Origin of the sequence: Klebsiella sp. R445 (assembly GCF_051131755.1) — a bacterium.
GTDB classification, from domain to species: Bacteria; Pseudomonadota; Gammaproteobacteria; order Enterobacterales; family Enterobacteriaceae; genus Klebsiella; species Klebsiella lignicola.
On record NZ_CP180446.1, the window covers coordinates 4,985,480 to 5,100,822 of the forward strand.

A 115,343-nucleotide genomic window follows, 5' to 3' on the forward strand; every position below is an offset into this window, starting at 1 on the left:
ATGAATAACTTATAGCTGAAAAACAATCCGGGTCGTGCAACCTGTAGGCCAGGAAAGGGAAAGAGGGAGATCAGGGGATAAATGCCAGACCTTTGCCAAAAATGGCCCGGATGGGTAACGCCACGCCATGAAGACGCGCTTTGTTACGCAGGCGGCTGATCACCACGTCAATGCGGTGCAGCTCCGGTTCGCTCTCATCGGGGAAAAGATAGGCGTGAAGATCGACCTTGCGGCAGACTTCGCTGCGGTTGTGCATCAGGCGCGCCAGCAGGCGGTGTTCTTGCTGGGTCAGCGGGAGCGTCGTGCCGGAGGGGGCTATCAGGCTTTCAGGCTGCAATTGCCAGCACGCTGAAACAGGCTGTGCAACTACGGGTGCTGACACCGGGGAGACGGTGTTTTGCTGCTTCAGCCGGGCGCCCAGAGAATGAAGGGTTTCGGCCAGAACGGCAAAATTGACCGGCTTGATGAGAAAGCAATCCGCGCCAAGATTAAATGCCTGTAGTTTATCCTGCTCATGCCCTCGGGCCGTCATCACCACAAGCCCGTATTCACCAAGCTCATGCAGGTAGTCCAGCACGCTGAAGCCGTCTTCGCCGGGCAGAGCGATATCGATCAGCACCAAATCGACCGGATCGCGGTGTAGCTGTCGCCAGAACGCCTCGGCGCTGTGCACCCCCCAGGCGCTGAAGCCACGAAAGCGCAGAAAGGCCAGCAGTTCGTCAAGGAGATCGACGCTGTCTTCAATGATAGCCACGCGTAATGTCATGATTTTCTCTTGTGCGGTGATGGGGCATCCACGGGAAGCGTGAGCGCAAATTCGCAACCATCCGGGCTGTTGGTTATCAGCCACAGCTCGCCCCCGTGCGCCTGGATGATTTGTCGGGCAACGTACAGCCCAAGACCGGTGCCGGCCGGGGTCGTGGTGCGAACGGAGCCACGCTGGTAACGCTCAAAGATTCGTTCCACCTGATCGCCGGCGATCCCCGGTCCCTGGTCGCGGATGCGAATTTCATAGTGGCCCGCATTCGGATAGATATCGACGGCTACCTCGCCGGACGGGGAGTACTTCACCGCGTTGTCCAGAAGATTGGCCAGCGCAATGCACAGCAGTCCGCTATCGACGCTCAGTGCCGGCGATGGTGTTTGTGAATCGACGGTTTTCCCGGCCAGCGTGACGGTAAAATAATGATTCAGGGAGAGTTCAACCACCGTTGCCGCCATATAGATCACCGGGAGCAGGTCGGTCTGTTGTTTATCGACATGCAGCGCGCTGGAAGATAAGCGCGCATCGGCCAGGCAGTTATCGGTTAGCTGGACCAGCCGTGTCGTTGCGCGCTGCATGCGATCCAGACGCGGTCCTTGCGCGGCTTCAGGGGTGCATAAGCGCAGATTTTCCAGCGCCCCCTGGATAACGGAGAGCGGCGTGCGGAACTCGTGCGCCACCATGCCCATAAACTGCCGTTGCTGAAAGCTTGCTTCGCGCTCGATCTGCAGTTCGCGGGTCAACTGCTGCTTTTGCATCAACCTGCGGTTTTCAGCACGGATGCGCAGCACCGCGATGATCAGGACGGTGACAATATGCACGATCAGCGCGTATTGCCAGGTCGAGTAAATGGCGTTATGAAAAGGGATCACGCCATGAACCGACAGCAGCGCCAGCGCGGCGGAGACCACATAAACGGGAGGCAGCAGCCCCAGCAGAAAGGTGTGCAAATCGATGGCTTTGCGCCGCCAGAGGGCCCACGAGGTGAGCAGCAGAATAGGGGCAGCGATAAAGAACATCCCCGCCTCAATCTGCATCGCCAGGCCATAAAAGCCCAGCGGAACGCTGGCGAGAAGCACAACATTGACCGCAATAGCGGCGAGCAGCAACTGGTGCAAGCGTGGCATATTCTTTTTAAGGTCAAACACCTCGCTATGTAGCCACAGCGCGGTGGCATAGCTGAGCAGCGACAGATAGCTGATCATCGCGTCCTGTACCGGGAGCACGGCGTCCCCGAAAAACCATTCGGGATAGCCGTGCAGCGCTGCCACCAGCGGATAGTTAAGGGAAAACAGGCAGATCCCCCACAGCAGGCGGCGACGTAGTAACAAGGCGAGCCACAGGGCAACCCCGCTGGCAATGAAGGCCAGGCCAAAATAAAAACTCCAGAATGCGGTATCCCGGGTGGCCGCCTGTACAAATTCCTGGGGTGAGGAAAGCGTCGCCAGCAGGATCAGGGTACTGCTGCTTTGCAGGCGGAACACGACATCGTAGCCCGCGGCGCTCGGCGGCGCTGGCAAAATCAGGACGCTTTCCCGGTAATTGAGATCGTTATCGCGGGTAGAGGCGCGATCGCCAAAGGCTTTCAGCGTCCACGGAAGATCGCTCCCGGCGGGGCGATAATAGACGTTGAGATGATCGACAAAAGTAGGCCCTACCTGCAGCCAGCGCGGTTCACCCTGAAAGTACGAGGCCGGCAGACGTGTTTGCAGCCAGTAGGACTTTGGCGAATAGCCAAACGAAGGAATACGCTGCCCTGTACTGAGCGCACTCGGCGGTAACGCGAGAAAACCATCCAGAGTCAGCGAATTGTTACTGTCGGCATACCATTGTACCGGAGTATCGAGGCCGATCTGCCGGGTTTGCGCGCGGGCAGGGGGGCAATACTGAAGGCCGATGATGATGCCGCAGCAGATCCACAGCAGGACTCTGCGGCTCCAGACGATCGGGAGGATGGAGCCAGTAACGGCGCGGATATGATGCAAACTCGCCCCCTGCGGCATGGATCAATAAAAAGGAAGAAAATAGCCAATGCTAGCGGCAACTTGCACAGGCCATCCCCCGGGATCCGGGAGTTAATTAATTAGGTTCTAATGGCAAAGCATTCTGCGGCGGACAACGAGATTATTCCAGCGATATTTACAAAAGGTGCTACTGGACGGATCTGTTCTCCAGGCCGCGCCAGTACAGGGATTCAGCAGGTTGGTCGGGGCGTGAATGGTGGAATATTGTGTTGCTGCGGCGGTGCGGCAATATAAAGCACTACAGGCGGCGCAATGAATACGAGAATAAAACCAGAAATGAACCAAAAGAGCCGCGCGTTCCATGCGTCGACGGAATTCAATAGCGGGGCAGAGACTGCCCCGTAAAGATCAGGCGAACACCACCTGCGCCCAGCGGGCCAGCCCGGCGGTGACCGAGCCAAAATCATCACCACCGGCAATCGGAATACCCGGCAGATGCGCCGCCAGCGCTTTCTTAATCAGCGGGGAGCGAGCGCTACCGCCGGTAAGATAGATCACATCAGGCGTTTCGCGGCTGTTGTCCAGCGCCAGCTGAACCTGCTCCATGATCCGCGTCAGCGGTTGGTTTAATGCCGCTTCCAGCCCCTGTTGGCTGATTGCCGTCGCCAGTTCGTCGCCGATAAACGGCAGTCCGGCCGTTACGTTGTCCTGGGCCGAGAGGGCGATTTTGCTCTCTTCCGCGCTGCGTACCAGGCGATAACCCAGACGCTGGCGCCAGACCTTCAGCAGCAGCGCCACTTTTTCGCCGTCGCGGGCATCGCGCAGCAGATCATTAAGCAGTCGGCCGTTGGCCGTGCTGTAGAATTCGGTTTGTGCCGGAACATCGTTAATCGCCACCGCGTTCCACCATGGCAGGACCGGCAAGGCAATCCCTTTCTCGGTCTCTCCGCCCATTCCCAGCAGCGGCATCAGACATTTAAATGCCAGCGCGATGTCGAGATCGTTACCGCCGACGCGACAGCCGCTGTGGCCCAGCAGGCTCTGCTGGCGGTCGGCTTTCTGGCGCCACTCCGGCCCCATCAGCAGCAATGAACAGTCGGTGGTACCGCCGCCGATATCGACTACCAGCACGCGTTTTTCATCGCTCAGGGTGGCTTCGAAATCCAGACCGGCAGCGACCGGTTCAAACTGGAAGACCACGTCGTTAAACCCGGCGCGTTTTGCCGCGCGCTCCAGGATCCCCTGCGCCTGGGTATTGGCCTCATCGCCGCCGAGTCCCTGGAAGTTGATCGGGCGGCCAATTACTGCCTGGTCGATATTCTGGCTCAGTTGGTTTTGCGCCTGCTGTTTAATGTGCAGCATCATGGCGCACACCAGATCTTCAAACACCGCGACCTGCTGTGGCTTTAGGCCGCTGGCGCCGAGGAAAGATTTTGGCGATTTAACGAAGTACACTTCTTCCGGGTCGTCGACGTACTGATGCAGCGAGGCAAGGCCAAACTGGACGCTGTTGCCGAGGACGTCAATGTCTTCATCGCGGTTGTAGTTAATGGCGCGACGCAGCAGGGCCTGGTTTTCATCACCGTTTGGCGGCACCTGATGATGGCGGAAGAGCCATTCGCTGACCGCTTCGCGGGTCGGCGCGGACAACATTGACGGTAGCAGCGTGCTGCCGTTTTCCAGCGTTAACAAGTGCGGCTGATTATCGCGCATCACCGCAACGGAACAGTTAGCGGTTCCGTAGTCAAAACCAATAAACATGACCTGAAAATCCCCATGCCAGTGAAGAAGGGGGGCGACTTTAGCGGATTGCCGCCATCGCGACAACTGGAATTTAAAAGCAAGGCCCGTCAGAGGCAAAGCGTCTATGATTGATGCATTTAATAAGGGTAGATGAAGAAGGAATGATTATGACGCTGTTACCGTGGAACCCACCCTATGACCAGCAATGGATTTTTGATTTTCTGCGTGTGCGTGCGGTGACGGGCATTGAAACCTTCGGAGAAGGGCATTATACCCGCAGTTTTTCGCTGGCGGGCCACCGCGGTCTGATTAGGGTGGCGCCCGATGAGGCGGCGCAAGGATTACGGGTGACGTTATCGCCTGGCCTGTTGCCGGTGGCGGAGGAGTGCTTCGTCCGGGTGACGCGTCTGTTTGACCTGGACTGCGATCCGCAGCAGGTGGCACAGGTGCTGGGACCGCTGGCCAGCGGGCGGCCGGGGTTGCGGTTACCTGGTTCACTCGATGCGTTTGAACAGGCGGTGCGCGCGGTGTTGGGACAACTGGTCAGCGTGGCGATGGCGGCGAAGTTGACGGCTAAAGTGGTGGCAGCCTATGGCGAGCCGCTGGTGGATGCGCCGGGCTACTTCCTTTTTCCTGAACCGCAGGCGCTGGCGTGCGCGGATCCGCTGGCGTTGAAGGCCACCGGGATGTCGCTGCGCCGCGCCGAAGCCTTAATTCATCTGGCGCAGGCGGCCATCGACGGTCAGCTTCCGCTGGTGGCGCCGGACGATATCGATGCCGGGATGAAGCAGTTACAGACGCTGCCGGGCATTGGCCGGTGGACCGCGAGCTATTTTGCGCTGCGCGGCTGGCAGGCGAAGGATATCTTTTTGCCGGATGATTATCTGATTAAACAGCGGTTCAGCGGCATGACGCCAGCACGTATTGGCCATTATGCTCGACGCTGGCAGCCATGGCGTTCCTACGCGTTATTGCACATCTGGTATACAGAAGGGTGGTCCCCGGCGCAGGAATAGCGTTGTGGGGCGCATACCTCTGGTATCGCCGGGCTGAAATCCCTATAATTGCCGCGTTTGACGGTCAAACGTCACCCTTCCAATACACAAAATCATTCAGAGCGTTGTGTATATACATCCAGGTTAATCAGGTCGCAAAAAAGTTATGACTGATACGTCTCATCAGTGCGTCATTATAGGTATCGCCGGCGCATCGGCTTCGGGGAAAAGTCTTATCGCCAGCACGCTGTATCGCGAATTACGTGAACAGGTCGGCGATGAACATATTGGCGTTATTCCGGAAGACAGCTACTACAAAGATCAAAGTCATTTGTCGATGGAAGAGCGTGTTAAAACGAACTACGACCATCCGAGCTCGATGGATCATAGCTTGCTGTTCCAGCATCTGCAGATGCTGAAAAGCGGCCAACCCATTGAATTACCGGTTTACAGCTATGTTGAACATACGCGTATGCCGGAAACCGTCCACATTGAACCGAAGAAAGTGATTATCCTCGAGGGGATTTTATTGCTGACCGACGTGCGCCTGCGTAATGAGCTGAGCTTCTCGATCTTCGTCGATACGCCGCTGGATATTTGCCTGATGCGCCGCATCAAGCGCGACGTCAATGAGCGCGGTCGCTCAATGGATTCGGTGATGGCGCAGTATCAGAAAACCGTTCGCCCGATGTTCCTGCAGTTTATCGATCCCTCTAAGCAATATGCCGATATTATTGTGCCTCGCGGCGGTAAGAACCGGATTGCGATTGATATTCTTAAGGCAAAAATCAGCCAGTTCTTTGAATAACACAGACGAATTGTGTAACGTGCAAAGAGAATCTACATTGCCCTTAGCCCCGGAAGGTCTTGGGGCGTCACGCCTTAAAGGAGAGCGCTCATGCGTCTGTGCGACCGAGATATAGAAGCCTGGTTGGATGAAGGACGGCTGGTTATTAACCCGCGTCCACCTGTTGAGCGGATTAACGGCGCGACCGTTGATGTTCGGCTGGGGAATAAATTCCGCACATTCCGTGGGCACACCGCGCCCTTTATTGACCTCAGCGGGCCTAAGGCCGAAGTCGCCGCCGCGCTGGAACGGGTAATGAGCGAAGAGATTGTGTTGCCGGAAGGCGAGGCGTTCTATCTGCATCCGGGAGAGCTGGCGCTGGCGGTGACCTATGAGTCAGTGACGCTGCCGGCCGATCTTGTCGGCTGGCTGGACGGTCGTTCCTCGCTGGCGCGTCTGGGCCTGATGGTGCACGTGACCGCGCACCGTATCGATCCAGGCTGGTCTGGCTGCATCGTGCTGGAGTTTTTCAACTCCGGTAAGCTGCCGCTGGCGCTGCGTCCGGGGATGCCTATCGGCGCGTTGAGTTTTGAGCCGCTGTCAGGTCCTGCGGCACGGCCCTATAACCGCCGTGAAGACGCCAAATATCGCGACCAGCAGGGCGCGGTGGCGAGTCGAATCGACAAGGACTGATAACGTAAGCGGTGTACTGAGGGTGCCATGAGACGAATTCTGACAACGCTAATGATCTTGCTGGCGGTGGTAGTCGCCGGGCTAACCGCGTTGGTATTGCTGGTCAATCCCAACGATTTTCGTGCCTATATGGTACATAAGGTGGCGGAACGTAGCGGTTATCAGCTCGAACTCGATGGCCCGCTGCGCTGGCATGTCTGGCCGCAGTTGAGCATTCTCTCAGGCCGTATGACGCTGACCGCGCCGGGCGCCGCCGAGCCGGTGGTGCGCGCGGACAATATGCGTCTTGACGTGGCGCTGATGCCGTTGCTTTCGCATCAGCTGCAGGTTAAGCAGGTAATGTTAAAAGGCGCGGTTATCCAACTGACGCCGCAGACCGAAGCCGTGCGCAGCCAGGATGCGCCGGTGGTCCCGCACGACAACACGCTGCCATTGGTGCCGGAAGATAACGGCTGGTCTTACGATGTCAGAAAGCTGCAGGTGGCGGATAGCGTCCTGTTCTTCCAGCACGAAGACGGTGAGCAGGTGACGGTACGCGATATTCATCTGCAGATGGATCAGGATGAAAATCACCATGCCACGCTCGATTTCTCCGGGCGGGTCAACCGTGACCAGCGTGACTTAGCGCTCTCTTTCTCCGCCGAGGTGCAGGGCGGAGACTACCCTCATTCTTTAAAAGCCGATATCTCTCAACTGAACTGGCAGCTGCGTGGCGCTGAACTCCCGGCCGAAGGCGTCAGCGGGCAGGGCAGCCTGCAGGCGAGCTGGCTGGAAAATGAGAAAAAAATCAGCTTTGATAATCTCAATCTGACCGCTAACGGCAGCGCGATTAGCGGTGATGCCAGCGTGGTGTTAGGCGATCGGGCGGACTGGAACCTCAATCTTCACGCCACCACGCTCGATCTCGACAGCCTGCTGATTCACAGCTCTCCCGCGACCGATGCGGGGGCAACTCAGCAGGGACAAAGCCAGCCACGACAGCTGCGCCCGGTGATCGCCGATAGCGATATTCAAAACGATTATGCGAGTCTGCGCGGATTCAGTGCCCATCTGTCGCTGGCGGCCGACCAGCTGCAGTGGCGGGGCATGAAGTTTACCCAGGTGAAAAGTGATATCACCAACCAGCTGGGGCTGCTGACCATCAATCAGCTGCAAGGTGAACTGGATGGCGGCGTGATAGCGCTCCCCGGCAGCCTTGACGTGCGTGGCGATACCTCACAGGCATCCTTCCAGCCAAAACTGGATAATGTCGAGATTGCGACCATCCTGAAAGCGTTTAATTATTCGCTGAATCTGACCGGGAAACTCTCTTTAACCGGTGATTTCTCTGGCGAAAGAATTGATGCCGATGATTTCCGTCGTCGCTGGCAGGGTGACGCTCAGTTGCGGATGAGCGATACCCGCACGGAAGGGCTTAACTTCCAGCAGCTGGTCCAGCAGGCCGTAGAGCGTAGTACTAACGTTCAGGCTCAGGAAAACTACGATAACGCGACGCGTCTGGATGCGATGAGCAGCGAACTGCAGCTGGCGCAGGGACAGGTGACCCTGAAGAATCTGCAGGGGCAATCAGAGATGATGGCGCTGACCGGGCAGGGCGACCTTAACCTGCTGAAAGAAAATTGCGATATGCACTTTAACGTCCGCGTGCTCGGTGGCTGGAAAGGTGAAAGCAAGCTTATCGACAAGCTCAAACAGACCGCGATTCCGCTGCGTATTTACGGCAAATGGCAGGAGCTAAGCTATAGCCTGCAGGTCGATCAGGTGCTGCGTCGGCAGTTGCAGGATGAAGCCAAACAACGCCTTAACGACTGGATGGAGCGCAATAAGAACACCCAGGACGGCAAAGACGTGAAGAAGTTGCTCGATAAGCATTAAGCCGCGTTGAGTATCTTGCATCTGTATGGCCCGGATGGCGGCGCTAAGCGCCTTATCCGGGCAACTCGTATTAGCCTGTAGCCCCGGAAAGCGGTAGCGCAACCGGGGGAACGGCGTCACTGACTGGCATTACACTTCGTAATCGGTCTCATCATCTGGCGGCGGTGGTGGGATAATCTGCACCTTCTGGACCCGATGGCTCTCTACCTGCAACGTCCGGACAATATACTCACCCACTTTGACCTCTTCACCCGCTTCAGGCACATGCTGCAGATATTCCATCAACAGGCCGGCGATGGTGTGGTATTCGCGCTTCTCATCCAGCGGTAGGGGGATGAACTGCACGAGGTCGTCCAGCGGCATATGCCCGTTGGCCGTCCAGCTGCCGTCAGGGTTTTTGACAATGTCGTGCCGCGCATCAATCTCTTCCACCTCATTAGGCAAATTGCCAGCGATGGTTTCCATCACATCGCTCAATGTGACCAGCCCTTCGACGGAACCAAACTCGTCGGCCACGAAAGCAAAGTGAGTGCGTGCATGACGAAACTGTTCCAGCGCGGGCAGAAGCGGGAGCGTTTCCGGAAACACCAGCGGCTGACGGAGCAGGACGCGCAGGTCGAGGGGCTCCTGGCGCAGCGACTGTTGCAGCAGATCGACAATGTGGACCACGCCGAGCAAATCTTCTTCATTCTCGCCACCGGTCACAACCAGACGGGTGTGCTGATTTTTCTCCAGCAGCTCACGAATTTCCTCTTCCGGCGCGCTCAGGTCGATGTGTTCAATATCGTGGCGTGAGGTCATGATACTGCTGACGGTGCGCTGGTTAAGATTAAGCACCCGCTCAATCATCCGACGCTCCTGAGGGTTAAAAAGCGGATGATCTTGCTCGCTGACCATTAGTGCAGCAGTGTCGCTGCCGGGGTCGGTATTTTCCCTGTGCCCGCCAAGCAGCGTCATGACCGCAGCCGTGGTCCGCTGGCGCAGCGTCAGGTTGGCAGAGAGAAAACGGCGGCGGTTGAAAAGCGCCAGCTGGTTTAACGATTCGATAATGACGGAGAAACCAATGGCGGCATACAGATAGCCTTTGGGGATCGGGAAGCCAAATCCTTCAGCGATCAGGCTGAAACCAATCATCAGCAAGAAGCTAAGACATAAGATGACGATGGTCGGGTGGCTGTTAACAAAGCGCGTCAATGACTTGCTGGCAAGCAGCATCAGACTCATGGCGATAATCACCGCGGCCATCATCACCGCCAGATGATCCACCATACCGACAGCGGTGATCACCGAGTCGAGGGAGAAGATGGCATCGAGCACCACAATTTGCGCGACGACGCCCCAGAACCTTGCCCCTTTGCGCTGAACAGGGTTATCGCTGTCTTTGCCTTCCAGGCGTTCATTCAGCTCTACCGTGGCTTTAAACAGCAAGAATAACCCACCAAACAGCATAATCAGATCGCGGGCGCTAAAGCTGAGGTCATGGTATGTGAACAGCGGTTTTGTCAGGGTCACCAGCCAGGATATCGAGGCGAGTAACAGCAGGCGCATCACCATCGCCAGCATCAGGCCGATAACACGCGCACGGTCACGCTGTGCCGGAGGAAGCTTTTCGGCGAGGATGGCGATAAAAACCAGATTATCAATACCGAGAACCAGCTCAATAACCACTAACGTTACGAGACCGGCCCATATCGAGGGGTCGGCAATCCATTCGATCATTCGCTAAAACCTATACAACATAAGAGTGCCATTTATCGATCATGGATAAGCTCTTGCTAAATTGCAATATATTCCCGCGGGCTCTGGCCGCGACGACGATGAGTAAGAGGGAGATAATGCGTCACCTCGAAATATTTTAGTGAGCAAAAAATAAACCATTGGTTTGTTTTTTATGCGCATAAGCTTAATTATAAATAGATTGCGGGTGGCTGACTCGGTATTTATTTCCATATTATGAGGTACAGGAGAAATGTATGACGGGTCTAATGCCATGGATGCAGTTTGTCGAGCAGAAGGGCGAGAAAAGGGTGCAATCGGCAGGTGACCTGAATGATTAATGTTTCCTTTGTAGGTTTTCCAACTACCTTATTCGGTAGTTGTTGAAGTATTTGGTTAATTTAAATTAATTGTTTAGATATAAATAGGGTTTAAGGAATGGGGAGAAACAGAGGGAACTGACGCTTGTCGCTGGCCACGAGTGCTGACGTTGCCGTGCTGGTCCAGCAGTCAAGGTTGAGAGAAGTTGATAGTGAATTATCTTCCACTATTCATTGTGTTATACCTGTTTCTCGCTGGTTTCCTCACTTCTTCGATAAGTTATTCTGATGTAATACGCCTGACATTTCACCGGATTCCTCAATATCTTGTCCATAAACCGCGAGGGAAACTGAGGCGACGATCTAAGGGCATTTAAGGTATGAGAATTTTCTCAAAGCGGCCTGTCGGTCCTTTTACTTTGAGTGTATTCTCTCATTAAACATGCAGTTTCAGAATTTTGCGGGAAGTCGTGCCAACCGCAAACTGGTAATATCACACATTGATATCGGTAATGCTTGAAATCTCACCGATATCGAAAGAATTATCACTAAATGGGTGGATAAGAGAATGGCAAGTTTGAAAGCAGTTATTCCAGTAGCCGGATTGGGGATGCATATGTTGCCGGCCACGAAGGCGATCCCGAAGGAGATGCTGCCCATCGTCGATAAGCCGATGGTTCAGTACATTGTCGACGAGATTGTGGCGGCAGGTATCAAGGAGATTGTGCTGGTTACCCATTCTTCTAAAAATGCTGTGGAAAACCATTTCGACACTTCCTACGAGCTGGAAGCGCTGCTCGAGCAGCGTGTCAAACGTCAGCTGCTGGCTGAAGTACAGGCTATCTGCCCGCCGGGCGTTACCATCATGAACGTACGCCAGGCACAACCGCTTGGGTTGGGGCACTCAATCCTGTGCGCCCGCCCGATTGTCGGTGATAGCCCATTTGTTGTCGTGCTGCCGGATATTGTACTGGACGATGCCAGCGCCGATCCGCTGCGCTATAACCTTGCTGCGATGGTGGCCCGCTTTAACGAAACCGGACGTAGCCAGGTTCTGGCGAAGAGAATGGAAGGCGACCTGTCAGAGTATTCGGTTATTCAGACCAAAGATCCGTTGAATGTCGAAGGGCAAATCGGCCGTATCGTCGAGTTTATTGAAAAACCTGACGAACCGCAGACGCTGGACTCCGATCTGATGGCCGTTGGGCGCTATGTGCTGTCTGCTGATGTGTGGCCAGAGCTGGAGAAAATGGAGCCAGGTGCCTGGGGACGTATCCAGTTGACGGACGCGATTGCTGAGCTGGCTAAAAAGCAGGCTGTCGATGCCATGCTGATGACTGGCGAAAGCTATGACTGCGGTAAAAAAATGGGCTATATGCAGGCTTTCGTTAATTACGGGCTGCGTAACCATAAAGAAGGCAATAAATTCCGCGAGAGCATCAAGAAGTTGTTGGCGTAAATAGCGCGCTGAGATTTGCGAAAGTATGAAAATGTAGGGTTTACAGAAGTATGAAGCATACAGATTGAACGTATGACATGCTTCTGTAAACAGGTTTATTGCTGCCTGATTTTAATAAGTCATTAAAAATCATGTGGTTATAATTTTGATGGATATTATTTCCTGAGTGCAAAATAGATTACTTCAGAGACATCTGGTTGTGCTATCCGCTTAACCAGGATGCAATGGTCGGAGTAGCACAAGTTTCATGATGACTAATAAAGACTTAGTGAGAATTTTCTCAGAAAAATAGAAAGACCGTTGGTTGTCATAACAAAATAAAACTTGACTGAGGTCATACTTACGCATTAAACAACGGTAATGCATGCATAAAAATGTGAAGTTGCCGGATGTGTATGCCCGTACCGGGGTCGTGGATAAAGACGTTTCGGACTGGAGAGATCTCAAAGGATGAAGAATTAATGAACTGGCAGTGGGTGTCTTTTTTTGGCGATAGTACCGTGCTGTTACCCAGCGCGGCCGCATTGTTTGTGGTCTTATTTTTGCGCAGACCTTCAAGGCTGCTGGCCTGGCAGTGGGGATTGCTGTTCGGTATTACTGGCGCCATTGTATGTGCATCGAAACTGGCCTTTATGGGCTGGGGGATGGGCATTCGCGAGATTGACTTCACTGGGTTCAGCGGGCATACCGCACTTTCTAGCGCTTTCTGGCCAATATTCCTGTGGTTACTTTGTGCCCGTGGCACGATGTCGCTGCGTCGGACTGCCATTGCCGCGGGCTATGTCGTCGCCGGCCTGGTGGGGTACTCCCGTTTAGCGATCCACGCACACTCGACATCGGAAGTGATTGCCGGGTTGCTGCTGGGTGCATGTGGAAGCGCACTATTCTTGTTGGTTCAACGACGAGCATCAGGTGCCGTTAATGCCCGACTTTCCTGGGGGGGCGTGTTGAGCCTGATTATCATCCCCATCGTCCTCCTGAATACGGGAACTAAAGCACCGACCCAGTCTTTACTGGGGGAGATTGCTGTCAGGCTTGGACCTCTGGAAAAGCCCTTTACCCGAGCGGAGCTACATCAGCGGGTATACTGATCGTTTGTTAACATCGAATGACATCAGTGAGACTAATAGATTTCAGCGTCATCGTTAAATTTTCATATTGGTGAAATAATTCGTTGTTATGTCATCCTGAGTAATATTAACGAGAATAGTGATGACGATAATGCGGATCAGAAGAATCTTAAATGGGTGCATGGTTTCAGAACCTGAAAAATATATAATTTGTCAAGTGTAATGGCTGAGGATTTAGTATTAATTTTTGTAGTTGACGGGTTAAAACAGGATTGATTTGGTTGTTCCTTTCAGATGGTTATAGTCTTTTAAAAACAGTAAGTTAAGAGTGTTTATGGACAGGGCGTTGTTATGGCGTTGAGTGCCATCTCAATATTATTAAATAATCTTATTGGATGACAGCCACTTGTCGGATGAGTAACTTTTCATTGTTTTTAAGAGTGAATAAATGTCATTTACACTCCCATTTTACAGCAGAATCTCGTAAACTTGACGTCGCAAAAAAATTACAAATAGTGCTTGATAATTAGGCGCATAAGTTGTCAGTCAAAAATAACTTAAGTGAAGTACAGTGCATTGGTAGCTGTTGAGCCAAGGGCGGTAGCGTCTGTGACGCCATGGGTCATAACCCAATAGGCTATCTCCATCTGTTAGAAATTCCTAAAACCTGCTCCGGCAAGTGATTCTCCCGAAGACGTGTATATAATCGGTTATCGTTCAGGCGCCGATAGCACTCAATGCTGTCGGTTGTACTGGGGAAGTTCACATCGGACGGTTGCGCATGTTTTTTGATGTTGATGGAGAGCAAAATTAAATCGTTTCAATAGTAAGCCACTTCTTCAATTCGAAGTTGACGAATATTGCATCATCACTGTCGAACTTACATACTACGACTGGCGTCCGAGTGCGCTCTCTAACTCATACTCCCCATTGACTCCCGGCATGTGGAAAAGGGGCTGAAAAATGGATCTTGTACAATGATGAAAATCGCGCGTATTGCACTTGCTTTGGGGCTGTTGACATCGGTGAGTGCTCAGGTTTTTGCCTCTGGTCTGGTACTGAATGATAATGAACTTCGTAACGATCTGTCCTGGCTTTCGGACAGAGGTGTCATCCAGTTAAGCCTTTCAACCTGGCCGTTAAGCCAGGAAGAAATCACTCGTGCGTTAAAAAAAGCTAAACCTTCCTACTCTTCCGAGCAGGTTGTACTGGCGCGCATTAATCAACGACTTTCCTCTTTAAAGGCTGATTTCCGTGTCAGCGGCTATACCTCTACTGACCAACCAGGAACGCCGCAGGGTTTTGCGCAAAGCCAGCCTGCGGATAACTCGCTATCGCTAGCCTTTAATAATAGCGGCGACTGGTGGGATGTTCATCTGCAGGGGAATGTGGAAGGCGGAGAGCGCATAAGCAATGGTTCACGTTTCAATGCTAACGGCGCCTACGGTGCGGTTAAGTTCTGGAACCAGTGGCTGTCGTTTGGCCAGATGCCGCAGTGGTGGGGGCCGGGTTATGAAGGTAGCCTGATCCGCGGTGATGCGGCCAGACCAATGACCGGATTCCTGATGCAGCGAGCCGAGCAGACGGCACCGGAAACATGGTGGTTACGCTGGATTGGCCCGTGGCAGTACCAGATTTCTGCCAGCCAGATGAATCAATATACCGCGGTACCACATACCAAGATTATTGGTGGTCGCCTGACCTTCTCTCCGTTCCAGTCACTGGAACTTGGGGCTTCGCGCATTATGCAGTGGGGAGGGGAGGGACGTCCGCAGTCATTCAGCAGTTTCTGGGACGGTTTTACCGGCCAGGACAATACCGGTACCGAGAATGAACCTGGTAACCAGCTTGCTGGGTTCGATTTTAAATTTAAGTTAGAGCCAACTCTGGGCTGGCCGGTGAGTTTCTACGGGCAGATGGTTGGCGAGGATGAAGCGGGTGGACTGCCTTCGGCCAATATGTTCCTGGGAGGTATTGAAGGCCATCATGGCTGGGGCAAAGATGCGATCAACTGGTATGTGGAAGCACATGATACCCGCTCAAATATGAGCCGGACTAACTATATCTATACCCACCATATTTACAAAGATGGCTATTATCAGCAGGGTTATCCATTGGGTGATGCGATGGGTGGCGATGGCCAGTTGTTTGCAGGTAAAGTCGAACTGGTAACGGAAGATAATCAGCGCTGGAGTACACGTTTAGTGTACGCCAAAGTGAATCCTGAGAATCAAGCGATCAATAAGGCATTTCCACATTCGGACACCTTGAAAGGTGTACAGTTGGGATGGAGTGGGGATGTTTATAAGACGGTCCGCCTGAATACGTCGCTTTGGTATACGAATGCGGACCATAGTGACAGTGATGATGTTGGCGCAAGTGCCGGGATTGAGATTCCATTTAGTTTATAGGCTGAATGCTGTAGCTAGCGAAGAAAATGATGTAAGTTCTGTATTTTTCTACGTGAAACCATGCGGGAATAAAGTGGTGGAACACCGTTAGCTCAGGAATTAGCAAATTTTAGTTTACTGATGATGTGACATTATGAATAAAAAAATTGTTAGATTTTCGGCATTAGCGTTGGCAATAGGGTTTTTATCAGGTTGTACTATTATGCCGGGTCAAGGATTGAATAGCCTGCGCAAGAATGTGGTCGAACTACCGGACAGCGATTATGATCTGGATAAGCTTGTCAATGTATATCCAATGACTCCAAACTTGATCGATCAACTACGTCCGGCTTCGGTGATGGCACAACCTAACCCACAGCTTGATAATCTGCTGAAAAGCTATGAATATCGTATCGGCGTCGGCGATGTATTGATGGTAACTGTGTGGGATCACCCTGAACTGACTACTCCAGCAGGCCAATATCGTAGTGCGAGTGATACTGGTAACTGGGTTAACTCCGATGGCACGATTTTCTATCCTTATATTGGTAAGGTCCAGGTAGCAGGTAAAACGTTAGCTGAGGTTAGGCAAATAATTGCAAGTCGGCTGACAACTTACATTGAAAGCCCACAGGTGGATATCAGCATTGCGGCATTCCGCTCGCAAAAAGCGTATGTCACGGGGGAAGTGGTGAAGTCGGGACAACAGCCGATCACTAATATCCCACTAACCGTGATGGATGCGATAAATGCCGCCGGCGGTCTAGCACCTGATGCTGACTGGCGCAATGTTGTCCTGACACATAATGGTAAAGACACTAAAATTTCGCTATACGCATTAATGCAAAAAGGCGACTTGACTCAGAACCATCTCTTGTACCCCGGTGATATCTTGTTTATTCCTCGTAATGATGATCTGAAAATCTTCGTCATGGGAGAAGTGGGCAAACAGAGTACGATGAAGATGGATCGCAGTGGCATGACATTGGCAGAAGCCATTGGTAACGCTGAAGGTATGTCACAAGCTTATAGTGATGCTACTGGCGTATTTGTTGTCCGTCAGTTGAAGGGGGACAAGCAGGGGAAAATTGCCAATATCTATCAGCTTAATGCACAGGATGCCTCTGCTATGGTATTGGGCACTGAGTTTCAGCTACAACCGTATGATATTGTATATGTTACAACGGCTCCGCTGGTTCGTTGGAATCGCGTTATATCTCAGTTGGTGCCCACCATATCAGGCGTACATGATATGACTGAAACAGCACGCTTTATCCGGAACTGGTGATGAATATGTTTGATTCTATCTTGGTTGTGTGTACTGGTAACATTTGTCGTTCCCCAATCGGAGAGCGTTTTTTACGTCAGGCGTTGCCTGATAAAAGAATAGACTCGGCTGGCACTGGAGCACTGATAGATCACGCCGCCGATGCTAGCGCTAGCAAAGTCGCGGCTATGAATGGTATCTCACTAGATGGACATAAAGCGCAGCAGTTTACGTCTTCACTTGCGCGGAAATATGATTTGATCTTAGTGATGGAAAAATCACATATTGAACAAATTGGTCGTATTGCACCTGAAGCGAGAGGTAAAACCTTGCTTTTCGGTCAGTGGTTGGGTCATCGGGAAATTCCTGACCCATACCGCAAAAGTGAGGAAGCTTTCTCTTTAGTATATCAATTGATAGAGCAAGCTGGTTTGCTCTGGGTTGAAAAATTAGGCGTATAACTAGCAGGGATTATTGCATGTCACCAGTTACATATAAATCTGTTTCGAAAGATGCAGATGAAATCGATTTGGGTCGCTTAATCGGCGAACTAATCGATCACAGAAAACTTATTATTTCTGTCACTGCATTATTCACTTTGCTTGCTTTGGTTTATGCGCTGTTTGCAACTCCAATTTACCAAGCAGATGCATTAGTGCAGGTTGAGCAAAAACAGGGTAATGCTATCCTCAGTAACTTGAGTCAAATTCTTCCTACTGGGCAACCTCAGTCTGCACCAGAGATTGCATTATTGCAGTCACGAATGGTGTTAGGTAAAACAGTAACAGATCTTAATCTCCAGGCTGTCGTTGCACAAGACTATTTCCCAGTATTTGGCCGAGGTTGGGCCAGATTGATGGGTGAAAAACCAGGGGCGATAAATATAACAAGGTTATATCTTCCTAAAATTGAAGATGAAGCACCAGAATTAAAACTTACAGTAGTTGATAAGAGTAATTTTGATATTGTATACGGTGATATTGAGTTAAAAGGTAAAACAGGTGAGTTAATAAGCGATAAGGGGATTTCGCTAAAAGTTGATAATCTTGACGCGGCGCCTGGCACTATTTTTTCAGTTTCATATATTAGCAAGTTAAAAGCTATAACAGACTTACAAAAGATATTCTCAGTAGTCGATCTTGGAAAAGACACTGGTATGTTGACGCTTTCTTTAACGGGCGACGACCCAGAGCTTATAAAAAATATTGTAAATAGTATAAGCAACAACTATTTGTCACAGAATATTTCTCGACAAGCAGCCCAAGATGCGAAGAGTTTAGATTTTCTTAATATCCAATTACCTAAGGTTCGAAATGAACTAGATGTTGCTGAAGATAAGTTAAATCAATACAGAAGACAAAAGGACTCTGTAGATCTTTCTTTAGAAGCAAAATCAGTTTTGGAACAAATAGTAAATGTAGATAATCAATTAAATGAACTTACATTTCGGGAATCGGAAATTTCACAATTATACACAAAAGAGCATCCAACATATAAAGCATTGATAGAAAAACGTAAGACATTGCAGGATGAGAAAGGAAAGTTGAATCAGAAAGTTTCAGCTATGCCAAAGACGCAGCAAGATATATTACGTTTGAGCAGAGATGTGGAATCAGGTCAAGCTGTATATATGCAGTTATTAAATAGACAGCAAGAGTTAAGTATTTCAAAGTCCAGTGCAATTGGCAATGTGCGGATTATAGATGAAGCAGTAACGGAAGCTAAGCCAGTAAAACCTGTGAAGCCTATTGTCCTATTAGTAGGTATCATATTAGGCGGTGTGGTTTCCATCGGGATGGTACTTCTCAGGGTATTCCTGCGGCGTGGTATTGAAAGTCCTGAGCAACTTGAAGAAGTGGGAATAAATGTCTATGCAAGCATACCTGTTTCTGAGATCTTTGCGAAGAAGACTGTGCAGTCAGGTTGGAGGAAAAAAGCACATGGTGAAGCTCAAGGATTTCTAGCTATTGAGAACCCTGCTGACTTGGCAATTGAAGCTGTTCGCGGTTTAAGGACAAGTTTGCATTTTGCGATGATGGAGGCCAGAAATAATGTATTAATGATTTCTGGAGCCAGTCCTAATGCAGGTAAAACCTTTATAAGCACAAATCTTTCTGCTGTTATTGCTCAGACTGGCAAAAAAGTACTTCTAATTGATACGGATATGCGTAAGGGTTATACGCATAAATTATTTAATGTATCCAATGATGATGGTCTTTCTGAACTATTATCAGGTAAGGTTGATAAAGAAAAATCAATTAAAAAATTACCGGAAATTGGATTTGATTTTATATCTCGTGGAGTAGTTCCGCCTAATCCAGCTGAGTTACTAATGCATAGACGCTTCGGTGAACTGATATCTTGGGCAAGTCAGAACTATGATATTGTTGTTTTGGATACACCTCCTATCCTTGCTGTGACTGATGCTGCTATTATCGGCCATTATGCAGGTACAACTCTATTAGTTGCCCGTTTTGAGCAAAATACTGTGAAAGAGTTAGAAGTAAGCTTTAAGCGTTTTGAACAAAGTGGTGTCATGGTGAAGGGCTGCATTTTGAACGGTGTTGTGAAAAAAGCTAGCAGTTACTATGGCTATGGATATAGTCATTATGGGTATTCCTATACTGACGAAAAGTAACTTTAAAATGCAGAAACGGTTTACTATTACATAGTAAACCGTTCTAATTTTGTCTCTCTTGCTTGTATTTATTTAATAAATTCAAAAAGCATGCGTTATAAACATTGAGAGGGAATCATGACGCTTCTCGGTAGAAATGTTTTTGTCAGTGTGGCATTAGCTTTATCTGACTTTTTAAGCTTTACCATATCTGTATATTTTTCTTTAGGTTTTCTATCTCTCACTTTAAATGATTACGATAAGATAATATCTTCTCAACAAATAGAAGGATGGGTTGGATTACACTTTTTATTGGCATTTTTATGTGTTGCATGGTTTTCAGTGCGACTAAGACATTATTTTTACCGTAAAACTTTTTGGTTTGAACTAAAAGAAATACTTCGTACATTAGTTATTTTTTCAATCATAGAAATAGCAATAGTAGCATTTACTACTTGGTCATTTCCCCGTTTACTGTGGGTGTTGACTTGGGTTTTTGTATTTTTATTGGTACCAGTATTCCGGATGTTCACTAAAAGATTTTTAGATGTATTAAATCTTTGGCGACGTGATACATGGATTATTGGTAGTGGCACAAATGCGCATGATGCCTATAAAGCAATCAATAGCGAAAGGAATTTAGGATTAATTATCGTTGGTTTTATTCATAGTAATGGTGGAATTCCAGCCGGCGGTGATATTGATGGCATCCCTGTATTAAATAATGATTTAAACTGGTTGACAGAAAAGGATAAAAAAACGCAATTTATCGTTGCAGTCGAATCACATCAAAGTGAAATAAGGAACACATGGCTTAGAAATTTCATGATTAAAGGCTATAGATATGTATCAGTTATTCCGACATTGCGTGGTATGCCACTTGATAGTACGGATATGTCTTTCATATTTAGCCATGAAGTAATGATATTTCGTGTTCAACAAAACCTCGCAAAATGGTCATCAAGAGCGACCAAGCGTCTCTTTGATATTATTGGCTCATTGGCAATTATTATAGTTCTTTCGCCTTTACTTGTTTATATCAGTCGTAAAGTAAAAACAGACGGTGGCCCTGCCATTTATGGACATGAACGAATTGGGAAAGGTGGTAAGTCTTTTAAATGTCTTAAGTTTCGTTCTATGGTTATAAACTCAAAAGAAGTATTAGCTGAACTATTGAATAGCGATACTGATGCTAAAGCCGAATGGGATGCCACATTTAAATTAAAAAACGACCCACGTATAACGAAGATTGGAGGATTCTTGAGAAGGACAAGCCTTGATGAACTCCCTCAATTATTTAATGTATTAAAAGGAGAGATGAGTCTGGTAGGACCGCGGCCCATCATTACTGCAGAGTTAGAACGATATAATGACGAAGTAGATTATTATTTATTAAGCAAACCTGGAATGACCGGCTTATGGCAAGTTAGTGGGCGTAGTGACGTAGACTATGAAACACGAGTGTATCTAGATGCATGGTACGTTAAAAACTGGTCAATGTGGAATGATATAGCAATCTTATTTAAAACAATAAGTGTTGTTCTGAAAAAAGATGGTGCCTATTAGTGGGTCTGAATAACTAGGTTTAATATGAAAAAAATATTGATTGCATGCCGAGCATATTATCCAAATGTGGCTGGTGGTGGTGAGATATCGACACGAGCATTAGCAGAGCGATTAACGGACATCGGTTACAATGTCGAAGTGCTTGCAATAAGTGATAGTAATAAAATAGAAATAATCAATAATATTAAGGTGCATCGAGTTAAGTTTAAAAATGTATATTGGTCATTTAAAAATAAAAATATAGGGGTCCTTAAAAAAATCGCCTGGCATTCGATTGATACAAATAATTTTTTAATCAAAAATAATCTCTTAATTAAACTTGACGAAATCAATCCAGATATATTAATAACGAGTACCATTGAAGATTTGTCTACTATTCTATGGAAATTGGCAAAAAATAATGGAATACGAGTTATGCATATACTCAGAAGCTACTCGTTGATGTGTTTAAATGCGAACATGTTTAAAAATGATAACTGTGCGGGAATCTGCACTACATGTAAGCCTTTCTCTATTTTAAAGAAAAAAAATTCGAAATATGTAGATGATGTTATTGGTATTAGCAAGTTCGTATTAGAGAAACATTTGTCATATGGCTATTTTGAAAATGCAAATCCACATGTTATATATAATATGTGTCTAGACGAAGTCCTCATCAATAGGAAATACAATGGCTTTGAGCATGGATTAATAAGAATCGGCTATTTAGGACGAATTCATAAAACTAAAGGAATAGAAATTATTCAGGAAGCTATGTCAAAACTAGCTGATAGATATAAGACTAAAATTGAACTGAGGATTGCTGGTGATGGTGACGGGAACTATATAACAGAATTGAAGGGGCTTGCAAATAAATACAAAATAAATTGTGTTTTTGAAGGATTAATTCCAGCGAATGAACTGTTAGATAAAATCGATCTTTTAATTGTTCCGTCAATATGGCATGAACCATTCGGGAGAGTTGTAGTTGAAAGTCTGGGAAGGCGAGTCCCAGTGGCTGCAAAAGAAGTTGGAGGGATTCCAGAGCTCTTAAGTGGTAATGAAGATTTTTTATTTAATTCAACGGAAGAACTGGAAGTTATAATTACTGAGTTCTTAAATCAAAATAAGTCCTTTAACTTCGATCTTACACCTTTTAAAAATGAAGAAATATTAGGAAATTGGCAAAGGGTAATTGGATGATTTCAGGAATTTCATATGAAAAAAATTATATTTGACAAACGTTGGGAAGGTGGACACGGAATTGGTCGTTTTTCAGAAGAAATTTCGAAGAGACTTAGCTTTCATAAGTATATTCATGCTAGGTTAAAACCAACAAATCCCTTGGATATATTTGTAACCCCATGGTATATGTTTTGCAATAATTTTGTTTATTTTACACCAGGATTTAATGCGCCATATTTATTTGTAGAACGTTCAATTATTACGATTCACGATTTAAATCATGTTGACATAGATAATAACTCTAGTTTTTTGAAAAGAGTATATTATAATTTTGTCCTTAAGAGGGCATGCAAAAAGGCATTGGCAATTTTGACTGTTTCTGAATTTTCAAAGAGGAGGATAATAGAATGGTCAGGTATTTCTTCTGACAAAATCACTGTTGTTGGAAATGGGGTTTCCGATTCTTTCACTCCAGAAGGTAAAGTTTATCAGCCTGGTTTTAAATATATATTATGTGTAAGTAACCGGAAAGAACATAAAAATGAAAAACGGTTGATAGAAGCATATTCTCTAATAAAAGATAAAGCTAATGTAAAGCTAATGTTTAGCGGTAAACCAACTGATGAACTCCTAACTTTGATTAGTAGCTATAAATTAGAGAACATGGTTGTTTTCTCAGGGTTCATTAGCGAAGAAAGGCTCCCTGAATATTATAGAGGGGCGCAAGTTTTAATTATGCCATCGACATATGAGGGATTTGGCCTACCTGTCGTTGAGGCAATGGCTTGTGGAGTACCGACTATAGCATCAAACACAACGTCTTTAGGGGAAATTGCAGGGAATGCATCCTTGCTTATCAATCCTTTAAATGTTCACGAAATTAGCAGTGCATTACAGAAAGTTATCATATCATCTGATCTGCGTAATGAACTTAAAATAAAAGGGTTGGAGCATGTAAAAAAATTCACTTGGGAAAATACAGTTTATAAAATAGAAAAAATATTAGATGAGTTGTAGCGTTTAATTAATTGTGAAGTATTTCGTAAGTATTAAAGGCGATTTGTTCAGTCTTTATTTTTTTGACTTTCCAATTACGTACATAATTGTTTAATCTAGATGGCTTATCAAATCCATCATGCTGTACAAGATTAAAGTAGATAAAAGTGATTGATTGTTAGCATTCAATAATAGGTCTGTTTATATTCTCTCGGAATATGATTAAATGAAAATTACTGCTATTAATGAACTGTATTTCTTGGTTTTAGGTGTTAAGCATGGCCCGATAGTTATAATCGGTCTGAAATAATAACTTCACTACAGTATCTTATTATTTATTTAATCTATGGTTTTAATGTGATTCGGTCTTTAATCAGCATATTACTAATATTTAATGGAAAGTGATTTTAATATACAGGTCTATTGCTTGTTATGTAGAATTAGGGAGTGTATATATTTATGCGTCAAGATCTTAGTATAGGTATTGTGGCTGATTGGTTTGTTACTTATGCCGGTTCAGAGAAAGTAGTTGCAGAGCTTATAAAGTCTTTTCCTCAATCAGAGCTTTATTCTGTTGTTGATTTTCTTTCAACAGAAAATAAAGCATTTTTCGACAATAAAAATATTACAACAACGTTTATACAGAAATTACCAAAAGCGAAGAAAAAATACCAATCTTATTTACCATTGATGCCATTAGCAATTGAGCAATTAGATGTATCAAAACATGATATCATTCTCTCAAGTTCTCATGCTGTTGCAAAGGGAGTTCTGACAGGGCCTGATCAACTGCATATTAGCTATGTGCACTCCCCTATCAGGTATGCATGGGACCTTCAGCATCAATACTTACGTGAGGCAGGATTAAATTCAGGGTTTAAAGCTATGTTAGCACGTTTCTTGCTACACAAAATACGAATGTGGGATTGTAGAACCGCGAATGGTGTCGACCATTTTATTGCAAATTCTAAGTTTATTGCCCGCCGTATTAAAAAAGTTTATGGACGTACTGCTGACGTTATTTACCCTCCTGTCGATGTAGAGCGTTTCAAATTGCAAGAAATTAAACAAGACTATTATCTGACTGCATCAAGGTTGGTTCCGTATAAAAGGATGGATCTAATAGTTGAGGCTTTCAGCCATATGCCAGATAAAAAATTGGTTGTTATAGGTGATGGTCCTGAAATGAAAAAAATCCAGTCTAAAGCGACAAGAAACATTGAATTATTGGGTTATCAGTCAGACATCGTGCTGCAAGAACATATGCAAAACGCCAAAGCGTTTGTATTTGCAGCGGAAGAAGATTTTGGCATCACACCTGTAGAAGCTCAGGCTTGTGGTACTCCAGTTATTGCGTATGGTAAAGGTGGAGCATTAGAAACAATATGTCCCCTTGGAAGTGAAAAACCTACTGGCTTGTTCTTTTACAAACAAGATGTAACATCAATTATTAATGCGATAACTACATTTGAAGCTGGCATTGAGGCTTTCATGCCTGAAAGCTGTAGAGAAAATGCTATGAGATTTTCTATTGAACGCTTTAATAATGAAATTAGTCTCTATGTTAAAAATAAATGGGATTTATTTGAGCGTGAAAAAAGAATATCGTACTGATTTATCAGGATGTTGACATAATATTAATGTATTTATTAGCCTTATGGGATATATATGAGTTTATGCAAAGATAATGTAGCAGCCGTATTAGTAACTTATAACCGAGTTGACCTTTTGAAAATTGCAGTAGAATCACTGCTCAACCAAACGCTAGATTTAAAGCATATAGTTATTATCAACAATAACTCCACAGACGGCACCGAAGAATATCTTAACAGTATACAAAGTGACAAAATCAGATACATTTCTTTATCTAAAAATACAGGCGGAGCCGGCGGGTTTTCTGCTGGAATAAATTTTGCGTATAAGTTAGATATAGAATATATATGGATTATGGATGATGACGCTATCGCCAGTCCTAAGGCTTTAGAGGAGTTACTTAACGCGAAAAGTGTATTATCGTCTAATTCTGTTACTCCTGGTTTTTTATGTAGCCATGTTGTAAGTGATGATCACGATTGCATGAATGTACCTGAGATTTCCAAAAAAAGAAATTCAACTGGGTATTTTAGCTGGCCTCAATTCGCTTCACACGGTATTGTAGGTGTAGATAAAGCAACATTCGTTTCCGTTCTTGTATCAAAAAATATTGTCAAAGAGTTTGGTCTTCCTGTAAAAGAAATGTTCATCTGGGGTGATGATACTGAATATACTTGGAGAATAAGTAACAAGCATAACTGTTATTATGTAGCTAAAAGCCAAGTATATCATAAACGTGTTATGGCAAAGTCTTTGTCTCTTGCAACAGAAGATAGTCCTCACAGAATACCTTGGTATGGATTACTCTATCGTAATAATCTTTATAACGTACGAAAGCATGGAAAACCAAAAGATTACTTATTTTATTTGAATTATATTTTTAAAGATACTTTCAATGTATTGTTTAAATCAAAAAATAAAAAGATAAAAAAACTACTGATCATAATTAAAGGTGTATCAACTGGGGTTGTTTTCAATCCTAAAATTGATAAGCCGTAAAACATAACATACGTATAATTTTGAATGAGAAATATTATGAATTTTAAGAATAAAATCGCTAATAAATTACACAATAAAGTAAACGAACTTTCCCATCGGTTTTATAAGTTGCCAGCTTTAGATTACACTAAAAAAATTGCCTATGTTTTAGGCGTAAGTAATCATCCAAATGCTGGTGATCAAGAGATAACATTAGCTCAAAAAAAATTCATAACTAAATATCTGCCTGAATATGTTTACATTGAAATAGAGAAGGAAAAAGTCAAATATGTAATAGACGATATTGTTGGAAAGGCTAAATCTGATGATATAGTTTTCATCCAAGGCGGCGGTACATTGAGTGATTTATATCCGGAACATGAAGGCCCGAGACAGCTTCTTCTAAAAAAACTGAAAGACAGTCCTTGTAAAATAATTCAATTCCCGGTTTCATTTTACTACGAAAATGTTGAATCATTTAGAAAAATAAAAAACATTTATAACGAAGCTAAGAACCTTACACTTTTTGTACGTGAGTCAAAATCCTATAATATCTTAAAAGAAGAGCTAGATATTCCGGTGCATCACATTCCTGATATCGTGTTGTCTCAAGATGAGACATCTGTATCTGGGCGTGGCAATGACGTTTTGATAATGTTTAGAAGTGATATGGAATGTCTTTTGCCCAAGGACTTAGCAAATTCTATTGTTGATTATTTTTCAAAACATAATGATGTTCTTATTACTGACAATTATGTTGAAAATTACGTCCTGACATTTGAGAAAAATAGAGAGTTATTACTTAGTAAAAAATTCGAGGAGTTTAGACGCGCAAAACTTATTATTACTGATAGACTACACGGGATGATTTTTGCATATGTTACAAAAACTCCAGCTATAGTTTTCGATAATTCATATGGGAAAGTGAAATATAGTTATGAAAACTGGCTGCATGGTTCTGAATATATTAAATATCTTGACTCATCTGTTGCTACCTTAAATGATGTGATCGGATTAGCTTCTGAAATGTCCTCTTCTAAGAAAGAATTTTCGTTAGATGTCACCTCAGCTTTTCACCCACTGATCGAGTCTATCAAACAACAATAATTTATTGCCACTCAGGTCTTAGCATAAAAAAGAAATGATATCTATTATCTATTGATATATTGGTGTGGAAGCAACCAGTTAATAATGGTTGCTTCTATTTGAGAGGCGAGAAAATTGAATAGATATAGCAAGCTGCTTAATAATTCGGCTATATTTGCGCTTGGGAGTTTGGGCAGTAAAATAATAATAATTCTTCTTGTTCCACTTTATACTTACTATTTATCATCTCAAGATTATGGGGTGGTGGATCTTATTTCATCGACTCAAGCACTGATGATGCCTTTTGTTACATTGACGGTAGAACAGGCATTGCTTAGATTCCTTATTGGTACAGAAAATAAAGACCAAATAAATTCAATATTCTCTTCATCAATATTTGTTTGTAGTATTACGTTGTTGTTCTTACTTTTAACTTGTGGTGTAGTTATCCTATCTGATTTATGGAATCCAAGGCTGGTTATCTATTTTTATTTTCTTGTTATGGCTTCGGTTTTCCAGGTGTTGTTCTCAACATATTTACGTGCAATTGGTGAAACAAAAAAGTTTGCATTGAGTGGAGTTATTCAAGTTTTAGCTCTCTTAGTTCTTAATGCATTGTTTTTGGTATATTTCAAAATGGGAGTTGATGGATATTTGCTCTCCTTGATTGGGGCGTATGTTGTATCAGCTTTATATTGCGCATATTGCTCAAGAGGTGTGATTGTTTCATTTTCGTTGATTAATAAGCAGGTGATCCATAAAATCATACAGTTTTCACTACCGTTAATACCTAATTATTCCATGTGGTGGTTAGTTAATAACTCCACAAGATATATTGTTTTGAGTTTCATTGGATTGTCTGCAAATGGATTATTTGCTGTTGCTAGTAAAATACCAATGTGTATAAATGTCTTTGTAACAGTATTCCAGCAGGCATGGCAAATTTCTGCTTTTGAAGAATTTGAGTCAAAAGACAGATCCCGTTATTATTCCTCCGTGTTTAGGAGTTATTATCAGTTTTTATTTTTACTTGCGTCATTATTGCTTGTGGCAAATAAGTGGATTTTTACGTATTTAGTTAGTTCTGAATATTTTTTGGCATGGGAGATGGTGCCTTTTTTAGTTTATGGAGTATTATATCAAACTTTCTCATCTTTTTTAGGTACTATATACACAGCGAATTACAAGACTAAAAGTGTATTCTATACTAGCGTTATTGGTGCAGTTATTTCTATTGGTGCTAATTTCATATTTATACCACTTTATGGCGCAGTTTGTGCTGGGGTTGGGGCATCTTTAGGTTTCTTTGTAATGTGGTATCTTAGATTAAGAGATACAAGGAAGATTATATATACTGAGTTGAAGTGCGTTGAATTCTCGTTTCTTAATGTTATATATTTCGTTCAGGTCGCGTTCCTGTATGTCTTTCAGGAATTATCATTATCAATACAATTTATTATTCAGTTGATGCTTTTCATTTTTGTTTGTTATTTATCAAGAGCCTTTTTAATTTCCGTTTTTGGTTTCGCCAAGCAGAAGTTGTTGAAAAAGACACCTGCAGCGTAAAATAATTCTTCAATTGTATAGTTTAGGAGTGTGCTGTGTACGATTATCTTATTGTTGGGGCCGGGTTCTTTGGGGCTGTCTGTGCCCATGAATTGACTAAAAAAGGCAAGCGTGTACTTGTTATTGAGAAAAGGAATCATATTGCAGGTAATGCTTACACTGAAAATTGTGATGGAATTAATGTGCATAAATATGGGGCGCATATATTTCACACAAATGATAAAACCATATGGAATTATGTAAATCAATTTTCTGAATTTAATAACTTCATCAACTCACCAATGGCTAACTATAAAGGGAAATTGTACAATCTTCCCTTCAATATGAACACTTTTTATCAATTATGGGGTACCAAGACACCAAAGGAAGCTAAAGATATAATAAATACTCAAAAAGGTAATGTATCAGGAATAGAGATCACCAATCTGGAAGAAAAAGCCATTTCTCTTGTCGGAAGCGATATTTATAATATTTTAATAAAAGGTTATACTGAAAAGCAATGGGGGCGTAGCGCTCTAGAATTACCTTCATTTATCATTAATAGACTCCCCGTTCGGTTTACTTTTGATAATAATTACTTTAGCGACCGCTATCAAGGTATACCAATTGGAGGTTATACTAAGTTAATAGAGAAAATGCTTGTAGGAGTTGAGGTTCGACTTGAGGTTGATTTCTTCGAAGATAAGGATAATTATTTGTCGCTGGCCGATAAGGTTATATATACTGGCCCCATTGATCAATATTTTGACTATTGCTATGGACCTTTAGAGTATCGTTCGTTGCGTTTCGAAAATGAAACGCTCGAAGAGGATAATTATCAGGGGGTCGCAGTGGTTAATTATACGGAATATGACATTCCTTTCACAAGGATTATTGAGCATAAACACTTTGAAGGTTCTGAGTCTAAGCATACGGTTATTACTAAAGAGTACCCTGACGAGTGGGTGGTCGGAAGTGAACCATATTATCCAATTAATAATGAAACGAATATGGATGTATTCAAGAAATATAGAGAGCTTTCCAAGGGGGAAGGTAATGTCATATTCGGGGGAAGGCTGGCGGAATACAAATACTATGATATGCACCAGGTAATAGCCTCAGCATTGAAGACGGTTTCAGATTTAGTTTAAAGTGGAGCTATGACTAGAATTACGATTTTAACCCAATCACTAGTTATTATTTGCTTATGTATTGAGGATGTTTTTCTTGTCGATGTGTATGGTTTTATGAATCATAAATATATGAATTACTGACAGTATGTTTTCTTACTAATGCTTATTGTGTAAGGCACTATGCTGTTAACATCTAATAGGTTAAAATACATATGCAGGCTGCGAGTTAGTTCGTGGCACCAACACCAGACAGGAGTATGTAATGTCCAAGCAACAGATCGGGGTTGTCGGTATGGCAGTGATGGGGCGCAACCTTGCGCTCAACATCGAAAGCCGTGGTTATACCGTCTCTGTTTTCAACCGCTCCCGTGAAAAGACCGAAGAAGTGATTGCCGAAAACCCTGGCAAGAAACTGGTCCCGCATTATACCGTTCAGGAGTTTGTTGAATCTCTCGAAACTCCACGCCGTATTCTGTTAATGGTTAAAGCGGGAGCTGGAACTGACAGTGCGATTGATTCCCTTAAGCCTTATCTTGACAAAGGTGACATCATCATCGACGGTGGAAACACCTTCTTCCAGGATACCATTCGTCGTAACCGTGAGCTGTCAGCTGAAGGTTTTAACTTCATTGGTACAGGTGTTTCTGGCGGGGAAGAGGGGGCACTTAAGGGCCCGTCTATCATGCCAGGTGGTCAGAAAGAAGCCTATGAACTGGTGGCACCAATTCTTGAGCAGATCGCTGCTCGTGCTGAGGATGGTGAGCCTTGTGTTGCCTACATCGGTGCTGATGGTGCAGGCCACTATGTGAAAATGGTTCATAACGGTATTGAGTATGGCGATATGCAGCTTATAGCGGAAGCATACTCATTACTGAAAGGTGGTCTTGCTCTTTCTAATGAAGAACTGGCAACCACCTTTACTGAGTGGAATAAAGGTGAGTTGAGTAGCTATCTGATCGATATAACCAAAGACATCTTCACTAAAAAAGATGAAGACGGTAAATATCTCGTGGATGTGATTCTCGATGAGGCAGCTAACAAAGGTACTGGCAAATGGACCAGTCAAAGTTCACTAGACCTGGGTGAGCCATTGTCACTGATCACTGAATCTGTTTTTGCCCGTTATATTTCCTCTCTGAAAGATCAACGAGTTGCAGCTTCTAAAGTCCTCACTGGTCCTCAGGCTCAACATGCTGCTGATAAAGCTCAATTTATCGAGAAAGTTCGTCGTGCACTGTATCTCGGCAAAATTGTTTCATATGCGCAAGGCTTCTCCCAGCTGCGTGCAGCATCTGATGAATACAACTGGGACCTGAATTACGGTGAGATTGCTAAAATCTTTCGTGCCGGCTGCATTATTCGTGCACAGTTCCTGCAGAAAATCACAGATGCTTACGAACAGAATGCAGGTATTGCTAATCTGCTTCTGGCGCCGTACTTCAAGCAGATTGCGGATGACTACCAGCAAGCGTTGCGTGATGTTGTAGCATACGCTGTTCAAAACGGTATACCGGTTCCTACTTTCTCTGCTGCTATTGCCTACTACGATAGTTATCGCTCTGCTGTTCTACCAGCTAACCTGATTCAGGCCCAGCGCGATTATTTCGGTGCTCATACCTATAAGCGTACCGATAAAGATGGAGTATTTCATACAGAGTGGATTGGCTAACTCTTGTTAATAAAACAACCTGGTTAGCATAACCAGGTTGTTTTATATGAGGTTAGCATAAAGGCTACATATAAATTACTCATTCTTATTTATTAATATTACTGTCTCTTTTTTACTCTTTAAATATTCTCTAGCTATTATTAATAAGTTGGGTTGAGTAATTTAATTAAGTATGCTCCTGGTGATTTCTATTTGTGGTCGGTTAGTGCTGAGCCATTTTTAATGAAATTAAGTTATCGTTATATTATATGATTAATTAAAGGATTTTACTATGTTACTTCCTGTAATTATGGCTGGCGGCACGGGTAGCCGTCTGTGGCCGATGTCCCGTGAGCTATATCCAAAGCAGTTCTTGCGACTGTATGGGCAGAATTCTATGCTGCAGGAAACTATAACGCGCCTTTCAGGGCTTGATATCCACGAGCCTATGGTTATCTGCAACGAAGAGCATCGTTTTTTGGTGGCGGAACAGTTGCGGCAGTTGGATAAGCTATCAAAGAACATCATCCTGGAACCGGTCGGCCGTAATACGGCTCCGGCTATTGCTTTGGCAGCGCTGCAGGCCACACAAAATGGTGATGACCCTCTGATGCTGGTTCTTGCTGCCGATCACATTATTAATAATCAGGCTGTTTTCCATAAAGCCATCGCTATCGCAGAACAGTATGCTCTTGAAGAGCATTTGGTGACGTTTGGCATAGTTCCGAATACACCGGAGACGGGTTATGGGTATATTCAACGCGGAGATGCCTTGACCGACGATTTACACACACCTTATCAGGTGGCTCGATTTGTTGAAAAACCAGATCGTGAGCGTGCTGAAGCCTATCTTGCATCCGGTGAATATTATTGGAATAGCGGGATGTTTATGTTCCGGGCCAAGAAGTATCTTTCTGAGCTGTCTAAGTTCCGACCGGACATTCTTGAGATTTGTCAAGCGGCAATGAGTAACTCTGATTGCAGCAACGATTTCATCAGTGTTCCAAACGATATTTTCTCCAAATGCCCAGATGAGTCTGTTGATTACGCCGTCATGGAAAAAACCTCCGATGCGGTAGTGGTAGGATTAGATGCCGATTGGAATGATGTTGGTTCGTGGTCCGCTCTTTGGGATGTTAGCCCAAAAGATGAACAAGGTAATGTATTGAGTGGGGATGCGTGGGTTCATAACAGTGAAAACTGCTATATCAACAGTGATGAAAAACTGATAGCTGCGATCGGTGTTGAGAACCTTGTTATTATCAGCACGAAAGATGCTGTCCTGGTCATGGACAAAAATCGTTCGCAGGATGTGAAGAAGGTTGTTGAGTTTCTCAAACAGAATCAGCGAAGCGAATACAAACGTCACCGCGAAATTTATCGTCCATGGGGACGCAGTGATATCGTTGTTCAAACCCCGCGTTTTAACGTCAATCGCATTACTGTTAAACCTGGTGGTGCTTTCTCTATGCAAATGCATCATCATCGTGCGGAGCACTGGGTTATTCTCGCAGGGACTGGGCAGGTTACGGTGAATGGCAAACAGTTTTTACTGACGGAAAACCAATCCACTTTTATCCCTATAGGTGCGGAACATTGCCTGGAAAACCCGGGACGGATACCTTTAGAAATATTGGAAATTCAGTCGGGTTCTTACCTTGGGGAAGATGATATTATCCGTATTAAAGACCAGTACGGTCGTTGCTAATTCTTTGGGATATATACACAATGACAACGTTAAATTGCTTTAAGGCTTACGACATTCGTGGAGAGTTGGGCGAAGAGTTAAATGATGATATCGCCTATCGTATTGGTCGCGCTTATGGCGAATTTCTAAAACCTAAACAGGTTGTGGTGGGAGGGGACGTTCGCTTGACTAGTGAGTCCCTAAAGTTAGCCCTTGCCAATGGGTTAATGGATGCAGGAACTGATGTGCTGGATATCGGACTCAGTGGGACTGAAGAGATTTACTTCGCAACGTTTCATCTTGGGGTGGATGGTGGTATCGAAGTAACCGCTAGCCATAACCCAATGAATTACAATGGTATGAAATTGGTGCGTGAAAATGCTAGGCCTATCAGTGGTGATACCGGTTTACGTGATATCCAGAGGCTGGCTGAAGAGAACCAATTTTTGCCAGTAGATGCATCGACTCGCGGTACGCTGAGAAATGTTTCTATTCTCCAGGAATATGTGGACCACCTGATGGGCTACATAGATCTAAAAAACTTTACACACCCGCTAAAACTTGTAGTTAATTCTGGTAATGGCGCTGCTGGTCACGTCGTTGATGAAATCGAAAAACGTTTTGCTGCTGAAGGCGTACCGGTTACCTTTATTAAGGTGCATCACCAACCTGATGGTAATTTCCCAAACGGAATACCCAACCCGTTACTTCCTGAATGCCGTCAGGATACAGCTGATGCGGTGCGTAAATTTGGTGCTGATATGGGTATCGCATTTGATGGTGATTTTGATCGCTGTTTCATGTTTGATAACGATGCAGAGTTTATTGAGGGTTATTATATCGTCGGTTTGCTTGGCGAAGCCTTCCTGCAGAAGCAGCCAGGAGCAAAAATTATTCATGATCCTCGCTTGACCTGGAACACTGTGGATATAGTGACCCGTAGTGGGGGAGTTCCAGTAATGTCGAAAACTGGTCACGCGTTCATCAAAGAGCGCATGCGTCAAGAGGATGCGATCTATGGCGGAGAGATGAGTGCACATCATTATTTTCGCGACTTTGCATACTGCGACAGCGGAATGATCCCTTGGTTGCTAGTTGCTGAGTTGTTGTGTTTAAAAAATACTTCATTGAAGGCGCTGGTAGAAGATCGCCAGGCAGCATTCCCAGCATCTGGCGAAATTAATCGCAAGCTTAACAATGCTGCAGAAGCTATCTTGAGGATTCGCGAACGTTATGAACCAAATGCCTCATTTGTTGATACTACCGATGGTGTCAGTATTGAGTACCCAGAATGGCGTTTTAATCTCCGTAGCTCTAATACCGAACCTGTTGTTCGACTGAATGTTGAATCAAAAGCAGACCCGTCATTAATGAATGAAAAAACTGCTGAAATTTTAGCGCTTCTCAAATAGTAATCATTCTGTGAAAGCCATAGGGATTAATGATTTATTGCACGTTCTTTCTTATGGCTCATTCTTGACATCCCTTAGAGCAAAGAGTAAAACCGCCAGAAGCATTGATTACAGGGTGGCTAATATGCCGCTGTCCAGTTAACTGATTAAAGTGTGATCGAATGAAAATTACTATTTCCGGTACCGGTTATGTTGGTTTATCAAACGGCATCCTGATTGCGCAGCACCACGAAGTGGTCGCGCTGGATATCGTACAATCCAAAGTTGATATGCTGAATCAAAAGATATCTCCGATTGTCGATAAAGAGATTCAGGAATATTTAGCCAAAAAAAAGCTGAATTTTCGTGCGACAACTGATAAGCAAGATGCTTATCGCAATGCCGACTATGTCATTATCGCGACACCAACTGACTATGATCCAAAAACTAACTACTTCAATACCTCAACGGTTGAGGCCGTCATTCGCGATGTAACTGAGATTAACCCTAATGCCGTGATGATCATCAAATCGACCATTCCGGTCGGTTTTACTCGTGACATCAAAGACCGCCTGGGTATTGACAATGTCATTTTCTCTCCGGAATTTCTGCGTGAAGGTCGGGCGTTGTATGACAATTTACACCCGTCTCGTATTGTTATCGGGGAACGCTCCGAACGTGCAGAGCGCTTTGCCAACCTGCTGAAAGAAGGAGCGATTAAACAGGACATCCCAACGCTGTTTACTGAATCGACAGAAGCAGAAGCCATCAAGTTGTTCGCTAATACCTATCTTGCGCTGCGTGTGGCTTATTTCAACGAACTGGATAGCTATGCGGAAAGCCAGGGTTTGAACAGCAAGCAAATTATTGAAGGTGTTTGCCTGGACCCGCGTATCGGCAACCACTACAACAACCCGTCATTCGGCTACGGCGGTTATTGTCTACCGAAAGATACTAAACAACTGTTAGCCAACTACGAATCAGTACCAAACAACATCATTGGTGCTATTGTTGATGCGAACCGTACCCGTAAAGATTTTATTGCGGACTCCATCCTTGCGCGCAAACCCAAAGTGGTTGGGGTGTATCGCCTGATCATGAAGAGCGGTTCGGATAACTTCCGTGCCTCTTCAATCCAAGGCATTATGAAACGTATTAAAGCTAAGGGTATCCCGGTAATTATTTACGAGCCTGTTATGCAAGAGGATGAGTTCTTCAACTCTCGCGTGGTCCGTGATCTGGATGCTTTCAAGCAAGAAGCTGATGTCATAATTTCCAACCGTATGGCTGAAGAATTGTCGGATGTTGAGGGGAAAGTATACTCTCGAGATCTTTTCGGTAATGATTAACTCTACTTTGGCCGATAGTAGAATTTATCGGCCAAGCTTTTATTTAAATTTCCTTACTATTAGTCTGCCTTTGTTTTGAGCGCCTTTAATATTATTGCGAGAAAGACCTAGTTAAAAATGTTAAGGAGATAAATAATCATTGAAATGTCTCTGGTATCGTTTGTATAAGTAAGTTTTTACCGTTTCAACTTAACTCTGTTTCGAAGTGCTCTTTAGTGTATTTATACTTCTTACTTTTCTATTATTCTTTTTAGTGCAGGTTCGTCATTTTTAATTTTTTCGTAGTAGTCTAATTCTGGGTTATTGTACGATAACACCTTATTCTTTAAGGTGTTATCGTTTAGGCTGCATATAACTTTATCAATAAGCTTGATAGGTTAACATCATATTATTAAATTATCCCGCCGCATGATCTTTGGTTATTTCAGTATGTTTATCTCCAGTAATATAAGTATATGCCAATACCACGCAGAAGCAAAATGATGTGGTAAAAAGGTGAATGCTTGAGAGCGTGTATGATGTAAATGCCCACATTATGATAATTATAGTAATTAAAAATGAATTCTTATTCTTTGACGTAATTGCTACCCATGGTATCCATATGAATGAGAATACAAAAAATGCACATGAGAAAACCCCATAAGCTGCTAGGGTAAGCTTAAACTCGTTTTCAATATAAGCTTGACCACCAACCCCAAAGAATCTTAGAAACATATTCTTGTCCATAATGCTGTTTATCATTTCATATTGAACCGTCCTCATCTGCAGAGTATCTAGATCTCCAACATTTGCTGCCATATCTGGGTTCAAAAGTTGATTTATTTTATTGTTTGCAATAAATAGCATCTCTGTAAAAAATTGTGGATTGGAATAATATTGCTGAATAACAATTGTTACAGCCAGCGGGACAATGAAAATAAAATAATTTATGGTTTTACCTGGTTTTTTTACGAATGCAGCTCCTGCCAAAAGAACCATTGTTACCATGGCGGTGCCAGTATTTTGTGCAATAATACCTAAGAGCAGTAACGCCATTTTTACATTGAAAGTAATCTTGCTTTTTTGTGGTAGCAGGAAAATCAAACAAAAAATAGCAAAGCAAATCATTTGCCCATCCATTGTTGGATAACCAACTCCCATCCGACCCCAATCCCGAAATTTATCTACGAATAATGGAAAACCATACAGGTAAATAGGTATGGTAATGATAGAATAGAAAGCTGCCAGATTAACAAAAATATCCAAACCTTTTCTAACCGTATCTAGGTTTTTCCTCGAATAGCACAGTACCGATAGAAATAAAATTGAAAAAATTATATGTTTGTAAACTGCGGAATATTTGTTGTCGAATACAAGAATACTTCCGACATTATAACTGTCAATATTATTGAATAGGGTAATGGGAATGTTAACGATTGCAATCGCGGAGATCCCAATAAATGGAATAGCAATCCTGAAATCGGACCTTTTGCAAGTTGTCAAGAGGGGGAGGCTACATAAGATAAATAGGTTCAATGCTAGCTCACGAAAAGGTGAGATTAGACCGGATATGATCATGTTACTACGCATACCATCGAAAACAACAAAGAATATAAGGAAATAGAAGAGCCATCCTTGAATATCACTTAACTTTAGTTTCATTTTAGAACTCATAATGATTTATATTTTCAGTTATGAATAATATAATTAAAATAAAGATTTATATCAAGCTGTATATTCTGATATGTAGATATCGAGTAACTAAATGAGGTTGCAATGAAAAAATTTACTAGACGCGAAGTGATTGTAGGACTGGCTTCTGGTTGTATTGGTATGATGATACCTACGAAGTTTGTTGTAGCCGGGGTCAGAGAGCAAAACTGGTTGCTATCACTTGACTCCACTAGATCCGCAATTGATGGTGGCGGCGCAACGATTTTGATATCTAGTCCAGTAACACTACGTGCCGGCTATTACTCTAACATGAAATTTGTTCCAGCAGAGGGGTATACTGGGCCGGGGCCAATTTTTGTTGCAAAAAATGGTATTGTAGTGCATGAAAATATAAGTGTATCAGATTTTTCTGGCGCAGGATGCAAAGTCCTTAGTAAACAAGATAAAGGTAATAGTTTTATTGCTATTGGTAATTGTTCATACAACAGAAATGGTGATTTAAAAAGAACTCATCTTATTGATTCTGCAGATTTGCGGTTTTCATCTTCCGTGAAAGTAGTTGATTCAAATTTGTTTAAAAAAGGTGATTATATATGGATTGGTGATGGTAAATTTAAAGTTGAACATATCTATGATAACGAAGTTTTCCTCGAAAGGGGAGGTTTGCCTAATATTATAGGTGCTAAAGTATTTAGTGGTGCTTATGACAAATGTACTCCTGGCCAATATGTTACGATTGATGCTGATGATCGGAATGGTATCAGGATTGGAGATGGGGGATATGCATGGAATATAGATACATCTAAGGCTGTTTTACAATGCAGCAGCAATGCCTGGTTTGGTTTTTTTCATTACTGCAAAAAGTACTTTGGAAAGCAAAGTATAGAGAATATTATATCTGATGATAATGGGTACTGTAATATTGGTTTAGGTTATATGAATGATGGCGTTGTAAGGAATTGCACATCCAGAAATTCAGGGAATAATTGCATCGATATTTTCGAGAGTAAGAGTAGTGTTTATGTTATAGATAATATAATATCAGGTGCTGGGGTGGATGGGATTTTTGTAGGTGGTAATGGTGAGACGGCAACAGTTAGTAATAATGATGTTAGCAACTGCCGTCGGATAGGTATTCTTATTAATGCAAGAAAAAATCCCATAAGTAAATTATTAGTAAAAGGGAATAAAGTAAAAAAAAGTGGTATGAACTCTCTGACATTAACTGGTGTTGAGGGAGGGGAGGTGACCGGTAATGCGTTTGACGGAAGCACTTTAAGACAGGCTATTTACTTAGAAAAAAGACAAGGCTTGAATCTTACTGGGGAATTGGTTATTAAAAACAACATAATCATGAATTCGGTTTCAGGAGATGTCTCTACGAATTATTCTGGTTACGGGAGTAACTCGAAAGCAAAAGTATTGATAGATTCATCGCAAAAACTAAAAGTATCTGGCGTTGAAGGATATTGATAAATAATTTTTCTGTATTTTTAATGGATATGGAGTGTTTTTTTGTTGTTTTTTAAATATTTTTTGAAATTAATATGTTAATTAAACTTTATGCTATGAATAGCATTTCCTATCTCAAGGATTTTAGTGATTACTATATAATTTAATTTCTACTTTTTTAAATCTATTTGTACTAAGAGTGTCTATTCTCCGGTCTGAACTATTGAGTTATAGTCACTGGGCTGCATAAGTGCCTTCTTCACGATTGATATCCTTGATGGTTAGTATGGTGTCGTCGGACTTCCTATCGGCACTTATATGAATTTTAGTTAATCAGGCTTAACGTATCGAGATATGCGTTGCGAGTAAGAAAAACTCTAAAAGTGGGTATTGTATATTTCCAAAATTAAATTGATTCCTTGTAATGTGACGTACCCTATAATTTTGCCCTAAACTCATTGCAGCCCCTGCTGTGGTCGGATATGTTAAATCATACCTTGTAAAGAGCTGCCGTCACTGAGATGTAGATGCCGGAGATAAGCGCCGGAAGGGAAAAGAAGCCTGCAACGCGGGCTTTTTTTGTTTTTGTTGACCCGTCCTGTGACCTGTCCTGAATAGCGTTGACACGTTCCTGACTTAAATCCGGAGAACGTGATGATGACTGAGTTCAAACGCACCCAACGTGATTATCCTCTATCCTTTAAAATAGCCGTTGTCGGGCAGGTCGAAAAAGGCGAGATGACCTACAAGCAGGCCCAGCAGCGGTATGGCATTCAGGGGCGCTCCACCGTGCTTGTCTGGCTGCGTAAATATGGCCGGCTTGACTGGAGCCCCGGTCTTCCTGACCTGGTGAAGAGGAAACTGCCTGTGGCTCAGACGACTGTCCCGCTTACACCCGAGCAAAGAATCAGGGAACTTGAAGAACAGCTTAAGCTGGCAAACCAGAAAGCTGAGTTTTTTGAATCGGTTATCAATGTTCTGAAAAATGATTACGGGGTGAGCATCGTAAAAAAGCGGCCCGGCAAGTCCTCTCGCAAAGTCCGGCCAAAAAAATAACCGTTACACGCGTATGCCAGTTCCTGGGGCACAGCAGACAGGCATGGTATCAGGACAACACAAGGCGCAGAAAACAACAGGAACATCATGCTCAGGTTCTTGATTTTGTTGCCCGCGTCAGGTGCCGTCAGCCGCGAATCGGTACGCGTAAACTGCACTATCTGCTGAACACTCAGGCCGATAAAACGCTGAATATCGGACGGGACCGTCTGTTTAACCTGCTGGATGAATACCGACTTCTGGTGCCAGTGAAACGGGCATATCACAAAACCACCAACAGCCATCATCGCTTTTACCGGCATCCTAATCTGCTGAAACCCGGCCCTGAACAGGTTACCGCCCTTGGGCCAGAGCAGGTCTGGGTCGCTGATATAACTTATCTTCCTCTGCGCAGCGGCACGGCTTATCTGAGTCTGGTCACTGATGCCTGCTCCAGAAAAATCGTGGGCTACCATGTCGGGGAAAACCTGCAGACAGAAAATGTGGTAAAAGCGTTCAGACAGGCACTGAGGCAGAGAAAAACAACAGGTCCGCTGGTACACCACTCTGACAGAGGACTGCAATACTGTTCGGTGCTTTATCAGTCAGTTCATGAAAGAAACGGAATAACCTGTTCAATGACCGATGGTTATGACTGCTACCAGAATGCGCTGGCTGAGCGGGTAAACGGGATCCTAAAAAATGAATTTTTACTCTCGCGTCCTGCAGACCTGGCGCAGGCCCGGGAAATGGTAAAAGAATCCGTGGCAATCTATAACCATGAGCGGCCACACCTGGCCCTGAAATACAAAACGCCCGATGATGTTCATCAGGCGTTTTACAGACAGAAAACTGTCAACCTATATCAGGACTAGTCATTGTACCAACGTCCCGAATGCGAAGTATGCATGGAGTTGTTTGAACAGAAGTTTAAACACCTCCATGAAAAAAGCATAAAAAAACCGCAATCTGGGATTGCGGTTCGGAATGACAGCTGTGATGACTCAGGCGTTGTAATACCGTTTGTACCACTCCACGAAGTTCTTCACCCCGTGCTTAACCGACGTCTCCGGCTTGAAGCCTACAAGATCATACAGCGGCCTGGTGTCTGCGCTGGTTTCCAGCACATCTCCGGGCTGCATTGGCATCATGTTCTTCTCTGCCTCCATTCCCATCGCTTCTTCCAGTGCGGTGATATATTCCATCAACTCGACCGGTGAGCTGTTACCGATGTTGTAAACGCGGTAAGGAGCAGAGCTGGTTGCTGGGGAACCATTCTCTACCGTCCATTCTGCATCTGGCTGCGGGATCACATCCTGTACACGAATGATCGCTTCTACGATGTCATCGATGTAGGTGAAGTCGCGCTTCATTTTGCCGTAGTTATAGACGTCGATGCTTTTACCTTCCAGCATGGCTTTCGTAAACTTAAACAGCGCCATGTCCGGACGTCCCCATGGACCATATACGGTGAAAAAGCGTAACCCGGTGGTGGGAATGCCATACAGATGAGAATAGGTATGTGCCATCAGCTCATTGGCTTTTTTCGTTGCGGCATACAGCGATACCGGATGATCGACCGAATCGTCGGTGGAGAACGGCATTTTGCGGTTCAGGCCATACACCGAACTAGAAGAGGCATACAGCAAATGCTGTACTTTGTTGTGGCGGCAGCCTTCCAGAATGTTCAGATAACCGATCAGGTTAGCATCAGCATAGGCGTGAGGGTTTTCAAGCGAGTAACGAACACCTGCCTGTGCCGCCAGATGGATCACGCGTTCAAACTTCTCTGTGGCGAAAATCTGCTCCATTCCTTCTCGATCGGCAAGATCGGTTTTATAAAAAGTGAACAGGGGAGACTTCAGTAGATCCAGCCGAGACTGCTTAAGACTGACATCGTAGTAGTCATTCATGTTGTCGATGCCAACAACCTCGTGACCTGCCTCCAGAAGGCGCTTGCTTACATGAAAGCCGATAAATCCTGCGGCTCCAGTGACTAAAAACTTCATATTCATCCTCCGGGTTGCTTGTTCCCCGCTATATATATTTGCAGATTTTACACTGGCTTGCCTCGGGGGTCATCTGCTTTACCGTTGCAGGATATGAGTAGACGAAATGACGTACCGCTCACCATTTCAGGCAGTACCTGAACGATTTCCGATGTATACGCTGCGCATTGCAAATGGTAATTATTATCACATGGTGAATACGTTAGCCTATTAATAATACCTGCTGTTTTTTATGGTGGCTATCAGGGCGGTCAGACTTTCAGCAAATCCTGGCGTCAGTTATCACTGCTCAATATTGTATCTATTTATAAATTTTCCGAATCATTTCTTGAAATCATTCGCAATTACTATACTAAACTCAGCGTTTTTTAAATTTTACCTTATGTATCATTTGGTTATAATTGTTTTTTCTGTGTGTGTATATGATGTATCAATAATGTGTATTTCGTTCCTGAATGGATTCATTATGGTTTTTCATTTTTATTCTCTCAGACCAGAGCTATAATGCGCCTGCCATTTGTGCGTCGTACAGATTCATTATTGCTAAAACTCACTTTCAGCTGCGGCAGATGGTTGGCTGAACGGCATTTGTGTCGGCCGGATTCGTCTACAGAAGAAAGGTGCAACTGACCGGTGGGAGTACTGGTTATTCCATCTGCTGTAGTTCTGCGACAGTTTGAGTAAACCCTTACCGACAGGTTACCGGCGTTTGCTGAATGGTTTTAAGCACTGGTGGGTTTTCGTGATGGCGAGCGGTAGCGAGATGAATTGAGAAAGTCCTGATGGAAAGGAAGATGCAAAATGGGGAGAGTAGCGGCTTCTTCAGTCACAGGATGTGCAGAGGGCACGTTTGAAAACAGAGCTATATCCATTGATATACCTCTGTTTTTAGCTTTTTTGCGCAAAGCTGACTAGTCTGCAAGTGGTTACTTAAGCTTTGTATCAACAGCGAGTATGCGTCAGGCCTACGTTTCAGAGTCTGGTTGACTTTGAAACCAAGTGTCGCGATTACAGCATAGCAGCGTTACGCGCTTTGGTTGCGATAGCCAATGGCGGTAGCGTGTCTGAAATTTTTAAAAATATGCCTGAATGGCATTTAACTTATTGAAAAACGAGAGAGAGTATGAAGATCCTTGTCACCGGTGGCGCTGGGTTTATTGGTTCTGCCGTCGTTCGTCATATCATTGAGAATACTCAGAATGACGTGCGCGTAATGGACTGCCTGACTTACGCAGGTAATCTCGAGTCTCTGGCTTCTGTAGCCGACAACAGCCGTTATTCTTTCTCGCGTACGGATATTACCGACGCCCAGGGCGTGGCTCAGCAGTTCAGTGAGTTTCAGCCTGATATCGTGATGCACCTGGCTGCCGAAAGCCATGTTGACCGCTCTATTGACGGCCCGGCCGCCTTTATCCAGACCAACCTGATTGGCACCTTTACCCTGCTGGAAGCGGCCCGTCACTACTGGTCCGCTCTTGATGCGAACGCCAAAAAGGCCTTCCGCTTCCACCATATCTCCACTGATGAAGTCTACGGCGACCTCGAAGGCACTGACGATCTGTTTACCGAAGAGACGCCGTATGCGCCGAGCAGTCCGTACTCAGCCTCTAAAGCCGGCAGCGACCATCTGGTCCGCGCCTGGAACCGCACCTACGGCCTGCCGGTGGTGGTGACCAACTGCTCAAATAACTATGGCCCATACCACTTCCCGGAAAAGCTGATCCCGCTGACCATTCTTAACGCCCTGGCGGGCAAACCGCTGCCGGTGTATGGCAACGGGGAGCAAATTCGTGACTGGCTCTATGTCGAAGATCATGCCCGGGCGCTGTATAAAGTGGCGACCGAAGGCCAGAACGGTGAAACCTACAATATCGGCGGCCATAACGAGCGTAAAAATATCGATGTGGTCAGAACAATTTGCGCCATCCTGGATAAAGTGGTGGAGCAGAAGCCCGGCAATATCAGCCATTTCGCTGACCTGATTACCTTTGTTAAAGATCGCCCGGGCCACGACCTGCGCTATGCGATCGATGCGGCGAAAATTGAACGTGACCTTGGCTGGGTGCCGCAGGAAACCTTTGAAAGCGGGATCGAGAAAACCGTTCACTGGTATCTGAACAACACTACCTGGTGGCAGCGCGTGCTGGACGGCTCGTATGCCGGTGAACGTCTTGGTCTGAATAACTGATAAGGATATGACCAAATGAAAGGTATTGTTCTGGCCGGCGGTTCCGGCACCCGTTTATATCCCATCACCCTGGGCGTGTCTAAACAGCTGCTGCCGATTTATGATAAGCCGATGATTTATTACCCGGTATCGGTGCTGATGCTGGCCGGGATCCGCGATATTCTGATCATTACCACCCCGGAAGACATGCCGGCATTCCAGCGTCTGTTGGGCGACGGCTCACAGTTCGGAGTGAACTTCAGTTACGCCATTCAGCCATCTCCGGATGGACTGGCACAGGCATTTATCATCGGTGAAGAGTTCATCGGTAACGATGCCTGTGCGCTGGTGCTGGGTGACAATATCTATTTTGGTCAGAGTTTTGGCAAGAAACTAGACGCAGCGGCCAGCAAAACGTCCGGTGCCACGGTGTTCGGCTATCAGGTCCTCGACCCGGAACGTTTCGGCGTGGTGGAGTTCGATGAACACTACAAAGCGTTGTCGATTGAAGAAAAACCGTTGAAACCAAAATCAAGTTGGGCAGTGACTGGCTTGTATTTCTACGACAACGACGTGGTAGAGATGGCGAAAGCCGTCAAGCCGTCTGCGCGCGGTGAGCTGGAAATCACCACCCTGAACCAGATGTATCTGGAGCGCGGCGATCTGCAGGTGGAGCTGCTGGGACGTGGTTTTGCCTGGCTGGACACCGGGACACATGACAGCCTGATTGAGGCCTCACAGTTCATTCATACCATTGAGAAACGTCAGGGGATGAAGGTTGCCTGTCTGGAAGAGATCGCCTTTAGAAATAAATGGTTATCTGCTGAAGGGGTTGCGGCACAGGCCGAAAAGCTAAAGAAAACTGAATATGGCGCCTATCTGCAACGTCTGCTCAGCGAACGTTAATCACCTACCGACGGTAAACAAGGTATTGAATCATGAAAATTTTACTGATTGGTAAGAATGGTCAGGTCGGCTGGGAACTTCAGCGTTCGTTGTCGACGCTGGGAGAGGTGGTGGCGGTTGACTATTTCGATACGCAACTGTGTGGTGACCTGACTAATCTGGACGGCATTGCTCAGACCGTCCGGCAGGTGAAACCGGATGTGATTGTGAATGCAGCTGCCCACACCGCTGTCGATAAAGCGGAAAGTGAGCGCGAGTTGTCTGACCTGCTCAATGACCGGGGCGTGGCGGTGCTGGCTGAAGAGTCAGCGAAGCTGGGTGCCCTGATGGTGCATTACTCCACCGACTATGTGTTCGACGGCGAGGGCAGTCACTATCGTCAGGAAGATGAGGCCACCGGGCCGCTGAATGTCTACGGTGAAACCAAGCGCGCCGGTGAACTGGCGCTGCAGCAGAGAAACCCACGTCATCTGATTTTCCGCACCAGCTGGGTCTACGCGACCCGCGGGGCGAACTTTGCCAAAACCATGCTGCGTCTGGCAGGTGAGAAAGAGACGCTGTCGATCATCAACGATCAGCACGGTGCTCCAACGGGTGCTGAGCTGCTGGCAGACTGCACCGCTATCGCTATTCGCGAAGAGCAGCGGAACAAAGCGGTGGCAGGTATCTATCATCTGGTGGCCAGTGGCGAAACCAGTTGGTATGACTACGCGCGTTTTGTATTTGATGTGGCCCGTACGCACGGTTCGGTACTGGCGGTGAAAGAGGTCAACGGGATCCCCACCACGGCCTATCCGACACCGGCAAAACGGCCGCTAAACTCTCGTCTGTCGAATGATAAGTTCCAGCGGGTGTTTGGCGTGACCCTGCCGGACTGGCGCCAGGGCGTTGAACGAGTTGTTGTTGAAGTTTCAGGCAAATAAGTGAGCAGTTGAAATGAATATTATTAAAACAGACATTCCTGATGTCCTGATTTTTGAGCCTCGCGTGTTCGGTGATGCGCGTGGTTTTTTCTTTGAAAGCTTCAGCAGCAAGGTGTTTGATGAGGCAGTGGGTCGTCATGTTGAGTTTGTGCAGGACAACCATTCCCAGTCGCAGAGGGGTGTGCTGCGTGGTCTGCACTACCAACTGGACCCGCATGCTCAGGGCAAACTGGTGCGCTGCACCGAGGGTGAAGTGTTTGACGTGGCAGTTGACGTGCGTCGTTCATCCCCGACCTTCGGTCAGTGGGTAGGCGTGGTGCTGAGTGCAGAGAACAAGCGTCAGCTGTGGATCCCGGAAGGATTCGCGCATGGCTTTATGGCTCTGAGTGAGACGGTGCAGTTTGTCTATAAAGCGACCAATTATTATGCGCCACAGTCTGAGCGCAGTATCCGCTGGGACGATCCGGACATTGGCATTCAGTGGCCTGCAATGAATGATTGTGCGCTTTCTTTATCTGAGAAAGATATGCAGGCTCATATGCTGGCAACCGCTGAAGTTTATGCCTGATAGAGAATTGATTCGTAAAATTGATACGCTTAATACAACCTCTTTTTTTCACTATAATTATAATAACTAATGAGCTGTATTCACTCTAAAGGTAATAGATTAATGACTTATGAAGCAATGAAGCCAAATATTATCGCTTCTATTGTATTATTTAATCATTCCTATGATGATATTAAAGATACACTGACCTCATTATGTAATGAGAATAGTGTTGAAAAAGTTGTCTTAGTTGATAATGGTGGTTGCCAGTGGGTTACAGAACTAGACGAACCGAAGATTAGCTACATTAAATCTCCGTATAATTGTGGCTTTGGGGCTGGTCACAATCTGGCTCTGAAGGCTGATCCTGAGTTCAATGGCTATTTTTTGATTTGTAATCCTGATGTTAGTTTTTCCAGAGGAGAACTTGACCATTTATTGTCTTTTGCCTGGGATAATAAATATACATTCGTCTCACCTAAAATCCTCTATAAAAATGGCGATCGGCAATATAGTTGCCGTTTATTACCCACGCCCGTTAATCTCTTTTTAAGACGATTTTTACCGACAACTGCGATGAAGTTTGATCTTGAATATGAATTGATGGATGCTGAGTACGATAAAGTTTTCTCACCACCTTCAGTTTCCGGCTGCTTTATGTTGTTAACGAATGCTCTGCTTCAAAAACTTGATGGTTTTGATGAGCGTTACTTCATGTATCTGGAAGATGTCGATCTGTGTCGACGGGCTTTGCCATTGACCAAAATATACTACTGCCCGGAAACGACAATTATCCATGTGTTCAATAAAGGGTCTTATAAAAGCAAACTATTGCTTTGGTATCATGTGCGTTCGGCAATCTCCTACTTTAACAAATGGGGATGGTTTTTTGACCGAAAGAGGCATGCGTACAATAAAAAAGCCCTGCTTGAAATTCCCCGGAAGTTAGATTGATTTTTCAGATAATTTTATTACGAGTTTAAAATGAAAAACCCGCATCAAAAACTTTCATCATCACCCATAGAAATTGTTCGTAGTATTTCTGGCCACTGGAGCATAATTCTTCAGATGGCAAAGCGTGATGTCATCGGAAGATATAAAGGTTCAGTGATGGGCTTGCTTTGGTCCTTTTTAAACCCACTGTTCATGCTGACTGTGTACACTTTTGTGTTTTCGGTAGTATTTAAGGCTCGCTGGTCAGCTGGTGGTGACGAAAGCAGAACCCAGTTCGCGATAATCCTGTTTGTCGGTATGATTGTCCATGGCTTCTTCAGTGAGGTCATTAATAAGGCTCCATTGATCATACTCAGTAATACGAATTATGTGAAAAAGGTTATCTTCCCTCTGGAAACCTTGCCTGTGATTTCTTTACTGGCAGCGCTGTTCCATACCGGTATTAGCTTGTTGGTACTGCTGGTGGCTTTTTTCCTCTTTAACGGCTATTTGCACTGGACAATTGTATTCTTGCCGGTGGTGTTCTTCCCGCTCATCATATTCTGTCTTGGCTTATCATGGATCCTGGCCTCTCTAGGGGTTTTTCTCCGCGACGTGAGTCAGACCACAGTCATTATTACTACCGTTATGATGTTCTTATCACCGGTATTTTTCCCAATAAGCGCTTTGCCTGCAAAATATCATATTTGGATCATGCTTAACCCGCTGACCTTTATTATTGAACAAGCCCGCAGCGTTCTGATTTGGGGCGGGATACCTAACTTCTTAGGTATCTTACTGTATTCCATGGGGGCATTAGTTGTCGCCTGGTTGGGTTTTGTCTTCTTCCAGAAAACAAGGAAGGGGTTTGCTGATGTCCTTTAATGAAATTGCAATCCAGGTCACAAATCTGAGTAAGTGTTATCAGATTTATGCGAGTCCAACCGACCGCTTAAAACAGTTTTTTGTGCCAAAAATTCAGCAGGTCGCGCGTCGAGAGCGTAACTGTTATTTTCGGGAATTTTGGGCGCTGGACGACGTTTCCTTTAGTATCAAAAAAGGTGAAACCGTCGGGATCATTGGCCGTAACGGCGCGGGTAAATCCACGTTACTGCAGATTATCTGCGGCACCTTAACGCCTACGGCGGGTGATGTTCGAGTTAATGGGCGTATTGCTGCTTTACTGGAACTTGGCGCTGGTTTTAACCCCGAGTTTAGCGGGCGTGAAAACGTTTATCTGAATGGTTCCGTACTGGGGTTAACTAAAGATCAAATTGCGGCTAAATTTGCCGAGATCGAAGAGTTTGCTGACATTGGCCAGTTTATCGATCAGCCAGTTAAAACATACTCCAGTGGGATGTATGTGCGTCTAGCTTTTGCTGTTCAGGCTTGTGTTGAGCCGGAAATTTTAATTGTCGATGAGGCGCTAGCTGTCGGCGATATTGGGTTCCAGTACAAGTGTTATAAGCGTATGGAAGCTCTGCGCGCGAAGGGGGTTACCATTATCATGGTGACTCACTCAACCGGCAGTATTCTTGAATATGCCGACCGCTGTTTAGTGATGGATCACGGTAAGCTGATTGGTGATACGACGGATGTTCTGGCGGCGGTACTGGCCTATGAAAAAGGAATGATTCTTGCCAATGGCAGCGAAAAATCGGCCGTAAATAGCCAGGCCAGCAACGAGTCAGTGGAAGATGTTAGCGTCGAACAACTCAAAGACATTCAGTCGCGTACGACTAACGAGGAGATTGGCGAGAAGCGCTTTGGTAGTGCACGCGCTATTATCGAAGACCTGACAATCTATAAATCTGACGGTACAACTCTTGCTGACAAGCCATTGATTAAATCTGGCGAAGAAGTCACGTTCGATTTTACGATTTTGGCTACCGAAGAAATTAAAGATATTGCGTTAGGCATTTCGATGTCAAAAGCGCAAGGTGGAGATATCTGGGGTGACAGCAATATTGGCGCAGGTTCAGCGATTACGCTTCGACCCGGTCGTCAACGTATCGTGTATAAAGCCACGTTACCTGTAAACTCAGGAGACTATCTCATTCACTGCGGTCTAGCTATGGTCGGCAGTGGAAATCGCGAGGAACTTGATCAACGTCGTCCAATGATGAAGGTTAAATTCTGGTCTGCAAGGGAGTTAGGTGGTGTGGTTCACGCTCCGTTGAAAATCGTTTCGAATGGAGAGTAATTATGCTGGCAGTATTTTTACCTCCCTATCCATTCAGGGGGCTTAAAGCCCCTTACTTGTGGCTGTTTTTCAAATATCTGCACTGTGCGACAGATAAAATTCTGTTTATCACGGGTGATGAATATTTAGATATTATCGATGATGAAACGCAGCACGGACGCTGGGAATTTGACCCGGCGTCGATGGCGTCACTTGGGTATTCATTGCCCAATGATGTGACCATCGGGCGTCATGAGTACCTACACCTCGATAATGGTTTATACGAGACGTTACTCGCTCGTCACCATAATGACCCCATTAAATCGTTCTCGACATTCCTGACCGAGCGAATTCCTGCGCTGGAAACGGAGCTACATACTTTGCTGGACAGCAAAGTTGATCAGATTGATGCCTTTATCTCTATTTGTAACTGTCCTTCCCTGGAACATATTGCCCAGACGCTGGGTAAAGAGGTTATGCATGTAGAGATTGGCCCACTGCGTGCGCCGATGTACCGTAATACGGCTTATCTGGACTTTAGTGGCGTAAATGGTGGGACCGAGGCTCGTGCGCGGTATGAGCAATGTCAGCGTGATTTTGATATCAAAGCCTCGCTGGATGATTTGCACCACTATTTCCTTGAGGTTGTCTCACCCTCTGACACTGCCACCCCTTCTGCTGCAGGTGTGGTTCTGCAGGTTGAAGATGACTCCAATCTCATCGCCTATAGTAATGATTTTACGAATATTTCACTGATTTCGTATGTTCGTCAGCATCATGAGAAAGACGATATTCTGGTGCGTGCGCATCCGGGGAGTTTGTTCCGCTTAAGGGATGATGCCTTTACGATTGATGACTCAGCTAACAGTCTTGCTTTCATTCATAAGTGCGAAGAGGTCTTCACTATTAACTCAAGCGTTGGTCTTGAGGCTATATTAACCGGAAAGAAAACAACGGTTTTAGGTGACAGTTCTTACTCTTTTATCAATGAATTAGATGCTTCTGACAGAGTCAACGCCGCCGCATTCTATTTGTTCTCGTACCTCGTTCCCTTTGAACTGGTATTTAATCAGGATTACCTTGACTTCAGATTGCGCCATCCTGAAGAGCTGGAAATCGTCTGTAAGCATCTTGAATTTTACTCAGTTGATATGCCTGGTCGCCTGCCAGAGAAGGCGTATACACTGTCAGCATTGATAAATGAAGCCATTTCCCAAGACAAAGCTATGCGAAAGATTTTAGAAAACACTCAGCAAGAACATAATAAACAACTTGATTTATTAAACACCCAAATTGATTTATTAAATAGCCAACTCGTTGCTGATGTGTCCGAACGCGAAAAGCTCGCTGCTACCCTCACGCAGATACAGGAAAAGGCTGAGAGTCAGGTTGAGGTTGCGGAGCAGGCGAAAGCCGGACTGCAGTCTGTAGTCGAAACGAAGCAGGAAGAAATTAACCGCATGCGTAACAGCCTGTCATGGAAACTGACTATGCCGGTGCGTATGTCGGGCAGAATTTGCCGCGGTGAATTTTCTACGATCAAAGCAATGACCCGGCAATATGTTCACTCGGGTAACGGGGCGTTATCACGTTTCCTGCTCTCCGGTGGCCTCCTGTCGAAATCGAAGTATAAAACCGCATTACGCCTCATTATGTCCGGTAACTGGAAAGGGGCAGCGGACGGTTTTAAACGTGTGCTCAACCGCGCAGCGACCGATTCCGCTCCGGCTGCGGCATTTCTTAATAACGGCGATGTATGTATTCTCGCAACGCAGCACACATTGTTTGTTGCGCATCTCATCGAGAAGAGTTTGCTTGAGAATGGCCTTACGGCGCAGGTCAGCACGTCATACGTTGCGGAACATGACAATGGTCAGTTACATATCGTCGTCTGTCCGCAGATGTTTACGCAACTGCCTCAGCACTATATTGCATTCCAGATGGAGCAATCGGTCAACTCAAGATGGTTTACCGAGGAGTATTTTGCCCGCTTAAATAACGCGGTCGCGATATTTGATTACTCGCTGAAAAATATCGAATACCTTCTACAGCAGGGCATTCCCTATCAGAAGCTGTTCTATATGCCGATTTCCAGCTATGCCGATTATCCTGCTTATCTCACGCAGATCGGCTATGACCTGAGCGAGCACAAAGGCGATAAAGCCGCCGACGTTTTATTCTACGGCGATCCCAATTGCGAACGCCGTAAGGCCTATCTGCAGGAGCTGAAGAAGCATTTCAACGTGACCATTGCGTCTGAAGTGTTTGGCGATCGACTGACCAAAATGGTCAAGGATGCGCGGGTTGTTATCAACATCCATTATTATGAGGATGCGCTGCTGGAGACAACGCGTTTGTATGAAACGCTGTCATTAGGTACGCCGATCGTCAGTGAAAGCAGTGCGGATATAGAAGAGCATCAGGATCTGCAGGGCGTGATTGATTTCTGTCCGGTGGGGGATATTCAGGCGATGGTAGAGAAGCTGCAGGCGCTGCTGTCTGATGAGCAACACTACCAAGAGAAGCGGGCTGAAATTGCGCGCTTTACCGCAGAAGACAAGAAAAATAACGTCTACCTGAAGCGTTATCTGTTGTCGATTGATAAGCTCACGTTCCCGCAGTATGAAAGCAGTTACGTCTTTGATGATGTTCAGGAAAACGATATCCCACGTCTGTGCTTATCTCTGTCTGAAACGCCCGTACGCAGAAAAGCCTTCTTTAAGAGTCCTTCGCATGGGTTCCGTTTCTTTGACGGCATTCGTTACCGCATTGGATGGATTGGCTGCGGGATGAGCTATAAATATATGCTTTCCGGTATGTTAACCAGCAAGGCGAAAATGGGTATTATCTGTGAAGATGACGTCATTTTCCCGCTTGATTACGACCAGAAGCTTAATAAGATTATCGACCATCTGCAGACTACCGAGATCAAATGGCATATTTTTGCCGGCATCATCGCCCATCTTCATGACGAGACTAAAGTCATTGATGTCAGGGAGATCGACGGTATCGAATATGTGTATATCGATAAAATGACCAGCATGGTGATGAACATCTATTCCCGTAGCGGAATGGCGTTGATTTCTCAGTGGGATGAAAAAAACATTGATGCTGAAACCAATACCATCGACCGCTACGTTGAATCGGCAGAAGATCTGGTGGTTGTGACGACGGTTCCATTCCTGGTGGGGTATGCTGAGGAGCAGCAGTCCACGCTGTGGGGCTTTGAAAACTCGCAATATACGTCGTTAATTAAGGCCAGCGAAGAACTGTTGGCGAAAAAGGTCGCCGAGTTTAAACGCAACCGCGAATGAATATTGCTCTAAGGTAGGGTAAAGCAAAAGGCCGGTAGTTGAACGAACTCCTTTATCAGGATTGTTCAACTACCGGCCTTTTTTATGCCTTTAATCCGTCGTATTTACTGATGACGGCTTTTTAAGTTGGCAATAATGTCTTCCAGAGAGAGGCCCTGATCCTGCAGCAGCACCAGCAGGTGATACATCAGATCCGATGCTTCGTTCTTCAGCTCAAACTGGTCGTGCACCGTTGCCGCCAGCGCGGTTTCCACGCCTTCTTCCCCGACTTTTTGTGCAATACGCTTGGTGCCGCTGGCGTACAGCTTAGCGGTATACGAACTTTCCGGGTCAGCATGTTTACGCTCGGCCAGTAGCTGCTCGAGTTGGTACAGGAACAGCCACTGGTGTCCGGCTTCGCCGAAGCAGCTTGAGGTTCCTTTATGGCAGGTCGGGCCGATTGGGTTCACCAGCACCAGCAGGGTATCGTTGTCGCAATCCGGCGTAATGCTCACCACGTTCAGAAAGTTGCCGGAGGTTTCCCCTTTGGTCCACAGACGCTGCTTAGTCCGCGACCAGAAGGTGACTTTCCCGCTCTCTTCGGTCTGCGCCAGCGCGTCCTGATTCATGTAGCCCAGCATCAGCACCTCGCCGGAGATGGCGTGTTGCACGATGACCGGCATCATACCGTCGGTTTTTTCCCAGTCCAGCTGTTCACTTAACATACCCTAATCTCCACGCCCTGTGCTGCCAGGTACGTTTTCAGTTCACCAATATTAATAATCTGTTTGTGGAACACCGAAGCTGCCAGCGCACCATCGACGTTGGCATCGCGGAACGCTTCGAAGAAGTGTTCCATGGTGCCCGCACCGCCAGAGGCGATCAGCGGCACGCGGCAGACGGCGCGCACTTTCTTCAGTTGCTCAAGATCGTAACCGTTGCGCACGCCATCCTGATTCATCATGTTGAGCACGATCTCGCCGGCGCCGCGCTTCTGCACTTCCTGCACCCAGTCGAGGGTTTCCCACTGGGTGACCCGGGTACGGCTCTCGTCGCCGGTATACTGATTGACGTGATACTTGCCGCTCTCGGCATCAAACCAGGTATCGATACCCACCACAATACACTGCACGCCAAAGCGGTCGGCGAGGCGGGTAATCAGCGTTGGGTCAGCCAGCGCCGGGGAGTTAATCGAAATCTTATCCGCGCCGAAGGAGAGGATCTGCGCCGCCTCTTCCAGCGACTTAATCCCGCCGGCGACACAGAAAGGAATATCGATCACTTCTGCGACTCGTGATACCCAGCTTTTATCGACCACCCGGCCATCGCTGGAGGCGGTGATATCGTAGAACACCAGCTCATCGGCGCCTTCGTCGGCATAGCGTTTCGCCAGCGGGACGATATCGCCAATGATTTCATGATTACGGAACTGCACGCCTTTCACTACCTGGCCATCGCGAACGTCGAGGCAGGGGATTATCCGTTTTGCCAGCATTGAATGGCCTCCGTTACGTTGAATTTCTCTTCCAGCAGCGCACGACCGACAATCACGCCGCGCACGCCGGTTCCGCGCAGCGCGGCAATATCATTCAGATCGCCGATGCCGCCGGAGGACTGGAATGCCACCTGCGGGTAGCGGGCGCACACTTCTTCATACAGCGAGACGTTCGACCCGGCGAGGGTTCCGTCGCGAGAAATATCGGTACACAGGACGTGCTGCAAACCGACCGGCAGATAGCTTTCCACTAACTCTTCCAGGGTTACGCCGGAGTTTTCCTGCCAGCCGCTCACGGCCACCTGTTTATTGCCCTGATCATCGATACGCACGTCCAGCGCCAGTACCAGATGCTGCGGACCAAAACGCTTGAACCAAGCTTTGACGATTTCCGGGGATTTCACCGCGGTTGAACCGACCACCACGCGCGCGACGCCAGCATCCAGCAGGGCGGCGACGTCTTCTTCCGTGCGCACGCCGCCACCGACCTGTACCGGCACATCAACGCCGGCCACTAACGTTTTCAGCAGGGCGATCTGGCGTTTCTGCGGGTCTTTTGCGCCGGTTAAATCCACCAGATGCAGAACTTCAGCACCCTGCGCGGCGTAGGATTGCAGGCGCGGCAGCGGATCGTTGCCGTAGTCGCGCTGCTGGCCGTAATCGCCTTGATGGAGACGGACGACGGTGCCGTCAATTAAATCTAAAGCCGGGATTATCATCACATCTCCAGGAAGTTTTTCAGCAGCTGCGCACCGGCGCTGCCCGAGCGTTCCGGGTGGAACTGGACGCCAAAAAAGTTATCTTGCTGCACCGCAGCGGTGAACGGTTCGCCGTAGTTGCATTGCGCGATGGTGTAAGGATTCACCGGCATCGCGTAGCTGTGGACGAAATAAAAATACGCGCCGTCATCGATGCCGCGGAACAGACGATTTCCCGCCTTCGGATAGACACGGTTCCAGCCCATATGCGGCAGCGGCAGGCCGTGGTCGGTCATTTTCGGCACGTCTTCTTCGATGATGCCCAGCAGATCGACGCCATTGCTCTCTTCGCTGCGGCGCCCCAGCAACTGCATGCCGAGGCAAATGCCGAGCACCGGCTGGGTGCAGGCTTTTACCAGCTCAATCAGCTCGCGCTCGCGCAGCTGGTCCATCGCCGCTTGCGCGGTGCCAACGCCGGGTAAAAACAGCTTATCGGCACGCAGCACCACATCCGGATCGCGGCTGACCGCTGGCTCATAGCCGTGGCGTCCGATCGCTGACTTAACCGAATTGAGGTTGGCGCAGCCGGTATCGAGGATCACCACGTTCATCACAGCACTCCTTTCGAAGAGGGGAGCGTATCGCCCTGAACGCGAATCGCCTGACGCAGGGTACGGCCAAAGGCTTTAAACAGGCTTTCGACGCGATGATGGTCGTTCTTGCCCTTGGTTTTCAGGTGCAGGGTCACCGCCATGGTGTAGGAGAGCGAGCGGAAGAAGTGTTCAACCATCTCGGTGCTCAGATCGCCGACGCGCTGATAGGCAAAGTCGGCTTTATATTCCAGGTGCGGGCGTCCGGAAATATCCAGCGCACAGCGGGCCAGACATTCGTCCATCGGCAGCACGAAACCAAAACGGTTAATTCCGCGCTTATCGCCCAGCGCCAGCTTCAACGCTTCGCCCAGCGCCAGGCCGGTATCTTCTACGGTGTGGTGATCGTCAATGTAGAGATCGCCGCCGACGTTAATCTCCAGGCGGAAACCGCCGTGGGTAGCAATTTGATCGAGCATATGATCGAAGAAACCGACGCCGGTGTGGATTTTGCTGCCGCCTTCGCGATCCAGCCAGACTTTCACATCCACCTGAGTCTCTTTGGTGACACGCTCCACGTGAGCATAGCGATCGCGGCGGGTCAGCTGCTCGCAGATCGTCGGCCAGTTCAGCGTCTCGCGGTCATAGCGCAGGCCGGTGATGCCCATGTTGTCGGCCAGCGTAATGTCGGTGGCGCGGTCGCCGATGACGAAGCTGTGGCTTTTATCCATCACGCCATCTTCCAGCCACGGCAGAACCAGCTGGGTTTTAGGTTTGCGGCACTCGCAGTTATCGGACGGCAGATGCGGGCAGATCAGCACTTCATCAAATTCGACGCCCTGAGAAGCAAAGATCTGCATCATCAGGTTGTGCGGGCCGTCAAACTCAGCCTGCGGCAGGCTGTCGGTCCCCAGGCCATCCTGATTGGTGATCATCACCAGTTTGTAACCTTCCTGCTGGAGTTTCAGCAGAACAGGGATCACCTGCGGCTCAAAGGCCAGTTTTTCAAAGCGGTCTACCTGAAAATCAACCGGTGGTTCGGAAATCAGCGTACCGTCACGGTCAATAAAGAGAAACTTCTGGGTCATACATTCTCCGCAGTCAAAGCGTCAATCACGCGCTGGCTCTCAGCACGGGTACCGATAGTGATACGCAAGCAGCCGCTTAATGAAGGTTGTTTATTTTGGTCTCGTAAGATAATGCCCTGATCCCACAAAGATTTAAATACCGCGCTGGAGGCTTTAAAACGCACGAGAATATAGTTGGTCTCGGCGCCGAAGACCTGCTCCACGCAGGGAATGCCGCTCAGCTGGCTAATCAGGTACTCGCGTTCGGCAACAATCTGCGCCACGCGGGCGCGCATCGCGGCAATACCCTGTTCGCTAAGCGCCTGGGCGGCAATGTCGGCCACCGGCGTCGAGAGCGGGTAGGGCGCGATGACTTTCATCAGCAACCCAATCACGTCGGTATTCGCCAGGGTAAAGCCGCAGCGCAGGCCGGCAAGGGCAAACGCTTTTGATAATGTGCGCAACACCACCAGGTGTGGATAGTCGCTCAGCCAGCCGGCAAGCGTCGCCTGCGGGCAAAACTCAATATAGGCTTCATCGGCAACCACGATTGCTTTCCCGCGGGTCATCTCCAGCAGGGCCCGCAGATCGTCGGGATTGATAATCTGCCCGGTTGGGTTGTTGGGGCTGCAGACAAAGACCAGCTTCACGCCGTCGAGGCTGGCGGCGATGCCTGGCAGATCGAGCTGCCAGTCGGCCAGGGTCGGGACCGTACGGCAGGTCACGCCGATGGTCTCGGCGCTGACGCTGTACATGCCGTAGGTCGGCGGGCAGTAGAGTACCGCATCTTGTCCCGGCTCGCAGAACGCGCGGATCAGCAGTTCGATGCTCTCATCGGCACCGCGGCTTACCAGCACCTGCTCCGGCTTCAACCCGGCATAGCGTGCGTAGTTCTCAATTACCGCCTTCGGCTGCGGTTCCGGATAGCGGTTCAGGGTCTGCTCGGTCAACTGAAATTCGACCGGTGTCGGGAATTCGTTGGCGTTCAGCCAGACGTCGCCGTTACCGCCCAGGCGGCGAGCAGATTGATACGGCGTCAACGCACGGATATTGGCGCGGGCTAACTCTTCAATGCTCATGCTTGCTCCTTAAGGGCTGCGACGCGCAGCGTAACGGCGTTTTTGTGGGCGGTAAGACGTTCGGCGGCGGCCAGAATCTCAATGGTCGAGGCGAGAGCGGCAAAGCCATCGCGCGACAGCTCCTGCACGGTCATGCGCTTTTGGAAATCCGCCAGTCCGAGGCTGGAACAGGTGGCGGTGTAGCCATAGGTCGGCAGCACGTGGTTGGTCCCGGAGGCGTAATCGCCGGCGGATTCCGGAGACCAGTCGCCGAGGAACACTGAACCGGCGCTGGTGATATCGTCAACCAGATCGCGGGCCTGGCGGGTCTGAATAATCAGGTGCTCCGGTCCGTACTGATTGGAAATCTCCACGCACTGCGCCAGGTCGCGGGCAACGATAATCCGACTGGCGGAGAGCGCTTCGCGAGCGGTGTCGGCGCGCGGCAGTTCAGCCAGCTGGCGCTCAACGGCGAGGGCGACGCGTTCACCCATCGCGGCATCCGGCGTCAGCAGGATAACCTGCGAATCCGGGCCGTGCTCCGCCTGAGAAAGCAGGTCAGAGGCGACGAAATCCGGCGTCGCGCCACTATCGGCAATCACCAGCACTTCAGAAGGACCGGCGGGCATGTCGATGGCCGCACCGTCCAGACGCTGGCTGACCTGGCGCTTGGCTTCGGTGACGAAGGCGTTGCCTGGGCCAAAGATTTTATCGACTTTGGCGACTGACTCGGTACCAAACGCCAGCGCGGCGATGGCCTGCGCGCCGCCGACGTTAAAGATATTACGTACCCCGCAGAGCTGGGCGGCATAAAGAATTTCATCGGCAATCGGCGGCGGTGAGCACAGCACCACCTGCTGACATCCGGCAATACGTGCCGGGGTTGCCAGCATCAGTACCGTCGAAAACAGCGGCGCCGAGCCGCCGGGAATATATAACCCCACGGATGCGATAGGGCGGGTTACCTGCTGGCAGCGCACCCCCGGCAGGGTTTCTACATCGACGCCCGGCAGCTGTTGCGCGTTGTGGAAGGTCTCGATATTGCGTACCGCGACCGCCATGGCCTGCTTAAGCTCATCGCTCAGGCGCGCGCCGGCGGCAGCAATCTCTTCTTCAGTGACTTTCAGTGCTTTGACGTCGGTCTTATCAAACTTTGCGCTGTATTCGCGCAGCGCGGCATCGCCATTCTCTTTGACGTTGGCGAGGATCTCCGACACCGTCTTGCTGATGCTGTCGGAAGCGGAAATGGCCGGGCGCATTAAGAGTTGTTGCTGTTGTGCTGCGCTACAGCTGTTCCAGTCGATAATTGTGTTGAAGCTCATGGTCGTTTCCCCTGTCTACTTTCTGAGACAGGCCCGGAGGCCTGTTCCGCCTGGATTACTCCATCATCTTCTCAATAGGCAGTACCAGAATGGAGCTGGCACCCAGCGCTTTCAGTTTTTCCATGGTTTCCCAGAACAGCGTTTCGCTGCTGACCATGTGCATCGCCACGCGCTGCTTATCACCTGCCAGCGGCAGAATGGTCGGACGTTCGGCGCCCGGCAGCAGGGCCACAACTTCTTCCAGACGCTCGGTTGGCGCGTGCATCATGATGTATTTCGATTCACGAGCCTGAATCACGCCCTGAATACGGGTCAGCAGACGGTCGATCAGCTGCTGTTTGGCCTCGGCCATTTCGCCATCGCGTTGAATCAGGCAGGCTTTGGAACGGAACATCACTTCCACTTCGCGCAGGCCGTTCGCTTCGAGGGTCGCGCCGGTGGAGACCAGGTCACAAATCGCATCGGCCAGACCGGCACGTGGGGCAACTTCTACAGAGCCGTTCAGCAGGCAGGATTTAAAGGAGATGCCTTTTTGATCGAGGTAGCGCTTCAGCAGGTGCGGGTAAGAGGTGGCAATACGTTTGCCGTCCAGCGCCGCCGGGCCGTTCCAGCTTTCATCTGCCGGAGTCGCCAGCGACAGGCGGCAGCCGCCGAAATCTAAACGACGCAGGGTGAAATAGCGCGGATCTTCGCCCTGAGCGCGACGGCTCAGCAGCTCTTCTTCCAGCACGTTCTCGCCGATGATGCCCAGATCGACCACGCCATCCATAATCAGGCCCGGGATATCGTCATCACGCACTCGCAGAATGTCGATTGGCATATTTTCCGCCAGCGCAATCAGGCGCTGGGTGTGCAAATTCACTTTAATGCCACAACGGCTCAGTAATTCGCGTGAATCTTCACTCAGGCGGCCTGATTTTTGAATAGCTATGCGTAAACGGCTGTTGTCTAACATTCTTGTTTCCTCTTAATTCCTGTCTGAATCTGTCCGAATTTGGTTCAAAAAAAAGCCCCCGGAAGTGAATCTTCCGGGGGCTCATTTCGCGCTCATGCACCGCTGGAAGATCTAAATGTCTTCCAGCACACATCGCCTGAAAGACTAGTCAGGATGATGGTGATGATGGTGATGTTTAAATTGAACGCGGTTCATAAAATTCTCTTTGAATGACTATGCATTTGATGTCTTTTAACCTAAACCACTTCAAGCGCAGAAAGCAAGGGCTTTTTACTATCATTAATTCATTTCATATTCACTGAAGAAATTGTCAGTTGCGGTTGGCTGGCGTAGCCTTATATCAGCACAGCGAAAGAGTCAGGAGCCAGGTATGAAAAAGGTCGCAATTGTCGGTTTAGGATGGCTGGGCATGCCGCTTGCTTTGTCATTGAATGCACGCGGATGGCAGGTCACCGGCAGCAAAACCACCCGGGATGGCGTGGAGGCGGCGAGGATGTGCGGTATTGATAGCTATCCGCTACGCCTGGAGCCGCAGCTGGTCTGCGATGCCGATGATTTGGATGCGTTGATGAAAGTCGATGCGTTGGTGATTACGTTACCGGCGCGTCGTAGCGGGCCGGGTGAAGAGTTTTATTTGCAGGCGGTCCAGGAGATTGTCGATACGGCGCTGGCCTACCATATTCCGCGCATCGTATTTACCAGCTCCACCTCCGTTTATGGCAATGCCAGCGGGACGCTAAAAGAGAATTCACCGCGCGACCCGCAGACCGCTAGCGGCCGGGTGTTGAAAGAGCTGGAAGACTGGCTGCACAATCTGCCGGGAACGTCGGTGGATATTTTGCGTCTGGCGGGGCTGGTGGGGCCATCCCGTCATCCCGGACGCTTCTTTGCCGGAAAATCGGCACCGGACGGCCAGCATGGCGTGAACCTCGTGCATTTGCAGGATGTCGTTTCCGCCATCGAACTGCTGTTGCAGGCCCCGAAGGGCGGACGCATCTATAATATATGTGCGCCCAAACATCCGGCGCGTGGCGTGTTCTACCCGCAAATGGCGCGTGAACTGGGGCTGGAGGCACCGGTATTTGCCGACAACCCGAATAGCGGGCCGGGTAAGATCATCGATGGCAACCGAATTTGCTACGAACTGGGGTTTGAGTATCAGTACCCCGACCCGCTGGTGATGCCGATGGAGTAATGCGCTAGCGGTAATCGCGTACCTGAGGGGGCGGCGATGAAACCACTGCTGGATGTCCTCGTTATTCTTGATGCTCTGGATAAAGAGGGGAGCTTTGCTGCGGCGTCGGCAAAGCTCTACAAAACCCCCTCTGCGCTGAGCTACACCATTCACAAGCTGGAAAGCGATCTGAATATTCAGCTGCTTGACCGCAGCGGCCATCGGGCGCGTTTTACGCCAACCGGGCAGATGCTGCTGGAGAAAGGGCGCGAGGTGTTGCATACCGCCCGTGAACTGGAAAAACAGGCAATTAAATTGCATCAGGGGTGGGAAAATACCCTGGTGCTGGCCGTGGATACGGCGTTCCCTTTCTTTTTACTGGCGCCGATGGTGAGCCAGTTCTATCAGCAACATACCCTTGCACAGATGCGATTCCTTCGAGAAGCGTCCTCCCATGGCTGGGATGCGCTGGTTGAGGGGCGGGCGGATATGGTGCTGGGTGTGGTCAGCGATCCTCCAGCGATTGGTGGCTACGGCTTCAGCCTGCTGGGCGAACTGGCGTATGGGCTTGTTGTTGCCCCGCAGCATCCGCTTGCCGCACTCACCGCGCCGCTGAGCTGGCGGATATTGAAGCGCCATCGGGCGATTGCAATCGATGGACAGTGGCCGCCGGTTGATGACCAGGACTGTCTGGTGGCCTATGACTATCCGGGGCTACTGATGCTGATCGCCGCCGGGCTGGGATGGGGGTACGTGCCGCAGTATCTGGTGCGTGCTCAACTGGAGAGTGGCGAGCTGGTAGAGAAGGCTGTCGCCTCCCATTTTCCGTCGCATCGGGCATGGTTGGGCTGGAACGACCAGGGGAGCGGGCGTTCTTGCGACTGGTGGCGCCGCGAAATTTTAGCAAATAATGCTATCCATACAATCTATCATACTAAAAATGTATGAATATTAAGCTGTTAAATTATTGTAGTGACAATTTGGCTTTTCAACATCTTGTCATCAGACCAGAAAATGTTGCAAAATACGCGGCCTGAAAAATGGAATTTAGCCGACGCTTTTTGAAGTGTCGGTTATTTTTTTGCTTTCAAGGCACATCATTCAATACAAGAGGCCGGGCTTCGTACCGGATAGATATTTACTAAAAACCGACAGTCGTTGTCGCTGAGGAATACACTGAAATGGGGCAATTTTTTGCTTACGCGATGGCATTCGCCGTGAAAGGGGATAACCACCATGTCGCATAACGCTACTCCAAAAACCTCTCGCGTGGAATTACGTAAGACGCTTACGTTGATTCCGGTTGTAATGATGGGCCTGGCCTATATGCAGCCGATGACGCTGTTCGATACGTTTGGTATCGTCTCTGGATTGACCGACGGTCACGTCGCGACGGCCTACGCCTTCGCACTGATCGCGATTCTCTTTACGGCACTGAGCTACGGTAAACTGGTTCGTCGTTTCCCGTCAGCAGGTTCCGCTTATACCTACGCCCAGAAATCCATCAGCCCGACCGTAGGCTTTATGGTTGGCTGGTCATCGCTGCTGGACTACCTGTTCATGCCGATGATCAACATCCTGCTGGCGAAAATTTACTTTGAAGCGCTGATGCCTTCCGTGCCGTCATGGATTTTCGTGGTCGCACTGGTCGGTTTCATGACCGTCTCTAACCTGCGCAGCATCAAGGCTGTGGCGAACTTCAACACCCTGATTGTGGTTCTGCAGATGGGTATTGTGGCGGTGATTGTCGGCCTGATCATCTACGGTGTGATGCACGGTGAAGGTGCCGGCACGCTGACCAGCACCCGTCCGTTCTGGTCCGAAGGGGCCCACGTGGTGCCGATGATTACCGGGGCGACTATTCTGTGCTTCTCGTTCCTCGGCTTTGACGGCATCTCTTCGCTGTCCGAAGAGACCAAAGATGCAGAGCGCGTGATCCCGAAGGCTATCTTCCTGACTGCGCTGATTGGCGGCATGATCTTTATCGGTGCCTCTTACTTCCTGCAGCTGTACTTCCCGGACATCTCGCGCTTTAAAGATCCGGATGCGTCACAGCCTGAAATCATGCTGTACGTAGCGGGCAAAACCTTCCAGTGGGGCGTGCTGATTTTCTCCAGCGTGACCGTTCTGGCTTCCGGTATGGCCGCACATGCGGGTGTTTCTCGCCTGATGTACGTGATGGGCCGCGACGGCGTGTTCCCGACCAGCTTCTTCGGCTATATTCACCCGAAATGGCGTACTCCGGCGTTTAACGTGCTGCTGGTTGGCGCGATTGCACTGCTGGCGATTAAATTCGACCTGGTGACCGCAACGGCGCTGATTAACTTTGGTGCGCTGGTGGCGTTTACCTTCGTTAACCTGTCGGTGATTTCGCAGTTCTGGATCCGTGAGAAGCGTAACAAGACGCTGAAAGACCACTTCAACTACCTGGTGCTGCCGTCCTGTGGTGCACTGACCGTCGGCGCGCTGTGGGTTAACCTGGAGCAGAGCTCTATGGTTCTGGGTCTGATTTGGGGTACCATTGGCCTGGTATACCTGGCCTGCGTGACCAAGCGTTTCCGCAACCCGGTTCCGCAGTACGAAGACGTGGCGTAAATACACGTTGTGATAAAAAAGCCGGGGGGAGACCTCCGGCTTTTTTGTTTTTGTCGCACGGTGTGACCCGCAACCTACCTGAATCACATCTCTTTTTCGGCCTAAGCCATCACCTTGAGCAGCGCATCCAGTAGCCCGGGAAAGCGGGCATCAAGATCGTCTCTGCGCAACGAAATCATGTTCTCGCGTCCCTGGGGGCGCTGCCAGATCACGCCGCTATCGCGCAGGACGCGCCAGTGGTGAGTCATCGTGGATTTAGCAATATCTTCAGGGCGCAGGGCGTTACAGCTCTGCTCATTGCCGTCAGCCAGGATGCGAATAATCTCCAGACGCATCGGGTTTCCAAGGGCAAAAAGAACATTTTCCAGGCGGATTTGTTCACGTTCGGGATGATTGGCGATCATAATATTCCTGTGTCGGCGGTTGCTCTGCTCCCGGGAGCAGCAGCCCGTATCGGCGGCTGGCCGGTAATATACCCAAACTACATGGCTAACGCCACGTACGTCAGTTCAGCTTCGCCAATAGAAACAATAGCAAAAATAGTTCGAATATACTCGTACAGTTGTACTATGATAGAGGCCGGTAAACACATTGCGGCACAATTCAGCCGCTCACTGACAGTCAATACGACTAAGGACGCATCATGCCCCGACCCATCCCCCTCGAACGTTATCGCAACATCGGTATCTCCGCGCATATCGATGCCGGCAAAACCACCACCACCGAGCGCATTCTGTTTTACACCGGAATGAGCCACAAGCTGGGGGAAGTACACGATGGCGCGGCAACCACTGACTGGATGGCGCAGGAGCAAGAGCGCGGAATTACGATTACCTCCGCGGCGGTAAGCTGCTTCTGGCCCGGAATGGACCGCAGTTTCGAGCCACACCGTATCAATATTATCGACACCCCGGGCCACGTGGATTTCACCATCGAGGTGGAACGTTCGATGCGCGTGCTGGACGGTGCGGTCATGGTGTATGACTCCGTCGGTGGCGTGCAGCCACAATCAGAAACCGTCTGGCGACAGGCGAATAAATACCACGTACCACGGCTGGCGTTCGTCAACAAAATGGACCGTCCCGGCGCGGATTTCTTCCGTGTCGTGCAGATGATGATCGACCGTCTGAAAGCTAACCCGGTGCCGATCGTGATCCCTATTGGGGCCGAGGAGCATTTCACCGGGGTGGTGGATCTCATCAAAATGCGCGCCATCTTGTGGGACGACGCGACCCAGGGCATGACCTTTAGCTACGCGCCGGTGCCGGACGACCTGCTGGCGACCGCCCAGGAATGGCGAGAAAAAATGGTCTCGGCGGCGGCGGAAGCCAACGACGCGCTGATGGATAAATACCTGGAAACCGGCGAGCTGAGCGAAGCCGATATTATCGCCGGATTGCGTCAGCGCACCGTCAGCGGGGAAATTCAGGCGGTGCTGTGCGGCAGCGCGTTCAAGAACAAAGGTGTGCAGCGCATGCTCGATGCGGTAATCGAACTGATGCCGTCACCGCTGGATGTTCCGGCGATTGAGGGTGTCGATGAGAAAGGCCAGTCGGCTGAACGTCATCCGGGCGACGACGAACCGTTCTCGGCGCTGGCGTTTAAACTGATGACCGATCCGTACGTCGGCCAGTTGACCTTTATTCGGGTATACTCTGGCACCCTGAAAAAAGGTGATGCGGTGTACAACCCGGTGAAAGGCAAGAAGGAGCGTATCGGGCGTATCGTGCTGATGCACGCCAACGACCGTCATGAGGTGGATGAACTGCATGCCGGGGATATTGCCGCCTGCGTCGGGCTGAAGGATGTGACTACCGGCGACACGCTGTGCGATCCCGATGCGGTTATCACCCTGGAACGCATGGAGTTTCCGGAGCCGGTGATTTCGCTGGCAATTGAACCGAAAACCAAAGCCGACCAGGAGAAAATGGGCATCGCCTTGCAGCGACTGGCGGCGGAAGACCCGTCATTTCGTCTGCACACTGACGAGGAGTCCGGCCAGACGATTATCTCCGGGATGGGGGAACTGCATCTGGAAATTATCGTCGACCGCATGAAACGTGAGTTTGGCGTGGAGGCCAATATCGGCCGTCCGCAGGTGACCTACCGCGAGACGATCCGCAAAACGGTCAAAGAGGTGGAAGGCAAATTTGTCCGCCAGTCCGGCGGTAAAGGACAGTACGGTCATGTGGTGCTGACGCTGGAACCGCTGGCGCCGGGAAGTGGCTTTGTGTTTGAAGATGCCACCAAAGGCGGGGTGGTACCGCGCGAGTATATCCCGTCAGTGGAGAAAGGCTTGCGTGAAGCGATGGGCACCGGCGTGCTGGCCGGCTATCCGGTAGTGGATGTCAAAGCGACCCTGACGTTTGGCTCGTACCATGATGTCGACTCCTCGGAGATGGCCTTCCGCATGGCGGCGATTTTTGGCTTCAAGGAAGGGGCGCGCCGGGCCGATCCGGTGATCCTCGAACCGGTGATGCACGTGGAAGTGGAAACGCCGGAGGAGTACGCCGGGAACATTATGGGCGATCTCTCTTCCCGGCGCGGCATGGTGCAGGGGATGGAAGAGCGCTTCGGCAGCCAGATTATCCGTGCGGATGTGCCGCTGGCTGAGATGTTTGGCTATTCCACCACGCTGCGTTCGATGTCGCAGGGCCGTGCCACCTACAGCATGGAGTTCCACCATTACGCGGAAGCCCCGCGCAATGTTGCGGAGGCGATTATCGCCAGCCGCGCCAGAAGTTAACCAACCGTTCCCGGGCTGGGCGTCAAGCGCCCTCTCCGGGAATTTTTCCCAATCAAACAATCTCTTGCACGTACTGCCACAGCGCTTTCAACAGCGCCTGCTTCTCTGTGTTGTCCGGATATTGCTGATACAGCATCTGCAACTCATCGGCGTAAGCCTGCAAACGCTCCGGGGTAAACACTTCACGACGATGCTCTAACCAGCGTTGCTGCTCGGCCTCGTCGAGGGTGCCGGGGAAATTTCGCGCGCGATAGTTAAACAGCAGGCGAGCTATCCGCTGGTCGGCGAAGGTAATATCCAGCGCGGGCAGGTTACGCGGCTCGGTTTCCAGAACGATTTTCATCGCCGCGCGGTCGGCATCGCTGAAAAAGCCGTTATAGAGCTGAGCATCGACGTTTTCAGATGGCACGAACGGCTCCGCGTCGGCAAAGAGGGCAACCACTTTCTCACGTAGTAGCGGATGACTGCGCAACAGCTGCAGATTATCCATGCAGCGCTGGCGGTTAATCCCCAACCGGTCGGCATCCTGCGGGCGCAGCGCGTTATCCTGGGCCAGCACCGGGCATTTATTCAGGTGGACCAGCTTAATCGGCACCGCCGCCAGCTCGCCGAGATCGGCTTTTGGCGTATACAGTCGTTCGCGCAGCGTATCAGCATCCAGTTCCAGCAGCGGGGTCATATCGCCGGCAAGATCGACCATGATCACCGCATTGCGGTTGTCCGGGTGCCAGGCAAGTGGGGCGACCAGGCTGGTGTTGCCCCGCGCCGCGCCGAACATGCCGGACACATGGACCAGCGGCTTGATTTGAACCACGTCGATGAGCGTCGCCAGCTTGCGCTTGTTGCGATGGCTGTAGAGATAGTCAAACAGGCGCGGCTGCTGGGTTTTGACCAGTTTCGCCATGGCGATGGTGGCGTAAACGTCGGCCATCGCGTCGTGGGCGTTGCTGTGTTCAATGCCGTTGGCGACGGTCAGGTGCTCCAGGCGGAAGCTCGGCAGGCCGTCGTCGTTCTCCGGCCAGTTGATCCCTTCCGGGCGCAGCGCGTAGCAGGCGCGCATCACATCCAGCAGATCCCAACGGGAGTTATCGTGCTGCCAGCTCCAGGCGTAGGGATCGTAGAAGTTGCGATAGAAAATATTGCGGCTGACTTCATCATCGAAGCGCACGTTGTTATAGCCGACGATGCAGGTTTTGGGCACCGTGAACAGATCGTGAATACGGCGGGCAAAGGCCGCTTCGTTGTCGCCTTTGGCGATAGCTTCCTGCGGGGTGATCCCGGTGATCATGACCGCCTGCGGCTGCGGCAGATAGTCGTCGGCCAGTTTGCAGTAGAAGACTTCCGGTTCGCCGATGATATTCAGCTCCGCATCGGTGCGGATGGCGGCGAACTGCGCCGGCCGGTCAAGCGAAGGGCTGGTGCCGAAGGTCTCGTAATCGTGAAACAAAAATCCGGGCTGATTGGCGCTATCTTGCATAGTCTGTTCATTATCCATGGTGGCGTGCATCCGTTATGGTAAACGATTTGCCTGGGCATCAGAAGGGCGTTGGCCGTGGCAGACTTTTACCGTGTCATATTTTCTTGCAATTAAACCCTGATTTGAAAGAAGAACTTCCGTAAAAAGGACGGCGAGTCTGCCAATCTAGAGGATATGCCGTTGAAAGGCCGTTTTTTTATTGCTGTAACTTTGCTCGCTTCGAGCGTTTCTTGCGCATTTGCTGCTAATGATTTCCCCGCTACCGTGGCGCCACCGTCGATTCAGGCTGGCTCCTGGGTACTCATGGATTATACCACCGGACAGATACTGACTGCGGGCAATGAGCACCAGCAGCGTAACCCTGCCAGTCTGACGAAATTAATGACCGGCTATGTGGTCGATCGCGCTATCGACAGCCACCGCATCACCTTTGACGATATCGTCACCGTCGGCCGCGATGCCTGGGCCAAAGGCAACCCGGTATTCGACGGCTCATCACTGATGTTCCTGAAGCAAGGTGACCGGGTCAGCGTGCGCGATTTAAGCCGCGGACTTATCGTCGATTCCGGTAACGACGCCTGCGTGGCGCTGGCGGATTATGTGGCCGGCGGCCAGCCACAGTTCGTCGCCTTGATGAACAGCTATGTTGAAAAACTGCATCTGCAGGATACCCATTTTGAAACCGTGCATGGTCTTGATGCGCCGGGCCAGCACAGTTCCGCATACGATCTGGCGGTACTGTCACGGGCGATCATTCACGGCGAGCCTGACGTCTACCATATGTACAGCCAAAAGAGCCTGACGTGGAACGGTATCACCCAGCAGAACCGCAATGGGCTGCTGTGGGATAAAACCATGAATGTCGATGGCCTGAAGACCGGGCATACCTCAGGCGCCGGCTTTAACCTGATTGCCTCTGCAGTTGACGGCAAGCGTCGTCTTATCGCCGTGGTGATGGGCGCCGACAGCCCGAAAGGGCGCGAACAGCAGGCGGCGAAACTGCTGCACTGGGGCCAGCAAAACTTCGATACCGTCCAGGTGCTGCAAAAGGGCAAAAAAGTCGGCAGCGAGCAGATCTGGTACGGCGATAAAGATCACATCGAGTTGGGCACCGATCAGGACTTCTGGTTAGCGCTGCCGAAGTCGGAAGTGTCACGCATCAAAGCGAAATATGTGCTGGATAAGAAAGATCTCGAAGCTCCGATTGCCGCCAACCAGCGGGTGGGCGAAATTTCACTGTACGATGGTGACAAAGTCGTGGCCCACTGGCCGCTGGTCACTCTGGAGAGTGTCGGCAAGGGCGGGTTCTTCTCGCGATTGAGCGATTATCTGCACCACGGCCTGTAATCTTCATGCCCCGTTCGGGGCATTTTTTTTGGATAATATTACGGCAACTCTGCGAATCAACTCACATACTGATCCTCATCGCCTGGTTACACTTCATGTATATTTATACAGTTGTTATCAATAGTGGAGGCAGCATGGAATATCACGTTAAGTCCGTCGACAAACGTAAAATTGCCGGGTTTCACCTGGTGGGGCCGTGGGAACAGACCGTTAAACAGGGTTTTGAACAACTGATGGCGTGGGTCACAAACCATCAGGTGCCAGCGCAGGAGTGGGTGGCCGTTTACTACGATAACCCAGACCAGGTGCCGCCCGAGAAACTGCGCTGCGATACGGTGGTTACCGTGGCGGAAGATTATGTTATCCCGCCCGGCAGCGAAGGGGTGATTCTCACCGAGATCGCCGGCGGAGAGTACGCTTTTGCCCGCGCACGGGTGGAAAACCATGACTTCTCCACGCCTTGGCTGGCCTTCTTCAACAGTCTGATGCAGGACAAGACGTACCACATTGCGGAAAAACCGTGCTTCGAGCTTTATCTGAACGACGGCAATCAGGACGGCTACTGGGACATTGAAATGTATGTCGCGGTGACGCCGGTCGGGGAGTAACCCGATAATCCCCCTGTGAAAAGGTTTTTTTGAGCAGCGTGCTGCTTATAGCGAAAAAGCAGTTACAATTGGCCTTTGCTACCTGCTTTCTTGCTGGAGAGCGTTGTGCGCGCTGATAAATCACTCAAGCCTTTTGAAATTCGTCTGTATCGCCACTATCGCGTGGTGCATGGTATTCGAATTGCTCTGGCCTTTGTCCTCACTTTTTTGCTGGTTCGTCTGCTGAATGTGCCGGAAGGCACCTGGCCGCTGATCACTCTGGTGGTGGTGATGGGGCCGATTTCCTTCTGGGGCAACGTGGTGCCGCGTGCTTTTGAACGTATTGGCGGTACCATTTTAGGTTCGGCACTCGGGCTGGTGGCGCTCAAGCTTGAACTGATCTCCTTACCCATAATGGTACTGTGGTGCGGCCTGGCCATGTTCCTCTGCGGCTGGCTGGCGCTGGGCAAAAAGCCCTATCAGGCGCTGCTTATCGGCATCACGTTGTCGGTGGTGGTCGGGGCGCCGCCCGGCGATATGCATACCGCGCTCTGGCGAAGCGGCGATGTTATCTTCGGCTCGCTGCTGGCGATGCTGTTCACCGGCATCTGGCCACAGCGGGCATTTCTGCACTGGCGCATTCAGATGGCCAACTATGTCACCGCCTTCAACCGTCTTTATCAGGCTGGTTTTTCCCCTAACCTGGTGGAGCGACCGCGTCTGGAAAAACACCTGCAGAAGGTGCTGAACGATGTGGTCAAGATGCGCGGCCTGATTACCCCGGCCAGCAAAGAGACCCATATCCAGAAAGCCATTTTCGAGGCGATTCAGACCGTGAGCCGCAATCTGGTCTGCATGCTTGAACTGCAGATCAACGCCTACTGGATTTCCCGTCCCGGCCATTTTGTGATGCTGAACGCCCATACGCTGCGCGAAACCCAGCAGATGACCCAGCAAACCCTGCTGACCATTGCGCATGCCTTGTATGAGGGTAACCCACAGCCCATCCGCGCCAATACCGAAAAACTCAACGAGGTTGTGGCTGAACTGCGCCAGCTGATGAACGAGCATAAGGGGGACAACCTGTCGGAAACGCCCATCCATGGCTACGTCTGGCTGAGCATCGAACTGGCGCGCCAGCTTGAGCTGCTGTCGAATTTAATCTGTCGGGCGCTGCGTAAATAAAAGCCAGATGCACGCAATTTGCCCACAGGTTGCTTCGATTCAGCTGCATTTAGGGTTATGATAAACGTAAAGGAAAAAACATTGTCATCAGCGTCTGCTAACAGTTATGTTAGCCCTATATAGCAGTCGCTTTAGCGAATCCGAATCTCAAATATTAGGGGTATAAAAATGGAAACAACTAAGCCTTCTTTCCAGGACGTACTGGAGTTTGTTCGCCTGTATCGTCGTAAGAACAAATTGCAGCGTGAAATTCAGGACGTTGAGAAAAAGATCCGTGACAACCAGAAGCGCGTACTGCTGCTGGACAACCTCAGTGACTACATCAAGCCAGGCATGAGCGTTGAAGCCATTCAGGGCATTATTGCCAGCATGAAAAGCGATTACGAAGATCGTGTTGATGACTACATCATCAAAAATGCTGAGCTGTCCAAAGAACGCCGCGACATTTCCAAAAAGCTGAAAGTGATTGGCGAAGCGAAAGTCGAAGAGTAATCACGCTGTACCTGCCCGGTGGCGGCCCTCGCTGCCGGGAATTCCCCTTCTGATTTATCTCCTTCCCCTGCGATGAACGGCCTTGTCACGTGAATTTCTGCGCGCCACGGGGTTCACAATGGGCGATGACACATCATTTGACAGTGCGACGAGGAACATAATGGACAATCTTTCGGCTTTCATTGCCGCCATTGCTCAGCCGGATCGGGCGGCGATGGCGCGGGCGCAACAGCATCTGGACGGATTATTAAAACCGCCGGGTAGCCTGGGGCGGCTGGAAGCGCTGGCCGTACAACTGGCCGGTATGCCGGGGTTGCGCGGTGAGCTGCAGCTGATGGAGAAAGCCATCGTGGTGATGTGCGCCGATCATGGCGTCTGGCATGAAGGGGTCGCGATTTCACCTCAGGTGGTGACGGCGATTCAGGCAACAAACATGACCCGGAAAAATACCGGCGTCTGCGTGCTGGCGGCGCAGGCCGGAGCCAAGGTGCACGTGATTGATGCCGGTATTGACGCGGACCCGATTCCCGGTCTGGTGAATATGAAAGTCGCGCGCGGCAGCGCTAACATTGCCCACTCGGCGGCCATGAGTCGCGAACAGGCGACGGCGTTGCTGGTGGCCAGCATTGGCTATACCCGCGAGCTGGCGGCTCAAGGAGTCAAGGTGTTTGGCGTCGGCGAACTGGGCATGGCCAACACCACCCCCGCGGCGGCAGTGGTTAGCGTACTGACCGGCAATGATGCCCATGAAGTGGTTGGCATTGGCGCTAACCTGCCGGTGTCTCAGCTGGCGCACAAAGCCGACGTCGTGCGGCGGGCGATAGCGGTCAATCAACCACAGGCGGACGATGGCCTGGACGTACTGGCGAAAGTGGGCGGGTTTGATCTGGTCGGTATGGCCGGCGTGATGCTGGGCGCGGCATCCTGCGGGTTGCCGGTGGTGCTGGACGGTTTTCTGTCTTATGCCTCGGCGCTGGCGGCCTGTCGTCTGGCGCCAGGGGTTCACCCGTATCTGATCCCGTCGCATCTGTCGGCGGAAAAAGGGGCGCGTATCGCACTGGAACACCTACAGCTGGAACCCTATCTGAACATGGGGATGCGCTTAGGCGAAGGCAGCGGGGCGGCGCTGGCGATGCATCTGGTGCAGGCGGCCTGCACGATTTACAACGAAATGGGGACGCTGGCAGAAAGCAATATTGTGCTGCCGGAAGGTCACTAACCAGTCATCAGGGCGACCGCCGTCGCCCTGATATCCACACGGATTTAGAGCGCCTGTTGCCACACGCTCTGCGGCAGCAGATAGACCGCCGCCGGCGCCTGCATCCCTTCCGTCACGATATGCTTGATACCGCTGGCCATCACCGCCAGGGTGACGTCAAAGGCGTTGAGGCTGTCGCCAAATCCTGCGGTCAGGTTCAGCATTGAGCCGTTGGCCATCAGATACACGGTTTTATTCTCCATCCGATAGGCGTTGATGAACGGCATGACCTCTTCATGGCTGAACTGACGCAGGTAGCCGCAGTCGATCTCTTCGGCAACGTGGCCCACGTTGAGGATGAATACTCCATCTTTCGCCTTGTCCAGAGCCTGGCTGTTGACTACTTTTTTGCCGCCGGTTGCGGTAGCGACCACATCCGCAGAGGCGATGGCATCCTGTAAATCGACAATGTGCCAGCCATCATAGGCCGCCTGCAGGCGACGAGCGGGATCGATTTCGGCTACCATGACCTGTCCACCAAAGGCTTTCGCCGAGGCGGCAACGCCTTGTCCCACCAGGCCATAGCCGATCACCAGCACTTTTTTCTCATGCAGGGTCAGGTGGGTGGTCTGGAAAAAGGTGTGCCAGGCGGTGAGGCCAACCATGTGACGGTTATGCAAACCCTCTTTCACCGGCAGGTCGTCCCAGTTAAAAATAGGGTAACCGGGATGGATATCGCCCAGGCGGCTGACGCCGGAGCCGGTGGCCTCCAGGCCGGCAACGATATTGCCAAACTCGCCGCGCTGGTGGAGCAGAGTGGTAATATCCGCCCCCATTTCGCACAGATGAGTCGGTTCCCAGGCAATGGCTTGTTCCCAGGATTGCTGCCAGTCGGCATCGCTCATGTCTCGCCATGCGCAGGCCTCAGCGCCGCGCTCGACCAGCCAGGCGACCACATCATCCTGAACGGTGGTCGGGTTGCAGGTGGTCAGAAAGACTTTTGCCCCTTTTTCGAGGGTCCCCTGCACCAGTGGGATCATTTTCATATCCAGATGCATGCAGCAGGCCAGTCGCACCTGGCTCAGGTCTGGAAGCGCGGCAACCTGGCGCAGCGTCCGCGGCATATTCTGGCGGGCCCATGCCACGTCTTTCGTAAAGTTTGTCTTATTATTCACGGTGTTGTGACCTTCAGTGCGTAGAGCGGGTTAATCCCCGATGGAAAAAAGGATTCTAGCGTAATGCGTGGGAATCCGGTAACGGCAGCGCATCACGGCTGTCTGTAGCCGCCGCTGACTGTTGCTAAGCGGGCGAGTGCAGCTGCTGCGCCAGCGCCTGGCGAAAACGATCCAGCAGGTTGGTCTCACCGGGCAGCAGCTCCGAGAGCGAGACGGTTTTATCGGCCCGATAGACCCGGCCGCTGTTGAGCCTGGCTTCGAACGCATTTGCTGCCTGATGTGCAGCGGGCAGATCGGCTTCCAGTAAGATCACCGCATGGGCGAGGACGATATGCCCCTCGCCCTGCGAAAGAGGCCGCCAGTACTGGGCGGTTCCGGCAATTTTGCGCACATCCTCACCCTTGCCGCAGGCCAGGTTGTAGCGCCCGTCGCAGAACGAACCGGTGACGGACTGAAAATGGCTGGTGACGCCGAACGTCGCCAGGGTGCGCTGCAGCAGCCAGCAGAGCAGGAGATAGATCGGCTCCGCCGCTTCTCCCAGCGGTTGTGACACCGGCCAGGCGAGACTGAGATTGACGATCCCCGGACCTTGCGGCACCAGCCCGCCGCCGGATCGGCGTATCCATACCGGCCAGCCGCAGCGGCTGAAAAGCGTGCTGACGTGGTCGAGCTCACTAAATTTGCGGTAGCTTCCCGGCACGACAAACCCCTGCGGCGCCTGCCAGAGCTGGGCCACCGCCTGGCCATTGCGCGCCAGCTCAATCAGTGGTTGCTCGGCAAGGGTCGGGTCGGGACAGAACCGCAGCGGGAGTTCCTGATGATGAAACAGCGCGGGCCAGCAGGCGGGGCGGTTCTCCTGGATCATGACATCTCCTTATGGACGGCGGTTTCTCCGCCGTCCGCATGCTATCAGGGGTGAGCTTTCTGTTTCATCAGCATCGCCGTGAGGGCAGAAAGCAGGCAGCCGACGGTCAGGTAAATCGCCACGCTGTGCCACGATCCTCCGGAGAAGGTCACTAACGCAGCTGCGATAAACGGCGTAAAGCCGCCGCCAACCACGCTGGCCACCTGATAGCCGACACCGGCACCGCTGTAGCGGTAGCTGGCACCGAACATCTCGGTGAACATCGGTTGCTGGACGCACACCACCATATCATGGGCGATATTGGCCAGCATCAGGGCAAAAAACAGGATCCAGAAGTAGGACTGACTCTCCAGGGCCATAAAGAACGGGAAGGCGCTCAGGGTGCCGATCAGTGCGCCGGTAATATAGATGCGTCGCCGGCCAAAGCGGTCAGCCAGCCAGGCGAAGCAGGGAATCGTCAGACAACTGATGGCACCGACCAGCAGGCCAATATTCAGGAACAGTTCGCGCGGTAGTCCGAGGTTCTGCGTAGAGTAATTCAGGGCGAAGGCGGTCACGATATACATCGTTAACAGTTCGCACAGGCGCAGGGCGATGATCAGCAGAAACGCGCCGGGATGGCGGAGCAGGGCTTCGATTACCGGCAGACGTTTTTTCTCCGACGGCTGCGGTTTCTGCTGCTGATTTTCAAATTCCGCCGATTCGGCCATGCCATTGCGGATCCACAGGGCGATCAATACCAGCACCACGCTGAACAGGAAGGGCAGGCGCCAGCCCCAGCTCAGGAACTGCTCGTCGGTGGTGTTGGCGCTAATCAGCGAGACCAGGCCGGTTGAGAGCAGCAGGCCGACACCATAACCCACCTGCACCCCGCTGCTGTAAAAGGCTTTTTTATGTTTGGGGGCGCTTTCCACGGCTAACAGCGCCGCGCCACCCCATTCACCACCAACGGCGAAGCCCTGGATGGCTCGCAGGATGACCAGCAGAACCGGCGCCCACCAACCAATCTGGTTAAAGGAGGGAAGCAAGCCGATGCAGGCGGTGGCAATGCCCATCATCCAGACGGTCATCATCAGCATACGTTTACGCCCGAGACGATCGCCGAAATGGCCAAAGATAATGCCGCCTAACGGGCGAAACAGGAAACCGACGCCGAAAGTGGCGAAGGCCGCCAGGGTACCCATCGCGGGACTGACCTGAGGGAAAAACTCGCGGTTAAACACCAGCGCGGCGGTGATGCCGTACAGCAAAAAGTCGTACCAGTCGACTACCGCACCGGCAAAGCTGCCCCAGGCCGCTCTTCTGGCGCGATTAAGTGAACAAACCTCCTTGCCGGGGGGATGAGAAATAAGCGTTGAGTCCATACTAATCCTGTCTGTTGTCATATTTGTCATTATTGGAATGAGACGCAGTCTTAGCCACGTCTTTACAGAGACTACCGCGCAGGCCGGGCAGAGAAAAGATTTTTACCGGAGACGTTGCATAAATGGCAAAAAACGTTCTTTTTATCACCAGGTGTAAACATAAGTTCGGAGGGCTCTGAAATGCGGAAATATTTTTAATCCAGAACCTCACAACCCGGGGCTGACATCTTTTAAGAATTGACCCTAATGGTTTACAATTAACAAAACTCCAATTACGGAATGGTGAGCAAAATGCGTCTACTTTTCGCAGTGTTATTTTGTGTTATGGCTGTGCCAAATGCGTTTGCAGAAAAACTGCCTGCCCCTACCGGCAAGCCCGTTTTAACCATTTCCGGCCTGATTGGGAATACCAATGTTGGCGATACCGCGGTGTTTGACCGGGATATGCTGGAAAACCTGGGGATGGAGACGATTGTGACCACCACGCCATGGTACTCAGGCAAGGTGCGTTTCGATGGTGTTTCCCTTAAGAAATTAATGGATTTAGTGGGCGCTAAAGGTGAAACCGCAAAAGTCATTGCCCTTAATGATTATACGACTACCGTCCCGCTCGAAGACTTCCGCAAGTTCCCGACGATTCTGGCGCTAAAAATGAACGGCGAATATATGCAGATCCGCGATAAAGGCCCTTTATTTATTGTTTATCCGTACGACAGCAGCCCGGAACTACAGAATCAGATCTATTATTCCCGTTCGTCATGGCAAGTTTCAAAAATTATCATTGAGTAAGGGTTTGATCTTGAATCGAATACTTACCGCCATTATTTTGTCGCTTTTCATCATCACCGGGTACATTACCTACCTGGTGCATGAGCGGCAAGGTGAGTTACAGAAATTAACTCGCTATACGGACTCCTGGTCAGTTTCCCAGATGGTTTCCGAATATATGCGGCTGGAGGCGAGTTTAGGCGCGTATGCGCTCGGTGTTGATAGCGTAGACCACGATAAGGTTCGCCTGCGTCTGGATATCATGCTGAGCCAGATTGAACTGCTGGAGCAGGGCGATCTGGGCAACTTTATTCGTAAGGACGCGGGGCGTAAGGCAACCGTGGCGAGTTTGATTCATATTTTACGTCAGCTCGACGGGGAACTCGATACGATGACCCCGGCACAAATCAGGCTCGTATTACGCGACATGAGCGAGCTTGACGGACCGATGACGTCGATTGCCTCCACCTCGCTGGTGCAGGGGATCGACGTGGTTAACGAGACCCACGACAAGATACAGAATCTGTATTTTATCTACTCTATTATCTCCGTCCTGCTGATCACCACCTGTATTACCCTGGGCCTGTTGATGTTGCGTCAGAATAACAACCTGCGCCGCGCCCATGTCAGAATGAAACTGCTGGCTGACGATCTGCAGTCATCGAAAGAGAAGCTGCAGGTGCAGAACCGTCGGCTGCAGTACGATGCCTATCATGACTCATTAACCGGAATGCCGAACCGGCTCTCCTTCTGGCAAAAACTGCAAGAAGTCGTTAATCAGGTCAGGCCTTACAACGGCTCGGCGGTGATCATGTTGTTCGATCTTGATAACTTTAAAGATGTGAACGATACGCTGGGACACGATTCCGGCGATAAGCTGCTGCAGGAACTGGCCAGTCGACTCTCGTTTTTCCGTAAAACCTCCGAAACGCTGTATCGCCTGGGAGGGGATGAGTTTGCGCTTATCTCCAGCGATCTGAGCGAAGAGATGGCGCTGGATCGCGCCCTGGTCATTCGTGAGAAAATCACCCAGCCTTATCAAATTTATGATTCGCTGATCAATATTGATGCCTGTATCGGCGTGGTACTTTCTGAGCGGGAAACCCGTACCGATTATCTGTATAAGTGTGCCGATCTTGCGTTATATGAAGCCAAGAAGGAGGGGAGTGGCACGATCAAAATCTTCCGCCCTGACATGCTGCAACGTCTCCAGGAGAATAAGTCCTTTGAGGATGATCTGCTGCAGGCTCTCGATAATGGTGAGTTCCGGGTCTATTACCAGCCGATCGCCGATACGGTCAACGGCGAAATCTATGGCTACGAGGCGCTGGTGCGCTGGTTCCATCCTGTGCGTGGCGTGGTGCCGCCCACCACCTTTATTCCGATTGCCGAGAAGACCGGCATGATCAACGCGCTCGGGGAGTGGGTGTTGAGTACCGCCTGCGAGGAGGCCGCGAAGTGGTCGTCTCCGATGAAGGTCTCGGTTAACGTGTCGCCTATTCAGTTAATTAACAGCTCGCTGACCGAGGTGGTTATCTCGGTCCTCAAGCGGACAGGGCTGGATCCGCACCGTCTGGACCTCGAAATTACCGAGTCGGATATTTTCAATGAAAATACCCGTTCTTTAGAGATCCTTAGCCAGCTGCGCGAGCTGGGCATCCAGATTTCTATTGATGATTTTGGTACCGGTTACTCGTCATTGTCGCGGTTGAGCTATTTCCCGTTCGACAAAATCAAAATCGACCGCTCATTTGTGGTGAATATCCCAATGCAGAAAGATGACCTGGATATCGTCCGGTTGATTATCAGCATGGGGAAAAGCCTACATATGCGCATCGTCGCCGAGGGTGTCGAAACCGAAGAGCAGTTACATTCCTTGCAGCAGCTTGGTTGCGATCTGGTTCAGGGTTATCTGATTGGTAAACCCGGCCCGCTGAATACCCCGGCTAAATAATGACCTCTGGTGGTCTGGCGCGGGTCTGAATAATCAGTTCAGGAGAGTCGGTTGGTTGCGGAAAGCAAGAAGCCCGCTCAGGTTACCCTGAGCGGGCTTCTTAAATATGGCTCCTCTGACTGGACTCGAACCAGTGACATACGGATTAACAGTCCGCCGTTCTACCGACTGAACTACAGAGGAATCGGTGTGGAGTCGTATCTTAGCGGCGAAAAAAATTTTGTCAAACATCTAATTGCCCCCTGAGAACCAACTGGCGGTTCCATCAACAATTTGTTGCTATTACCGACGATTAATAAGGAAAAATGTTTTGCAGGAACGGCCATTCTCCATCATCATTTGAAATGTAGTTTCAACTTTTCTCACTAAGGTCTCCCTTGAACGCCACCTCCGCAGTGCGCCAGGTCTTTGAACGAACAACCTGGTTCAAAAAACGTAAGAGTTACCGTGTGCTGTACTGGCGCGAAATCAGCCCCCTTGCTGTGCCTATTTTCCTCGAAAATACCTGTGTTTTATTGATGGGCGTGCTGAGCACATTCCTGGTCAGCTGGCTGGGAAAAGAGGCGATGGCCGGCGTCGGTCTGGCCGATAGCTTCAATATGGTGATCATGTCGTTCTTTGCCGCCATTGACCTTGGGACCACGGTGGTGGTGGCCTTTAGCCTGGGCAAACGTGACCGGCGACGGGCAAGGGCGGCGGCCCGACAGTCGCTGGCGATCATGACGCTGTTCTCAATCTTGCTGGCGGTTGTGATCCATGCTTTTGGGAAAGAGATCATCGACGTGGTTGCCGGCGAGGCCTCGGAAGAGGTGAAGGCGATGGCGTTGACCTACCTTGAGCTGACGGTACTGAGCTATCCGGCGGCGGCCATCGCGCTGATCGGCAGTGGGGCGCTGCGCGGTGCGGGCAACACGAAAATTCCGCTGCTGATCAATGGCGGGATGAACATTCTCAACATCATTATCAGTAGTATCCTGATTTACGGTATTTTTTCCTGGCCGGGGCTGGGGTTTGTTGGCGCCGGTCTGGGGCTGACGATTGCCCGCTATATTGGCGCGGTGGCGATTATCTGGGTGCTGGCGATTGGCTTTAACCCGGCGCTGCGTATTTCGATCAAAAGTTATTTCCAGCCCTTTAACTTTGCGATTATCTGGGAAGTGATGGGCATCGGTATTCCGGCCAGCATCGAGTCCGTACTCTTCAACAGCGGCAAACTGCTGACGCAAATGTTTGTCGCCGGAATGGGGACCAACGTGATCGCCGGGAACTTTATTGCCTTTTCTGTCGCCGCGCTGATTAACCTGCCGGGCAACGCGCTGGGGTCTGCCTCGACGATCATTACCGGCAAACGGTTGGGTAAAGGACAAATAGGACAGGCGGAGCGCCAGGCGTGGCACGTGTTCTGGCTATCGACGGTGGTGCTCACGATTATTGCATGGGGAACGGCGCCGTTTGCTAATCTGATCGCCTCGTTCTACACCAGCGAAGAAGACGTGAAAGTCGTGGTTAAAGAGCTGCTGTGGCTGAACGCCTTCTTTATGCCTATCTGGGCGACCTCATGGATTTTACCTTGTGCATTTAAAGGTGCGCGCGATGTGCGCTATACCATGTGGGTATCGATGCTGGGAATGTGGGGCTGTCGCGTGGTGGCGGGCTATACCCTGGGGATTGTGCTGGGGATGGGGGTCATCGGGGTCTGGCTGGGCATGGTGCTCGACTGGGCGGTACGCGGCGTGCTGTTCTATGGCCGCATGGTGAGCGGGCGTTGGCTGTGGAAATATCCGCGGGTCAAAACTCAAGTGGACGAAACATAACCACTTTTCAGTAAAAACGGCAATTTTTGTGCAAAGTGGAGAATAAATCGGCAAACGGTGTGAATTATGAAAACAGCCTTTGACAAGGGCATCCACCGCCGTTAATATTCGCCCCGTTCACACGATTCCTCTGTAGTTCAGTCGGTAGAACGGCGGACTGTTAATCCGTATGTCACTGGTTCGAGTCCAGTCAGAGGAGCCATATTTAAGAAACCCGCTTAAGGAAACTTAAGCGGGTTTTTTGCTTTTTGTCTTCCGGATGGTTCTGTTGTTTTCCGGTTCCCTGCGCGAAGTACGCGCAGGGTTATCAGGATTGACGTTAGCGGAACGGGGGTTCGTTGAAGGTGCGCAGCTTACGGGAGTGCATGTGATCGCCCTCCGCGCGCAGTAAATCGATGGCCTTGATGCCGATTTGCAAATGTTCGGAAATGGCCCCTTCATAGAAACGGTTCGCCTGGCCGGGCAGCTTAATCTCGCCGTGCAGCGGTTTGTCTGACACGCACAGCAGTGTGCCGTACGGCACGCGGAAGCGGTAGCCCTGGGCGGCAATGGTGGCGCTTTCCATATCGATGGCGACGGCACGGCTGAGGTTAAAGCGCAGCGCCGAAGCGGAATAGCGCAGCTCCCAGTTACGGTCATCGGTCGTCACGACCGTTCCGGTACGCAGGCGCTGTTTGACCTCTTCTCCCGGCATGCCGCTGATCTGCTTGGTGGCGTCGTAAAGTGCACGCTGCACTTCGGCAATGCTGGGGATCGGAATATCGGGTGGCAGCACCGCATCCAGCACGTGGTCATCGCGCAGGTAGGCGTGCGCCAGCACGTAGTCCCCAATGGTCTGGCTTTCACGCAGGCCGCCGCAGTGGCCAATCATCAGCCAGACGTCCGGACGCAGGACCGCCAGGTGGTCGCAGATGTTTTTGGCGTTTGCCGGCCCGACGCCGATATTAATTAAGGTAATTCCCTGACCATCTTTGGTGATCAGGTGCCAGGCTGGCATCTGATGCTTTTTCCACGCCAGGTCGGAAACAGCCTGCTCCGGTGCTTCGGTATTGGCGGTGATCCAGATACCGCCGGCACAGGAGAGGGCGATATAGGGGCTGTCGGGGTCAAGAATCTGGCTGCATCCCCAGCTGACGAACTCATCGACGTAGCGCGTGTAGTTGGTAAACAGGACGTACGGCTGGAAGTGATCTACCGGCGTGCCAGTATAATGACGCAGGCGCGCGAGGGAGAAATCCACACGGCGGGCATCAAAATGGGAAAGCGGATGATGCTCGGTAGGATGGAACAGCCCGTCGGCGGTCTCATCACCGATTTGCGACAGCTCGGTGGTCGGGAAATGTCGGGTCAGGCCTGCACTCATCGAACGATCGAGCGTTAAGGCTGAACCATCGATGACATACGGATAGGGGATTTCATGCTGTGACCGCTCGACGCTGATATGCGCGCCATAATCCTGATACAACGACGTGAGCTGCTCCAGCAGATAGGCGCGAAAAAGTTTGGGGTTGGTAATGGTCGTAGTGTAGCAACCGGCATGAGTGAAGCGGCCCCATGCTCGGGTTTTTAGCGCTTTATGGTCGGCACCATCCCAGGATACGGACAGCTGTGGATAGACAAACAGTCCGTTGGCGCGCTCTTTTTCATCAGGGAGTACGCTGTGGTTGATATACTCGCCGATGGCTTTACGTAATGCATCGACCGAACGTTCATACTGCGCTTCAAGCTGGCTCAGCGCTTGCTCCGGGGTCAGACTGGCGGCCTTCTGGTTCATCTTCGCTCCTTATTTCAGGTCTGCTGACATGCCCGATAGTATGTCACAGACGGAAAAGTGCGAAGGGGAATTTCAGCGGCTTAGCGGCGAAAGTGATTGAATTCGATATTGTTGATGATGTTTTACGCAGGCGTGACGGCTTCAGCCCAGTGTTCGGTACTGTAGGGGCGTGCTTTGATGACTTTTACGCTGTTTGCCAGGTTGCCATTGATGCAATAGCGGGCGTTTGCCAGTGGCGTGAGTTTATCGCCACACCGCAGGGTAAAATGGCAGGAATCAATCGTGGCGATTATCGCTAACTGACCACTTTGCAAGACCACACAATGCGGGCCCGCCTCGTTGGCCGACCGTACTTTTTTGACCCACCATTCCATCCGACTTTCTCTGCGCTATGATTTCCCCGGCGATAATTGCCGGTTCCCTCATTTCTTACAATCGGAATAGACCATTGGTTTAGTCTGTGTTTAACCGGCCATGAATCAGAATATCGTCACATGCATGATTGTCCGCACCAGAATGCCGACAATGGCGCCCGGGGCGGCAAAACGAAACAGGCGAACAAAGCGCGAGCTGATCCCCAGATAGATGCCGATACCCGGCAGGTCAAACGACTGGACCAGCAGCCCGGCGGAGGCATTGAGCTGGCTGACGGTGACTTTCCCTTGCTGAATTAATTCAGAAACGACGCCGAAATAGGCGGTGCCGCCGGCGACGCATTTCACCAGGGTTGGCAGGACGAAATTCACCGGAATGTTTAACCACAGCAGCAGCGGCATCAGCAGCTGCTGCAGCAGTTCGATGAGGCCAGCCTCCTTCATGATGCCAACGATGGTTAGCGACAGGATCAGCATGGGGACGGCGCCAAGCGCAAGGCGAATGGCATCGGAACCGGCATTGTTAATCACCGCGAGCATCCCCTGGCTGTTCTGCTCACTATTCGGCAGCGCTTCAGCACGTGGATTCTCCGCGATAGACAGCCGACGACCGGTGATATACCAGGTGGCCGCCGCCGCGCACAGACCGCCGACCATGGATATGGCAATCGAGGCGGTCCAGTGCAGGCCAAAAGGGGTTAACGGATAAAAGACGTTACCCTGTCCCATGGCGAACACCATGGCGAGAGTTGCGGCCATCTGCCGGTCTGAGACGCCGCGTTTATCCATGATCGACAACGTGGCCAGCGGAGCGGCAAAGCTCACGAAGTTCATCTGGATCAGCGCGAAGGCGCTCATGCCGCTGAGGCCGAAAGGCTTGAGTAACGGAGCAACCCAGCGCACGATAACATCGAGTACGCCGCGCACTTCCAGGTATTTCATGATCATCAGCATCACGACCATGATGGGTAAGAGCGTATAAAGTGCGACATCAACGGAAGATTTACCCGCCGACATAATGATGCTTATTACATCCATTTATTCTCAATCACCGCATTGCGCAAAGATAATGTGCCTCATCATATTCCCCACCGAAAGAAAATGATATCGCGGCTCTGGCGGCTGTTTTGCCCTCCAACCACAGGAGGTGGACATCATCAAAATACGCTTACCGGGCATCAAAAGCCTTGTGGCGTCTGGTCTGAGGGATGAATCGAGCCGCATGGGACGAAGCATTTAGTGGTCGTGCTCGGGAGGAATTGTCACAGGGGAATGAGGTAACTGTCCTGTTGAACTCGGTGGAACCATTGTTGGTATTTATGACCAGATGATCCCGGTCGCCGATCGGGAGTCCAGCGATTATTTAAATACGCCAGAAAATGCAAAAAACCCGCTTAAGTTTCCTTAAGCGGGTTTCTCTAAATATGGCTCCTCTGACTGGGATCGCCTTAGCCATTAACTGGCTGATTGATAAGCTAAACCTAAAAATTCAGGTTGTCAAGATCACGAGAATGACCACCTTTTTGTGCATGGGTCATTCTGGTCAAAGAGCCTTGGTATGACATCATGATTGATACGCTAGTGTACTTGCTATTGAGCATGTTTTTCTAAGATAACCAGTATGAGAGGTCCACGTGTCGTTGTATTCACTACCTGTCGTTTAGTACCTTTACTTTAACATCCATAGTGTTAGCATGGTTTTGTTTGTCTTAGGAGAATGGTTATGGTCAACAGGAAGTCAAAAAAGAATCGGAATAAGCAACAACGACAGAAGAAAAATGAAAATCCCCAACGAAGAGAGAATAGTGAATATTTATTTAATAATACTATACTTCCAACTAACATTCCATTGATTGACTTTTGTTCACTTATTATTGATCAGGTTAAATTAAACCCAGCACTAGAAAATAGTCCAGATTATCATTTTTCTAATATGATTGTTTATTGGGAAAATAAAGATTATGAGTCACACAGGATATCTGCATTTTTATTACTGATGACTATTTATGATGAAGTCCCCTCATATATAACAAGGCTGATGACTGAAGAAAATGAATTTATTTTATCAGAGAGACTTTCATTTATTCATTTAGATAACATAAGTGAAGGGTTAAAGTTAGCACATGTATATTATAAACTAATTGATTTCTTTATACGTACTGGGGCTAAAGGACGTAACTCAACGTATTTTAAGACCTTTATGAAGGTGATCACAAATACAAAAGAGAATGCCAACTATCCTTTACATTATTATGACGATATTTTATTACGGTTTTATGAGTACTATCATCGAGTATTGATTAAAAATGATAATGAGTTGAATAATCTTACACTTTTTATTTATCAACATCTTGAGGGTGAAGGGAGTCAGTCATTATATTTCTTTTTGTCTTATTTCTGTCTTAATAAAAATGATCAACAAGCAATAGACTATGCTTTAACGTGTTTGAACTCAAGAAGTTATGCAGATGGAGCATCGTATAATGTCTCATTATGTAAGAATACAATAAGAGCAACTATTCGCTGTAATCTTTGGCATGAATATGATAAGTGGATGGACATTTTAGAATCAGCAGTTGGTGGTGATAATCCAGAGTTGTTACAGTTACGAGAACAAGGTGAATGTGCAATAAATAAAGCATTAGCTAGACATGAACATCCAATAAATCCGACTAATGTAACTCCAATTACCCTAGATTCTGTGAAGACAGAAGAATTGTTGATATTGTTATCAATAATTGATGGATGTGGTGGCGATTGGGGAATTGTTGCTACAGAAGAACTTTTACGCTATACATTTCCATCAAAGGAAATTGCAAACAAGCAACTAATAAATCTGCTCACTCAGCACATTCTCAAAATTTCAGTTTCTGATTTTTCTTCATTGAAAGATGATGATTTATATAACTTTGACTCATTCATCAACATCTGCCGTTTCCACTTAAATATAATTGGAATAAGTGATACGAAAACTATATCGTTAAAAGTTTTACAAGAAGAGGTTTTAAAGAGGGGGGATATAAAAGATAGTATTATCAACCTTTGGCGTAAAATTAATCTAGGGTATTTTTACAATACATTAGAATATTATCTTTCTAAAATATCTGAGCGATGGGCTCAGGAATTTTTTCTTAACGAAAATACTAAGCAGCGACTAGAGAATATTATAACCAGTGCTAGGCGATTGTCTTTTTCAGCATATAAATCGGTTAATTCGACAGTAGGATTTCATGAATTACAAAGCACGGGAACAAAACACACACAAAATATGCTTTTGCATGAGATAAATAAATATATCAATTTTATTGAGCAAGGTGATGTTGATTATTCAAAACCACGTTATGATAAAATGCCTATACTTTCAGTAGAAAGGCAGTTATATGATTTATTTAATCTTGAACCGGCAATTTTGTATAATGAAGTTCCATCTATAGGTATTGTTGAAAACTGTATGCTGCTTGATGATTTTTGATAGTTGTCTATGGATAGTCTCAATAATTTCCATTTCAGTAGTATTATATTTAGATGAAAATATTTTGGGGAGTATTACATGTTAAACAGGCAAGTCAGGCAGATTCACCCCCAAGAGGATAAAGATAGCCAAATTAAGACATTTGGCGATTATTCGGAGTCTCCTAACATTGTTCTGCTTGGCGATCCTGGTGCTGGAAAAACTCATCTTTTCAAACAGTTTTCGGCATTTCATAGGGCAAACTATCTGACGGTACGGCACTTTCTAAGTGGTGTTCCGATAGATAACCAAAAAAACCTATTTATTGATGCATTAGATGAAAAAAGGAGCAGTCATAACAGTAGCGATGTTATAGATGACATAGTCCGAAGGCTTTTTTCCCAAACCCCGCAAAAAGTCAGAATCTCCTGTCGATCTCAGGACTGGTTGGGCGAATCAGACCTGTCGGCATTTTTACCCTATTTTGAGCGGACAGGAGGATATGTCGTTTTACATTTGCAGCAGTTATCAAGGGAAGAGCAGATAGCGATTCTGCATGCTCATGGCATCGAGCATCCCGAGAAGTTTCTGGAGGAAGCAGAAAAACACTCTGCCTATGAGTTTCTTCACAACCCACAAAATCTGCTTATGCTGGCTGAGGCCGTCAAAGAGGGAAACTGGCCTCAGACGAGGTCAGAACTTTTCCACTCAGCGACACAGCTTCTTTTAACTGAACATAGTAAAGAGCATTCGCGGAAAAATTCGGGAATTTATACCAGCGACGAGTTAGAGCCCCCTGCTGGGTCTATTTGTGCGTTGCGCATACTGAGTGATGTTTCCGGGATTTCTCTGCTTCCGAATGATATCCGACCAGAATATCCTAGCTATAGAACCATACCATTTTTCTCACATGAAATAATAGGAGCGACGTTATCCCGACGCGTTTTTGCCGCTGGGGATGAACTCGAAACAGTTGATTACAGCCATAGGACAATTGCTGAGTATTTGGCAGCGAAATGGTTAGCTAGTATCGTTGAAAAGGGATTACCCTTGGGACGTTTGAGAAGCCTGCTGGGGTTTGAGGGCTATCCGTCTTCAGAATTAAGAGGATTACACGCATGGTTGGCGGTCTTTTTACCACAATACGCCAATGTCTTCATTCAAGCCGATCCTTATGGTGTACTAACTTATGGCGATGCAGCTTCGTTATCCACTGTCGATAAACAAAGTTTACTTGTGGCACTGTCCAAACTTTCGGAAAGCGATCCTTGGTTTAGAAATCACGGCTTTTCTTCTAATTTGAATGGCTTCGTGAGCGAGGAGATGGAAGCACATTTGCGCCTGATTATCCATGATCCAAAATCGCGATTTTCTTTGCGTATGCTTATCCTTGAATCTCTATCTGTTACAACCCCAATATTGTCATTGAATCAAGATTTAATTGATGTTGTTAAATCTGAACGTCATTCATACGCCGAAAAAGAAGAAGCGATAACGGCATTAATACACTCGGGCCTATCAGGTATTAAAGAAGTCGTCGGAATTTATTCTGAATTGAAACAGATAAATCACGACAATATTCGATTGCGTAACCACATTATTCAGTTTCTTTATAAAGATTATTTCTCCGCGTTAGATGTAGCACAACTCCTGATTGACACTTTAAGTGTTACTGAGGAACGTTTACCGGTAGGGTCTCTATGGGGGATCATAGATGTCGTACCTGTCGAGGGTATAATAACAATATTTGAATACCTCTATCAATATCAAAATGAAAATATAGATAACCAGTATTCATCATCAATAAATCGCCATGAAGTTTTGTATTATATTGAAAAAGGTCTGGTGATTATTCTTAATGCGAAGGAACAGTATACAGCTGAGCAGATATGGATATGCCTGAGTGTTTATTACTGGTATAAAGAACATTATAGTCGCTTTGACAGTAAAACAGAGCAGATTGTCCAGTTGCTAAAAGAACGTGAATGGCAGTATGAAGATATTATAGATGCCGCAGTAGCATCATTCAGTCGTTATAGTACAAGGTTTCTTTTTTTACATGAATTCGAACAAAGTACATTTTTGGTCATTCCTCGTGAACTTTTACTGTCCCGATTTATTCATTATTTATCGAGTGATGAAAAAACTCCGGATAAGATAAAATTTATTTACCGCTTAGCATTTCCTATTCTTTGGAGTTGTGATGTACCTTCACAAAAGGTTTTTGATTTTCTTATTTCCTATGGCCTTTTTAATAATGAATTATCTACAGTTTTAGAAGATGCGCTGATCTGTGAAATTGAGGATTGGCAGGTAAAAAACAACGTCAGTAGACTAGAAAGTGAGAAAGAGAAGAGGGATATAATTAAGGCGGATAAATTGGACTTTGAGCTTCATAGAGAACAGATTGTTTTAGGGTTGCATAAAGGGTGGCTTAAGCATATAGCGCATATATACTATGCCTTATATAGCGATGTAGATGATAAACAGTCATACCTTGAACGTCTTTCGTCACTACTTGGCGATGAAAATGTGACTGATTCTATTTCTGGACTTATAGCTGTTCTGGAACGGCAAGATCTGCCAACATTTGATGAAATTAGTGTTTCTATAGTGGAAGGCCATTATTATGAATGGTGGTATTCGATACTGGCTGGGGCTGAAGAACTATGGAAATGTAAGCCTGATATCTCTCAATGGAGAGAACGGTTATTAAAATTATTGCTGACATTAGATATTGAACTTGGAACCCGTATTCAACGTGGTAAAAGAAATGAAACTCATCCAATTGATTGGAAAAAGCACATTATAACTTATCGAGCGGATGTTTTTATAGAAACATATCGTTATATAACAGATGTCTGTTTTGAAAATAAGCAACAATATATTAAAGCACTAAATTATCTGTTAAATGAAGATTCTTTGCCGGAATCGTATGTTATTCCTTTAATTATGTATTTTGCTAAAAAATATCCTGATGATATTAATCATACACAAAACCTAGTTAAATGGCTGTTAGCGCGTCCACAGATACATGGAGATCTGCTGGAACTATCCCAACTTATTATTAATCGACGAGGCGTGTTAAAGAAGGTTAATTATCATATTTGGTTAGTATGCTGTTATTTGCTAAAGCACGAACAGGCTTATGATTTATTTGTATCTGAAGCTAAATCAGATCCTGCGATCATTTGGATTGTGCGTGAGTTAACTGGTAATGCCAAAAGACGGAGAGAAAATAATAATCAAGAGCTTTCTTTAATTCAATTAGAAACCATCATTAAAGTTTCAGCAACACATTTTCCTAACGCTTATCCTCCTGTGGGGGGAAATCATGGTTCAAGAAATAGCTGGGATTATGCAGAATTTATCAGAACATTGATTAACGAAGTTTCTGCTATTTCTTCATACGATGCCAGTGAAGTGCTTGAGCGTTTATTATTGCTGCCTGAATGCGAAAGCTACCGGGATCATCTCTCACATGCCAAAATTAATCAGATAATCCGTTATAGAGAATCCCAGTTTTATCATGCTGACTGGAAGGAGGCAGTAAGTACATTAGTGAATGATACGCCTGCCAACGTAATGGATCTTTACTCATTGTTGCTTGATCATCTACGTGATATTTCTAACAGAATTACTTACGAAAATACCGATATTTATAAACAATTCTGGAATGAAGACAGTTATGGACGTACCTTGGTGCCTAAACCGGAAGAGAGTTGCCGTCATATTTTTCTGGAGTTACTCCGTACCCGACTTAATCCATTAAAAATAAGCAGTGAACCAGAAGGACACATGGTTTCTGATAAAAGGGCAGATATCATTGTTTCACTACCGGGTATAAAAATACCTATTGAGATAAAGCGTGATTATCATCGTGATGTCTGGACTGCGCTTAACGGACAGTTGGACAAGCTTTATACTAAAAACCCCGATGCTGCTGGTTATGGTATTTATCTGGTTTTTTGGTTTGGTTCTGCTCGGCCGAATGCTCTGCCTCGTTTGAAGAAAATCATGCCTCAGCCTAAAAACGCCAGTGCAATGGAAAATATGCTTAATGAAACTGTGCCGGTTGAAAAAAGAAACCGCTTATCAGCGATAGTAATTGATGTTTCCGGTGAGGTCATACTTCCTGTTGGAGCTTCGAATTCTGCTATATAAGGAAAAATTATTATGATAACAAAAGAGCTTGTCGATGAAAGTAATTTTATTCGCAAACTGGTTGATATCGGAAGGTTTGACGAATCTTATCAACAGTCAGTTGCGTTCCTGAACAAACTGGCAAGAATAAAAATCAGGAGCGATAACTACTTTATAGTATTGGCGAATATTGCGGGTACTCTTGTTGATCTCGGGCAGATGCAAAATAATAAAGGTGCATCAGAACTTGGTTGCAACCTGATGGAAGATAATAAAGAAGCATTTATCTCAGTGCTGGGAGAGTGCCTTTACTATTATAATTATGGCAATGCGTTATCTAATTTGGTAAGCATTACTAACCCCAATGACCATACATTCAAATCGATAGAAGAATTGGTTTCTTTAAAAAATATCTACTGGCGTTCTTTTAATCTATCTTCTGAGGAGCAGGAGGAATTTCAGGCTGAACTTTCCGTTAATTTGGCGAATGCGTTAAGAAGTCAATTTCGGCTCAGTGAGTCACTAAGATATTATGACCTTATTAATTGTAAGGAATTGGATATACCACAGGCTTGGGTCAATCGTTCGATGTCACTTATGGTACTCAATCTTATTTCATCTTCATTCTCAATCAAATTATTAAAAGAAGTGAGAGCAGGATATATTAAAGCCTCTGTATCAAAAAATATCCCACCACAATGGCAATCATTCTATTTAGGTCGCATAGCACAGACTAACGATAAAATCGCAGAATATGCAACTGATGATGAAACTGACGAACACGATGAAGCACTTACGCAACAAGAGTTCGAAGCGTTAAGCCCATACCGACAGTTTTGTCTTAGAAATCATCTGACTTTATCAGAACATGGCCTGTATTGCCCATGTGTAGGAAGTGCTACAGATGATCTTGTTATTTCTTCAGGAGGTGGCGTAACAGGTGATTTTATCATTCCCATGGAGATGGTATTAAATCGCCTTAAATCGGAGTTTTCACTCGCACGTCATCTTTATTTTGATTATCTTCATCCACAGAATACGGATTACATTAAGTACGAAAGTCATTTTCTGGAATTGTATAATGACGAAGTTTTAGGGATAGAAATTGAAAAGATCAGGACGGCATTTCGTCTTTGTTTTGGTATTCTCGATAAAATTGCAGTGGCCATATGTGAACTTTATAATCTTTACCCAATAGCAAAAAAAGGGATGCCTCAGAAGAATATTTATTTCCAGAATTTCTGGCAGTTGGATGTTGGTAACAGAAGACAATTATTTGAAAAGGTAAAATCACCTGGACTTTTGGCATTGTACAGTATTGCTACCGATCTGAATAAAGATAAGGGTGGGGAGTTGGCTTTCTATAAAGAATGGCGCAATGGTTTAGAGCATAAGTTTCTAGTTGTACATAAAAGTGATAAACCTGAGGATATTTACGAATCTTATCAACTAATCGAAGATGTTCTTTTCATAAAAGAAAGTGATTTTATTCGCCATTTCGAACATTTACTTCAGATAACGCGTTCAGCAATTTTTTCGTTTACTTTTATGGTGAGGCATGAGGGGATGAAAGAGAAGAAAGAGGGTATCCACTATTTGACCCGAGAATTACATGCGAAAAAATATCCAGAAGATTGGGAGTAAAGTTACTATATGTGCCGCCTTCGTCAACAGTAACTATTGTGCATATTTATAACAATTTGCGATCTGTATTCCACCACTTCCTATTGCTGTTTTTGACCGAAAGCGGTATTTTTACCCGCACCTGCAAAATCAGGCGCCGGGATTGGAACCCTGAGAAATGTTACAGGCGACATACGACGCGCCCCGCGTCTTTTTTTATGTCGTGCGCTCGGCTATACCTCAATGGTGGGCTGGGCGGGGGCACCGCAAGGTGCGCCGGTTGCCTGTAACGCCGGTAGTTCCAACCCCGTTCAGTCCACCACCATGAGATTGGAACCTCTGGTGGTGGGTTTTAAACCCGTTACAGGAGGCTGCCACTATGGCTACCACCCCAATCCAGACACACTCGTTACTTGCTGTTCCCTTTAATGCCACCACGGATTTCACCGTACTGGCCGAACACTGCTACAACCCACACTGTTAGAGCCTGTTCCACCCCATCTGGTTGAAAGCCTGACCGTTGACACGCTTCCTGCGACCATTCCCCGTTTTGAGCCTGAATGTACGGAGCTTTGTCGTTACTGCCTTGCTATCACGCAAACCCTCTCGGGGCTGGGATTCGCCTTTGAAACGGAGAAGTACCTTAGCAGGCTGTTGTACGACCTGATCAACTATTTCGCTGCGGAAATGAAAGCCCCGCGCTGGCTGCGTACTTCCGGTGGCGTGAAGTTTATCGACGGTGTGGAGGTTAAAGCATGATGCAGTCTGACTGGCATCCTGCCGACATTATCGCCGGACTGAAAAAACGAGGCACATCGCTGTCAGTGCTTTCCCGTCAGGCGGGGCTGGCGTCTTCTATGCTGGAAAATGCGCTTACTTGCCGCTGGCCCAAAGGCGAAAGATTGATTGCTGAAGCGTTAGATGTTGCGCCTGAAATAATCTGGCTTTCACGCTATCGCTGATATCCCTCCGGCGCAGCCCGGATACGGAAGCTGCGCCGCATTTCGTTTATCTGAATCGTCATAATCCTTTGAACCGCAAAAACAGTTTTCTATTATCGGCCTTCTTACCACGAATTAAGCTCTCGCCTGCACGAAATGCTTCATGACCTGAAAGAAGCGACTGATGTATCAGGATGGTCGCCTTTTTACCGGCAATGTCGCCTTTGAAAACTGCCGGATCCGCCCTTCGATGGATTAAGGCTTCCTTCACACGTTATTACTCTAAGGGAATCGCAATGAATCTGATAAATAATTGTGCATCGCCTGCCGCGGATGTTATATTAAAATATAATATTCGGAGGTGCTCTATGTATACAACTCGCCTGAAAAAGGTCGGCGGATCTATCATGCTGGCGGTTCCTCCCGCCGTGCTGAAAACGCTGGAGCTGTCGACGGACAGCGAAGTGGGTATGACCATTGATAATGGCTGCCTGATTATTGAACCCCAGAAACGGCCCCGTTATTCACTTGAGGAACTGCTGGCGCAGTGCGATCCGCACGCCGAAATGAGCGAAGAGGCGCGGGAATGGATTGATGCGCCTGCGGTGGGCAAGGAGATCCTGTAGATGGACAGAGGGGAAATCTGGCTCGTTTCACTGGATCCTATTGCAGGCCACGAGCAAAGCGGAAAACGTCCGGTACTCATCGTATCGAAAGCATCGTTTAACAAGCTGACCCGGCTACCCGTTGTTGTTCCCATCACCAGCGGCGGAAACTTTGCTCGCACGGCAGGTTTCACCGTTTCACTGGAAGGGGAAGAGACAAAAACGATTGGCGTTATTCGCTGCGACCAGCCCAGAACCATTGATATGGCTGCCCGGAACGGCAAGCGGCTGGAACGCATACCAGACGCTGTGGTAAATGAAGTGCTTGCCAGGCTGGATGCTATTTTGAGTTAACGCCAGGATGCAGAAAAGCAAAAAGCCTGCTTCAAAAGCAGGCTTTTTAAATATGGCTCCTCTGACTGGACTCGAACCAGTGACATACGGATTAACAGTCCGCCGTTCTACCGACTGAACTACAGAGGAATCGTGTGAACGGGGCGCATATTAACGGCGACGGATGGCCTTGTCAAAGTCTGATTCATCAAAATGTGTTTGATTGATGACAATTTCAGCGACCGGCCACTTTTGCGCTTTTTTTCGACATTCCGCACCACGGTAGTGCACATATACCCCTAATGGGGCATAGCCTAAACTGCTTACCGGGCAAATAAATCGTCCGTTGCTATCAGAATCCCTTATTACGCCGCGAATGGCGGCCTTTGCATCGTTTTGAAAAAACTGGCAAGCAAATTGCAAAACCTTCTGTATCTAAATTGCCAGCGTTGGTACTGGCTTTCCTTACAGGAGGCAAAATGAACTTAAGACGACTGAAGTATTTTGTAAAAATCGTCGATATCGGTAGCCTGACCCAGGCCGCTGAAGTCTTGCATATCGCACAACCGGCGTTGAGCCAGCAAGTGGCGACCCTGGAAGGCGAACTGGACCAGCAACTGCTGATTCGCACAAAACGCGGCGTGACGCCGACCGAAGCCGGGAAGATTCTTTATACCCATGCCCGGACCATCCTGCGCCAGTGTGAGCAGGCCCAACTGGCGGTCAACAACGTTGGCCATACTCTGAGCGGGCAGGTTTCTATTGGCCTGGCGCCGGGTACTGCGGCTTCTGCCATTACCATGCCTCTGCTGCAGACGGTGCGTAATGAACTCCCTGAAGTGATGGTCTATCTGCAGGAGAGCAGCGGCACCATCCTCAACGATAAATTGCTCGGCGGGCAGCTGGATATGGCGGTGCTGTATGAGCGTTCACCGGTCGCTGGGATCATCAGCCAGCCTTTGCTGAAAGAAGATCTCTACCTGGTCGGAACCCGCGATTGCCCTGGGCAAAGCGTCGATCTGACCGCAGTGGCAGAGATGAATCTGTTCCTGCCGCGTGATTACAGCGCGGTGCGCGCGCGCGTGACTGAAGCATTTACCTTGCGCCGACTGTCGGCGAAGATCATTGGTGAAATTGAATCCATCACCACCTTAACGGCGGCGATTGCCAGCGGGATGGGCGTCACCGTTCTGCCAGAATCCGCCGCTCGCTCATTATGTCAGGCGGCAAATGGCTGGATGGCGCGGATCAGCACTCCGTCGATGAGCCTGTCTCTGTCACTGAACATGTCCGCTAAGGGAAGCCTGTCGCCGCAGGCGCAGGCGGTAAAAGAAATCTTACTCTCTCTGGTCAGCCGACCTTCGCTGGAGAACCGTGAATTACTGCTGGTGAGTTAATCTATATACCGGAATGGAATAAGTTGCTGGTTTTTATTATTTGTTAGCAAGGGCAACAGACTTTAACAATAGCGTATACGTTATGTCTGATAGCCCGGAGGAAAGGGTGAATTTCCAGCAGCTTAAAATCATTCGTGAGGCGGCCCGTCAGGATTACAACCTGACGGAAGTCGCAAATATGTTATATACCTCGCAGTCGGGCGTCAGCCGCCATATTCGCGAGCTGGAAGAAGAGCTCGGGATTGAGATTTTCATCCGGCGCGGTAAGCGTCTGTTGGGAATGACCGAGCCGGGTAAAGCCTTATTAACTATTGCGGAGCGTATCCTCAATGAAGCCGGTAACGTCCGTCGGCTCGCCGACCTGTTTACCAATGACGCTTCCGGTGTCTTAACCATTGCCACCACCCATACTCAGGCGCGCTACAGCCTGCCTCCGGTCATTAAAGCTTTCCGCGAACTGTTTTCCGATGTCCGACTGGAGCTTATCCAGGGGACACCTCAGGAAATCGAAGCGCTGTTGCATAACGGCGGTGCCGATATCGGCATTGCCAGTGAGCGTTTAAGTAACGATCCCACGCTGGTGGCTTTTCCGTGGTTCCGCTGGCACCACAGCCTGCTGGTCCCCAAAGAACACCCGCTGATTCAGGTCTCGCCCTTAACGCTGGAGGCCATTTCCCGCTGGCCGCTGATTACCTACCGGCAGGGTATCACCGGGCGTTCACGCATCGATGAAGCTTTCAACCGTAAAGGGTTGATGCCGGATATCGTGCTTAGCGCCCAGGACTCCGACGTCATTAAAACCTACGTCGAGCTGGGGCTGGGCGTCGGGCTGGTGGCGGAGCAATCCGGGGATGCCCGGGAATCGGACACCTTGACCCGCCTTGAAACCCGGCACCTGTTTGATGCCAATACCGTCTGGTTAGGCTTAAAACGCGGTCAGCTACAGCGCAATTATGTCTGGCGCTTTATCGAGCTGTGCAACGCCGGCTTGTCGCTGGATGAAATTAAGCGTCAGGCGATGGAGCCGGAAGAGGCGGCGATTGATTACCAGATATGATTAATTCATCACCGATGCAAATAATAGGCAGCATATCCATCCACGCGGAGGGCATATAAAAGCTATAATTCACGCACAGTTGTCGCTATTGAGGAAAGGGAAATGATGCGGCGTGTGAATTGGTTTTGCTCTCTTTTAGTGTTCCTCTCAAGCCAGAGTGTCCTGGCCGTGAGTTATCCGTTACCGCCGGAAGGAAGCCGTCTGGTAGGCATGCCGCTGACGATTACCGTACCGGACCAAAATACCCAGCCACTGGAAGCCTTTGCCGCGCAATATGGGCAAGGGCTCAGCAATATGCTGGAGGCCAACCCCGGTGTCGATGTCTATTTACCAAAATCAGGTACGACCCTGGTGGTGCCGCAGCAGCTGATCTTACCGGATACGGTGCGCGAGGGTATTGTGGTTAACGTTGCCGAAATGCGCCTCTATTACTACCCGCCTGAGGGCGCTACGGTTGAGGTGTTACCGATTGGCATCGGCCAGGCGGGGCGTGAAACGCCGCGTAACTGGGTTACCACGGTAGAGCGCAAGCAGGAAGCACCGACCTGGACACCAACCGCCAATACCCGCCGTGAATACGCCAGCCGGGGCGAAACCTTACCGGCGTTTGTTCCTGCCGGACCCGATAACCCGATGGGGCTGTATGCTATTTATATCGGAAGGCTGTATGCCATTCATGGCACCAATGCCAACTTCGGAATCGGCTTGCGTGTCAGCCAGGGATGCATTCGCCTGCGCAACGACGATATCAAATATCTGTTCGACAACGTACCGGTGGGAACCCGCGTCCAGATTATCGATCGGCCGGTGAAATACACCCTCGAACCGGACGGCAGCCGCTGGGTTGAAGTCCATGAACCACTCTCACGCAACCGCGCAGAATATGAATCAGACCGCAAAGTCCCGCTGCCGATGACCACGGGGATCCAGTCATTTGTCAAAGGAGAAGGCGTTAATGCCAGCCTTGCCACCCAGGCGCTTGAGCGACGCTCGGGTATGCCTGTCAATATCAGCGGGCCGGGAACGGTCAATCAGTTCGGTAGCTGACAGTCGGTAATGCAACTTGTCAACACCGCGTCATGCTGGAAGCCGGGGCATGGCGCGGCCTGTTATATTTTGTCCGACCAGATGACTAAGCCAATCCCCGATAAAATAATCAATGTTGAAATGACTATCTGGAGGTCCAGAGCCTCATTCATAAACAGAACGCCGCCAAGCGCGGCCAGGCAGGAGTAAAATACCTATGCCTGACAGGGCGGCAAGGATACCGATGACTTTCCAGCGGGTGATTTTCTCGCCATGTCACATTCCCCAACCGGTCATGACCAACTGGACAGTGCCAAGTAGTAGCAGCGCGCCGGTCGCTGCGTGTAACGACACATAGGCGAGAGAAAAGGCAAACACGTAGCCGGACAATAACCATGTCGTCAATCAGGCATGGCGACCGGCCATAACGCCGCCGTCAATATCCCAGATGGCGCCTGTGACCCAGCCGGTATTGTCGGACAGCAGGAACGCCACGGTTTCGGCAATGTCGACCGGCGAGCCAACGCGGCCGATCGGATGGAAGCTGTCAAAGCTGTTCATGACCTCTTTAACCTCATTTTTCGGGATAAAACCTTCGTAAATCGGCGTGTGAACCACCGCAGGGGCGACGGCATTGACGCGGATACCTTGTGCACCCAGCTCGATAGCCAGGTTTTTGGTCAGCGCATGCAGACCGGCTTTTGCCATCGAATAAGCAGAGGACGGGGTGGCGCCGATCGCCTGATGGGCCCACATTGAGCCGATATTAACAATCGCTCCTTTGATCCCAGACGCGACCATATTGCGCACCACGTCACGGGTGATGAAGAACGTGGCGCGGTTGATATTCATGTACATATCATAGTCAGCCGTCTCGTGTTCGGTAAATGGTTTCGGGAAGAAGACACCCGCGGCGTTCACCAGCAGGCTGATATCCTGGTGCTCGGCGTTGATGATATCGCAGACATGCTGCATGCCTTGCGCGGTCATCAGGTCGGCAACAATGATGTCCACCTGACCATGGGCAGATAATACCTGGCGCGCTTCTTCTGCTTTATCCTGACGGTTGCCCACCAGCACCGCGCTGCCGCCGTTTTTCAGAACGTATTTTGCCGTTTCAAAGCCCATGCCGCTGGTGCCGCCGACCACTAACAATTTTTTACCTGCAAATGATACTGTCATCATAACCTCTGTACTGGTTGTTCTGTGATGTGAAGGTGGCCGATGGCTCACCTTTCTGTGGCGGCATATTCACACTTTCGTATTCGGCTGGCGAATCAGAAGATATTTAATGGCGAGATAGAAAATCTATTTCACGTTGCTGGTTCTGTGCCAGAATAAACGAAATCTCTTTATGGATAACCATCATGCGATCGCTCAACCGGCTTAAATGGCTACACGCCTTCGAGGCAACGGCACGTCACGGCAGTTTTACCGGGGCAGCAGAAGAGCTGGGCGTCACGCCTGCCGCGGTCGGGCAACTCGTCAGATCGCTGGAGGAGTGGGTGGGTTATCCGCTGCTTCATCGGGTGCGTAGCGGCAAAGAGAGGCTGACATTAGTCAGTGAAGCGCAGGAGGCCTTAAAGGATATTAGCGAGGGACTGGACAGTCTTGAACGCGGTCTGAATAAACTGAGAGGAAGAAGATCTCGTTCAGTTATCGTGCTTACCGCTTCCCAGGTACTGATGATGAACTGGCTGATGGAGCGCCTGAATCGCTTTTCGGAGCAGCATGAGAACATTGATATCCGGCTCGATGTCACCGAGAAACTCATGGATGTGGTGCATGGAGAAGCCGATATGGGCATTCGCTGTGGCCCTGGAGACTGGACTGGGTTAAGTAAAACGTGGCTCATGGATGAAGATACGGTGATGGTCTGCAGTCCGCTGCTGTTGCCTGATATCAAAGAAGGTACGCCGGCATGGTTGTCAGAGCAAAAGCTGAACCATGATGATACGCCACATCCGGGGGCCCATTTTCCCTCCTGGGACACCGTGCTGGCAAAGGTCGGTGCGCCGCCAGCCAGCATGAGCGGCCTGCATATTAACTCGACCTCCGCTGTTATACTGTCTGCTCTGAGTGGGCGAGGGGTAGCGCTGGTCCGGCGGGCCCTGGTGCAGCAGGCGATCGATAACCATCAGTTGCGCGTGCTGTTTAGCGATGTTTGCTGGCCGCTCACCTGGTCCTATTATCTGGTGATGTCTGAACATTCGCAGATGAGACCTGAAGTGAAAACCCTCCACGACTGGTTGATCCGCGATGTGAAACCAGAGCAGTGATCGTTGCAGTTCCCCATCTTCTCAGTTGACATGACGTACTGCCGCCGCCCGCGTGTCACCGCCATCGTGGGCCGTCACGTCATCACTTTCTTTACGGGTTGAAACTTCACTACCCACTATACCAGATAGTTTTTCTTTCCTGTTTATCAAGGTTATCTCATTTGTTCAAACGCCGGTACCTCAACATAATGCGTACATTGTGGAGAGCACAGGGGCGGCTTCGGCTCTGAAACCTTACCTCAACGCGGCAGCGGATGTGCGTATCTATCAGGTTGCATAACGTTTGGGCGTGCCAGGTAAAGTTGCCTGCCTGAAGCCCAGGCAGAAAACGTAGAACAACAAAAAGCCCGCTTAAGTTTCCTTAAGCGGGCTTTTCTAAATATGGCTCCTCTGACTGGACTCGAACCAGTGACATACGGATTAACAGTCCGCCGTTCTACCGACTGAACTACAGAGGAATCGTGTGAACGAGGCGCATACTACTGGCCCCGCATTTTTGTGTCAACACTAAAATTAACCCACTGATTCAAATGGCTAAATTTAAGACAAACCGTTGTTTTAGTGCACAACCTGGCTATCTTCGCCATCCAACAGGCCATTTTCACGTAATCGTTGCAACGGATCCTGACGATAGAAATGGCAAAAACGCTGCCACAGCGCTGGGAAGCGCGGAGCAAACAGTTCCGGTGCGCTAAAGAAATATTCTGACAGCACGGCAAAGCATTCGGCCGGGTCCGTTGCTGCATAGGCGTCAATACTGGCGGCGCTTTCTCCTACCAGATCGATCTCATCCTGAATGTTATTCATCGCCGCGTGGAGGTCATGCTCCCACCCGGCAACGTCGCGCAGAGGGATCAACGGTACCCCGCTGGCGCGATCGCCATTGCGTGTATCCAGTTTGTGCGCGACTTCATGCACGATCAGATTAAACCCGGAAGCGTCGAAAGAATCCTGAATATCGAGCCAGTTGAGAATAATCGGCCCTTGTTGCCAGCTCTGCCCGGACTGAACGACCCGCTGGTTATGGACCAGACCAATGTCGTCTTCCCATTCATCATCAACAACGAATGGAGCAGGGTAGATCAGCACCTCGTGGAAACCATCCAGCCACTCAATACCTAACTGAAGTATCGGCAGGCAGAACAGCATTGCGATACGGGCGGTGTGGAGAGGCTCAAGCTCAAGACCTTGCAGGGGGACCAGGCGTTTTTGTTGCAGAAAACGTGCTGCCAGCTGCACCAGTTCCCGCTGCTCTTGCGCGGAAAGATTGGCTAAAACAGGAATGGCAAGCGCTTGTTCCCATGGTATTTTTGCGTTGCCGGACTCTTCATCTACTTTCCAGGGCCATTTAAACATCATATTGCTCGCAAAGTCGTCACTTGAACGGATTTAAAGAGACTGGAACTATTAAAATGCCAAAGAACCTGGCATTATAGCCACCTCAGCGGAGAGATGCCGGAGCGGCTGAACGGACTAGTCTCGAAAACTAGAGTAGGGGCAACTCTACCGGGGGTTCAAATCCCCCTCTCTCCGCCACTTCTTTCTTTACCTTCCTGATTTAAAAATCATTTAACTCCACGCTTTTGTCCTGCATACCATTCTGTATGTCAATGAATATTGGCGCTTACTGGACAGGAACGGCATATCTCACGCCTGTATAAGTTATCACTTCGCTATCGCCCAAGGTAGCGGTTTGCCAGTATCTCCTTCATTCTGTGAACTTAGTCGTGTGATCCCATCCGTGTCGCATTCATTTAAAAATGTGTCATTGGCGACGATTTCGCCGTAGGTCTCTTCTGAAACATCTTGTGGTCGAACGGGAGTCTTGAGCCAAAGGCGCTTATGAGGTGGCGAAAGGGGAGAAACTGCACAACGAAAAAGCCCGCGGATTCGCGGGCTTAAAGCAGGGGTTATCACTGCATCAGAACTGATAGACGATACCTACAGCAAACTGATCGTCAGTGGCCGCGCCAGTGTAGTCGTGGTCTCTGTCATCAAGGAAGTTGAATTTATAAGCGGTGTAGACGTTGAAGTTTTTATTGAAGTAGTACCAGGCACCCACCTCAGCATAGTTCTTCATGTCCGCATTGATGTCGTTATGGCTTCCAAGACCTTTGCCTTTGGTATAAACGTAACCAAGGGAAGGACGCAGACCGAAATCGAACTGATACTGAACAACGGCTTCAATACCCTGCGCTTCATTGGCGACGATGCCATTTGCCATCGGGGTCATATTATGGGATTCAGCATACATCACTGCGGTATAGAGGTTATTGGCATCATATTTCGCCGCGACGCTCCAGATTTCTGCCGATTCGCCTTTATGATCCCTTACCTGCTCGTGGGTACGGTCTGAGTTACCGTATGCGGCAGCAAAACCAAACCCGTTGATGCTGTAGTCAGCAGACAGGCTATAGCCGTCACCGTTAGACTTTGAGGTGCTGTTATTTTTGCCCTGATACTGTAAACCGAAATTCAGGCCATCAACCTGGCCGAAAAAGTCGCTGTTACGATAGGTCGCGACACCGACGGTACGGCCGGTCATAAAGTTGTCGGTATGAACCAGGCCATCACCTCCCCATTCAACGAACATATCGGTATAGCCTAAGGCATCGTAAATCAGGCCATAGTTGCGACCATAATCAAATGAACCAAAGTCGGCGTATTTCAGACCCGCGAAGGCCAGACGTGTAGCGCTTTCCTGTTCGCCTTCTTGTTTATTGGCTTTGAGGTTGTATTCAAACTGGCCATAGCCGGTCAGTAGGTTGTTGATCTGAGTTTCACCCTTCACACCGAAACGCGCGTAAGAAGTATCTTCAGAATTATTATTGCTATCATTATCATCGGAATTGGTGATAATGCGCTCACCTACCATTTTTCCGTAAAAATCCAGTTTATTACCGTTTTTATTATAAATTTCCGCTGCGTTAACGCTGCCAGCGATCAATAAAGCGGGTACCAGTATTGCCAGTGCTTTTCTTTTCATTATGAATTCCCTTTATATTATCATTAACATGAATGGCGTTTTGTCATGCAAAAAGCAATTTAATACTATCGACAAGGTTCAGTATTATTTAAATTTAAAATGTAAGTAATTTATATTAAATATTACAAAATATTTCATTTTGAATCATTATGTTTTTATTTTATGAGTTTTGTTTGATGTATTTTTGCTGTTTATTGTTTTATATAATAGTGGGTTATGCGTTTTGCTGGCCCTGGTGTTATGGTGAATTAAATTTCCTGCCCTTATGGTTTTCTTGTGTTTTATTTATCTCAATTATTTGTTGTTGAATGGGGGTAAATACATGTGTGAGCTATTTTATTTTTGGGGTTGAACGTAGCGTGGAAATAACGTTTTCGATTCGCTGTTGATATTTCCAGGCGCAGCATGCGTGGCCACGCGATCCGCTTGTCCTCATAGACAACCTGTCGTATTGCCAGGCGGCTATCGGGAAAAGGCGCTTTCTGGCCGCAGAAGATGCTGTTGCATCACCTTTTTCACAGTATAATGTGATGCACATCACCTTTTGGCGTGCGCTGATGTTTCGTCTTCACATTCAGTAAAAGGAGAACGGGTAATGGAAGGGAAAGCGAAACGGGGCCCCGGTGGGAAGCTTGCACTGTGGGTTTTTTATGCCTTTTGCGGTTACTTTATCTGGGCAATGCTGCGTTACTGGTGGGTTGTTGGCAGGATTCAAAGTTCACCCGGCACGGCGATCGATGGTGACCTGGGATCAACCACCGGTAAGTGGATCGGTGCTCTGCTGGGATTCCTCGTGCTCAGCCTCGTAGGGGCCGTCCTGGGAGCTATCGCCTGGTATACCCGACCTGGCGCCAGGACCTATGAATATCGTGAATAAAGTTGCTATGCTCAGCGCAGACCTTTTTTCTGAGGATGACGCATGGCATTGCTTGACTGGCAGCAACGATTTGAAAACTGGCTAACCGGGCACCATTCGCAGGGCGACTCCGCCCACGATATTTCGCACTTCCGACGTGTCTGGGGAACCGCGCAACGACTGGCCGAAGCACGCCAGGTTGACCATCTTGTTATTCTGACCGCCTGTTATTTCCATGACATTATCAGTCTGGCAAAAAACCACCCCGAACGTAGCCGTTCTTCGGTGATGGCGGCAGAAAAAACGCTGGAGATCCTCCAGACGTCGTTCCCTGACTTTCCGAAGGAACGCTACGCTGCCGTGTACCATGCCATTGAAGCGCACAGTTTCAGTGCCGCTATTCCTACGCGTAGCGAAGAGGCCAAAATTGTCCAGGATGCTGACCGGCTGGAGGCCTTAGGCGCCATAGGTCTGGCCCGCGTCTTCGCCGTTTCCGGCGCATTAAATAACATCTTGTTTGATGCCGACGATCCCTTCGCGGACAGACGTGAACTGAATGACAAAAAATATGCTCTGGACCATTTTCAGTGCAAGCTGCTGCGTCTGCCTGAAACCATGCAAACAGAGAAAGGGAAAGAGATGGCGCGACACAACGCGCGTTTTCTCGTGCAGTTTATGGCTAAACTCAGTGCCGAGCTTCAGGGTGACCCGCTGTCGGCGGATGAAGCGGTTTTAAGACGCTTTGACCCACTGGCCTGAAACTGGCCGCGCTATTTGTGGTAATCTCTGCAAAAATGTCCGGGTTGGTTGAGGTTATGCCGCAAAATTTATCTAAGGAAGAGAGCCTCGCCGTGCCTCTTGAACATTCCGGGGAGGCCGCGCAGGCGCTGTTACGCCGACTGATGGCTGTCTATGATGTCAAAACGCTGGTGGCGCATCTGCTGGCCGTCGGCGACAGGCACTGGAGCCCGGCAATCTTAAAACGCGTTGCGACGGTTGAGCGAGCGGCCGGTCGGATAACCGCGAAAGAGTACGCACGTCTGTCGACGATGCTACCGTCGCCGCCGGCTCACCATCCTGATTATGCCTTTCGTTTCGTCGATCTCTTTGCCGGGATTGGCGGCATCCGTAGCGGCTTTGAGTCCATTCGCGGGCAGTGTGTTTTCACCAGCGAGTGGAACAAACATGCGGTACGGACTTACAAAGCCAACTGGTATTGCGATCCGCAGCAGCATCGTTTCAATGACGATATTCGCGATATCACGCAGAGCCATCGGCTGGACGTCAGTGACGATGACGCCGCGCAGCATATTCGCGACGTTATTCCGCAACATGACGTCTTGCTGGCGGGGTTTCCCTGCCAGCCCTTCTCACTGGCCGGCGTCTCGAAAAAAAACGCCCTCGGTCGGGCCCACGGATTTGCCTGTGAAACGCAGGGGACGCTGTTTTTTGATGTCGTCAGAATCATTGCCGCCCGCAAGCCGCCGATTTTTGTCCTCGAGAACGTCAAAAACCTGAAAAGCCACGATCAAGGGCGGACCTTCCGCATCATCATGCAGACGCTTGATGAGCTGGGCTATGCCGTCTCCGATGCCGGGCATAGTGGCCCGGACGATCCGAAAGTGATCGATGGTCGCCATTTCTTGCCTCAGCATCGCGAACGAATTGTATTGGTCGGTTTTCGCCGTGACCTGCAGCTGCACGATGGATTTACCCTTCGCGATATCGCCACCCAGTATCCTTCGGCGCGTCCGACCTTTGGCGAGCTGCTGGAGCCCACGGTCGATGCCAAATTTATCCTGACGCCGGTGCTCTGGAAGTATCTCTATAACTATGCGCGCAAGCATCAGGCGCTGGGGAACGGGTTTGGCTACGGCTTAGTCGACCCGCAGAACCCGCTCAGCGTGGCGCGGACGCTGTCTGCCCGTTACTACAAGGATGGCGCCGAGATTCTGGTCGATCGTGGCTGGGACCGTGCGTTGGGTGAAAAGCACTTCGACGATCCGCAAAACCAGCAGCGTCGCCCCCGTCGCTTAACCCCGCGGGAGTGCGCGCGCTTAATGGGGTTTGAAACGCCTCAGGGGTATCGCTTCCGCATTCCTGTTTCCGATACCCAGGCCTATCGCCAGTTTGGTAACTCGGTGGTGGTGCCGGTGTTTGCCGCGGTGGCGAAACTGCTGGCGCCGCGCATTGCCCGCGCCGTGGCGCTGCGCAACGCTGAGGAAGATGACGCTGGACGTTCACGATAAAGCCACGCGTAGCAAAAATATGCGCGCCATCGGCCAGCGCGATACGGCGATTGAAAAGCGGTTTGCGGCGCTACTCGCGCAGGCCGGGTTTGCCTTTACCGTGCAGGATGCCGCGTTGCCCGGTCGCCCGGATTTTGTTGTCGAAGCGTATCGCTGCGTGATTTTTACCCATGGCTGTTTCTGGCACCGCCATGACTGCTGTCTGTTTAAAGTACCGGCAACGCGTACGGAATTCTGGCTGGATAAAATTGGCAAGAACGTCGCGCGGGATCATCGCGATATGGCGCTGTTGCAGGCGCAAGGATGGCGGGTGCTGATCGTGTGGGAGTGCGCATTGCGCGGGCGGCGTAAGTTGAGCAGTGAGGCGTTGATTGAACGCCTCGAGGAGTGGATCTGCGCTGGCGGGTGCCACGCGCAGATCGATACTCACGGCATTACCGGCCAGGGGCCTACTTCGGCGCCTCACAACGCGTGACTTCACGTTTGGCGGGTAACAGGTATTTCCCCAGCGTGACCAGCACCACGGCAAAAATAATGATCCCCAACGCCAGCCACTCCACCGGCGACAGATTTTCCCCTGCAAAACCGGTTCCCAGCAGGACTGCCACCACCGGGTTAACGTAGGCGTAACTGGTCGCCACGGCGGGGGTGACGTTGCGAATTAAGTACATATAGGCATTAATGGCGATAAGCGAGCCAAAAATCGCCAGATAGGCCACGGCTAAAATACCGGACCATGACGGCATTTGAGTCAGGGTTTCACCTGACAGCCATGAGGCGATTGCCAGCACCAGCCCGGCGGCAAGCATTTCAATGGCCCCAGCCATCATGCCCGTCGGCAGCTCAATGCGTGATCCGTAAACGGACCCGAACGCCCAACTCATCGAGCCAATCAGGATCAGTAGGGCGCCCCACGGGTTGCCGCTCAGATTGCCGCCGCTATTAAGCAGAATGATGCCCGCCAGACCGATCGCGATCCCCAGCCACTCAATCTTGCGGGTGGCGATACCAAAGAAATGGCTAAAGCAGAGGGTGAAAAGCGGCACGGTCGCGACCATCACCGCCGCGATACCTGAAGGTACATGCTGGTGTTCGGCCAGGGTAACAAAACCATTGCCCACTGCCAGCAGCAGAATGCCGATCGCGGCGGCATTGAGTAGCGGTTTGAGCGGAGGAAGCTTGTGGCCCGTTGCCAACAGGTAGGCGAGCAGCACCGCACCGGCAGAGAGGAAACGGATGCTGGCCATCATCAGCGGAGGCCAACTGGCGACGCCAATGGCAATGGCAAAGTAGGTGGATCCCCAAATAATATAAAGCGCAAACAGCGCCCCGATGAGCGGCAAAAGCTGGCGGGTAGACATACGTCCTCACGGCGGAACTGAGAAAGAAAGGAGGCATATAGTAAACGTGAAAACTATCGTGCTGGCGAGAAGTTTAATTGTAGGTAAGTTGTTAAATTTATATTGACTATTTTACCCTCTGGGCGAAAAAGCACTTTTCACTCATACTCTATGCTGACAAGGCATCTCATCGTGGCGGCTGTATATTGAATGACAGCCAAAGGGATGACGTTGTTCACTATCAATAAATGAAGGAATGTAATTTTGGCAGGAAGTAGTCTTTTAACGCTGTTGGATGATATTGCCACCTTGCTTGACGATATCTCGGTGATGGGAAAACTCGCGGCGAAGAAAACCGCCGGGGTGCTGGGCGACGATCTCTCCCTCAATGCTCAGCAGGTGAGCGGTGTGCGAGCCAACCGCGAATTACCCGTTGTCTGGGGAGTGGCAAAAGGTTCGTTCCTGAACAAAATCATCCTGGTGCCGCTGGCATTATTGATCAGCGCCTTTATTCCGTGGGCGATCACGCCGTTACTGATGCTGGGCGGTGCATTCCTGTGCTACGAAGGGGTCGAGAAAGTGCTGCACAGCCTGCAGTCACGTAAACACAAAGAAGACCCGCAGGCCCGCCAGCAGCGTCTGGAAGCGCTGGCCGAACAGGATCCGCTGGCGTTTGAACGCGATAAAGTAAAAGGGGCGATACGCACCGACTTTATCCTGTCCGCGGAAATTGTAGCGATTACGCTGGGGATTGTGGCTGACGCGCCGCTGTTAAACCAGATTTTGATTCTGTCAGGGATTGCCATTCTGGTGACCGTAGGAGTGTATGGTCTGGTGGGCGTTATCGTGAAGCTGGACGATATGGGCTACTGGCTGGTGGAAAAAAGCAGCGCGGCGGCGCAGTGGGTCGGCAAAGTCCTGCTGGCGGTTGCTCCGCGACTGATGAAACTGCTCTCTGTCGTCGGCACACTGGCGATGTTTTTGGTCGGCGGCGGGATTATTGTGCATGGTATTGCGCCGTTACATCATGCGATTGAGCAACTGGCGCATGGTCAGTCCGGGATTATCGCTTCGCTGTTGCCTACGGGGGTCCACCTGGTACTTGGCTTTATCGTCGGTGGAGTAGTGCTGGCGGGCGTGAAGATGATTGCCGGGCTGCGTACCGCGTCGCAGTAATTGTAGAACAGCGTAACAAAACAGATCGCAGTAATATTGTCTGGCGATTATGCAAAAAAGCCCGGCATCGTCTATGGTGAAACTGTTTCTCCCAGATGACGGACTAAAAAATGGTATTATTGGTCAGTGATGAAGTGCGGCGAAAGAACGGAGGGCCACGGATGGTGGTGACGGGCTTCGCCAATGGAATGGTCGAGTGTCGTTGGTATGATGGCTATGGCGTAAAGCGCGAGGCATTCCGTGAAGATGAGTTAGTGCGCGGGGAAGGCAGGCAGCATCACGTGACCTGAACCGCACATAGCGCCCGGCATACGTCGGGCGTTTTACTGTTTTATTCCTGAAGCGACCGACAAGGAGCGTTGATGACGTTGCTGTCCCTGATTGTACTGCGAGAGAACGATGGATAAACCGCTGTGGGTAAGCAAACTTCTCCGCGTTTCGAATCCGGGACATGTGGTCAACTATTGTTTTGTCATCGTGTTGTTCTTCTCTACGCTGTTGATCTGGCGCGAAGTGATGGTTCTGGAAGGGGCCTACGTCACTAATCAGCGCAACAACCTCGAAAACGTCAGCCACGAAATGGACAGCCTGCTGCAGTTCAATATCGATCGGATCGTTTTCTTTCGCAACGGCATGCAATCAGCACTGGAAACGCCGTTAGATTTCGAAATTTTGCGCAATGCTGAGCAAGAGTATATGACCAAACGGCATCTGCCTATCTGGTCTGTGGCGTTACATAACCGCCGTACATTGCCAATCTATGGTGTTTCTGACGCCTTTGTCGAAAGTGAACGTACCTTATCCCGCAACGATACTCAGACCGGCAATGAGATGATGGCCGTGCTGGAATTGGGGTATCTCCTGCGGCTGGCCAACACCAACCGCGGCTTTAAAGATCGCATGCTCTACATCTCACGCAGCGGCTTTTTCACCACCACCGAAACCCCTAAAAGCCTGGCGCTGGCTCAGGAGTGGTACAGCAAGGCCATCGTCGCTCCGTGGTTCACCCGGCAATCGCTGCGCAATAACCCAGGCCGCGGTGTCGTCTGGCAAACCGTGCTGGATGAAGATACGCAAACCGACGATCCGGTGGTGACCGCCTCGATTCCTCTTGATTTCGAGCACGACTGGCTCGGCGTGCTGTCGATGGATTTTTCCGTACGCGAAATGAAAGCGTTCCTCGTCAGAGCAATCAAAGGCGGGCAGGAAGGGGAGTATCAGCTGTATGACGGCAAGATGAAGCTGATTGTCTCCTCGGACGAAGGAAATGTGCTGGCGCAGCTCTCACCGCGTGAGCAGGCGATGCTGAGCTACGCTTTTTTGCATGATAACCGGGGCGGTATCCGGTTATTAACGCGCTATATCAGTTGGCAAAAACTCAACAATTTTGATGGCGTGCTGCTGCGTATTCACACTCTGCAGGAAGGGGTACGCGGCGATTTCGGCACCATTACCATCGCGCTGACCCTGATGTGGCTGCTTTTCACGTTGATGCTTATTATCTCCTGGCTGGTGATCCTGCGGATGGTACGCAATATGAGCGTACTGCAGAAGTCACTGGAGTGGCAGGCCTGGCATGACGCGTTAACCCGGCTGTTAAACCGTGGCGCCTTGTTCGACCGGGCCATCGCCGCGGCGAAAACGTGCGAGCAGTCGAAACTGGCAGTCTCGGTCATCCAACTCGATCTCGATTTCTTCAAGAAGGTGAACGATCTCCACGGGCATCAGGCCGGTGACCGCGTCCTGTCGCTGGTGGCCAGTACCATTGCGGGCAACATCCGTGAAGGTGACCTGGCCGGACGCGTCGGTGGCGAAGAGTTTTGTATCGTGATGCCGGGGACCACGTCACAGGTCGCAAGGGCCGTCGCTGAACGCATTCGTCTGCGCATATACAGCCGCGAAATTCTTCTGTGCAACGATACCAGCCTGAGGATCAGCGCCTCACTGGGCGTCAGTAGCAGCGACGAAACGGGGGTGTACAATTTTGAAACCCTGCAGTCAGTGGCTGACAACCGGTTGTATCTGGCAAAGCAAAATGGACGCAATCAGGTCTGTTTTGCCGATACGCTCTGAAAATGCGCATTGCGTAGTGCCGGGTTTGGGGGCGTGGCTGAATTGAAATAAGGATTTTCTTAAAAAAATTTCGCAGGGAAAAGGTGGGTCAGAAAAGACGATGCCGCCAAAGCCTTATGCCATCAGCCCTTGCGTAAAAAGATGGCAAGGTGATGTCAGTGCTCAATAATTTTCCTCATGAATAGGGCTTGTCATGCAAAATAATTGAGGATAATGTTTCCCACGCAACGGATATCCCGGTGTAACGAATTTCAAGTGCTTCTTGCATTAGCAAGTTTCATCCCGACTCCTGCGAGTCGGGATTTTTTTCACCTGTGCCTAGCGGTTGACTTCAGTGACGCTAAAGTCATGAACATCGAGCTCAAATGCTTCCGCTAACTCACGCCAGGTGTGATCGCTGCGACCATTAATGCTGACATGATAGGGGTCGTCCCGCGTGCGCTGTACTTCACTCTCGCTGATCTCATTAATCGCCGCCAGCAGGGCATCAACATTTACCCCACTACTCCCTGCATACTCATCATCTTTGGCGGTTTTCATCATGGTTACCTCGCATGGCTGTGATCTTGCCTCTTTAAGTATAGGCATAAAATCCTGCTGTGCAGCGAGAGGCGCGAAAGCCCGTGACAACGGAGAAGCCGATAAAAACGCCAGTCACCGTGTGAGGCGCTGCGTAGTGGGCCATTTTGTTCTACACTGGCTCAAAAATAGAGGAGATATGCTATGCAGGTGAACGATCGTGTCACGGTGAAGACCGACGGTGGCCCACGTCGATCGGGCGTTGTTCTGGCAATAGAGTCGTTTAATGAAGGGACCATGTATCTGGTATCGCTGGAAGACTATCCGCTAGGGATTTGGTTTTTCAACGAGATAGGGCATGCAGACGGCATCTTTGTTGAGATGGATGACTAGCCCGCGAAACCAAAAACTGGCGGTGACTACCGCCAGCTATTCCAGTGTTATTCCACTATCCTGACCGATCTCCACGAGAGGGGGTATACAGTCCCGTGGTAATGTTTTCTGCCAACCGGACGATGTGATAAATCACCTGTTTATTATGCGTCTGGATTTTCCTCTTAATATTTCCCTTATGTGAGGAGACCGTCTTGGCCTTAATGTTCATCTGCGTCGATATTTGCTCTGTGCCATAACCGGCCATCCACATTTGCAGCATATTCGATTCAGTAGGGCTTAACGATAGTGTGGGTATATTTATCCGCGCGGCGTTGTAATTATCGTATTTCAAACGATTACCCAGAATTTCATCAAGGTCTTTTGGCGTGATTGATTTGGAGCATACCAGTAAATTTTTGCGCACCAGCAGATAGCGATCAAAGTGAATATTTGCCAGTGACATGAAGATAACAAATAGCGTCCCGGGGTGCTCGGTAATGACCTGACGGATAAGCTGGTTGCTCTCCGCTTTATGGATAAAGCAATCCTCATTGAGGAATGCCACCGCTGGTGAGGTTTGATCACAGAGTTTTGCCAGTCCAGTTACGCTATGTTCTTCAGCTATATCGCGTCGTTTTATGCCCCTGCTTGTCAGATACCCGAATAATCCCAGCCGGGTAAAGCTACACAAATCCATGATAATCGTTGACATGACCCATCCTCATTCAACACGTAACGATAATTTATCCCTCGCCGACAAGCGCGATGAAATCCATTTACCTGGTAATAAATCCGGTTCAGCGTTGGAACCATCAGATAGTCTAAACTATTTCTCAATATCACTCATAATTTGCCTGGAATATTCTCAAAGTAAAGTCAGCCTGCGGTTATGTGAGGGAATTAACGGCAATACTCTCAATTCCAGGTATATCTGTCATACGCCAAATGTTGTATTTTGAGAATTTCCTTATGTTAGTTGCGCAAATAATGATCGTCATATTGCCGCTATTTCGGCTATATGATGCTCTCCACCTGGCCGCTATCGACCTGCCACAGGGGTGGCGGGCTTAACGCTTTAATGCCACAATACTTTTTTATCGGTTTTTGGGATGAATGATGAAAAAGTTAGTGATTGCTGGTGCGCTGTTGACTCTGGCGGGATGTGTCCAGGTTGATAATTACAACGACGTGGTCAAAGCGCCAGCGCCTGCCGGGTTGGAAGGGTACTGGCAATCAAAAGGCCCACAAAGTGAAATGATGAGCCCGGATGCCATCGCCAGCCTGATTGTGACCAAAAATGGCGATACCCTCGATTGCCGTCAATGGCAGCGTGTGATTGCGACGCCGGGTAAATTGATGCAGCGTGATGCCCAAACCTACAACGTCACCTCCGGGCTGGATATCTACCCGATCGAACGGTCGGGGAATACGCTGCAATACGACCGCATGACCCTGGTTCGCGTCGATCGTTTAACGACTGAGTGTGAGCAGGCGTGGAAAAAAGCCACGGCGGCACACACTGCGGCGCAAACAGCGACCCCGGGTGGGCACTAAAAAACCGGCGGGCTGGTACGGTCTTCAGCCCGCACGTTATTCACGTCTATAACACCTCTTCCATCACCCAGACGCTGACGCTGCCGCCGTTGCAGATAAACGTGCCGCAGCCGTTTTCGTCGGTTTCAACCACCTCCTGGCGGTTACCGAGGAAATCTTTCCAGCGCTTGTTGCCATAATTTTCGCCCAGCTCCAGCGACTTTTCACCGTCATCGCCGTTCGATAGCACCACCACGCAACCCGGATCGTCTTCGGTACCGCTGCGGCTAAATGCAATGCAGTTCGGATGATCGAACCACAGGGTCTGGACCCCGTGGGCAAAGCGTTGACGGGCATCAATCAGCTCGTGCAGCTGTTCGATAACCGGCATCTCGATGCGATATGTTTGCCCGTCTCCGCCGGTATCTTCATAGATGGCGCCGAACAGGTCGGCGTAAAACACCGAGGGCACGCCGTTCTCACGCAGCAGGATCAACGCATAGGCCAGCGGCTTAAACCACGGCTCTACCGGTGCCTCCAGCGCCTGCAGCGGCTGGGTATCATGATTGGTCACCAGAGTGATGGCATGAAACGGGTCGGCTTCGACCAGCGTGCCGCTGAAAATCTGGCTCATATCGTAGTCGCGCCCCTGGCGGGAGGCTTCGTGAAACTTCATCTGTAGCGGGGCATCAAACAGCATTGTCTTGCCGTCCACCATCGCGATGTACTGCTGGAGCTTATCGACTTCGTGCGACCAGTATTCGGCGACGATAAACAGCGGGGTGGTGGCGACTTCCTGGATGTGTTCGATCCACGCTTTGTAAAACCACGCGGGAATGTGCTTCACCGCATCGAGACGAAAACCATCGCAGCCGGTTTCTGCCATCACCCAGCGGGCCCAGTATTTCAGTTCTTCGGCAACCGCGTGGTTACGAAAGTCGATATTCTCGCCCATCAGGTAATCAAAATTACCCATTTCGTCATCGACCTGGTCGCTCCAGCCTTCGGCGGTATAGTCGTTGACGATTTTAAAAACGCCGTCCTCATCGGGATTTTCAATGTGATCGACACCGCTAAAACAGGTGTAATCCCAGATGAACTGCGAATACTTCCCGCCCCGGACAGGGAAGGTGTAGCGCGTCCAGGCCTCGCATTCGATAACGTCATCAGCAATCTGGGTACGATCCTGTTCGTCCACGCGCTGTACCCTGATCTGCTGTTTCTCATCCGCCCCCATTTTGTGGTTGAGCACCACATCAAGCAGTACGGCGATATCATGCTGTCGCAGCGCCGCGATGGCGGCCAGCAGCTGCGCTTTATCGCCATATTTGGTCGCCACGGATCCTTTTTGGTCGAACTCACCCAGATCGAACAGATCGTAACTGTCATAGCCGACGGAGTAGCCACCGGAGGCGCCTTTATAGGCCGGCGGTAACCAAATCATGTTAATGCCAATCTCGTTGAGGTTCGGTGCCAGGGCTTCGACCTCGCGCCACAGCTCACCGCCGGTGGGGTAATACCAGTGAAAGCACTGCAATAACGTGGGGTTTTTCATCTTCCGTGCTCCAGACGTCATCAAGCTGACCTTTGCAGTATGAGATATCTCCAGCAAATCCGATGAATTTTCGCGAGTTTTCGCTATGTCCTAAATGGCAACGTTTATAATAATTCGGAATAAGATGTAGCGTATAGGTGTTGGTGCGTGCTGCTAAACGCCTTACACTACAGGAAAATATCACTGTTAGGGGTATCTATGAAATTAGCACTTCTGGGTCGTCAGGCGCTGATGGGCGCCATGGCCGTAGTCTTGATGGCAGGCGTCAGCAGCAAAACTTTCGCGGCAGAAAATCTGCTGGGTCAGATTAAAGAGCGCGGTACGCTGCGTGTTGGCCTGGAAGGGACCTATCCGCCGTTCAGCTATCAGGGCGACGACGGTAAACTGACCGGGTTCGAAGTTGAATTTGCCAGTGAGCTGGCAAAACATCTCGGCGTGAAGGCTGACCTGAAACCGACCAAATGGGACGGTATGCTGGCCTCCCTCGATTCTAAACGTATCGATGTGGTCATCAACCAGGTGACGATTTCCGACCAGCGTAAGAAAAAGTATGATTTCTCTACCCCGTATACCGTCTCCGGTATTCAGGCGCTGGTGAAAAAAGGCAACGAAGGTATTATCAAGACTGCGGCTGACCTGAAAGGTAAAAAAGTTGGCGTTGGTCTGGGCACTAACTATGAAGAGTGGCTGCGTCAGAACGTGCAGGGCGTAGATATTCGTACTTATGATGATGACCCGACGAAATACCAGGATCTGCGCGTAGGACGTATCGATGCGATTCTGGTTGACCGTCTGGCGGCGCTGGATCTGGTGAAGAAAACCGGCAACACCCTCGCGGTCACCGGCGAAGCGTTCTC

At 49.1% G+C, this 115,343-nt stretch carries 97 protein-coding genes, 5 tRNA genes, 1 pseudogene and 1 other annotated feature (1 of these 104 cut by a window edge); of the genes and pseudogenes, 68 read left to right on the plus strand and 35 right to left on the minus strand.

Annotation, left to right across the window (positions count from 1 at the left end):
• Nucleotides 1-70: 70 nt before the first annotated feature.
• From ACMYSN_RS23465 to yegD, 3 genes are all read right to left on the minus strand, one after another.
• Nucleotides 71-766: a response regulator transcription factor gene (locus ACMYSN_RS23465; protein WP_462496346.1), complete on the minus strand. Its 696-nt coding sequence runs from the start codon at nucleotides 764-766 to the stop codon at nucleotides 71-73.
• Nucleotides 763-2,709, minus strand: a complete 1,947-nt coding sequence (locus ACMYSN_RS23470) for a sensor histidine kinase (protein ID WP_462498324.1) — start codon at nucleotides 2,707-2,709, stop codon at nucleotides 763-765. Before ACMYSN_RS23470 ends, ACMYSN_RS23465 begins: the two co-directional genes overlap by 4 nt.
• Before the next feature lie 426 nt (nucleotides 2,710-3,135).
• The gene (yegD, locus tag ACMYSN_RS23475; RefSeq protein WP_462496347.1) at nucleotides 3,136-4,488 is read right to left on the minus strand and encodes an Hsp70 family protein; all 1,353 of its coding nucleotides are present in this window, start codon (nucleotides 4,486-4,488) and stop codon (nucleotides 3,136-3,138) included.
• A 149-nt stretch (nucleotides 4,489-4,637) separates the two neighbouring features.
• Here yegD and alkA point away from each other — a divergent pair, with 149 nt between their 5' ends.
• The 4 genes from alkA (at nucleotide 4,638) to asmA (ending at nucleotide 8,820) form a co-directional block, all read left to right on the plus strand.
• Nucleotides 4,638-5,486, plus strand: a complete 849-nt coding sequence (gene alkA / locus ACMYSN_RS23480; RefSeq protein ID WP_462496348.1) for a DNA-3-methyladenine glycosylase 2 — start codon at nucleotides 4,638-4,640, stop codon at nucleotides 5,484-5,486.
• A gap of 145 nt (nucleotides 5,487-5,631) precedes the next feature.
• A complete protein-coding gene (gene udk / locus ACMYSN_RS23485) occupies nucleotides 5,632-6,273 on the plus strand; it encodes a uridine kinase (RefSeq protein ID WP_123755063.1) in 642 nt (213 codons plus the stop codon).
• 90 nt (nucleotides 6,274-6,363) lie between these two features.
• Complete coding sequence (gene dcd / locus ACMYSN_RS23490) at nucleotides 6,364-6,945, plus strand: dCTP deaminase (RefSeq protein WP_123755062.1); 582 nt, start codon at nucleotides 6,364-6,366, stop codon at nucleotides 6,943-6,945.
• A 27-nt stretch (nucleotides 6,946-6,972) separates the two neighbouring features.
• The gene (asmA, locus tag ACMYSN_RS23495) at nucleotides 6,973-8,820 is read left to right on the plus strand and encodes an outer membrane assembly protein AsmA (RefSeq protein ID WP_462496349.1); all 1,848 of its coding nucleotides are present in this window, start codon (nucleotides 6,973-6,975) and stop codon (nucleotides 8,818-8,820) included.
• A 129-nt stretch (nucleotides 8,821-8,949) separates the two neighbouring features.
• Here asmA and ACMYSN_RS23500 read toward each other — a convergent pair whose 3' ends face one another.
• Entirely contained in the window at nucleotides 8,950-10,536 is a 1,587-nt protein-coding gene (locus tag ACMYSN_RS23500) for a TerC family protein (RefSeq protein ID WP_462498325.1), read from the minus strand.
• An 888-nt stretch (nucleotides 10,537-11,424) separates the two neighbouring features.
• Here ACMYSN_RS23500 and galF point away from each other — a divergent pair.
• The 18 genes from galF to ugd all read left to right on the plus strand — a co-directional run bounded on the left by galF (nucleotide 11,425) and on the right by ugd (nucleotide 35,795).
• Nucleotides 11,425-12,315 (plus strand): UTP--glucose-1-phosphate uridylyltransferase GalF, encoded by an 891-nt coding sequence (gene galF, locus ACMYSN_RS23505; protein ID WP_462496350.1) that lies wholly within the window; start codon nucleotides 11,425-11,427, stop codon nucleotides 12,313-12,315.
• A 461-nt stretch (nucleotides 12,316-12,776) separates the two neighbouring features.
• On the plus strand, nucleotides 12,777-13,406 hold the full coding sequence (locus ACMYSN_RS23510) for a phosphatase PAP2 family protein (RefSeq protein WP_462496351.1): 630 nt from the start codon (nucleotides 12,777-12,779) through the stop codon (nucleotides 13,404-13,406).
• Between the two features lie 956 nt (nucleotides 13,407-14,362).
• Nucleotides 14,363-15,796 (plus strand): capsule assembly Wzi family protein, encoded by a 1,434-nt coding sequence (locus tag ACMYSN_RS23515; RefSeq protein ID WP_462496352.1) that lies wholly within the window; start codon nucleotides 14,363-14,365, stop codon nucleotides 15,794-15,796.
• A gap of 133 nt (nucleotides 15,797-15,929) precedes the next feature.
• Nucleotides 15,930-17,063 (plus strand): polysaccharide export protein, encoded by a 1,134-nt coding sequence (locus ACMYSN_RS23520; protein ID WP_462496353.1) that lies wholly within the window; start codon nucleotides 15,930-15,932, stop codon nucleotides 17,061-17,063.
• 5 nt (nucleotides 17,064-17,068) lie between these two features.
• Nucleotides 17,069-17,503, plus strand: a complete 435-nt coding sequence (locus ACMYSN_RS23525; RefSeq protein WP_462498326.1) for a low molecular weight phosphatase family protein — start codon at nucleotides 17,069-17,071, stop codon at nucleotides 17,501-17,503.
• A gap of 17 nt (nucleotides 17,504-17,520) precedes the next feature.
• Nucleotides 17,521-19,680, plus strand: coding sequence for a P-loop NTPase family protein (locus ACMYSN_RS23530; protein WP_462496354.1), 2,160 nt, complete (start codon nucleotides 17,521-17,523; stop codon nucleotides 19,678-19,680).
• 117 nt (nucleotides 19,681-19,797) lie between these two features.
• Nucleotides 19,798-21,225, plus strand: coding sequence for an undecaprenyl-phosphate galactose phosphotransferase WbaP (wbaP, locus tag ACMYSN_RS23535; protein ID WP_462496355.1), 1,428 nt, complete (start codon nucleotides 19,798-19,800; stop codon nucleotides 21,223-21,225).
• Nucleotides 21,226-21,249: 24 nt separating this feature from the next.
• Nucleotides 21,250-22,407 (plus strand): glycosyltransferase family protein, encoded by a 1,158-nt coding sequence (locus ACMYSN_RS23540; RefSeq protein WP_462496356.1) that lies wholly within the window; start codon nucleotides 21,250-21,252, stop codon nucleotides 22,405-22,407.
• Nucleotides 22,408-22,422: 15 nt separating this feature from the next.
• Nucleotides 22,423-23,406 carry a glycosyltransferase family 4 protein gene (locus tag ACMYSN_RS23545; protein ID WP_462496357.1) on the plus strand — a complete coding sequence of 328 codons (984 nt, stop codon included), beginning with the start codon at nucleotides 22,423-22,425 and terminating at the stop codon, nucleotides 23,404-23,406.
• Between the two features lie 438 nt (nucleotides 23,407-23,844).
• Nucleotides 23,845-24,999 (plus strand): glycosyltransferase family 4 protein, encoded by a 1,155-nt coding sequence (locus ACMYSN_RS23550; RefSeq protein WP_462496358.1) that lies wholly within the window; start codon nucleotides 23,845-23,847, stop codon nucleotides 24,997-24,999.
• A gap of 54 nt (nucleotides 25,000-25,053) precedes the next feature.
• Complete coding sequence (locus ACMYSN_RS23555; protein ID WP_462496359.1) at nucleotides 25,054-25,977, plus strand: glycosyltransferase family 2 protein; 924 nt, start codon at nucleotides 25,054-25,056, stop codon at nucleotides 25,975-25,977.
• A 36-nt stretch (nucleotides 25,978-26,013) separates the two neighbouring features.
• Nucleotides 26,014-27,063, plus strand: coding sequence for a polysaccharide pyruvyl transferase family protein (locus ACMYSN_RS23560; RefSeq protein WP_462496360.1), 1,050 nt, complete (start codon nucleotides 26,014-26,016; stop codon nucleotides 27,061-27,063).
• A 114-nt stretch (nucleotides 27,064-27,177) separates the two neighbouring features.
• The gene (locus tag ACMYSN_RS23565) at nucleotides 27,178-28,608 is read left to right on the plus strand and encodes a lipopolysaccharide biosynthesis protein (RefSeq protein ID WP_462496361.1); all 1,431 of its coding nucleotides are present in this window, start codon (nucleotides 27,178-27,180) and stop codon (nucleotides 28,606-28,608) included.
• A 35-nt stretch (nucleotides 28,609-28,643) separates the two neighbouring features.
• Nucleotides 28,644-29,738 (plus strand): UDP-galactopyranose/dTDP-fucopyranose mutase family protein, encoded by a 1,095-nt coding sequence (glf, locus tag ACMYSN_RS23570; protein ID WP_462496362.1) that lies wholly within the window; start codon nucleotides 28,644-28,646, stop codon nucleotides 29,736-29,738.
• A 244-nt stretch (nucleotides 29,739-29,982) separates the two neighbouring features.
• Entirely contained in the window at nucleotides 29,983-31,389 is a 1,407-nt protein-coding gene (gene gndA, locus ACMYSN_RS23575) for an NADP(+)-dependent, decarboxylating phosphogluconate dehydrogenase (protein WP_462496363.1), read from the plus strand.
• A gap of 271 nt (nucleotides 31,390-31,660) precedes the next feature.
• A complete protein-coding gene (locus tag ACMYSN_RS23580) occupies nucleotides 31,661-33,076 on the plus strand; it encodes a mannose-6-phosphate isomerase type 2 family protein (RefSeq protein ID WP_462496364.1) in 1,416 nt (471 codons plus the stop codon).
• Nucleotides 33,077-33,096: 20 nt separating this feature from the next.
• On the plus strand, nucleotides 33,097-34,467 hold the full coding sequence (gene rfbK, locus ACMYSN_RS23585; protein WP_462496365.1) for a phosphohexomutase domain-containing protein: 1,371 nt from the start codon (nucleotides 33,097-33,099) through the stop codon (nucleotides 34,465-34,467).
• Between the two features lie 161 nt (nucleotides 34,468-34,628).
• Nucleotides 34,629-35,795 (plus strand): UDP-glucose 6-dehydrogenase family protein, encoded by a 1,167-nt coding sequence (gene ugd, locus ACMYSN_RS23590; RefSeq protein ID WP_462496366.1) that lies wholly within the window; start codon nucleotides 34,629-34,631, stop codon nucleotides 35,793-35,795.
• A 396-nt stretch (nucleotides 35,796-36,191) separates the two neighbouring features.
• Here ugd and ACMYSN_RS23595 read toward each other — a convergent pair whose 3' ends face one another.
• Nucleotides 36,192-37,436, minus strand: coding sequence for a hypothetical protein (locus ACMYSN_RS23595; RefSeq protein ID WP_462496367.1), 1,245 nt, complete (start codon nucleotides 37,434-37,436; stop codon nucleotides 36,192-36,194).
• Between the two features lie 114 nt (nucleotides 37,437-37,550).
• Between ACMYSN_RS23595 and ACMYSN_RS23600 the strand changes: the two genes are divergently transcribed.
• Entirely contained in the window at nucleotides 37,551-38,921 is a 1,371-nt protein-coding gene (locus ACMYSN_RS23600) for a right-handed parallel beta-helix repeat-containing protein (RefSeq protein ID WP_462496368.1), read from the plus strand.
• 633 nt (nucleotides 38,922-39,554) lie between these two features.
• Nucleotides 39,555-40,810, plus strand: a protein-coding gene (locus tag ACMYSN_RS23605) for an IS3 family transposase (RefSeq protein ID WP_462496369.1) whose coding sequence is annotated in 2 segments (ribosomal slippage) — nucleotides 39,555-39,906 and nucleotides 39,906-40,810 — 1,257 coding nt in all. Because the reading frame shifts where the segments join, the coding sequence is not laid out codon by codon here.
• A gap of 129 nt (nucleotides 40,811-40,939) precedes the next feature.
• Here ACMYSN_RS23605 and ACMYSN_RS23610 read toward each other — a convergent pair.
• On the minus strand, nucleotides 40,940-41,944 hold the full coding sequence (locus ACMYSN_RS23610) for an NAD-dependent epimerase (RefSeq protein WP_462496370.1): 1,005 nt from the start codon (nucleotides 41,942-41,944) through the stop codon (nucleotides 40,940-40,942).
• 1,123 nt (nucleotides 41,945-43,067) lie between these two features.
• On the opposite strand from ACMYSN_RS23610, the gene rfbB reads away from it, so the two are divergent.
• The 8 genes from rfbB (at nucleotide 43,068) to ACMYSN_RS23650 (ending at nucleotide 52,916) form a co-directional block, all read left to right on the plus strand.
• Nucleotides 43,068-44,132 carry a dTDP-glucose 4,6-dehydratase gene (rfbB, locus tag ACMYSN_RS23615; RefSeq protein WP_462496371.1) on the plus strand — a complete coding sequence of 355 codons (1,065 nt, stop codon included), beginning with the start codon at nucleotides 43,068-43,070 and terminating at the stop codon, nucleotides 44,130-44,132.
• A gap of 15 nt (nucleotides 44,133-44,147) precedes the next feature.
• Nucleotides 44,148-45,017 carry a glucose-1-phosphate thymidylyltransferase RfbA gene (gene rfbA, locus ACMYSN_RS23620; protein ID WP_123755037.1) on the plus strand — a complete coding sequence of 290 codons (870 nt, stop codon included), beginning with the start codon at nucleotides 44,148-44,150 and terminating at the stop codon, nucleotides 45,015-45,017.
• 32 nt (nucleotides 45,018-45,049) lie between these two features.
• The gene (rfbD, locus tag ACMYSN_RS23625; RefSeq protein ID WP_462496372.1) at nucleotides 45,050-45,940 is read left to right on the plus strand and encodes a Rossmann-fold NAD(P)-binding domain-containing protein; all 891 of its coding nucleotides are present in this window, start codon (nucleotides 45,050-45,052) and stop codon (nucleotides 45,938-45,940) included.
• Between the two features lie 13 nt (nucleotides 45,941-45,953).
• The gene (gene rfbC, locus ACMYSN_RS23630; RefSeq protein ID WP_462496373.1) at nucleotides 45,954-46,508 is read left to right on the plus strand and encodes a dTDP-4-dehydrorhamnose 3,5-epimerase family protein; all 555 of its coding nucleotides are present in this window, start codon (nucleotides 45,954-45,956) and stop codon (nucleotides 46,506-46,508) included.
• A 102-nt stretch (nucleotides 46,509-46,610) separates the two neighbouring features.
• Nucleotides 46,611-47,441: a glycosyltransferase family protein gene (locus ACMYSN_RS23635; RefSeq protein ID WP_462496374.1), complete on the plus strand. Its 831-nt coding sequence runs from the start codon at nucleotides 46,611-46,613 to the stop codon at nucleotides 47,439-47,441.
• 30 nt (nucleotides 47,442-47,471) lie between these two features.
• Nucleotides 47,472-48,305, plus strand: a complete 834-nt coding sequence (locus ACMYSN_RS23640) for an ABC transporter permease (protein ID WP_462496375.1) — start codon at nucleotides 47,472-47,474, stop codon at nucleotides 48,303-48,305.
• Nucleotides 48,295-49,623 carry an ABC transporter ATP-binding protein gene (locus ACMYSN_RS23645; protein ID WP_462496376.1) on the plus strand — a complete coding sequence of 443 codons (1,329 nt, stop codon included), beginning with the start codon at nucleotides 48,295-48,297 and terminating at the stop codon, nucleotides 49,621-49,623. The genes ACMYSN_RS23640 and ACMYSN_RS23645 overlap by 11 nt, the downstream gene beginning before the upstream one ends.
• Before the next feature lie 2 nt (nucleotides 49,624-49,625).
• Nucleotides 49,626-52,916 carry a GT99 family glycosyltransferase N-terminal domain-containing protein gene (locus ACMYSN_RS23650; protein ID WP_462496377.1) on the plus strand — a complete coding sequence of 1,097 codons (3,291 nt, stop codon included), beginning with the start codon at nucleotides 49,626-49,628 and terminating at the stop codon, nucleotides 52,914-52,916.
• A 104-nt stretch (nucleotides 52,917-53,020) separates the two neighbouring features.
• Here the strand turns inward: ACMYSN_RS23650 and hisIE are convergent, their stop codons facing one another.
• The 9 genes from hisIE to hisL form a co-directional block, all read right to left on the minus strand.
• Nucleotides 53,021-53,620, minus strand: coding sequence for a bifunctional phosphoribosyl-AMP cyclohydrolase/phosphoribosyl-ATP diphosphatase (hisIE, locus tag ACMYSN_RS23655; RefSeq protein WP_462496378.1), 600 nt, complete (start codon nucleotides 53,618-53,620; stop codon nucleotides 53,021-53,023).
• Nucleotides 53,614-54,390 carry an imidazole glycerol phosphate synthase subunit HisF gene (gene hisF, locus ACMYSN_RS23660; RefSeq protein ID WP_123755029.1) on the minus strand — a complete coding sequence of 259 codons (777 nt, stop codon included), beginning with the start codon at nucleotides 54,388-54,390 and terminating at the stop codon, nucleotides 53,614-53,616. The genes hisIE and hisF overlap by 7 nt, the downstream gene beginning before the upstream one ends.
• Nucleotides 54,372-55,109: a 1-(5-phosphoribosyl)-5-[(5-phosphoribosylamino)methylideneamino] imidazole-4-carboxamide isomerase gene (gene hisA, locus ACMYSN_RS23665; protein ID WP_462496379.1), complete on the minus strand. Its 738-nt coding sequence runs from the start codon at nucleotides 55,107-55,109 to the stop codon at nucleotides 54,372-54,374. Before hisA ends, hisF begins: the two co-directional genes overlap by 19 nt.
• Nucleotides 55,109-55,699 (minus strand): imidazole glycerol phosphate synthase subunit HisH, encoded by a 591-nt coding sequence (gene hisH, locus ACMYSN_RS23670; protein WP_434669697.1) that lies wholly within the window; start codon nucleotides 55,697-55,699, stop codon nucleotides 55,109-55,111. The genes hisA and hisH overlap by 1 nt, the downstream gene beginning before the upstream one ends.
• The gene (gene hisB, locus ACMYSN_RS23675; protein ID WP_123755026.1) at nucleotides 55,699-56,766 is read right to left on the minus strand and encodes a bifunctional histidinol-phosphatase/imidazoleglycerol-phosphate dehydratase HisB; all 1,068 of its coding nucleotides are present in this window, start codon (nucleotides 56,764-56,766) and stop codon (nucleotides 55,699-55,701) included. The genes hisH and hisB overlap by 1 nt, the downstream gene beginning before the upstream one ends.
• Nucleotides 56,763-57,824, minus strand: coding sequence for a histidinol-phosphate transaminase (gene hisC / locus ACMYSN_RS23680; RefSeq protein WP_123755025.1), 1,062 nt, complete (start codon nucleotides 57,822-57,824; stop codon nucleotides 56,763-56,765). The genes hisB and hisC overlap by 4 nt, the downstream gene beginning before the upstream one ends.
• On the minus strand, nucleotides 57,821-59,125 hold the full coding sequence (hisD, locus tag ACMYSN_RS23685) for a histidinol dehydrogenase (protein ID WP_462496380.1): 1,305 nt from the start codon (nucleotides 59,123-59,125) through the stop codon (nucleotides 57,821-57,823). The genes hisC and hisD overlap by 4 nt, the downstream gene beginning before the upstream one ends.
• 55 nt (nucleotides 59,126-59,180) lie before the next feature.
• Entirely contained in the window at nucleotides 59,181-60,080 is a 900-nt protein-coding gene (gene hisG / locus ACMYSN_RS23690) for an ATP phosphoribosyltransferase (RefSeq protein WP_123755023.1), read from the minus strand.
• A gap of 46 nt (nucleotides 60,081-60,126) precedes the next feature.
• Nucleotides 60,127-60,249 (minus strand) — a sequence feature (His leader region).
• Nucleotides 60,225-60,275, minus strand: coding sequence for a his operon leader peptide (hisL, locus tag ACMYSN_RS23695; RefSeq protein ID WP_004899375.1), 51 nt, complete (start codon nucleotides 60,273-60,275; stop codon nucleotides 60,225-60,227). It overlaps the preceding feature by 25 nt.
• A 175-nt stretch (nucleotides 60,276-60,450) precedes the next feature.
• Between hisL and ACMYSN_RS23700 the strand changes: the two genes are divergently transcribed.
• The 3 genes from ACMYSN_RS23700 (at nucleotide 60,451) to ACMYSN_RS23710 (ending at nucleotide 63,849) form a co-directional block, all read left to right on the plus strand.
• The gene (locus ACMYSN_RS23700; RefSeq protein WP_123755022.1) at nucleotides 60,451-61,275 is read left to right on the plus strand and encodes an SDR family oxidoreductase; all 825 of its coding nucleotides are present in this window, start codon (nucleotides 60,451-60,453) and stop codon (nucleotides 61,273-61,275) included.
• Nucleotides 61,276-61,311: 36 nt separating this feature from the next.
• Complete coding sequence (locus ACMYSN_RS23705) at nucleotides 61,312-62,202, plus strand: LysR family transcriptional regulator (RefSeq protein WP_462496381.1); 891 nt, start codon at nucleotides 61,312-61,314, stop codon at nucleotides 62,200-62,202.
• A 288-nt stretch (nucleotides 62,203-62,490) separates the two neighbouring features.
• A complete protein-coding gene (locus ACMYSN_RS23710) occupies nucleotides 62,491-63,849 on the plus strand; it encodes an APC family permease (RefSeq protein ID WP_462496382.1) in 1,359 nt (452 codons plus the stop codon).
• Nucleotides 63,850-63,950: 101 nt separating this feature from the next.
• Here ACMYSN_RS23710 and ACMYSN_RS23715 read toward each other — a convergent pair whose 3' ends face one another.
• On the minus strand, nucleotides 63,951-64,253 hold the full coding sequence (locus ACMYSN_RS23715) for an ArsR/SmtB family transcription factor (protein WP_123755019.1): 303 nt from the start codon (nucleotides 64,251-64,253) through the stop codon (nucleotides 63,951-63,953).
• Between the two features lie 239 nt (nucleotides 64,254-64,492).
• Here ACMYSN_RS23715 and fusA point away from each other — a divergent pair, with 239 nt between their 5' ends.
• Nucleotides 64,493-66,595 (plus strand): elongation factor G, encoded by a 2,103-nt coding sequence (gene fusA, locus ACMYSN_RS23720; RefSeq protein WP_462496383.1) that lies wholly within the window; start codon nucleotides 64,493-64,495, stop codon nucleotides 66,593-66,595.
• 52 nt (nucleotides 66,596-66,647) lie between these two features.
• Here fusA and sbcB read toward each other — a convergent pair whose 3' ends face one another.
• Nucleotides 66,648-68,072: an exodeoxyribonuclease I gene (gene sbcB, locus ACMYSN_RS23725; protein ID WP_462496384.1), complete on the minus strand. Its 1,425-nt coding sequence runs from the start codon at nucleotides 68,070-68,072 to the stop codon at nucleotides 66,648-66,650.
• Between the two features lie 180 nt (nucleotides 68,073-68,252).
• On the opposite strand from sbcB, the gene dacD reads away from it, so the two are divergent.
• The 5 genes from dacD to cobT all read left to right on the plus strand — a co-directional run bounded on the left by dacD (nucleotide 68,253) and on the right by cobT (nucleotide 72,902).
• Nucleotides 68,253-69,419: a serine-type D-Ala-D-Ala carboxypeptidase DacD gene (dacD, locus tag ACMYSN_RS23730; RefSeq protein WP_174507977.1), complete on the plus strand. Its 1,167-nt coding sequence runs from the start codon at nucleotides 68,253-68,255 to the stop codon at nucleotides 69,417-69,419.
• A gap of 134 nt (nucleotides 69,420-69,553) precedes the next feature.
• On the plus strand, nucleotides 69,554-70,027 hold the full coding sequence (sbmC, locus tag ACMYSN_RS23735; protein ID WP_462496385.1) for a DNA gyrase inhibitor SbmC: 474 nt from the start codon (nucleotides 69,554-69,556) through the stop codon (nucleotides 70,025-70,027).
• Between the two features lie 105 nt (nucleotides 70,028-70,132).
• Nucleotides 70,133-71,191, plus strand: coding sequence for an FUSC family protein (locus ACMYSN_RS23740; RefSeq protein WP_462496386.1), 1,059 nt, complete (start codon nucleotides 70,133-70,135; stop codon nucleotides 71,189-71,191).
• A 168-nt stretch (nucleotides 71,192-71,359) separates the two neighbouring features.
• Entirely contained in the window at nucleotides 71,360-71,683 is a 324-nt protein-coding gene (locus tag ACMYSN_RS23745) for a DUF496 family protein (RefSeq protein WP_041146350.1), read from the plus strand.
• Between the two features lie 160 nt (nucleotides 71,684-71,843).
• Entirely contained in the window at nucleotides 71,844-72,902 is a 1,059-nt protein-coding gene (gene cobT / locus ACMYSN_RS23750) for a nicotinate-nucleotide--dimethylbenzimidazole phosphoribosyltransferase (protein WP_462496387.1), read from the plus strand.
• Between the two features lie 44 nt (nucleotides 72,903-72,946).
• Here the strand turns inward: cobT and ACMYSN_RS23755 are convergent, their stop codons facing one another.
• The 3 genes from ACMYSN_RS23755 to shiA all read right to left on the minus strand — a co-directional run bounded on the left by ACMYSN_RS23755 (nucleotide 72,947) and on the right by shiA (nucleotide 76,285).
• Entirely contained in the window at nucleotides 72,947-74,005 is a 1,059-nt protein-coding gene (locus ACMYSN_RS23755) for a Rossmann-fold NAD(P)-binding domain-containing protein (RefSeq protein ID WP_462498327.1), read from the minus strand.
• A gap of 175 nt (nucleotides 74,006-74,180) precedes the next feature.
• Complete coding sequence (locus ACMYSN_RS23760; protein WP_462496388.1) at nucleotides 74,181-74,921, minus strand: lipoate--protein ligase family protein; 741 nt, start codon at nucleotides 74,919-74,921, stop codon at nucleotides 74,181-74,183.
• Nucleotides 74,922-74,965: 44 nt separating this feature from the next.
• Nucleotides 74,966-76,285, minus strand: a complete 1,320-nt coding sequence (shiA, locus tag ACMYSN_RS23765; protein WP_462496389.1) for an MFS transporter — start codon at nucleotides 76,283-76,285, stop codon at nucleotides 74,966-74,968.
• A gap of 291 nt (nucleotides 76,286-76,576) precedes the next feature.
• Here shiA and ACMYSN_RS23770 point away from each other — a divergent pair, with 291 nt between their 5' ends.
• On the plus strand, nucleotides 76,577-77,074 hold the full coding sequence (locus ACMYSN_RS23770; protein ID WP_462496390.1) for a putative pterin-binding protein: 498 nt from the start codon (nucleotides 76,577-76,579) through the stop codon (nucleotides 77,072-77,074).
• Between the two features lie 10 nt (nucleotides 77,075-77,084).
• A complete protein-coding gene (locus ACMYSN_RS23775; RefSeq protein ID WP_462496391.1) occupies nucleotides 77,085-79,007 on the plus strand; it encodes a putative bifunctional diguanylate cyclase/phosphodiesterase in 1,923 nt (640 codons plus the stop codon).
• Nucleotides 79,008-79,114: 107 nt separating this feature from the next.
• Here ACMYSN_RS23775 and ACMYSN_RS23780 read toward each other — a convergent pair.
• A tRNA-Asn gene (locus ACMYSN_RS23780) sits at nucleotides 79,115-79,190 on the minus strand.
• 194 nt (nucleotides 79,191-79,384) lie between these two features.
• Between ACMYSN_RS23780 and ACMYSN_RS23785 the strand changes: the two genes are divergently transcribed.
• Together ACMYSN_RS23785 and ACMYSN_RS23790 are read left to right on the plus strand one after the other, a co-directional pair.
• The gene (locus tag ACMYSN_RS23785; RefSeq protein WP_462496392.1) at nucleotides 79,385-80,821 is read left to right on the plus strand and encodes an MATE family efflux transporter; all 1,437 of its coding nucleotides are present in this window, start codon (nucleotides 79,385-79,387) and stop codon (nucleotides 80,819-80,821) included.
• A 126-nt stretch (nucleotides 80,822-80,947) separates the two neighbouring features.
• Nucleotides 80,948-81,023 (plus strand) — tRNA-Asn (locus ACMYSN_RS23790).
• Nucleotides 81,024-81,140: 117 nt separating this feature from the next.
• Here the strand turns inward: ACMYSN_RS23790 and ACMYSN_RS23795 are convergent.
• The 3 genes from ACMYSN_RS23795 to ACMYSN_RS23805 all read right to left on the minus strand — a co-directional run bounded on the left by ACMYSN_RS23795 (nucleotide 81,141) and on the right by ACMYSN_RS23805 (nucleotide 84,007).
• Nucleotides 81,141-82,595, minus strand: a complete 1,455-nt coding sequence (locus ACMYSN_RS23795) for an AMP nucleosidase (RefSeq protein ID WP_462496393.1) — start codon at nucleotides 82,593-82,595, stop codon at nucleotides 81,141-81,143.
• 122 nt (nucleotides 82,596-82,717) lie between these two features.
• Nucleotides 82,718-82,969, minus strand: coding sequence for a histidine kinase (locus ACMYSN_RS23800; protein WP_462496394.1), 252 nt, complete (start codon nucleotides 82,967-82,969; stop codon nucleotides 82,718-82,720).
• Between the two features lie 105 nt (nucleotides 82,970-83,074).
• Nucleotides 83,075-84,007, minus strand: coding sequence for a nucleoside recognition domain-containing protein (locus tag ACMYSN_RS23805; protein ID WP_462496395.1), 933 nt, complete (start codon nucleotides 84,005-84,007; stop codon nucleotides 83,075-83,077).
• A gap of 685 nt (nucleotides 84,008-84,692) precedes the next feature.
• Here ACMYSN_RS23805 and ACMYSN_RS23810 point away from each other — a divergent pair.
• The 6 genes and pseudogenes from ACMYSN_RS23810 (at nucleotide 84,693) to ACMYSN_RS23835 (ending at nucleotide 93,148) form a co-directional block, all read left to right on the plus strand.
• Nucleotides 84,693-86,441, plus strand: coding sequence for a hypothetical protein (locus tag ACMYSN_RS23810; RefSeq protein WP_462496396.1), 1,749 nt, complete (start codon nucleotides 84,693-84,695; stop codon nucleotides 86,439-86,441).
• Between the two features lie 78 nt (nucleotides 86,442-86,519).
• Nucleotides 86,520-90,584, plus strand: coding sequence for an NACHT domain-containing protein (locus ACMYSN_RS23815; protein WP_462496397.1), 4,065 nt, complete (start codon nucleotides 86,520-86,522; stop codon nucleotides 90,582-90,584).
• A gap of 12 nt (nucleotides 90,585-90,596) precedes the next feature.
• On the plus strand, nucleotides 90,597-92,207 hold the full coding sequence (locus ACMYSN_RS23820; protein ID WP_462496398.1) for an LA2681 family HEPN domain-containing protein: 1,611 nt from the start codon (nucleotides 90,597-90,599) through the stop codon (nucleotides 92,205-92,207).
• Nucleotides 92,208-92,378: 171 nt separating this feature from the next.
• Complete coding sequence (locus tag ACMYSN_RS23825; RefSeq protein ID WP_462498328.1) at nucleotides 92,379-92,615, plus strand: ash family protein; 237 nt, start codon at nucleotides 92,379-92,381, stop codon at nucleotides 92,613-92,615.
• Nucleotides 92,566-92,945 (plus strand): annotated as a pseudogene (locus ACMYSN_RS23830) (hypothetical protein). Before ACMYSN_RS23825 ends, ACMYSN_RS23830 begins: the two are co-directional and overlap by 50 nt.
• Complete coding sequence (locus tag ACMYSN_RS23835) at nucleotides 92,942-93,148, plus strand: helix-turn-helix domain-containing protein (RefSeq protein WP_462496399.1); 207 nt, start codon at nucleotides 92,942-92,944, stop codon at nucleotides 93,146-93,148. Before ACMYSN_RS23830 ends, ACMYSN_RS23835 begins: the two are co-directional and overlap by 4 nt.
• Before the next feature lie 58 nt (nucleotides 93,149-93,206).
• Here ACMYSN_RS23835 and ACMYSN_RS23840 read toward each other — a convergent pair whose 3' ends face one another.
• Complete coding sequence (locus ACMYSN_RS23840; RefSeq protein ID WP_462496400.1) at nucleotides 93,207-93,398, minus strand: hypothetical protein; 192 nt, start codon at nucleotides 93,396-93,398, stop codon at nucleotides 93,207-93,209.
• Nucleotides 93,399-93,495: 97 nt separating this feature from the next.
• Here ACMYSN_RS23840 and ACMYSN_RS23845 point away from each other — a divergent pair, with 97 nt between their 5' ends.
• A complete protein-coding gene (locus ACMYSN_RS23845) occupies nucleotides 93,496-93,753 on the plus strand; it encodes an AbrB/MazE/SpoVT family DNA-binding domain-containing protein (protein WP_462496401.1) in 258 nt (85 codons plus the stop codon).
• Nucleotides 93,754-94,086: a type II toxin-antitoxin system PemK/MazF family toxin gene (locus ACMYSN_RS23850; RefSeq protein WP_462496402.1), complete on the plus strand. Its 333-nt coding sequence runs from the start codon at nucleotides 93,754-93,756 to the stop codon at nucleotides 94,084-94,086.
• Nucleotides 94,087-94,139: 53 nt separating this feature from the next.
• On the opposite strand, the gene ACMYSN_RS23855 is transcribed toward ACMYSN_RS23850, so the two are convergent.
• Together ACMYSN_RS23855 and ACMYSN_RS23860 are read right to left on the minus strand one after the other, a co-directional pair.
• A tRNA-Asn gene (locus tag ACMYSN_RS23855) sits at nucleotides 94,140-94,215 on the minus strand.
• A gap of 21 nt (nucleotides 94,216-94,236) precedes the next feature.
• Nucleotides 94,237-94,488 carry a hypothetical protein gene (locus ACMYSN_RS23860; RefSeq protein ID WP_462496403.1) on the minus strand — a complete coding sequence of 84 codons (252 nt, stop codon included), beginning with the start codon at nucleotides 94,486-94,488 and terminating at the stop codon, nucleotides 94,237-94,239.
• 56 nt (nucleotides 94,489-94,544) lie between these two features.
• Here ACMYSN_RS23860 and nac point away from each other — a divergent pair, with 56 nt between their 5' ends.
• The 3 genes from nac (at nucleotide 94,545) to ldtA (ending at nucleotide 97,566) form a co-directional block, all read left to right on the plus strand.
• Nucleotides 94,545-95,462, plus strand: coding sequence for a nitrogen assimilation transcriptional regulator NAC (gene nac, locus ACMYSN_RS23865; RefSeq protein ID WP_123754970.1), 918 nt, complete (start codon nucleotides 94,545-94,547; stop codon nucleotides 95,460-95,462).
• Nucleotides 95,463-95,568: 106 nt separating this feature from the next.
• Nucleotides 95,569-96,519, plus strand: a complete 951-nt coding sequence (gene cbl / locus ACMYSN_RS23870; RefSeq protein WP_123754969.1) for an HTH-type transcriptional regulator Cbl — start codon at nucleotides 95,569-95,571, stop codon at nucleotides 96,517-96,519.
• 105 nt (nucleotides 96,520-96,624) lie between these two features.
• Entirely contained in the window at nucleotides 96,625-97,566 is a 942-nt protein-coding gene (ldtA, locus tag ACMYSN_RS23875; RefSeq protein ID WP_462498329.1) for a L,D-transpeptidase, read from the plus strand.
• A gap of 384 nt (nucleotides 97,567-97,950) precedes the next feature.
• On the opposite strand, the gene ACMYSN_RS23880 is transcribed toward ldtA, so the two are convergent.
• Nucleotides 97,951-98,727, minus strand: coding sequence for an SDR family NAD(P)-dependent oxidoreductase (locus ACMYSN_RS23880; RefSeq protein WP_462498330.1), 777 nt, complete (start codon nucleotides 98,725-98,727; stop codon nucleotides 97,951-97,953).
• 185 nt (nucleotides 98,728-98,912) lie between these two features.
• Between ACMYSN_RS23880 and ACMYSN_RS23885 the strand changes: the two genes are divergently transcribed.
• Nucleotides 98,913-99,824 carry a LysR family transcriptional regulator gene (locus ACMYSN_RS23885; protein WP_462496404.1) on the plus strand — a complete coding sequence of 304 codons (912 nt, stop codon included), beginning with the start codon at nucleotides 98,913-98,915 and terminating at the stop codon, nucleotides 99,822-99,824.
• Between the two features lie 382 nt (nucleotides 99,825-100,206).
• Here ACMYSN_RS23885 and ACMYSN_RS23890 read toward each other — a convergent pair.
• Together ACMYSN_RS23890 and mtfA are read right to left on the minus strand one after the other, a co-directional pair.
• A tRNA-Asn gene (locus ACMYSN_RS23890) sits at nucleotides 100,207-100,282 on the minus strand.
• Nucleotides 100,283-100,382: 100 nt separating this feature from the next.
• Complete coding sequence (gene mtfA / locus ACMYSN_RS23895) at nucleotides 100,383-101,183, minus strand: DgsA anti-repressor MtfA (RefSeq protein WP_462496405.1); 801 nt, start codon at nucleotides 101,181-101,183, stop codon at nucleotides 100,383-100,385.
• 87 nt (nucleotides 101,184-101,270) lie between these two features.
• Between mtfA and ACMYSN_RS23900 the strand changes: the two genes are divergently transcribed.
• Nucleotides 101,271-101,360 (plus strand) — tRNA-Ser (locus ACMYSN_RS23900).
• Nucleotides 101,361-101,745: 385 nt separating this feature from the next.
• On the opposite strand, the gene ACMYSN_RS23905 is transcribed toward ACMYSN_RS23900, so the two are convergent.
• Nucleotides 101,746-102,810 (minus strand): porin family protein, encoded by a 1,065-nt coding sequence (locus tag ACMYSN_RS23905; RefSeq protein WP_462496406.1) that lies wholly within the window; start codon nucleotides 102,808-102,810, stop codon nucleotides 101,746-101,748.
• Between the two features lie 595 nt (nucleotides 102,811-103,405).
• Here ACMYSN_RS23905 and drpB point away from each other — a divergent pair.
• Genes drpB through ACMYSN_RS23925 form a run of 4 tightly spaced genes read left to right on the plus strand, consistent with a single transcriptional unit; the run spans nucleotide 103,406 to nucleotide 106,390 of the window.
• Complete coding sequence (gene drpB, locus ACMYSN_RS23910; RefSeq protein ID WP_123754959.1) at nucleotides 103,406-103,687, plus strand: cell division protein DrpB; 282 nt, start codon at nucleotides 103,406-103,408, stop codon at nucleotides 103,685-103,687.
• Between the two features lie 42 nt (nucleotides 103,688-103,729).
• Nucleotides 103,730-104,425 carry an HD domain-containing protein gene (locus tag ACMYSN_RS23915; protein ID WP_462496407.1) on the plus strand — a complete coding sequence of 232 codons (696 nt, stop codon included), beginning with the start codon at nucleotides 103,730-103,732 and terminating at the stop codon, nucleotides 104,423-104,425.
• 56 nt (nucleotides 104,426-104,481) lie between these two features.
• Complete coding sequence (locus ACMYSN_RS23920) at nucleotides 104,482-105,915, plus strand: DNA cytosine methyltransferase (protein WP_462496408.1); 1,434 nt, start codon at nucleotides 104,482-104,484, stop codon at nucleotides 105,913-105,915.
• Nucleotides 105,893-106,390 (plus strand): very short patch repair endonuclease, encoded by a 498-nt coding sequence (locus tag ACMYSN_RS23925; protein ID WP_462496409.1) that lies wholly within the window; start codon nucleotides 105,893-105,895, stop codon nucleotides 106,388-106,390. The genes ACMYSN_RS23920 and ACMYSN_RS23925 overlap by 23 nt, the downstream gene beginning before the upstream one ends.
• Here ACMYSN_RS23925 and yedA read toward each other — a convergent pair.
• Nucleotides 106,365-107,276, minus strand: a complete 912-nt coding sequence (yedA, locus tag ACMYSN_RS23930; protein WP_462496410.1) for an EamA family transporter — start codon at nucleotides 107,274-107,276, stop codon at nucleotides 106,365-106,367. The genes ACMYSN_RS23925 and yedA overlap by 26 nt on opposite strands.
• 243 nt (nucleotides 107,277-107,519) lie before the next feature.
• Between yedA and ACMYSN_RS23935 the strand changes: the two genes are divergently transcribed.
• From ACMYSN_RS23935 to dgcQ, 3 genes are all read left to right on the plus strand, one after another.
• Complete coding sequence (locus ACMYSN_RS23935; protein ID WP_462496411.1) at nucleotides 107,520-108,431, plus strand: DUF808 domain-containing protein; 912 nt, start codon at nucleotides 107,520-107,522, stop codon at nucleotides 108,429-108,431.
• Between the two features lie 110 nt (nucleotides 108,432-108,541).
• A complete protein-coding gene (locus ACMYSN_RS23940; RefSeq protein ID WP_123754954.1) occupies nucleotides 108,542-108,721 on the plus strand; it encodes a YodC family protein in 180 nt (59 codons plus the stop codon).
• Between the two features lie 109 nt (nucleotides 108,722-108,830).
• Entirely contained in the window at nucleotides 108,831-110,504 is a 1,674-nt protein-coding gene (dgcQ, locus tag ACMYSN_RS23945) for a cellulose biosynthesis regulator YedQ (RefSeq protein ID WP_462496412.1), read from the plus strand.
• 318 nt (nucleotides 110,505-110,822) lie between these two features.
• Here dgcQ and yodD read toward each other — a convergent pair whose 3' ends face one another.
• Nucleotides 110,823-111,044, minus strand: a complete 222-nt coding sequence (gene yodD, locus ACMYSN_RS23950) for a YodD family peroxide/acid resistance protein (protein ID WP_462498331.1) — start codon at nucleotides 111,042-111,044, stop codon at nucleotides 110,823-110,825.
• Between the two features lie 183 nt (nucleotides 111,045-111,227).
• Here yodD and dsrB point away from each other — a divergent pair, with 183 nt between their 5' ends.
• The gene (dsrB, locus tag ACMYSN_RS23955; RefSeq protein WP_123754951.1) at nucleotides 111,228-111,416 is read left to right on the plus strand and encodes a protein DsrB; all 189 of its coding nucleotides are present in this window, start codon (nucleotides 111,228-111,230) and stop codon (nucleotides 111,414-111,416) included.
• A gap of 55 nt (nucleotides 111,417-111,471) precedes the next feature.
• Here the strand turns inward: dsrB and rcsA are convergent, their stop codons facing one another.
• Nucleotides 111,472-112,110: a helix-turn-helix transcriptional regulator gene (gene rcsA, locus ACMYSN_RS23960; protein ID WP_462496413.1), complete on the minus strand. Its 639-nt coding sequence runs from the start codon at nucleotides 112,108-112,110 to the stop codon at nucleotides 111,472-111,474.
• A 404-nt stretch (nucleotides 112,111-112,514) separates the two neighbouring features.
• Between rcsA and yedD the strand changes: the two genes are divergently transcribed.
• Nucleotides 112,515-112,952, plus strand: coding sequence for a lipoprotein (gene yedD / locus ACMYSN_RS23965; protein ID WP_462498332.1), 438 nt, complete (start codon nucleotides 112,515-112,517; stop codon nucleotides 112,950-112,952).
• A gap of 46 nt (nucleotides 112,953-112,998) precedes the next feature.
• Here the strand turns inward: yedD and amyA are convergent, their stop codons facing one another.
• Nucleotides 112,999-114,486 carry an alpha-amylase gene (gene amyA, locus ACMYSN_RS23970; RefSeq protein WP_462496414.1) on the minus strand — a complete coding sequence of 496 codons (1,488 nt, stop codon included), beginning with the start codon at nucleotides 114,484-114,486 and terminating at the stop codon, nucleotides 112,999-113,001.
• A 198-nt stretch (nucleotides 114,487-114,684) separates the two neighbouring features.
• Here amyA and tcyJ point away from each other — a divergent pair, with 198 nt between their 5' ends.
• Nucleotides 114,685-115,343: the 5' portion of a cystine ABC transporter substrate-binding protein gene (tcyJ, locus tag ACMYSN_RS23975; RefSeq protein WP_462496415.1), read on the plus strand. It continues 142 nt past the right edge of the window; 659 of the gene's 801 nt are visible here — the first part of the coding sequence; its start codon is at nucleotides 114,685-114,687; the stop codon falls past the right edge of the window.

Excerpts from the sequence above, each read along its gene's own strand:
- shiA (WP_462496389.1), bottom strand. The coding sequence starts at position 76,285 with ATGGACTCAACGCTTATTTCTCATCCCCCCGGCAAGGAGGTTTGTTCA.
- ACMYSN_RS23710 (WP_462496382.1), top strand. The coding sequence starts at position 62,491 with ATGTCGCATAACGCTACTCCAAAAACCTCTCGCGTGGAATTACGTAAG.
- mtfA (WP_462496405.1), bottom strand. The coding sequence starts at position 101,183 with ATGATGTTTAAATGGCCCTGGAAAGTAGATGAAGAGTCCGGCAACGCA.
- ACMYSN_RS23845 (WP_462496401.1), top strand. The coding sequence starts at position 93,496 with ATGTATACAACTCGCCTGAAAAAGGTCGGCGGATCTATCATGCTGGCG.
- ACMYSN_RS23525 (WP_462498326.1), top strand. The coding sequence starts at position 17,069 with ATGTTTGATTCTATCTTGGTTGTGTGTACTGGTAACATTTGTCGTTCC.
- ACMYSN_RS23635 (WP_462496374.1), top strand. The coding sequence starts at position 46,611 with ATGACTTATGAAGCAATGAAGCCAAATATTATCGCTTCTATTGTATTA.
- asmA (WP_462496349.1), top strand. The coding sequence starts at position 6,973 with ATGAGACGAATTCTGACAACGCTAATGATCTTGCTGGCGGTGGTAGTC.
- ACMYSN_RS23915 (WP_462496407.1), top strand. The coding sequence starts at position 103,730 with ATGGCATTGCTTGACTGGCAGCAACGATTTGAAAACTGGCTAACCGGG.
- drpB (WP_123754959.1), top strand. The coding sequence starts at position 103,406 with ATGGAAGGGAAAGCGAAACGGGGCCCCGGTGGGAAGCTTGCACTGTGG.
- ACMYSN_RS23795 (WP_462496393.1), bottom strand. The coding sequence starts at position 82,595 with ATGAACCAGAAGGCCGCCAGTCTGACCCCGGAGCAAGCGCTGAGCCAG.
- hisG (WP_123755023.1), bottom strand. The coding sequence starts at position 60,080 with ATGTTAGACAACAGCCGTTTACGCATAGCTATTCAAAAATCAGGCCGC.
- hisF (WP_123755029.1), bottom strand. The coding sequence starts at position 54,390 with ATGCTGGCAAAACGGATAATCCCCTGCCTCGACGTTCGCGATGGCCAG.
- ACMYSN_RS23850 (WP_462496402.1), top strand. The coding sequence starts at position 93,754 with ATGGACAGAGGGGAAATCTGGCTCGTTTCACTGGATCCTATTGCAGGC.
- dsrB (WP_123754951.1), top strand. The coding sequence starts at position 111,228 with ATGCAGGTGAACGATCGTGTCACGGTGAAGACCGACGGTGGCCCACGT.
- ACMYSN_RS23545 (WP_462496357.1), top strand. The coding sequence starts at position 22,423 with ATGAAAAAAATTATATTTGACAAACGTTGGGAAGGTGGACACGGAATT.
- ACMYSN_RS23760 (WP_462496388.1), bottom strand. The coding sequence starts at position 74,921 with ATGATCCAGGAGAACCGCCCCGCCTGCTGGCCCGCGCTGTTTCATCAT.
- ACMYSN_RS23555 (WP_462496359.1), top strand. The coding sequence starts at position 25,054 with ATGAGTTTATGCAAAGATAATGTAGCAGCCGTATTAGTAACTTATAAC.
- ACMYSN_RS23650 (WP_462496377.1), top strand. The coding sequence starts at position 49,626 with ATGCTGGCAGTATTTTTACCTCCCTATCCATTCAGGGGGCTTAAAGCC.
- ACMYSN_RS23800 (WP_462496394.1), bottom strand. The coding sequence starts at position 82,969 with ATGGAATGGTGGGTCAAAAAAGTACGGTCGGCCAACGAGGCGGGCCCG.
- ACMYSN_RS23810 (WP_462496396.1), top strand. The coding sequence starts at position 84,693 with ATGGTCAACAGGAAGTCAAAAAAGAATCGGAATAAGCAACAACGACAG.
- ACMYSN_RS23885 (WP_462496404.1), top strand. The coding sequence starts at position 98,913 with ATGCGATCGCTCAACCGGCTTAAATGGCTACACGCCTTCGAGGCAACG.
- ACMYSN_RS23835 (WP_462496399.1), top strand. The coding sequence starts at position 92,942 with ATGATGCAGTCTGACTGGCATCCTGCCGACATTATCGCCGGACTGAAA.
- wbaP (WP_462496355.1), top strand. The coding sequence starts at position 19,798 with ATGACGCTTCTCGGTAGAAATGTTTTTGTCAGTGTGGCATTAGCTTTA.
- ACMYSN_RS23715 (WP_123755019.1), bottom strand. The coding sequence starts at position 64,253 with ATGATCGCCAATCATCCCGAACGTGAACAAATCCGCCTGGAAAATGTT.
- rfbA (WP_123755037.1), top strand. The coding sequence starts at position 44,148 with ATGAAAGGTATTGTTCTGGCCGGCGGTTCCGGCACCCGTTTATATCCC.
- ugd (WP_462496366.1), top strand. The coding sequence starts at position 34,629 with ATGAAAATTACTATTTCCGGTACCGGTTATGTTGGTTTATCAAACGGC.
- ACMYSN_RS23905 (WP_462496406.1), bottom strand. The coding sequence starts at position 102,810 with ATGAAAAGAAAAGCACTGGCAATACTGGTACCCGCTTTATTGATCGCT.
- ACMYSN_RS23465 (WP_462496346.1), bottom strand. The coding sequence starts at position 766 with ATGACATTACGCGTGGCTATCATTGAAGACAGCGTCGATCTCCTTGAC.
- ACMYSN_RS23580 (WP_462496364.1), top strand. The coding sequence starts at position 31,661 with ATGTTACTTCCTGTAATTATGGCTGGCGGCACGGGTAGCCGTCTGTGG.
- sbcB (WP_462496384.1), bottom strand. The coding sequence starts at position 68,072 with ATGCAAGATAGCGCCAATCAGCCCGGATTTTTGTTTCACGATTACGAG.
- rfbC (WP_462496373.1), top strand. The coding sequence starts at position 45,954 with ATGAATATTATTAAAACAGACATTCCTGATGTCCTGATTTTTGAGCCT.
- hisA (WP_462496379.1), bottom strand. The coding sequence starts at position 55,109 with ATGATAATCCCGGCTTTAGATTTAATTGACGGCACCGTCGTCCGTCTC.
- ACMYSN_RS23925 (WP_462496409.1), top strand. The coding sequence starts at position 105,893 with ATGACGCTGGACGTTCACGATAAAGCCACGCGTAGCAAAAATATGCGC.
- cobT (WP_462496387.1), top strand. The coding sequence starts at position 71,844 with ATGGACAATCTTTCGGCTTTCATTGCCGCCATTGCTCAGCCGGATCGG.
- ACMYSN_RS23645 (WP_462496376.1), top strand. The coding sequence starts at position 48,295 with ATGTCCTTTAATGAAATTGCAATCCAGGTCACAAATCTGAGTAAGTGT.
- rfbK (WP_462496365.1), top strand. The coding sequence starts at position 33,097 with ATGACAACGTTAAATTGCTTTAAGGCTTACGACATTCGTGGAGAGTTG.
- ACMYSN_RS23745 (WP_041146350.1), top strand. The coding sequence starts at position 71,360 with ATGGAAACAACTAAGCCTTCTTTCCAGGACGTACTGGAGTTTGTTCGC.
- ACMYSN_RS23640 (WP_462496375.1), top strand. The coding sequence starts at position 47,472 with ATGAAAAACCCGCATCAAAAACTTTCATCATCACCCATAGAAATTGTT.
- ACMYSN_RS23820 (WP_462496398.1), top strand. The coding sequence starts at position 90,597 with ATGATAACAAAAGAGCTTGTCGATGAAAGTAATTTTATTCGCAAACTG.
- ACMYSN_RS23610 (WP_462496370.1), bottom strand. The coding sequence starts at position 41,944 with ATGAAGTTTTTAGTCACTGGAGCCGCAGGATTTATCGGCTTTCATGTA.
- dgcQ (WP_462496412.1), top strand. The coding sequence starts at position 108,831 with ATGGATAAACCGCTGTGGGTAAGCAAACTTCTCCGCGTTTCGAATCCG.
- dcd (WP_123755062.1), top strand. The coding sequence starts at position 6,364 with ATGCGTCTGTGCGACCGAGATATAGAAGCCTGGTTGGATGAAGGACGG.
- rfbD (WP_462496372.1), top strand. The coding sequence starts at position 45,050 with ATGAAAATTTTACTGATTGGTAAGAATGGTCAGGTCGGCTGGGAACTT.
- yodD (WP_462498331.1), bottom strand. The coding sequence starts at position 111,044 with ATGAAAACCGCCAAAGATGATGAGTATGCAGGGAGTAGTGGGGTAAAT.
- ACMYSN_RS23550 (WP_462496358.1), top strand. The coding sequence starts at position 23,845 with ATGCGTCAAGATCTTAGTATAGGTATTGTGGCTGATTGGTTTGTTACT.
- yegD (WP_462496347.1), bottom strand. The coding sequence starts at position 4,488 with ATGTTTATTGGTTTTGACTACGGAACCGCTAACTGTTCCGTTGCGGTG.
- hisIE (WP_462496378.1), bottom strand. The coding sequence starts at position 53,620 with ATGTTAAGTGAACAGCTGGACTGGGAAAAAACCGACGGTATGATGCCG.
- udk (WP_123755063.1), top strand. The coding sequence starts at position 5,632 with ATGACTGATACGTCTCATCAGTGCGTCATTATAGGTATCGCCGGCGCA.
- hisC (WP_123755025.1), bottom strand. The coding sequence starts at position 57,824 with ATGAGCATTGAAGAGTTAGCCCGCGCCAATATCCGTGCGTTGACGCCG.
- nac (WP_123754970.1), top strand. The coding sequence starts at position 94,545 with ATGAACTTAAGACGACTGAAGTATTTTGTAAAAATCGTCGATATCGGT.
- hisH (WP_434669697.1), bottom strand. The coding sequence starts at position 55,699 with ATGAACGTGGTGATCCTCGATACCGGCTGCGCCAACCTCAATTCGGTT.
- yedD (WP_462498332.1), top strand. The coding sequence starts at position 112,515 with ATGAAAAAGTTAGTGATTGCTGGTGCGCTGTTGACTCTGGCGGGATGT.
- alkA (WP_462496348.1), top strand. The coding sequence starts at position 4,638 with ATGACGCTGTTACCGTGGAACCCACCCTATGACCAGCAATGGATTTTT.
- ACMYSN_RS23705 (WP_462496381.1), top strand. The coding sequence starts at position 61,312 with ATGAAACCACTGCTGGATGTCCTCGTTATTCTTGATGCTCTGGATAAA.
- galF (WP_462496350.1), top strand. The coding sequence starts at position 11,425 with ATGGCAAGTTTGAAAGCAGTTATTCCAGTAGCCGGATTGGGGATGCAT.
- ACMYSN_RS23560 (WP_462496360.1), top strand. The coding sequence starts at position 26,014 with ATGAATTTTAAGAATAAAATCGCTAATAAATTACACAATAAAGTAAAC.
- amyA (WP_462496414.1), bottom strand. The coding sequence starts at position 114,486 with ATGAAAAACCCCACGTTATTGCAGTGCTTTCACTGGTATTACCCCACC.
- ACMYSN_RS23600 (WP_462496368.1), top strand. The coding sequence starts at position 37,551 with ATGAAAAAATTTACTAGACGCGAAGTGATTGTAGGACTGGCTTCTGGT.
- rfbB (WP_462496371.1), top strand. The coding sequence starts at position 43,068 with ATGAAGATCCTTGTCACCGGTGGCGCTGGGTTTATTGGTTCTGCCGTC.
- ACMYSN_RS23515 (WP_462496352.1), top strand. The coding sequence starts at position 14,363 with ATGATGAAAATCGCGCGTATTGCACTTGCTTTGGGGCTGTTGACATCG.
- ACMYSN_RS23755 (WP_462498327.1), bottom strand. The coding sequence starts at position 74,005 with ATGCCGCGGACGCTGCGCCAGGTTGCCGCGCTTCCAGACCTGAGCCAG.
- gndA (WP_462496363.1), top strand. The coding sequence starts at position 29,983 with ATGTCCAAGCAACAGATCGGGGTTGTCGGTATGGCAGTGATGGGGCGC.
- ACMYSN_RS23700 (WP_123755022.1), top strand. The coding sequence starts at position 60,451 with ATGAAAAAGGTCGCAATTGTCGGTTTAGGATGGCTGGGCATGCCGCTT.
- hisD (WP_462496380.1), bottom strand. The coding sequence starts at position 59,125 with ATGAGCTTCAACACAATTATCGACTGGAACAGCTGTAGCGCAGCACAA.
- fusA (WP_462496383.1), top strand. The coding sequence starts at position 64,493 with ATGCCCCGACCCATCCCCCTCGAACGTTATCGCAACATCGGTATCTCC.
- ACMYSN_RS23770 (WP_462496390.1), top strand. The coding sequence starts at position 76,577 with ATGCGTCTACTTTTCGCAGTGTTATTTTGTGTTATGGCTGTGCCAAAT.
- ACMYSN_RS23595 (WP_462496367.1), bottom strand. The coding sequence starts at position 37,436 with ATGAAACTAAAGTTAAGTGATATTCAAGGATGGCTCTTCTATTTCCTT.
- rcsA (WP_462496413.1), bottom strand. The coding sequence starts at position 112,110 with ATGTCAACGATTATCATGGATTTGTGTAGCTTTACCCGGCTGGGATTA.
- ACMYSN_RS23880 (WP_462498330.1), bottom strand. The coding sequence starts at position 98,727 with ATGACAGTATCATTTGCAGGTAAAAAATTGTTAGTGGTCGGCGGCACC.
- ACMYSN_RS23920 (WP_462496408.1), top strand. The coding sequence starts at position 104,482 with ATGCCGCAAAATTTATCTAAGGAAGAGAGCCTCGCCGTGCCTCTTGAA.
- ACMYSN_RS23530 (WP_462496354.1), top strand. The coding sequence starts at position 17,521 with ATGTCACCAGTTACATATAAATCTGTTTCGAAAGATGCAGATGAAATC.
- ACMYSN_RS23520 (WP_462496353.1), top strand. The coding sequence starts at position 15,930 with ATGAATAAAAAAATTGTTAGATTTTCGGCATTAGCGTTGGCAATAGGG.
- ACMYSN_RS23805 (WP_462496395.1), bottom strand. The coding sequence starts at position 84,007 with ATGGATGTAATAAGCATCATTATGTCGGCGGGTAAATCTTCCGTTGAT.
- yedA (WP_462496410.1), bottom strand. The coding sequence starts at position 107,276 with ATGTCTACCCGCCAGCTTTTGCCGCTCATCGGGGCGCTGTTTGCGCTT.
- ACMYSN_RS23540 (WP_462496356.1), top strand. The coding sequence starts at position 21,250 with ATGAAAAAAATATTGATTGCATGCCGAGCATATTATCCAAATGTGGCT.
- ldtA (WP_462498329.1), top strand. The coding sequence starts at position 96,625 with ATGCGGCGTGTGAATTGGTTTTGCTCTCTTTTAGTGTTCCTCTCAAGC.
- hisB (WP_123755026.1), bottom strand. The coding sequence starts at position 56,766 with ATGACCCAGAAGTTTCTCTTTATTGACCGTGACGGTACGCTGATTTCC.
- ACMYSN_RS23510 (WP_462496351.1), top strand. The coding sequence starts at position 12,777 with ATGAACTGGCAGTGGGTGTCTTTTTTTGGCGATAGTACCGTGCTGTTA.
- ACMYSN_RS23815 (WP_462496397.1), top strand. The coding sequence starts at position 86,520 with ATGTTAAACAGGCAAGTCAGGCAGATTCACCCCCAAGAGGATAAAGAT.
- ACMYSN_RS23940 (WP_123754954.1), top strand. The coding sequence starts at position 108,542 with ATGGTATTATTGGTCAGTGATGAAGTGCGGCGAAAGAACGGAGGGCCA.
- sbmC (WP_462496385.1), top strand. The coding sequence starts at position 69,554 with ATGGAATATCACGTTAAGTCCGTCGACAAACGTAAAATTGCCGGGTTT.